The 105,777-nt window shown below is 73.4% G+C and carries 84 protein-coding genes and 1 pseudogene; 30 read left to right on the top strand and 55 right to left on the bottom strand.

Features of this window, described 5'->3' with window-relative positions; all coding sequences use genetic code 11:
- Nucleotides 1-33: 33 nt before the first annotated feature.
- Nucleotides 34-996, bottom strand: coding sequence for a LysR family transcriptional regulator (locus IG74_RS0120940; RefSeq protein WP_107058984.1), 963 nt, complete (start codon nt 994-996; stop codon nt 34-36).
- A gap of 35 nt (nt 997-1,031) precedes the next feature.
- Here IG74_RS0120940 and IG74_RS0120935 point away from each other — a divergent pair, with 35 nt between their 5' ends.
- Nucleotides 1,032-2,003, top strand: a complete 972-nt coding sequence (locus tag IG74_RS0120935; RefSeq protein WP_030679300.1) for a serine hydrolase — start codon at nt 1,032-1,034, stop codon at nt 2,001-2,003.
- 83 nt (nt 2,004-2,086) lie between these two features.
- On the top strand, nt 2,087-3,085 hold the full coding sequence (locus tag IG74_RS0120930; RefSeq protein ID WP_051855088.1) for an MBL fold metallo-hydrolase: 999 nt from the start codon (nt 2,087-2,089) through the stop codon (nt 3,083-3,085).
- Here the strand turns inward: IG74_RS0120930 and IG74_RS0120925 are convergent.
- The 3 genes from IG74_RS0120925 to IG74_RS0120915 are packed head-to-tail and all read right to left on the bottom strand — an operon-like array spanning nt 3,082 to nt 6,485.
- Nucleotides 3,082-3,828 (bottom strand): succinate dehydrogenase/fumarate reductase iron-sulfur subunit, encoded by a 747-nt coding sequence (locus IG74_RS0120925; protein ID WP_030679296.1) that lies wholly within the window; start codon nt 3,826-3,828, stop codon nt 3,082-3,084. The two genes, IG74_RS0120930 and IG74_RS0120925, sit on opposite strands and share 4 nt — an antisense overlap.
- Nucleotides 3,825-5,774, bottom strand: coding sequence for a fumarate reductase/succinate dehydrogenase flavoprotein subunit (locus IG74_RS0120920; protein ID WP_030679293.1), 1,950 nt, complete (start codon nt 5,772-5,774; stop codon nt 3,825-3,827). The genes IG74_RS0120925 and IG74_RS0120920 overlap by 4 nt, the downstream gene beginning before the upstream one ends.
- 3 nt (nt 5,775-5,777) lie before the next feature.
- On the bottom strand, nt 5,778-6,485 hold the full coding sequence (locus IG74_RS0120915) for a succinate dehydrogenase (RefSeq protein ID WP_051855086.1): 708 nt from the start codon (nt 6,483-6,485) through the stop codon (nt 5,778-5,780).
- A gap of 95 nt (nt 6,486-6,580) precedes the next feature.
- Between IG74_RS0120915 and IG74_RS0120910 the strand changes: the two genes are divergently transcribed.
- Together IG74_RS0120910 and IG74_RS0120905 are read left to right on the top strand one after the other, a co-directional pair.
- A complete protein-coding gene (locus tag IG74_RS0120910; RefSeq protein WP_030679288.1) occupies nt 6,581-7,465 on the top strand; it encodes a LysR family transcriptional regulator in 885 nt (294 codons plus the stop codon).
- A 253-nt stretch (nt 7,466-7,718) separates the two neighbouring features.
- Complete coding sequence (locus IG74_RS0120905; protein WP_158857713.1) at nt 7,719-10,553, top strand: hypothetical protein; 2,835 nt, start codon at nt 7,719-7,721, stop codon at nt 10,551-10,553.
- Here IG74_RS0120905 and IG74_RS0120900 read toward each other — a convergent pair.
- From IG74_RS0120900 to IG74_RS0120890, 3 genes are all read right to left on the bottom strand, one after another.
- Nucleotides 10,550-12,682, bottom strand: a complete 2,133-nt coding sequence (locus IG74_RS0120900) for a putative bifunctional diguanylate cyclase/phosphodiesterase (RefSeq protein ID WP_030679282.1) — start codon at nt 12,680-12,682, stop codon at nt 10,550-10,552. The two genes, IG74_RS0120905 and IG74_RS0120900, sit on opposite strands and share 4 nt — an antisense overlap.
- On the bottom strand, nt 12,679-13,500 hold the full coding sequence (locus IG74_RS0120895) for an SAM-dependent methyltransferase (protein WP_030679280.1): 822 nt from the start codon (nt 13,498-13,500) through the stop codon (nt 12,679-12,681). The genes IG74_RS0120900 and IG74_RS0120895 overlap by 4 nt, the downstream gene beginning before the upstream one ends.
- Before the next feature lie 282 nt (nt 13,501-13,782).
- Nucleotides 13,783-14,760 (bottom strand): SCO0930 family lipoprotein, encoded by a 978-nt coding sequence (locus IG74_RS0120890; protein ID WP_030679276.1) that lies wholly within the window; start codon nt 14,758-14,760, stop codon nt 13,783-13,785.
- Nucleotides 14,761-15,022: 262 nt separating this feature from the next.
- On the opposite strand from IG74_RS0120890, the gene IG74_RS52170 reads away from it, so the two are divergent.
- Together IG74_RS52170 and IG74_RS0120875 are read left to right on the top strand one after the other, a co-directional pair.
- Nucleotides 15,023-15,685 carry a hypothetical protein gene (locus tag IG74_RS52170; RefSeq protein WP_199818869.1) on the top strand — a complete coding sequence of 221 codons (663 nt, stop codon included), beginning with the start codon at nt 15,023-15,025 and terminating at the stop codon, nt 15,683-15,685.
- Between the two features lie 16 nt (nt 15,686-15,701).
- Complete coding sequence (locus tag IG74_RS0120875; RefSeq protein ID WP_078868921.1) at nt 15,702-16,466, top strand: DUF4239 domain-containing protein; 765 nt, start codon at nt 15,702-15,704, stop codon at nt 16,464-16,466.
- Nucleotides 16,467-16,524: 58 nt separating this feature from the next.
- On the opposite strand, the gene IG74_RS0120870 is transcribed toward IG74_RS0120875, so the two are convergent.
- Complete coding sequence (locus IG74_RS0120870) at nt 16,525-17,385, bottom strand: SAM-dependent methyltransferase (RefSeq protein WP_030679266.1); 861 nt, start codon at nt 17,383-17,385, stop codon at nt 16,525-16,527.
- A gap of 565 nt (nt 17,386-17,950) precedes the next feature.
- Here IG74_RS0120870 and IG74_RS0120865 point away from each other — a divergent pair.
- The 3 genes from IG74_RS0120865 (at nt 17,951) to IG74_RS0120855 (ending at nt 20,620) form a co-directional block, all read left to right on the top strand.
- Nucleotides 17,951-19,258 carry an alpha/beta hydrolase gene (locus IG74_RS0120865; protein ID WP_037825823.1) on the top strand — a complete coding sequence of 436 codons (1,308 nt, stop codon included), beginning with the start codon at nt 17,951-17,953 and terminating at the stop codon, nt 19,256-19,258.
- A 225-nt stretch (nt 19,259-19,483) separates the two neighbouring features.
- A complete protein-coding gene (locus tag IG74_RS46030; protein ID WP_051855083.1) occupies nt 19,484-19,798 on the top strand; it encodes a YidB family protein in 315 nt (104 codons plus the stop codon).
- Nucleotides 19,799-20,098: 300 nt separating this feature from the next.
- Entirely contained in the window at nt 20,099-20,620 is a 522-nt protein-coding gene (locus IG74_RS0120855; protein WP_030679258.1) for a hypothetical protein, read from the top strand.
- A 161-nt stretch (nt 20,621-20,781) separates the two neighbouring features.
- On the opposite strand, the gene IG74_RS0120850 is transcribed toward IG74_RS0120855, so the two are convergent.
- The gene (locus tag IG74_RS0120850; protein WP_030679255.1) at nt 20,782-21,270 is read right to left on the bottom strand and encodes a hypothetical protein; all 489 of its coding nucleotides are present in this window, start codon (nt 21,268-21,270) and stop codon (nt 20,782-20,784) included.
- 449 nt (nt 21,271-21,719) lie between these two features.
- Between IG74_RS0120850 and IG74_RS0120845 the strand changes: the two genes are divergently transcribed.
- A complete protein-coding gene (locus IG74_RS0120845; protein ID WP_030679253.1) occupies nt 21,720-22,313 on the top strand; it encodes a class F sortase in 594 nt (197 codons plus the stop codon).
- A 49-nt stretch (nt 22,314-22,362) separates the two neighbouring features.
- Here IG74_RS0120845 and IG74_RS0120840 read toward each other — a convergent pair whose 3' ends face one another.
- A complete protein-coding gene (locus tag IG74_RS0120840; protein WP_030679250.1) occupies nt 22,363-23,208 on the bottom strand; it encodes a polysaccharide deacetylase family protein in 846 nt (281 codons plus the stop codon).
- A 227-nt stretch (nt 23,209-23,435) separates the two neighbouring features.
- Entirely contained in the window at nt 23,436-26,726 is a 3,291-nt protein-coding gene (lysX, locus tag IG74_RS0120835) for a bifunctional lysylphosphatidylglycerol synthetase/lysine--tRNA ligase LysX (protein WP_030679247.1), read from the bottom strand.
- 110 nt (nt 26,727-26,836) lie between these two features.
- Between lysX and IG74_RS0120830 the strand changes: the two genes are divergently transcribed.
- Nucleotides 26,837-27,310 (top strand): universal stress protein, encoded by a 474-nt coding sequence (locus IG74_RS0120830; protein WP_030679245.1) that lies wholly within the window; start codon nt 26,837-26,839, stop codon nt 27,308-27,310.
- A 133-nt stretch (nt 27,311-27,443) separates the two neighbouring features.
- Nucleotides 27,444-28,895, top strand: coding sequence for an amino acid permease (locus IG74_RS0120825; protein ID WP_030679242.1), 1,452 nt, complete (start codon nt 27,444-27,446; stop codon nt 28,893-28,895).
- A gap of 6 nt (nt 28,896-28,901) precedes the next feature.
- Here IG74_RS0120825 and IG74_RS0120820 read toward each other — a convergent pair whose 3' ends face one another.
- Nucleotides 28,902-29,129, bottom strand: a complete 228-nt coding sequence (locus IG74_RS0120820; RefSeq protein WP_030679240.1) for a hypothetical protein — start codon at nt 29,127-29,129, stop codon at nt 28,902-28,904.
- Between the two features lie 187 nt (nt 29,130-29,316).
- On the bottom strand, nt 29,317-30,537 hold the full coding sequence (locus IG74_RS0120815) for a CapA family protein (protein ID WP_030679237.1): 1,221 nt from the start codon (nt 30,535-30,537) through the stop codon (nt 29,317-29,319).
- Between the two features lie 311 nt (nt 30,538-30,848).
- On the opposite strand from IG74_RS0120815, the gene IG74_RS0120810 reads away from it, so the two are divergent.
- Both IG74_RS0120810 and IG74_RS0120805 read left to right on the top strand, forming a co-directional pair.
- Nucleotides 30,849-31,364, top strand: a complete 516-nt coding sequence (locus IG74_RS0120810; RefSeq protein WP_030679233.1) for a hypothetical protein — start codon at nt 30,849-30,851, stop codon at nt 31,362-31,364.
- A gap of 160 nt (nt 31,365-31,524) precedes the next feature.
- On the top strand, nt 31,525-32,148 hold the full coding sequence (locus tag IG74_RS0120805) for a zf-HC2 domain-containing protein (RefSeq protein WP_030679230.1): 624 nt from the start codon (nt 31,525-31,527) through the stop codon (nt 32,146-32,148).
- Between the two features lie 58 nt (nt 32,149-32,206).
- On the opposite strand, the gene IG74_RS0120800 is transcribed toward IG74_RS0120805, so the two are convergent.
- The 6 genes from IG74_RS0120800 to IG74_RS0120775 form a co-directional block, all read right to left on the bottom strand.
- Nucleotides 32,207-33,067 carry an Fpg/Nei family DNA glycosylase gene (locus tag IG74_RS0120800; protein WP_030679225.1) on the bottom strand — a complete coding sequence of 287 codons (861 nt, stop codon included), beginning with the start codon at nt 33,065-33,067 and terminating at the stop codon, nt 32,207-32,209.
- 75 nt (nt 33,068-33,142) lie between these two features.
- The gene (locus IG74_RS0120795) at nt 33,143-34,036 is read right to left on the bottom strand and encodes an RNA polymerase sigma-70 factor (RefSeq protein WP_030679223.1); all 894 of its coding nucleotides are present in this window, start codon (nt 34,034-34,036) and stop codon (nt 33,143-33,145) included.
- A gap of 112 nt (nt 34,037-34,148) precedes the next feature.
- Nucleotides 34,149-36,257: a SpoIIE family protein phosphatase gene (locus tag IG74_RS0120790; RefSeq protein ID WP_030679222.1), complete on the bottom strand. Its 2,109-nt coding sequence runs from the start codon at nt 36,255-36,257 to the stop codon at nt 34,149-34,151.
- An 85-nt stretch (nt 36,258-36,342) separates the two neighbouring features.
- A complete protein-coding gene (locus IG74_RS46025; RefSeq protein WP_051855081.1) occupies nt 36,343-37,548 on the bottom strand; it encodes a DUF6777 domain-containing protein in 1,206 nt (401 codons plus the stop codon).
- Between the two features lie 682 nt (nt 37,549-38,230).
- Nucleotides 38,231-39,085, bottom strand: coding sequence for an ABC transporter permease (locus IG74_RS0120780; protein WP_030679217.1), 855 nt, complete (start codon nt 39,083-39,085; stop codon nt 38,231-38,233).
- Complete coding sequence (locus tag IG74_RS0120775) at nt 39,082-39,990, bottom strand: ABC transporter ATP-binding protein (protein ID WP_030679213.1); 909 nt, start codon at nt 39,988-39,990, stop codon at nt 39,082-39,084. The genes IG74_RS0120780 and IG74_RS0120775 overlap by 4 nt, the downstream gene beginning before the upstream one ends.
- Nucleotides 39,991-40,125: 135 nt before the next feature.
- Between IG74_RS0120775 and IG74_RS0120770 the strand changes: the two genes are divergently transcribed.
- From IG74_RS0120770 to IG74_RS52165, 7 genes are all read left to right on the top strand, one after another.
- On the top strand, nt 40,126-41,337 hold the full coding sequence (locus tag IG74_RS0120770) for a sensor histidine kinase (RefSeq protein ID WP_030679209.1): 1,212 nt from the start codon (nt 40,126-40,128) through the stop codon (nt 41,335-41,337).
- On the top strand, nt 41,334-41,996 hold the full coding sequence (locus tag IG74_RS0120765; protein ID WP_030679207.1) for a response regulator: 663 nt from the start codon (nt 41,334-41,336) through the stop codon (nt 41,994-41,996). Before IG74_RS0120770 ends, IG74_RS0120765 begins: the two co-directional genes overlap by 4 nt.
- Nucleotides 41,997-42,041: 45 nt before the next feature.
- Complete coding sequence (locus IG74_RS0120760) at nt 42,042-43,493, top strand: lipase maturation factor family protein (protein ID WP_030679205.1); 1,452 nt, start codon at nt 42,042-42,044, stop codon at nt 43,491-43,493.
- Between the two features lie 124 nt (nt 43,494-43,617).
- Nucleotides 43,618-46,995 carry a CHAT domain-containing protein gene (locus tag IG74_RS0120755; RefSeq protein ID WP_030679202.1) on the top strand — a complete coding sequence of 1,126 codons (3,378 nt, stop codon included), beginning with the start codon at nt 43,618-43,620 and terminating at the stop codon, nt 46,993-46,995.
- Complete coding sequence (locus IG74_RS0120750; RefSeq protein ID WP_030679199.1) at nt 46,992-48,122, top strand: tetratricopeptide repeat protein; 1,131 nt, start codon at nt 46,992-46,994, stop codon at nt 48,120-48,122. Before IG74_RS0120755 ends, IG74_RS0120750 begins: the two co-directional genes overlap by 4 nt.
- Entirely contained in the window at nt 48,119-48,772 is a 654-nt protein-coding gene (locus tag IG74_RS0120745; RefSeq protein WP_078868919.1) for a DUF6338 family protein, read from the top strand. The genes IG74_RS0120750 and IG74_RS0120745 overlap by 4 nt, the downstream gene beginning before the upstream one ends.
- Nucleotides 48,759-49,004 (top strand): hypothetical protein, encoded by a 246-nt coding sequence (locus tag IG74_RS52165; protein ID WP_030679193.1) that lies wholly within the window; start codon nt 48,759-48,761, stop codon nt 49,002-49,004. Before IG74_RS0120745 ends, IG74_RS52165 begins: the two co-directional genes overlap by 14 nt.
- Here the strand turns inward: IG74_RS52165 and IG74_RS0120735 are convergent.
- The 8 genes from IG74_RS0120735 to IG74_RS0120700 are packed head-to-tail and all read right to left on the bottom strand — an operon-like array spanning nt 48,961 to nt 57,009.
- The gene (locus IG74_RS0120735) at nt 48,961-49,875 is read right to left on the bottom strand and encodes an amidohydrolase family protein (RefSeq protein WP_051855079.1); all 915 of its coding nucleotides are present in this window, start codon (nt 49,873-49,875) and stop codon (nt 48,961-48,963) included. The two genes, IG74_RS52165 and IG74_RS0120735, sit on opposite strands and share 44 nt — an antisense overlap.
- 23 nt (nt 49,876-49,898) lie before the next feature.
- On the bottom strand, nt 49,899-50,213 hold the full coding sequence (locus IG74_RS0120730) for an L-rhamnose mutarotase (protein WP_030679187.1): 315 nt from the start codon (nt 50,211-50,213) through the stop codon (nt 49,899-49,901).
- 16 nt (nt 50,214-50,229) lie between these two features.
- Complete coding sequence (locus IG74_RS0120725; RefSeq protein ID WP_030679184.1) at nt 50,230-51,240, bottom strand: aldo/keto reductase; 1,011 nt, start codon at nt 51,238-51,240, stop codon at nt 50,230-50,232.
- The gene (locus IG74_RS0120720; protein ID WP_030679181.1) at nt 51,237-51,995 is read right to left on the bottom strand and encodes an SDR family NAD(P)-dependent oxidoreductase; all 759 of its coding nucleotides are present in this window, start codon (nt 51,993-51,995) and stop codon (nt 51,237-51,239) included. The genes IG74_RS0120725 and IG74_RS0120720 overlap by 4 nt, the downstream gene beginning before the upstream one ends.
- Nucleotides 51,992-53,332, bottom strand: coding sequence for an enolase C-terminal domain-like protein (locus IG74_RS0120715; protein WP_030679178.1), 1,341 nt, complete (start codon nt 53,330-53,332; stop codon nt 51,992-51,994). The genes IG74_RS0120720 and IG74_RS0120715 overlap by 4 nt, the downstream gene beginning before the upstream one ends.
- Nucleotides 53,333-53,370: 38 nt before the next feature.
- Nucleotides 53,371-54,363 (bottom strand): ABC transporter permease, encoded by a 993-nt coding sequence (locus IG74_RS0120710; RefSeq protein WP_199818868.1) that lies wholly within the window; start codon nt 54,361-54,363, stop codon nt 53,371-53,373.
- 25 nt (nt 54,364-54,388) lie between these two features.
- Entirely contained in the window at nt 54,389-55,936 is a 1,548-nt protein-coding gene (locus IG74_RS0120705; protein ID WP_030679173.1) for a sugar ABC transporter ATP-binding protein, read from the bottom strand.
- Nucleotides 55,933-57,009 (bottom strand): sugar ABC transporter substrate-binding protein, encoded by a 1,077-nt coding sequence (locus IG74_RS0120700; RefSeq protein WP_030679170.1) that lies wholly within the window; start codon nt 57,007-57,009, stop codon nt 55,933-55,935. Before IG74_RS0120700 ends, IG74_RS0120705 begins: the two co-directional genes overlap by 4 nt.
- Nucleotides 57,010-57,189: 180 nt before the next feature.
- Between IG74_RS0120700 and IG74_RS0120695 the strand changes: the two genes are divergently transcribed.
- Nucleotides 57,190-57,936, top strand: coding sequence for a FadR/GntR family transcriptional regulator (locus IG74_RS0120695; RefSeq protein WP_051855077.1), 747 nt, complete (start codon nt 57,190-57,192; stop codon nt 57,934-57,936).
- Nucleotides 57,937-57,963: 27 nt separating this feature from the next.
- Here IG74_RS0120695 and IG74_RS0120690 read toward each other — a convergent pair whose 3' ends face one another.
- Nucleotides 57,964-58,449 (bottom strand): MarR family winged helix-turn-helix transcriptional regulator, encoded by a 486-nt coding sequence (locus tag IG74_RS0120690; protein ID WP_030679163.1) that lies wholly within the window; start codon nt 58,447-58,449, stop codon nt 57,964-57,966.
- Between the two features lie 57 nt (nt 58,450-58,506).
- Here IG74_RS0120690 and IG74_RS0120685 point away from each other — a divergent pair, with 57 nt between their 5' ends.
- On the top strand, nt 58,507-59,349 hold the full coding sequence (locus IG74_RS0120685) for an alpha/beta fold hydrolase (RefSeq protein WP_051855075.1): 843 nt from the start codon (nt 58,507-58,509) through the stop codon (nt 59,347-59,349).
- A gap of 24 nt (nt 59,350-59,373) precedes the next feature.
- On the opposite strand, the gene IG74_RS0120680 is transcribed toward IG74_RS0120685, so the two are convergent.
- From IG74_RS0120680 to IG74_RS0120660, 5 genes are all read right to left on the bottom strand, one after another.
- Entirely contained in the window at nt 59,374-62,391 is a 3,018-nt protein-coding gene (locus IG74_RS0120680) for an alpha-mannosidase (protein WP_030679158.1), read from the bottom strand.
- Between the two features lie 230 nt (nt 62,392-62,621).
- On the bottom strand, nt 62,622-63,890 hold the full coding sequence (locus IG74_RS0120675; RefSeq protein WP_051855073.1) for a glycoside hydrolase 5 family protein: 1,269 nt from the start codon (nt 63,888-63,890) through the stop codon (nt 62,622-62,624).
- Nucleotides 63,891-63,955: 65 nt separating this feature from the next.
- Entirely contained in the window at nt 63,956-64,861 is a 906-nt protein-coding gene (locus IG74_RS0120670; protein ID WP_030679152.1) for a carbohydrate ABC transporter permease, read from the bottom strand.
- Nucleotides 64,858-65,823: a carbohydrate ABC transporter permease gene (locus tag IG74_RS0120665; protein WP_030679149.1), complete on the bottom strand. Its 966-nt coding sequence runs from the start codon at nt 65,821-65,823 to the stop codon at nt 64,858-64,860. Before IG74_RS0120665 ends, IG74_RS0120670 begins: the two co-directional genes overlap by 4 nt.
- A gap of 31 nt (nt 65,824-65,854) precedes the next feature.
- Nucleotides 65,855-67,159 (bottom strand): extracellular solute-binding protein, encoded by a 1,305-nt coding sequence (locus IG74_RS0120660; RefSeq protein WP_030679147.1) that lies wholly within the window; start codon nt 67,157-67,159, stop codon nt 65,855-65,857.
- Between the two features lie 341 nt (nt 67,160-67,500).
- On the opposite strand from IG74_RS0120660, the gene IG74_RS0120655 reads away from it, so the two are divergent.
- Complete coding sequence (locus IG74_RS0120655) at nt 67,501-68,523, top strand: LacI family DNA-binding transcriptional regulator (protein ID WP_051855070.1); 1,023 nt, start codon at nt 67,501-67,503, stop codon at nt 68,521-68,523.
- A 16-nt stretch (nt 68,524-68,539) separates the two neighbouring features.
- On the opposite strand, the gene IG74_RS0120650 is transcribed toward IG74_RS0120655, so the two are convergent.
- The 9 genes from IG74_RS0120650 to IG74_RS0120610 all read right to left on the bottom strand — a co-directional run bounded on the left by IG74_RS0120650 (nt 68,540) and on the right by IG74_RS0120610 (nt 82,288).
- Nucleotides 68,540-69,223: a hypothetical protein gene (locus IG74_RS0120650; protein ID WP_030679145.1), complete on the bottom strand. Its 684-nt coding sequence runs from the start codon at nt 69,221-69,223 to the stop codon at nt 68,540-68,542.
- Nucleotides 69,217-73,926: a CHAT domain-containing protein gene (locus tag IG74_RS0120645; RefSeq protein ID WP_158857709.1), complete on the bottom strand. Its 4,710-nt coding sequence runs from the start codon at nt 73,924-73,926 to the stop codon at nt 69,217-69,219. Before IG74_RS0120645 ends, IG74_RS0120650 begins: the two co-directional genes overlap by 7 nt.
- A 77-nt stretch (nt 73,927-74,003) precedes the next feature.
- Nucleotides 74,004-75,353, bottom strand: a complete 1,350-nt coding sequence (locus IG74_RS0120640; RefSeq protein WP_234334393.1) for an MFS transporter — start codon at nt 75,351-75,353, stop codon at nt 74,004-74,006.
- Nucleotides 75,350-76,225: an ArsR/SmtB family transcription factor gene (locus tag IG74_RS0120635; RefSeq protein ID WP_078868917.1), complete on the bottom strand. Its 876-nt coding sequence runs from the start codon at nt 76,223-76,225 to the stop codon at nt 75,350-75,352. Before IG74_RS0120635 ends, IG74_RS0120640 begins: the two co-directional genes overlap by 4 nt.
- A gap of 175 nt (nt 76,226-76,400) precedes the next feature.
- Entirely contained in the window at nt 76,401-76,574 is a 174-nt protein-coding gene (locus IG74_RS52770; RefSeq protein WP_199818865.1) for a hypothetical protein, read from the bottom strand.
- A gap of 342 nt (nt 76,575-76,916) precedes the next feature.
- Nucleotides 76,917-78,425, bottom strand: coding sequence for an SDR family NAD(P)-dependent oxidoreductase (locus IG74_RS0120625; RefSeq protein ID WP_030679133.1), 1,509 nt, complete (start codon nt 78,423-78,425; stop codon nt 76,917-76,919).
- 75 nt (nt 78,426-78,500) lie between these two features.
- Nucleotides 78,501-79,904: a wax ester/triacylglycerol synthase family O-acyltransferase gene (locus tag IG74_RS0120620; RefSeq protein WP_051855068.1), complete on the bottom strand. Its 1,404-nt coding sequence runs from the start codon at nt 79,902-79,904 to the stop codon at nt 78,501-78,503.
- A gap of 147 nt (nt 79,905-80,051) precedes the next feature.
- Nucleotides 80,052-81,908, bottom strand: a complete 1,857-nt coding sequence (gene htpG / locus IG74_RS0120615) for a molecular chaperone HtpG (RefSeq protein ID WP_030679128.1) — start codon at nt 81,906-81,908, stop codon at nt 80,052-80,054.
- A 155-nt stretch (nt 81,909-82,063) separates the two neighbouring features.
- Nucleotides 82,064-82,288, bottom strand: a complete 225-nt coding sequence (locus IG74_RS0120610) for a DUF5988 family protein (RefSeq protein WP_030679125.1) — start codon at nt 82,286-82,288, stop codon at nt 82,064-82,066.
- A gap of 734 nt (nt 82,289-83,022) precedes the next feature.
- Between IG74_RS0120610 and IG74_RS0120605 the strand changes: the two genes are divergently transcribed.
- A complete protein-coding gene (locus IG74_RS0120605) occupies nt 83,023-83,514 on the top strand; it encodes a type II 3-dehydroquinate dehydratase (protein ID WP_051855066.1) in 492 nt (163 codons plus the stop codon).
- A 9-nt stretch (nt 83,515-83,523) separates the two neighbouring features.
- Here the strand turns inward: IG74_RS0120605 and IG74_RS0120600 are convergent, their stop codons facing one another.
- Nucleotides 83,524-84,153 carry a response regulator transcription factor gene (locus tag IG74_RS0120600; RefSeq protein WP_158857707.1) on the bottom strand — a complete coding sequence of 210 codons (630 nt, stop codon included), beginning with the start codon at nt 84,151-84,153 and terminating at the stop codon, nt 83,524-83,526.
- A gap of 1,445 nt (nt 84,154-85,598) precedes the next feature.
- On the opposite strand from IG74_RS0120600, the gene IG74_RS0120595 reads away from it, so the two are divergent.
- The 4 genes from IG74_RS0120595 (at nt 85,599) to IG74_RS0120580 (ending at nt 89,345) form a co-directional block, all read left to right on the top strand.
- Nucleotides 85,599-86,624, top strand: a complete 1,026-nt coding sequence (locus IG74_RS0120595; protein ID WP_158857704.1) for a helix-turn-helix transcriptional regulator — start codon at nt 85,599-85,601, stop codon at nt 86,622-86,624.
- Nucleotides 86,625-86,955: 331 nt separating this feature from the next.
- Nucleotides 86,956-87,153 carry a ferredoxin gene (locus IG74_RS0120590; protein WP_030679119.1) on the top strand — a complete coding sequence of 66 codons (198 nt, stop codon included), beginning with the start codon at nt 86,956-86,958 and terminating at the stop codon, nt 87,151-87,153.
- A gap of 244 nt (nt 87,154-87,397) precedes the next feature.
- Nucleotides 87,398-88,201 (top strand): class I SAM-dependent methyltransferase, encoded by an 804-nt coding sequence (locus tag IG74_RS48060; protein ID WP_051855064.1) that lies wholly within the window; start codon nt 87,398-87,400, stop codon nt 88,199-88,201.
- Between the two features lie 76 nt (nt 88,202-88,277).
- The gene (locus IG74_RS0120580; protein WP_234334392.1) at nt 88,278-89,345 is read left to right on the top strand and encodes an acetylserotonin O-methyltransferase; all 1,068 of its coding nucleotides are present in this window, start codon (nt 88,278-88,280) and stop codon (nt 89,343-89,345) included.
- A gap of 111 nt (nt 89,346-89,456) precedes the next feature.
- On the opposite strand, the gene IG74_RS0120575 is transcribed toward IG74_RS0120580, so the two are convergent.
- Entirely contained in the window at nt 89,457-90,710 is a 1,254-nt protein-coding gene (locus IG74_RS0120575) for a cytochrome P450 family protein (protein ID WP_030679110.1), read from the bottom strand.
- Between the two features lie 322 nt (nt 90,711-91,032).
- On the opposite strand from IG74_RS0120575, the gene IG74_RS0120570 reads away from it, so the two are divergent.
- Nucleotides 91,033-92,664: a bifunctional 3-(3-hydroxy-phenyl)propionate/3-hydroxycinnamic acid hydroxylase gene (locus IG74_RS0120570; RefSeq protein ID WP_037825811.1), complete on the top strand. Its 1,632-nt coding sequence runs from the start codon at nt 91,033-91,035 to the stop codon at nt 92,662-92,664.
- 51 nt (nt 92,665-92,715) lie between these two features.
- On the opposite strand, the gene IG74_RS0120565 is transcribed toward IG74_RS0120570, so the two are convergent.
- The 11 genes and pseudogenes from IG74_RS0120565 to IG74_RS46020 all read right to left on the bottom strand — a co-directional run.
- Complete coding sequence (locus IG74_RS0120565; protein ID WP_030679104.1) at nt 92,716-93,960, bottom strand: cytochrome P450 family protein; 1,245 nt, start codon at nt 93,958-93,960, stop codon at nt 92,716-92,718.
- A gap of 343 nt (nt 93,961-94,303) precedes the next feature.
- On the bottom strand, nt 94,304-95,257 hold the full coding sequence (locus tag IG74_RS0120560) for an ROK family protein (protein ID WP_030679102.1): 954 nt from the start codon (nt 95,255-95,257) through the stop codon (nt 94,304-94,306).
- 19 nt (nt 95,258-95,276) lie between these two features.
- Complete coding sequence (locus tag IG74_RS0120555) at nt 95,277-95,966, bottom strand: HAD-IA family hydrolase (protein ID WP_030679100.1); 690 nt, start codon at nt 95,964-95,966, stop codon at nt 95,277-95,279.
- Between the two features lie 47 nt (nt 95,967-96,013).
- On the bottom strand, nt 96,014-97,114 hold the full coding sequence (locus IG74_RS0120550) for a Gfo/Idh/MocA family protein (protein ID WP_030679098.1): 1,101 nt from the start codon (nt 97,112-97,114) through the stop codon (nt 96,014-96,016).
- Nucleotides 97,111-98,271: a 3-amino-5-hydroxybenzoate synthase gene (gene rifK / locus IG74_RS0120545; RefSeq protein WP_030679096.1), complete on the bottom strand. Its 1,161-nt coding sequence runs from the start codon at nt 98,269-98,271 to the stop codon at nt 97,111-97,113. The genes IG74_RS0120550 and rifK overlap by 4 nt, the downstream gene beginning before the upstream one ends.
- Nucleotides 98,272-98,486: 215 nt before the next feature.
- Entirely contained in the window at nt 98,487-99,299 is an 813-nt protein-coding gene (locus IG74_RS0120540; RefSeq protein WP_030679094.1) for a shikimate dehydrogenase family protein, read from the bottom strand.
- Between the two features lie 7 nt (nt 99,300-99,306).
- A complete protein-coding gene (locus IG74_RS0120535) occupies nt 99,307-100,545 on the bottom strand; it encodes a 3-deoxy-7-phosphoheptulonate synthase (RefSeq protein ID WP_199818867.1) in 1,239 nt (412 codons plus the stop codon).
- A gap of 86 nt (nt 100,546-100,631) precedes the next feature.
- Nucleotides 100,632-101,708, bottom strand: coding sequence for a 3-dehydroquinate synthase (locus IG74_RS0120530; protein WP_030679089.1), 1,077 nt, complete (start codon nt 101,706-101,708; stop codon nt 100,632-100,634).
- 45 nt (nt 101,709-101,753) lie between these two features.
- Nucleotides 101,754-102,602, bottom strand: coding sequence for an arylamine N-acetyltransferase (locus IG74_RS0120525; RefSeq protein ID WP_078868915.1), 849 nt, complete (start codon nt 102,600-102,602; stop codon nt 101,754-101,756).
- A gap of 49 nt (nt 102,603-102,651) precedes the next feature.
- Complete coding sequence (locus IG74_RS54700; protein WP_420709922.1) at nt 102,652-103,146, bottom strand: beta-ketoacyl reductase; 495 nt, start codon at nt 103,144-103,146, stop codon at nt 102,652-102,654.
- A gap of 127 nt (nt 103,147-103,273) precedes the next feature.
- Nucleotides 103,274-105,730 (bottom strand): annotated as a pseudogene (locus tag IG74_RS46020) (SDR family NAD(P)-dependent oxidoreductase); the annotation flags it as partial.
- Nucleotides 105,731-105,777: the final 47 nt, after the last annotated feature.

The following is a 105,777-nucleotide window of genomic DNA, read 5'->3' as shown; positions in this document are numbered from 1 at the left end:
GGTGCGGGAGTGCCCCGTGGGCGGGGGCAGGGCTCACGGTGGGTCGTAGACCACTGACCAGGGGCGGGGGGCCGGGCCCGGTGCGGAGGGGGGCCTTGGTGTCGCCGTGCCGCTGCTGGCAAGCACCTGCGTCGCGAGGCCCGCGAAGCGCCCGGCCCCCGCATGCGTCCCCTGCACGGGCCACGCCCCGGCGAGCCGCTGCGCGAGCGGCCGCCCGGCGAGCGGCCGCCAGGCCACCCGCGGCTCCTTGCGCGCGACGGTGCCCCGTTCGAAGGCCACGCCCTGCCCGGCCGCCACGAGGCCGAGCAGGAACTCGGGGTTCCGGGCGTGCCGGACGCGGCCGGGCACGAAGCCGCCCCCGCGGCAGACGTCGAGCGTGGTGTCGTACCGGCCCGGCGCGGCGTCCCGCGGGCACAGCACCAGGTCGTGCCCGGCCAGGTCCGCGAGGTCGACCTCCGCGAGCCGGGCCAGCGGGGACGTGCGGGGCAGCACCACCCCCAGTTCGACGGCGACTTCGGGGCCGAGGACGAGACCGGTGGTGTCGGCGGGCAGGTGCAGCAGGCCGACGTCGAGGCCTCCGGAGGCGAGCAGGCGCAGCTGCTCCTGCGTGGACACCTCCTGGAGGTCGACGCGGAGCTCGGGCGCGTGCTCGGCGCAGGCGGCGAGCAGCGCGTGCAGCACGGGCGCGGCGGCGTCCTCGGGCACGCCCGCGCGCAGCGTACCGACGTCGCCGTCGACGGCGCGCCGCACCAGGGACCGCAGCCGCTCCTCGCGGAGGAGGAGGTCACGGGCCTCGTCGTGGAGGACGGCCCCGGCCGCGGTGAGCCGGACCTGCCGGTTGCTGCGGTCGAAGAGTTCGGCGCCGAGCTCCTTCTCCAGGCGCCGCACGGCCTGGCTGAGCGGCGGCTGTGCCATGCCGAGCAGTTCGGCGGCCCGGCTGAAGTGCAGCTCCTCCGCGGTGACGACGAAAATACGCAGGTGCCGCAAGAGATCCACGCGACGAGCGTAGGCGAGAGGAAGTGAGGGGCGGGATGCGGGTCGAGGAACGCATACGGGAGGTCTTCGCGCGGGCGGGCGCGGAGGGCGCGCTGCACGCGCTGCGCATCGACACCGGCGACGCACCGCCGCCGGGCGCACCGGGCGCGGCCGCCGCACCGGTGGCGGACGGGCAGGCCGGTGTCTCCGTCGCCGCCGACACCCCCGTCGCCCTGTCCTCCGTCTTCAAGGTGCTGCTCGTCCTGGAGTTCGCCCGGCAGGCCGCCGCGGGCCAGCTCGACCCGCGGGAGCGGGTCCTGGTGACGGACGAGCACCGGCTGGGCGGCTGGGGGACCGCCGGGTGCGTGGACGACGTGGAGATCTCGCTGCGCGACCTCGCGTACTTCGCGCTGACCGTGAGCGACAACTCCGCGGCGGACATCCTGCTCTCCCGCGTCGGCCTGGACACGGTGGGGCTGCTGGCGCGGGAGCTCGGCCTGGCGCGGACCCGGGTCGTGGGCGGGCCGCGCGAGGCCCTCGCGTCGATGCTCGGCGACGTCGGGGCGCGTACGGCGGAGGAGTTCGCCACCCGGTACCGCGCCCTGCCGGACGAGGGGAAGCGGCGCCTGAGCGTCCTGGACCCGCGGCGCGCCAACGCCAGTACGCCGCGCGAGGTCACCCGCCTGCTCGACCTGATCTGGCGGGACGCGGCGGGGCCGCCCGAGGCGTGTGCGCAGGTACGGGAGCTGATGGGGCGCCAGGTGTTCCGGCACCGGCTCACCTCGGGGTTCCCCGACGACGTGCGGATCGCCGCGAAGACCGGCACGCTGCCGGGGCTGCACATCGAGGCGGGCGTGGTGCGCTGGCCCGAGGGCGACACCTACGCGGTGGCGGTGTTCGCCAGGAGCCGTGCGATGGTCGCCGACCTCACCCGGGTGGATGCCGCGATCGGCACCGCCGCCCGGATCGCCGTCGACAGTCTGCGTACCGGCGCCGACCGGCAGGACCAGCCGCATCAGCCGCTCTGACCTGGTGTCATAGGGGATCGGATATCGAGTGCACAGCTCTCTGATCTTGGACGGCGGGTCCGGGCTCCTGATCTGCTGCCGCCATGAACACCCACGCACGACACCACGGCCCCGGCCGTCGCACCCTGCTGCGCGGTGCCGCCCTCGGCGCCGCCGTCCCCCTCGTCCCCGCCGCGGCGTCCGCCGAGGGGGGCGCCCCCGCACGCCGCCGTTCCGCCGCGGCCGTCTCGTACCGCTGGCTCGGCACCTCCGGCTGGCGCATCGACCTGCGCGGGGAGGGCAAGCAGCGGACCGTCCTCGTCGATCCGTACGTCACCCGCTTCGACACCGGCCTGTTCACCGGCTCCTTCGACCCCACGACCCGGCTGCGCACCGACGAGGCGCTGGTGCGCGAGCACGCGGGCACGCCCGAGGTCGTCTGCGTCACGCACACCCACTGGGACCACCTCAACGACGTTCCCCATCTGGCCCGTTCGACGGGGGCGCGGGTCATCGGCACCGAGACGACGTACCACGTGCTGCGCTCCCTCGGTGTGGACGCGGGGCAGCTCTCCGTGGTGAAGGGCGGCGAGGTCCTCGACTTCGACGGGTACGTGATCGAGGTGGCGAGCTCGCGGCACAGCCGCAACGGCTCGTACTCCTACTTCGCGCCCGGCACCCTGCACGCCCCGCCCGCGGCCGCGCCCCGGACGGTCTCCGACCTGCCGGAGGGCGACACCCTTGCGTTCAAGGTGACGCCGGACGGCGCGCCGTCGGCGCTGTTCATGGGGGCGAGCGACTTCGACGAGCGCTCGTTCCGGGGTCTGGAGCCGGACATCGCGATGGTCGCGGTGGCGTCGAGCGCGTCGACGCACCGCTACGTGCCGCGGCTGCTCGACGCGCTCGGCCGCCCCGACGTGCTCGTACCGGTGCACTGGGACGACTTCGAGAAGCCGCTGAGCCGGCCGCCCCGCAAGGACGGCACGGGCCTGGACGACTTCCTCGCCCAGGCCCGTGCGGCCAGTCCCCGCTCCCGGCTCGTGGTGCCGGACTACGCGACGGTGTACGGGGCGGACCTGCGGCCCCGTCGGCGGCACCCTTAGCGGGGCGCCTTGCGGGTGGCCCGCAGCCACTCCTTGTTCATGGCCGCGATGGACGGCAGCGGGATGCCCTTCGGGCAGGCGGTGGCGCACTCGCCGGTGAGGGTGCAGCCGCCGAAGCCCTCGGAGTCCATCTGCGTGACCATGTCCAGGACGCGGGTCTCGCGCTCGGGCGCGCCCTGCGGAAGGACGTTCAGGTGGTTGACCTTGGCCGAGGTGAACAGCATCGCCGAGCCGTTGGGGCAGGCGGCCACACAGGCGCCGCAGCCGATGCACTCGGCGTGCTCGAAGGCGTAGTCGGCGTCCGGCTTCGGCACGGGCGTGGCGTGCGCCTCGGGCGCGGAGCCGGTCGGCACGCTGATGTAGCCGCCCGCCTGGATGATGCGGTCGAAGGCGGAGCGGTCGACGACCAGGTCCTTGATGACCGGGAAGGCGGCCGCGCGCCACGGTTCGACGTCGATGGTGTCGCCGTCCGCGAAGGACCGCATGTGCAGCTGGCAGGTCGTGGTGCGCTCGGGCCCGTGCGCGTCGCCGTTGATGACGAGCGAACAGGCGCCGCAGATGCCCTCGCGGCAGTCGTGGTCGAAGGCGACCGGCTCCTCGCCCTTGACGATGAGCTCTTCGTTGAGGGTGTCGAGCATCTCCAGGAAGGACATGTCCGGGGAGATCCCGTCCACTTCGTAGGTGGACATGGCGCCTTCGGCGCCGGCGTTCCGCTGGCGCCAGACGCGCAGGGTGAGCTTCATGCGTAGCTCCGCTGAGTGGGGTGGACGTACTCGAAGACCAGGTCTTCCTTGTGCAGGACGGGGGCGGTGCCGGTGGCGGTGAACTCCCAGGCGGCCGCGTAGGAGAACTCCTCGTCCCTGCGGGCGGCCTCGCCGTCGGGGGTCTGGGACTCGTCGCGGAAGTGGCCGCCGCAGGACTCGGCGCGGTGCAGCGCGTCGAGGCACATCAGCTCGGCGAGCTCCAGGTAGTCGACGATGCGGTTGGCCTTCTCCAGGGACTGGTTGAACTCCTCGCCGGTGCCCGGCACCTTCAGGCGCCGCCAGAACTCCTCGCGGATCTGCGGGATGCGCTCCAGGGCCTTGCGCAGGCCCGTCTCGGTGCGCGCCATGCCGCAGAACTCCCACATGAGTTCGCCGAGTTCGCGGTGGAAGGAGTCGGGCGTGCGGTCGCCGTCGACGGCGAGCAGCCGCGCGACCCGCTCCTCGGTCGCGCCGATCACCTCGCGCACCGCGGGGTGCTCGTCGGTGATCTCGCCTTGGTGCGGGTTCCTCGCGAGGTAGTCGTTGATGGTGGCCGGCAGGACGAAGTAGCCGTCGGCGAGGCCCTGCATGAGGGCGGAGGCGCCGAGCCGGTTCGCGCCGTGGTCGGAGAAGTTGGCCTCGCCGATGGCGAACAGGCCGGGGACGGTGGTCTGGAGGTCGTAGTCGACCCACAGGCCGCCCATCGTGTAGTGCACGGCGGGGTAGATCCGCATCGGCACCCGGTACGGATCCTCGTCGGTGATCCGCTGGTACATGTCGAAGAGGTTGCCGTACTTGGCCTCGACGGCTTCCCGGCCCATGCGCGCGATGGCGTCGGCGAAGTCCAGGTAGACGCCCTGGCCGCCGGGGCCCACGCCCCTGCCCTCGTCGCAGACGTTCTTCGCGGCGCGCGAGGCGATGTCGCGCGGGACGAGGTTGCCGAAGGAGGGGTAGACGCGCTCCAGGTAGTAGTCGCGCTCGTCCTCGGGGATCTCGTTCGCCGGGCGCGTGTCGCCCTTCGCCTTGGGCACCCAGATGCGGCCGTCGTTACGCAGCGACTCGCTCATCAGCGTCAGCTTCGACTGGTGGTCGCCGGTGCGCGGGATGCAGGTGGGGTGGATCTGGGTGAAGCACGGGTTGCCGAAGTAGGCGCCGCGCCGGTGGGCCCGCCACACGGCGGTGGCGTTGGAGTTCATGGCGTTGGTCGACAGGTAGAAGACGTTGCCGTAGCCGCCGGATGCGAGGACGACGGCGTCCGCGAAGTATGTGTCGATCTTGCCGGTGACCAGGTCGCGGGCGACGATGCCGCGGGCGCGGCCGTCGACCACGATCAGGTCGAGCATCTCGGTGCGCGGGTGCATCTCGATGTTCCCCGCCGCGATCTGGCGGCTGAGCGCCTGGTACGCGCCGAGCAGGAGCTGCTGGCCCGTCTGGCCGCGGGCGTAGAACGTGCGGGACACCTGCACGCCGCCGAAGGAGCGGGTGTCGAGCAGACCGCCGTACTCGCGCGCGAAGGGCACGCCCTGCGCCACGCACTGGTCGATGATCTCCACCGAGATCTGGGCGAGCCGGTGCACGTTGGACTCGCGGGCGCGGAAGTCGCCGCCCTTGACGGTGTCGTAGAACAGGCGGTGGATGGAGTCGCCGTCGTTGCGGTAGTTCTTGGCGGCGTTGATGCCGCCCTGCGCGGCGATCGAGTGGGCGCGGCGCGGCGAGTCCTGGTAGCAGAACTGCACGACGTGGTAGCCCTGTTCGGCGAGCGTGGCCCCGGCGGAGCCGCCCGCGAGGCCGGTGCCCACCACGATCACGGTGTGCTTGCGGCGGTTGGCGGGGTTGACCAGCTTGGCCTCGAAGCGGCGGGTGTCCCAGCGCTCGTTGATCGGCCCCCGCGGCGCCTTGGTGTCGACGACCGGCTCTCCGGTGCTGTAGTCGGCGAAGGAATTCATCGGTCAGCTCACCACTCCGGTCATGACGCCGACGGGGACGGAGACGAAGCCCGCGGTCAGCAGCAACGCGAGACCGTTGGCCAGGGTCTTCAGGGCGCGGTCGCGGGTCGCGCTGCCCACGCCGAGGGTCTGTGCGGCGCTCCAGAAGCCGTGCCGCACGTGGAAGCCGACGGCGACGACGGCGACGATGTAGACGACGTTGCCGTACCAGGTCGAGAAGGTGTCGATGACGTTCTGGTACGGGTGCAGGTGCTCGTACTCGCCGGGGTGCGCGGTGCCCGTCGTCAGGTCCAGGATGTGCCAGACGATGAACAGGCCGACGATGATGCCGCCCCAGCGCATGGTGCGCGTCGCGTAGCTGCTGCGCGGCTTCTTGTGCACGTACTTGGTGGGACGCGCCTTGATGTCGCGCTTGCTCAGCTGGTACGCGGACACGGCGTGCGCGACGACGGAGACGACGAGCACGACGCGGATGACCCACAGGGTCCACTCCCAGCGCATCACCGGCCCGCCGAGGGTGCGCAGCCAGTGCGCGTAGTGGTTGAAGTCGCCGGGACCGAAGAAGATCTTGAGGTTCCCGATCATGTGGGCGACCAGGTAGAGCAGCATGATCAGGCCGCTCACCGCCATCACGGTCTTCTTGCCGACGGTGGAGTCCCACACCGATCGCGGAAGTGACGGCCGTCGGTCCGTCCGCGTTGCCAGAGCCATGTCAGCAACGCTACGGCCGAAGGTCCCGATCAGTCCAAGAGATGGTGGCGCTCATCTCCATAGGTTGCGACTATGGAAAGTCTAGGGTGTAGGACATGCAGTTCCAGCAGCTCTTGTATTTCGTCGCCGTCGCCGAGACCCGGCACTTCACGCAGGCCGCCGAGCGGGTGCACGTCTCGCAGCCCTCGCTCTCGCAGCAGGTGCGCGCCCTGGAGAAGGAGCTGGGCGCCGAGCTGTTCAGCCGGGCGCGCGGCAACATCACGCTCACCGACGCGGGCGAGGCGCTCCTGCCGCTGGCCCGGCGCATCCTCGCCGACGCCGACACCGCCCGCATCGAGGTGCAGGAGCTGGCGCAGCTGCGCCGCGGCCGGGTGCGCCTCGGCGCGACCCCGAGCGTCTGCACCGGCCTGCTTCCGCAGGTTCTGCGCGACTTCCACGATCGGCACCCCGGCATCCAGCTCCTGATCGAGGAGGGCGGCAGCCACGACCTCGTCCGCCATCTCGCGCGCGGCGCCCTCGACCTGGCGCTCGTGGTGCTGCCGCTGCCGAGCCCCTCGCCCGCCCTGACCACGGTGGAGCTGCTGCGCGAGGACCTCGTCGTGGTGTCGTCGCCGGACGCGCCGGACGCACCGGACTTCGGCGCGACGGCCCGCGTCGCCGACCTCCAGGGCGAGCGCCTCGTGATGTTCCGGCACGGCTACGACCTGCGGGAGCTGACGGTCGCGGCCTGCCGCGCGGAGGGCTTCGAGCCCGAGTTCGCCGTCGAGGGCGGCGAGATGGACGCGGTGCTGGGCTTCGTGCGCGCGGGCCTCGGCGTCGCCGTCGTCCCCCGTATGGTCGCCGAGCGCGCGGGCAGCGACCTGCGGATGACGCCGCTCGCCCGGCCGCGGCTCCGCCGCACCATCGCGCTCGCCCACCGCAGCGACGTGGCGCCCCCGCGGGCGGCCCGGGAGCTGCAGCGGATGCTCCTCGCCCGGTGAGGCGGGGCCGGGCGGGTCCGGCGAGCCGACACGGGGCCCGGCGGTCCGGCGAGCCGACACGGGGCCGGGCGGGTCCGGTGCGGCGGGGCGCGATGCGGCGCACACCTCACCACGCGCCAAGAAGTGCGCCTCCACGCACTCCCATGCGCCCCTCAGAACGGCATGTGCGTAGCGGATTTCCCGCCAACCGACGCCTCCCGGCCACCCCGCATCCCGCCCTACCCTGGCCCTCCGAACGCGGGAGGGGGCGCGCATGGGGGCTGCGCGGGGCGTGCGCGACGGCGTCGCCAGAGCTGCGCGCGCGACGGCCGCGCTGCTGCTGTGCGGCGTGGTCGCGACGTGTGTGACGTGGGCGTCGGACGAATGGGGTGACACGGCGCGCGCCCAGGTCCTGGCCCAGCGGGCGGAGGTCGACAGCACGCGGGTCCGGTTGCCGTGGTGGCAGCCGCGGGGGACGAAGAAGCCGCCCGACCAGGTACCCGCGGGCTCGCTGCCGGACACCCCGGGCGACGGCAGCCGCGGCGAGATCGCGGTGCGCGTCGAGCGCGCGTCCCAGAAGTCCTGGCGGGCCGTGGTCCGCTACCGGCTGCGGCTGCGCGCGGCGGATCCGCTGGCCGACCGGCTCCGGGCGCGGCCGGAGTGGTTCGCCGAGGTCGCCAGCCGGATGCCGGGCGGCTACGCCACCGCCGTCGCCCTGCACGGCGGCGTGCGGCGACCCGGCTACCCCAACTGGTGCGCGGTCAGCCAGACGTCCGCGCGTGAGCAGGTGACGGTCACCGCCGAACACCGCGTCGCGTTGCCCGCCACGACGGCCGCGGGCGGCATCGCGTACGCCATCGGCTCCTCCTTCAAGGACGGGAAGGGCGAGCTGATCCCCCGCCCCCGCCTCCCCGGCCGCTGGACCTGGAGCATCGACGTGCCGCGCGGCTGGGGCCTCGCGGTCACCGGCACGCCGACCCGGCAGACGGCCCGCGCGGTCGAGTTCGCCCTGACCCGCCAGGAGAACCCCGCCCGGGTGGCGGCCCGCCTCCTGACGCCCCGCGAGGCGGCCTTCACCACGTTCGACTCGCCATCGCCGCAGGATCCGCCGGGCAGCAGCCCCGAGGCCCTGCTCTCCCTCGTGGTCCTGGCCGTCGTGGTCTGCGCCGCGCTGGTCGGCTACCGCGGCGCGCCGGGCGGGGGCCCGCGCGCGGGGCCCCTCGTGCCGCTCGTCGCCGCGGGCCTCGCCGTCGCCGTGGGCGCGCTGCTGCTCGACTCCTACTCCACCAACTGGAAGGTGCTCTCCTGGCTGTGGGGAGGCCTGGTGTACGGACACACCGGGCTCGTCTCGGAGCCGCTGCCCATGGAGTCGCGTACGGAGGGCGCGCTCCTCGGTACGGTCCTGTTCGTCCTCCCGGTACTGACCGTCGTCGTCAGCCACCGGCGGCGCGGCGCCCGCTGCCCCGCCGCCGTCGAGGCGGGCGTCCTCGCCGCGCCCACCGCCGCCCTCGTCCTGCTGGCCTGGCTCATGGGCGGCGGCCCGTGGACGCGGGCCGTCGTGACCTGTCTCGTCACCGCCGTGGTCGCGACCTGCGTCGTGTACGCGGCGCTGCGGCTTCGCGGCGGCGCGGCGCGGTCGTGGGCGGTGCCGCTCGCCCTGGTCACCTGGACCGCGGCGGTCTCCTGCGTCGTCCTCCAGGTCCTGCCCTGGGAACACGAGTTGGCGACGCCGTTCACCGGGCAGTGGCTCTTCACCGGGCGGAGCGCCGGGGCGTCCTGGCCGCTGCTCTTCACCCTGCTCGTGCCCTGGGTCAGCGCGCTGCTCCTGGTCGCCGTCCCGCTCCTGCCGCCCGCGGCCCGGATCGGCTGGAAGGGGCGCCTGGCGCTCGCGGCCGTGCTCGTCCCCGCCCTGCTCCCGTGGTGGACCGGCATGACCTCCACGGACCGCCCCGCGACCAGCGACCTCCTCGCGCAGCTCGTCGGGCAGTGGCCGGGCGACAGCCTCGTCTACGGCGTGCGCACCATCGCGCCCTGCGTGCAGGTGATGTGGTGCATGGCCGTCACCGTCCTGCTGACCCAGCTCTACGCCACCGGCGTGGAGAAGGGCCGGTGGGGCTCCGGAGCGCGCCGGAACTGTCTCACCCTGCTGTTGCTCGCCGCCGCCGCGACCGTCGTCGGCGCCCCGGACAGCTGGCTGCCGTACTGGACGACCGCCGCCGCGCTCCTCGTCGCCTGGGCGGGCGCCCACCTGCTGCTGCCGTCCGGCCGTGCGGAGCGCGCCGGGCAGCTGCACGGCCTCTCCGGCGCCGCGCACGCCCGGCTGCTCAACTCCCTGGCCCGCGCCCTGCTGTTCGCCGAGGGCCGGCACCGCTTCCTGACGTCGTCACGGGGCACCCTCGCCGACACCTCGCTGCCCGCCGGCAGCTGGGAGGAGAAGTGGCAGAGCCTGCGGCAGCCCACCGCCGCGGACGCGGCCCGGGAGACGGCGAAGCTCAAGGCCGTCGCGCTCGGCGGCTCCGCGGGCCGCACGGCCTGGTCGAACGGCGTCGCCGCCGCGGCGGCCACCGCGCTGCTCACCCTGCCGTGGACGGCGTGGACCGCGTGGCAGGCCGAGGGCTACAGCGGCGTACCTCAGTCGGTGACCGTGGCGGGCGCGCCGACCTGCGTCTGGCTGGCCCACGGCTTCACGTACGGCTATCTGTATCCGTGGCTGCGCGGCAGCACGCCCGTCGGCAAGGCTGGCTGGCTGTGGGCGGTGATGTCGGCGGTCCAGCTCCTGCTGCTCGTGCCCCGCCTGCGCGTGCCCCAGGGGCCGACCGCGCTCTCGGTCTTCCTGATCCTGGCGCAGAGCACCGTCATGGCCCTGGGCCTCGCGCTGTACTGGGAGATGCGCCTGGTCCGCCGGGCCGACCTCCTGTGGGGCCACATCCGCAACTTCCGCCGTCTGTCGTCCCTGGCCACGCCGGTGAGCGCGGTCCTGGTGGCAGCCGTGGCCGCGATCGCCACCGTCCTGGCCACCACATGGGCGAACAACGTCACGGCCCCCGTGGAGACCCCCAGCCCGTCCCACTCCTCCACGACGGCGCCGCCACCGCCCGGAGGAGGTTAGGGCACGTCGGCGAGTGCCAGCTCGTGCAGTCGGTCCGGCGGTCCCGGCCGGGCGTAGTACCAGCCCTGCGCGGTGTCGCACCCCAGCTCCCGCAGCTGGTCGGCCTGCGCCCCCGTCTCTACGCCCTCGACCGTCACGGCCAGGTCCAGGCTGTGCGCGAGCGACACGATGCCCTCGACGATCTTCAGGTCGACCGGGTCGACGGGGTAGTGCTGCATGCCCTGGGTGAAGGCCCGGTCGAGCTTCAGGACGCTGACCGGCAGGCGCCGCAGGTTCGCCAGGTTCGAGTACCCCGTGCCGAAGTCGTCGAGCGCGATGTCGACGCCCATCTCGGCGAGCCGCCGCAGCGGCTTGAGCAGGTCCTCGTCAGCACCGATCAGCGCGGACTCGGTGACCTCAAGGCAGAGCGCGCCGGGCGCGAGCCCGGTCCGCTCCAGGATCTCCACGGTGTCGGAGACCAGGCCGGGGTGGGTGAGCTGGCACGGCGAGAGGTTCACGTTCACCCGCACCGGGCCCGCGTGCTCGTGCCGGGCCTCCCAGGTGCGCGCCTGGCGCACGGACTCTTCCAGGACCCAGCGGCCGAGCGGCACGATCAGGCCGGTGTGCTCGGCGAGCGGGATGAAGCGGTCCGGGCCGATGACGCCGTGCTGCGGGTGCAGCCAGCGCACCAGCGCCTCCGCGCCGCGCACGCTGCCGTCCTCCAGGTGCACGAGCGGCTGGTACTCGATGAAGAACTCGCCGCGCTCGAGGGCCACCGGCAGCGCCGTCGTCAGGCCGTGCCGGGTGATGGCGCGGGCATCGGCCTCGGGGTCGGCCAGCTCGTAGCGGTTGCCGCCCGCGTGCTTCGCGCGGTACATCGTGATGTCGGCGCTGCGCAGCACCTCGGCGGCGCCGCGCTCGGCGGCCGGGCCCTCGACGATGCCGATGGAGCCGCGCACGGTCAGCTCGCGGCCGTCGACGCTGATCGGCGTCGCGAGCGCGTTCATGATGCGCCCGGCCAGCTCGTCGACCTCCCGCTCGGTGTCGGGTCCGGTGGTCAGCGCCACGAACTCGTCGCCGCCGAGGCGGGCCACCATCTCGCCGGGCGCGGTCGCGCAGGCCTGCAGACGGTCGGCGACCTCGACGAGCAGCCGGTCGCCCGCCGCGTGGCCCAGGCTGTCGTTGACCGTCTTGAAGCCGTCGAGGTCCAGGTAGCAGAGCCCGAACCGGGCGCTCTCGCCCGCCGCGAGCGCCTTCTCCAGGCGCTCGAAGAACAGCGTGCGGTTGGGCAGTCCGGTGAGCGCGTCGTGCGTCGCCTCGTAGCGCAGGCGCAGATTCAGCAGCCGGCGCTCGGTGGTGTCCTCGACGAGCGCCAGCTGGTACTGCGGCACCCCGTCGGCGTCGCGCAGCAGAGAGACCGTCAGATTGGTCCACAGGACGGTGCCGTCGGGGCGGTAGAAGGCCTTCTCGACGCGGTAGTGCTCGCGCTCCCCGTGCACCAGCTCCTCGTACAGCTTCCACACGTGCGGGGAGTCGTCGGGGTGCGTCCAGCTGCCCACGTTGCGCCCGCGCAGCTGGTGCTCCAGGCCGCCGAACATCCGCACGAGGGCGTCGTTGACCTCCAGGACGGTGCCTTCGAGGTCGGCGATGCCGATGCCGACCGCGGCGCCGTGGAACACCGCGCGGAAGCGGGCCTCGCTCGCGTGCAGGGCCTCGGCGACGGTGCCGCGCGCGTCGAGGGCCGCCCGGGATATCGCCTCCTGCTCGGCCAGGGTGCGCGTCCGCAGCGCCCGCGCGAAACCGGCGGCCACCGCGTGCTGGATGCGGGCGCAGCGGGCCCGCAGCTCCTCGCGCTCGCCCTCGGCGCCGCAGTACAGCACGAGATAGGCGTCCACCACGTTCAGGGTGCGGCTGAGCGCCTCCGGCTCGGTGCAGTGCGCCGCGACCAGGGCCGCGCCGACCGCCTCGCCGGTGGCGGCACGGAACGGCCGCTCCTCCAGGGCGTCGCGCAACCACCGGGCGAGCGGCTGCAGTTGCTGCTCGAACTCGGGCCGGGTCAGCGAGGTGGCGGTCACCGGGAAGAGCGCGCGACTCCAGATCGTGGCGAATCTGCGCAGTCTGTCCTCCGGCCCGTCCGGCTCCGCGCTCAACGCTTGCGTCCCACGCCGGCGAAACCGGAGAAGGACCAGGGGTCCTCGGCCTCGAACTCGTCGAGTTCCGTGTCGGCCCGCCACTGCGGCATCGGCACGAGGCCGGGTTCCACCATGTCGTATCCCTCGAAGAACCGCGCGATCTCGGCACGCGATCGCATGATCAATGGATTGCGGATGTCGTTGTACACGCCGACGGCGCCGGCGACCTGCTCCTGCGGAACCGGTATCCCTTCGTACGAAAGGTGCGTGACGGCCAGCAGGCTGCCGGACGCCGTCGCGTCCCGCAGTTCTCCGACCGCCGCGTAGGGATCGTACGCGTCCTCGACGAAGTGGAGTATGGCCGACAGGAGAAGCGCAGTCGGCTTGTCCAAGTCGATCAGCGCCCTGACCTCGGAACTGCCCAGGATGTCGCGGGGTTTGCGGAGATCGGCGAAGACCGCGTCGTATCGGGGCTCGCCGTCCACGGTCGCGCGGGCGTGCGCGACGGCGACCGGGTCGTGGTCCACGTAGACGACGCGCGCCCCCGGGTCCGCGGCCCGGACCACCTCGTGGACCGCACCGAAGGACGGGACGCCGCAGCCGATGTCGAGGAACTGGTCGATGCCCGCGTCGACGGCGAAACGCACAGCACGGCGAGTGAAGGCACGATTCGCCTGAGCGATCTTGGGTAGCCCGGGCAGGAACTCCAGCGCCCGGCGGGCGGCCTCCCGGTCCGCCTCGAAGTTGTACGAGCCCCCCAGGTAGCAGTCGTTGATCCGGGCCGCGCTCGGCATCGCGATGTCGATGCCGGGCGGGGCCCAGGCGGGACGCTCCATCAACACTCCAAGGCTTAGACATCGGGCGGAGGCGAGCCGGTGTTCGAGGGTGAGGCTACTGATCGCCAGCCAAGGGAGCGAGTCAAACCGGAAATTGGCCGTCCGTTCTCGGTCACTGCCTGGGTCACTGCCGGTGGCACATGCCGTACGCATCCTGAGAAACGCCGAAGAACCGGCCCATTCCTTCCGTTCGGTACGGAAGGAACGGGCCGGTCGGCCGGGCGCGTGCCGGGCCCCGGGGCGGGGCGCCGGACGGACGGGGTGCCGCGCGGCGGCGGGGGCCTACGGGGTGGCGCGCACCGCCTTGCCGTCGGGGGCCGCGGCGAACCAGGTGCCGCCCACGCCCTGACCGTTGGTGTCACCGGGCTTCTTGTCCCCGGCGAAGGTGTAGAGCGGCCAGCAGTCGATCGTCTGCTGCTCGCGGCCGTCGGGGCGGTCGAAGGTGACGAAGCCCTTCTTCAGGATGCCCTTGGTGTCGTTCTTCTCCACGGGCTCCACGACCGGCCACTTCTCCAGGCAGGCGCCGGTGCAGGCGGACTTCATGGGCCACGCGGAGTCCTTGGTGAAGCGGTAGACCGTCATGCCGTTCTTGTCGACGACGATCTCGCCGAGCTCGGGGTCGTTGCGGGTGGAGAGCCCGGCACGGTCGGCGGGCCGCGCCGCGCCGGCCCCGCCGCCGGGAGCCGCGGGCTTGGCCTTCTTGCCGTCGGGCGCCGCCGCGAACCAGGTGCCGCCCACGCCCTGCCCCTTGGCGTCGCCGGGCTTGGTGTCCTTGGCGAACCGGTACATCGGCCAGCCGTCGATGGTCAGCTGCTTGCCGCCGTCGGACCGGGTGACCTCGCCGAGCAGGGACTCGTCGACACCGGGGGCGGCCTCGGCACCCTTCGCGGGCACCACCGGCCAGGCCCGCTCACAGGCACCGTCGCAGTTCGACTTCGGCGGCTCCGCGGTGTCCTTGTCGAAGCGGTACAGCGTGAAGCCCGCGCTGTCCGTGACGACCTTGCCGAGCTTCTCGCTGTCCCGGACGGCCAGCTGCCCCGCCGCCTTCGCCTTGCCCGCCCCCTTCGCGGCGCTGTCCGCGTCCGCGCCATAGCCGTCGCCGTCGCCGTCGCCCGAGCCGTAGCCGTCACCGGCGGGCGCCTCGTTGCCCACGTTCTGGCCCTTCGGGGACTGCTCCCCCTCGTCCTGACCGCACGCCGTCGTCAGCGCCAGCACGGCCGCAGCTGTCGCTACGAGCGAGGCGCTCCGCCAGGTCTTCATCTCTCACTCACTCCCGCTGTCCGCTTGGTGGCGACGACCGCTCGCGTCGCACATGGCCCTAGGTACGGGTGGGGCGGGGGAGAGCGTTCAACACCGGTTCAAGATTCTTTGCGGGGGTGGTGACTGCAGGGCCCGCACGGCGCGCGGAGCGGCGCTCCAGAGCGGAGCCCCCGCGCGAACTTGCGTGCGGCCGCTCCCTCCTTCGGTCTCTTTACCTCATGTTCGCGCGCGAGCGGGGCGTGCGCCCCTCATGCTCTGCGTCGTGCCCGGATCCTCCAGGGGCTTCCTCGTCCCCGTCACACGTGCGTTCGCGCTGCTCACGCTGGCCCTGTTCGTCGGCGTCCCGGCGGGCTCGGCCGTAGTCGAGGCCGACGCCTGCGTGTACGCGTCGACCGGCCCGGGCGGGACGGCCACGGCCCACGCGGGCGGCGGGCACTGCCCGCCGCCGCCCACCAAGCCGCCCAAGCCGACGCCGACCCCGCCGAAGCCCACTCCCCCGAAGCCGACGCCCACGCCTCCGAAACCCACGCCCACCCCTCCGAAGCCGACGCCGACGCCGCCCAAGCCGACGCCCCCGAAACCCACGCCTCCGAAGCCGACCCCGCCGCCGCGGCCCGCGCCACCGGAGCCCGCGCCACCGCCCCCGCCACGGCCCGTGCCGCCCGCGCCCCGGATCGCCCCGACGACACCGGCTCCTTCGCCGCCCGCGCCGTCGGTCAAGCCGCCGCCGCGGCCCGCGCCCCCGGCGCCCCGGCCCACGCCCTCGACCCGGCGCCCCGACCGCCCGTCGGAGCCCGTGCACTACCCCGCGTACCACACGCCCGCGCGCAAGAGCCCGCCTCGCGACGGGCCTTCCCTCGTCCATCTGACCCTGCTCATCACCGCACCCGCGGTACTCGCCGTCGCCGCGCTGCGGCCGCGCTGACCGCCGGAGGACTCCCTTGACGGAATGGCTTGTTCTCACCCTCGCGATGGCCGCCGCGTGCGCCGTCGTGCTCCTCATCGTCGTGCTGCGCCACTGGCGAACCTCCGCGAACGCTGACGTATCGGAAACTCCGGACGTGATGGAGTACATGACGATGATGATCGGCGTTGTCTACGCCATCGTCCTCGGCCTGGCCATCGCCGGCGTCTGGGAGGCCCGCAGCGCCGCCCAGGACCACGTCCGTACCGAGGCCCAGGCGCTGCACGAGGTGCATGAGCGGGTCCGTGTCTACCCCGCCGAGGTCCGCGACCGCATCCGCGACGACGTAACGGCGTATGTCGGCCATGTGGTGACGAAGGAGTGGGACCAGATGGCCGACAACGGTGAACTCACCGCGCGCGGCACGGCGTTGCTCGCCACGCTCCGCCACGACGTCACCGACTACGAGCCCAAGTCCGACTTCGAGGCGCAGGCCTACCAGCCCCTCGTCGACCAGGTGGCCCTCGTCGACGACGCGCGCGGCGCCCGCGGCGACAGCGCGGAGGCCACCATGCCGGGGGTCGTCTGGTTCGGCCTGATCACCGGCGGCCTCGTGACCGTCGGCCTCATCTTCGCCTTCCAGATCCGCCGCAACGTCCGCGAGCTCGTCCTCGCGGGTCTCTTCTCCGCCCTGATCGCCTTCCTGCTCTTCCTGATCTGGGACTTCGACGCCCCCTACAGCCGCGGCATCGCGGCCACGGCGGAGCCGTTCACGCTGCTCTTCCCCGGGGTCGACGGCTGACGGCAGGCGTTCCACCGGGCGCGGCGGCCACCGGCTCCGCCGCGCCCTTCGCGTGTCCTCAGGCCCCCGGGCGGCGGCCGCTGAAGATGCCCCAGCGCAGGCGTCCGGCGCGGGCCGCGTCCACCCACAGCGGCAGGTTGCCGAGCAGCCCGTCGACGTAGCCGGGGCTGATGACGGCGCGCAGTTCGGCCTCCTTCGCGCGCGTCTCGTCGGTGAGGCGGACGTAGTGGCGCACCACCTGGTCGCTGTGGTCGGCGAAGTCGACCGCGCCCAGGCCGAGTCCGGTGAGCCGCTCCCGGTAGAACGTCGGGGTGGCGAGCGCGTCCACGCCGAGCCGGGACACGGCCGCGTGCAGCACGTCGGCGGGCGTCGCCTCGTCGGCCATCAGGTCGGTGAAGGCAAGGACCCCTCCGGGCTTCAGCACCCGCGCCGCCTCGCTCAGCACCCGGTTCCGGTCGCCGCTGTGGCAGAAGGCCTCCAGGGAGCACACGGCGTCGAAGTGGCCGTCGGCGTACGGCACGTCGTGGAAGGAGCCGGTGACGACCTCGATGAGGTCGCCGAGGCCGCGCCTGGCGTTGGCCGCGCGGTGCCGCTCGTTCTGGGCGGTGCTGAGGTTGAGCGCGACGACCCGGCAGCCGAAGCGGTCGGCCAGGTAGCGGGCGGTCCCGCCGTATCCGGAGCCGAGGTCCAGGACGGTCCGCTCCGGGCCGAGGGTGCCCTGGAGCCGGTCCGCGAGCTCCTGGACGGTGCGCCGGGACGCGTCCGCGATCGGCTCCCGCTCGTGCGCGTAGATGCCGGTGTGGATGTCCTCGCCGCCCCACACGATGTCGTAGAACGCGTCGACGTCACTGGTCTCGTAGTAGCGACGCGTCGCGTCCTCGCCCGCGCCCGTGCCCGCTGCGGTCACGTCCTTGCTCATAGCCGCTTGCCACCTCTCGCCGGTCGGCCTCGCTGCCCTTCGAGGGCCATGGGCCAAGCCTCGGCGCCTTCGTACCGAAGATCAACGAGGGCGAATCAGCCATGCCGGAACCCCCGGGACGCCCTCCGGGGCGCGGCCGTCGCGGGCGTGCGCGCCGGGCCGGGACCGTCCATGGGGAGGCATGGACACCGGCCCCGCCCGGCTGCCCGGCGGGCCACCGGCGCATCGCAGGGGAAGTACCGGTGGCCCCGCCGCACGGATGCCCCCGCAGTCCCCCGTCGTGCCCCATCCGTGCGGCATATGCGATATGGAACCCCCTCGCGGTGCCGTCCGGGGAGTGTGTGCGCCGCGCCAGTTCGGGTGCGGCGAGCACACGGCGTGTGACCCGGATGGCGCCGCCGCGCGCGCTCCGCCCGCACGCCCCCTGCCGCGCCCTGCCCGCGCGCCCCCGGTCACGCCCTCGCAGCGCCCGCGCTGCGGCACGGCCCTGACCAGCGCACTCTGGTGGGGAGGCCTGCTCCGGAGCGGGGCAGTCGGCAGGAAGCGAGCGGGTGTGGAGCGGGTGATGACGGCCGCGGGGCCGCTGGACTGGTCGCTGGTGGCCGGAACCGTGCCGGCCTTGCTGCGCGCGCTCGGCGCGCTGGGGCTCGCCGTGCTGCTGTTCTCGCGGGACCGCCGCTGGTGGACGCGGCTGCTGCCCGCCGCGCTCGTCCTCGCCGCGCTCCTGTCGTTCCTGGTCCCGGTGGTGGTGGACGACTGGTGGCAGCCGTTCCCCGACGCGCTGCCGACCGACGTGGTGGTGTGGATCGGGGTGGCGGTCCTCGGCGTGTGCCTCGCCCTCTTCCGGATGCCGACGCTGCGCTGGCGCGGCCGGGCCGGGGCGCTGGCCGCCGGGGCGTGCGTGGTCCTGTTCGGCCTCTCCGAGGTCAACATCCACTACGACAACTACCCGACCCTGCGCACCCTGCTCGGGCCGCGGGACACCGTCGGCTTCAAGGCGGCCGCAGGCCGGAAGGAGCCGCTCGTCGAGGTGCCGCCGGGCAAGGCGGTGTCCGAGGTCTGGCGGGCCCCGGTCGGCCTGCCCGCCAAGGGCACGGTGTCGAAGACCTCCGTCCCGGGGACGAAGTCGCACTTCGACGCCCGGGACGCGTACGTCTATCTGCCGCCCGCCTACCGGGCCTCCCCGCGGCCGCCGCTGCCCGTGCTCGTCCTGATGGCGGGGCAGCCCGGCGCGCCGGAGGACTGGATCACCTCCGGCCAGCTGCCGGACATGCTGGACGACTTCGCCGCCGCGCACGCGGGCCTCGCGCCCGTCGTGCTCGTCGTGGACCCGCTCGGCGGCTCGTTCGACAATCCGCTGTGCATGGACTCCCGGCTCGGCGACGTCCAGACGTACCTCGCCGAGGACGTCCCGCACTGGGCGGCCACCCACCTCCAGGTCGCCTCCGGACGCGCGCACTGGGCGATCTCCGGTCTGTCCAACGGCGGCACCTGCTCGCTCCAGATGGCGGTGAACGCGCCCGGCCGCTACGGCTCCTTCGTCGACATCTCCGGGCAGGACGAGCCGACGCTCGGCAGCCGCAAGAAGACCGTCGACGCGGCCTTCGGCGGCGACGAGGCGGCCTTCGAGAAGGTCAACCCGCTGGACGTGCTCGCACGTGAGCGCTTCCCCGACACCTCGGCCGTGTTCGTCGCGGGGAAGGACGACTCCACGTACCGGCCGCAGGCGCTCAAGGCGTACGCGGCCGCGAAGAAGGCGGGGATGAAGGCCGAGCTCGTCGAGCTGCCCGGCGGCCACAGCTGGCAGGTGTGGCGCCCCGGGCTCAAGGAGCACCTGGGCTGGCTCGCGTCGCACACCGGCCTGACGCCGTGACCGCTCGGGCCCACGTCCGCGCCCTGGCGGAAAACGATCTGGAATAGCGGTTCCTGACGGGTCAAATCGCCCTGGGCCATGGCAAGTTCGGCCTGCCTTCACCCGATCGGGCAACCCTCGAACACGCACGCCACGTCTGGTCCCACGAGGGCGCCGCGGAGGCAGTGAGTCCGCCGCGGCGCCCCAGAACCACCGATTCAGTTATCACTTGCAAGGAGTATAGACATGGCTGCCATCGACGCCCCCGCCACCCCTCTGGAGCTGTTCATCATCACGACCCTCTTCGACGGCGGCCACATCGCCCCCGCCATCGAGGAGCTGCGGGCGGCCGGCCTCGGCGACAAGGTCGACTCGTGGGTCGGCACGGGCGAGAACCAGCCCCTCGGCGCCGACGAGCTGACCAAGGCCCTCGGCGACAGCATCGCCCGCATCGCCGCCCTCCAGGGGGTCAGCGCGGACGAGGTCGCCCAGAAGGCCGCGGCCGCGCTGCCCGCCACCTTCGACGCCCTCAGCCCCGAGGGCACGGTCGTCACCCAGTAGTCGGCGCCCAGGAGGGGTACCGCCTCACTGATTGCCTTGTTCCGCTGATTCCGGTCCGCTGAACGCCGCCGCCCGGTGGCCGCGGTCCTCTTGCGAGGGCCCGGCGCCGGGCGGTTTCCGCTGCCCCGGCGGAGCGCGACACGCCCCCGTTCCCCTGTCCGGCCCACAGGAATGCCCCGTTCGCACGACAGCGATCGCGGCGCATCCCCGGCCTGCCTAGCGTTCACCGCATCGAGGTGCGCATCAGGCGCCGGCGGAAGAAGGTCCGCGGCCGCTCCTCGGGGACCCGGAGGATTCGCCATGCGCGCGATACGCGTCGCCTCGGCCGCCCTGTTCACCACCGCAGCCCTGGCCCTCTCCGCACCCGCCGCGGGCGCGGCCGTCGCGGGCGACGAGAACATCACCTCGTTCGGCTTCCGCGTCACCCCCTCCACGATCGCCGCGGGCGGGCAGGTCACCCTGACCGTCGACGGCTGCGAGAACACCACCAAGGTGACCTCCGGCGTCTTCGACGACGTCACCATCCCCAAGGGCCAGTCGTCGGCCACCGCGCACGTCTTCTGGGACGCCAAGCCGGGCGCCCTGTACGAGGTGACGTTCACCTGCGGCCAGGAGTCGGGCAGGACCGACCTCACCATCGCCACCGGCGGCGGCCGCTCCAGCCCCGGCACGCACCACTCCAGGGGCGTGCACGCGGGCACCGGCGGCAGCGTCGCCGGGTTCGACGGGCAGCAGATCGCCCTGGGCGGCGCGCTGATCGCGGGCGTGCTCGGCACCGCGTACTACTGGACGCGCCGCCGCACGGACGCCGATCACGGCTGACCCGGGGGCACACCGGCCCCGGGGCCACCGGGGCACGCACGGCCGACCGGCCCGGCGCGGAAGGGGGACGCGCCGGGCCGGTCGTGGTCTGTTCACACCCGGTTCTTCACACCCGGTTCTGCACAGCAGGTTCTGCACAGCCGTTGCTCACAGCTGGTTCCTCAGGCCTTGTTCTCGGCCCGGCGCCGCATCCAGAACACGCCGCCGCCGACCACCGCGGCGGCCACCAGGGCGCCGCCGATCGCGATGTCGGTGCTGGTCGCCCCGGACGTCGTGCTGCCGCCGAGGCCGCCGCGGGCGGCGCCGTGGATGACGGTGAAGGCGTGCGGGCGGGTGAGCGGCGGCTTGCCGTGGCAGTGCGCGGTGATGTCGTAGGCGCCGGGGTGGGCGTGGTGGTTCACGGTGACGGTCGCGCTGGACGTGGTGCCGCCCGGGATCTGCTTCAGGTCCGTCTTCGGGAAGGCGGGCGACTCGACGCTGCCGGGGTGGTCGCAGCCGTCGACGGTGACGGTCAGCTGCCCGCCCCGCGCGATCACGCTGGGCATGGCGACGATGTTGCTGGGCCCTGCCCAGGCGGCGGCCGTCGGCGCGGCGAGGCCGACGACGGCCCCCGCGGCGACGACGGCCGCCAGTGCTCGAGAGTTACGCATGGAATTCCTCCGCGAGAGGCACCCCGGGGAAACCAATTCCCCGGCGTTCGGCGAGAGCGCCCTCAGACAGACCCTCAGACGGCCTGCGCACAGCCGCATTTCGGGGCTCGTCCGTCCTGGTGAGGGACACGCCGGGAGGTGTCCGTAGGAGTGGCCATCACCGCAGGTCACGGACCGTCAGAAAAAACCTGTGGGCGAACGACTCGGATGGCGCAGGCCGCTTTTGCCCGCCACCCGTTCGCGCCCGCCCTTTCGCACGCCGCGCGCGCTGCACTTAGCGTTTTCGTACGCGCCACGGACACGGCAGGACACGCCGTGTCGAGAGGGGATAGGGAATGTCGTCGTCCCAGCCGTCCGAGCCCGCGAAGCAGCCTTCTGACGCGGCCGCGTTCGAGGAGTTTGATGAGTGCGAGGAGGAGCGGCCGCGCAAGCGCGCGCCGTGGGGCGCGATGGCCCTTGTGCTGCTCACCGGGCTCGCGCTGATCCGCAACGGCTCCGGCGAGTTCGACGTGGGCCCGCCGCAGCCCGCGTCGGCCGCGGCGGCGGACCGCGCGCCCGCCGAGACGGACGGCGCCCCCGCTCCCCTGGCGTTCGCGGCGGCCGACCGCGTCCGCATCAAGGCGATCCGCGTGGACGCCCCCGTGATGGCGGTCGGGCTCGACGCGGAGGGCTGGGTGGACGCGCCGCCGCCGGACGACCCGAACCTCGCCGGCTGGTTCACGGGCGCGGTGTCGCCGGGCGAGAAGGGGACGTCCGTCCTGGTCGGGCACGTGGACAACCAGCAGGGGCCCGCGGTGTTCTACGGCCTCGGCTCGCTCAAGAAGGGCAACCGCGTCGAGGTCCGGCGCCAGGACCGGCGCACGGCCGTCTTCGAGGTCTACGGCATCGAGGTGTTCGCCAAGAACGACTTCCCCGGCCACCGCGTGTACGGCGACACGGGCGTGCCCGAGCTGCGGGTCATCACCTGCGGCGGCGGCTTCTCGAAGCAGAGCGGCTACGACGGGAACGTGGTGGTGTTCGCCCGCCTGGTCGACGTGCGCTGAGCCCCGGCCCGCGCGTCCTCGCCCCCGTGTCCGCGTGGGGGCGAGGTGCTCACACGCGATAGCGGCTCGGCACCGTGAGGTGGAACCCGGCGTCCAGGAGCTCGGGCAGATAGGCGTCCAGGGCGTGCACGCTCTGGGTGCGGTCGCCGCCCGCGTCGTGGGACAGGACGACGACGCCGGGGCCCGCGCCGTTCAGGACGCGCCGGACGATGGTGCCGGTGCCGGGGGTGCGCCAGTCGAGGGTGTCGACGGTCCAGGCGAGCGGCTCCATGCCGAGCTCGGCGCCGAGCTCGAAGGCCGCGCGGTTCCAGGCGCCGTACGGGGCGCGGAACCACAGCGGCGGGGTGCCCACGGTGCGCTCCACCACCTCGCAGGTGCGCTCCATCTGCTCGTGGATCGCGGACCTGGTCAGGGCGGGCAGCAGCGGGTGGCTCCAGGTGTGGTTGCCGATCACGTGGCCGTCGTCGGCCATCTGCCGCAGCAGGTCCGGCCGGTCCGCCGCCATCTCGCCGCACACGAAGAACATCGCGCGGGCGTCGTACCGGCGCAGGGTGCGCAGGATGGCCGGGGTGTAGCGCGGGTCGGGCCCGTCGTCGAAGGTCAGCACCATGGCGCGGGCGCGGCCCGGCAGGCGCAGGATGGGCGCGCGGCGCACGGCGGGGCGGGCGGGTGCGGCGCGCTGCGGCCCGTGTCCGGTCATGGGCCGCAGCCGGTACGCGGAGGGCTTGCGGGCGCGGAGGGCCTGCGGGCCCGCGGCGGGGGCGCCGGAAGCGGCCGTCCGCCCCGGGGTGCTCGCGCGCTCGGCCCCGGCGCAGCCGGTGGCCGCGGCGAGGCCGACGACGGCGGCGCCGCGAAGCAGCGCGCGACGCCCCGGAGGCATCTGATCGTCTTTCATGACTAATGCCTCGCATGGCCGAAGGCCCGGCGGTCTCAGCAACACTGCGGGGGCGCGCGAAAGCACCCGATGGGACCAGCGCGGGCTCAAGGAGACACGAGGCGGCCAGGACAGCGCCCCGAAGGGGCGCGAGGCTGAGTCAATGTGCGGCTCCGCCGCGTGGGCGCGACCAGCCGCAGCGGACCGGCACACGAGCGACGGCCCGGCGCGGCAGTGCCAGCGCAGCGTCACCGGCGGCGGACCAGCGGGAACGGCAGCGTCTCGCGGATGGTCAGGCCGGTGAGGAACATGACGAGCCGGTCGACGCCGATGCCGAGGCCGCCGGTCGGCGGCATCGCGTACTCCAGGGCGTCGAGGAAGTCCTCGTCCAGCTCCATGGCCTCCGGGTCTCCCCCGGCGGCGAGCAGCGACTGCGCGGTGAGGCGGCGGCGCTGCTCGACGGGGTCGGTCAACTCCGAGTATGCGGTGCCCAGTTCGGTGCCGAAGGCGACGAGGTCCCAGCGCTCGGCGAGGCGCGGGTCGGCGCGGTGCTGGCGGGTCAGCGGGGAGACGTCGGTGGGGAAGTCCTTGTAGAAGGTGGGCAGCTGGGTCCGCTCCTCGACGAGCCGCTCGTACATCTCCAGGACCACGTCGCCGCGCCCGTCGTCGGCGGTGTACGGCACGTGGACGCGGTCGCACAGGCGGTGCAGGCGCGCCAGCGGGGTGTCGGCGTCGAGCTCCTCGCCGAGGGCCTCGGACAGTGCGCCGTACACGGTCTTGACGGGCCAGGGCCCGGAGATGTCGTACTCCCTGCCGTCCTTGCGGGCGACGGGCGTGCCGAAGGCGGCGGTGGCGGCGCCCTGGATGAGCTCGCGGGTCAGGTCGAGCATCACGTCGTAGTCGGCGAAGGCCTGGTAGGCCTCCAGCATCGTGAACTCGGGGTTGTGCTTGTACGAGACGCCTTCGTTGCGGAAGGTGCGGCCCATCTCGAAGACCTTCTCCAGGCCGCCGACGCACAGCCGTTTGAGGTACAGCTCGGGGGCGATGCGCAGATACAGGTCGAGGTCGTAGGCGTTGATGTGGGTGGTGAAGGGCCGGGCGTTGGCGCCGCCGTGGATCTGCTGGAGCATCGGGGTCTCGACCTCCAGGTAGCCGCGGTCGAGCAGGCCCTGGCGGAGCGCCTGGACGGCGGTGGAGCGGGCCCGCACGACGTCGCGGGCGGCGGGGCTCGCGACCAGGTCGAGGTAGCGGCGGCGCACCTTGGCCTCGGGGTCGGCGAGGCCGCGGCGCTTGTCGGGAAGCGGGCGCAGGCACTTGCCGGTGAGCTGCCAGGAGGTGACGAAGACGGTCAGCTCGCCGCGGTCGCTGCGGCCGACCTCGCCGGTGGCGGTGACGTGGTCGCCGATGTCGGTGCGGGCGGTGAAGGCGGCCAGGACGTCGGGTCCCGAGCGGTCCCGGGTGAGGGCGAGCTGGAGGTCGCCCGACCAGTCGCGCAGGACGGCGAAGACGACGCCGCCGAAGTCGCGCACCAGCATGACGCGGCCCGCGACCGTGACCCGCTCCCCCGCCAGGTCCTGGCCGATCGCGGCCAGTTCGTGGGTGCGCGGCGGGATGCCCACCGGGTAGGGGTCGACGCCTTCGGCGCGCAGCCGCTCCAGGGCGCGGTGGCGGATGCGGATCTGCTCGGGCAGCGCCTCGACGGGGTCGAGCGCGGCGTCGGCGCGGCCGCCGAGGCCGAGCGCGGCGATGGACGGCAGGCCCTCGGTGGTGGCGGGCTTGGTGACGCCCCGGGTCCGGTGCCCCTTGCCCCAGAGCTTGCGCAGCGAGGGCACGGAGACGAAGCCCTCGGCGATGCCGGAGGCCAGGCCGATGCGGGCGAGCGAGCCGGTGTCGCCGTAGCAGAGGAACCGCGGGTACCACTCGGGGTGGTACTTGGCGTTGGAGCGGTAGAGGGCCTCCAGCTGCCACCACTTGGAGAAGAAGAGCAGCAGCTTGCGCCACAGGCGCAGGACGGGGCCCGCGCCGATGCGGGCGCCCTCCTCGAAGACGGAGCGGAACACCGCGAAGTTCAGTGAGATCCGCCGCACGCCGAGCTTGGGCGCCACGGCGCACACCTCGGCGACCATGAACTCCATGACGCCGTTGGGCGCGCTGCGGTCACGGCGCATCACGTCGAGCGAGATGCCGTCCCTGCCCCAGGGCACGAAGGACAGCAGGGCGAGCAGCCTGCCGTCGCTGTCGAGGGCCTCGGCCAGCAGGCAGTCGCCGTCCTCGGGGTCGCCGAGCCGGTCGAGCGCCATGGAGAAGCCGCGCTCGGTCTCGGTGTCCCGCCAGGCGTCCGCCTTGTCGATGATCGCCTCCATCTCCTCGTCGGTGAGCGTGGCGTGGCGGCGGACGCGGGCGGTGGCGCCGGTGCGCCGGACCCGGTTCACGGCCTGGCGCGTGACGCGCATGTCGCGGCCGTCGAGGTCGAAGTCCGGCACGTGCAGGATGGCCTCGTCGCCGAGCTGGAGGGCGCCGAGCCCGGCGCGGGCGAAGGCCGTCGCGCCGTCCTCGGACGCGCCCATCACGGCGGGCGCCCAGGCGTAGCGCCGGGCCACGTCGAGCCAGGCGCCGATGGCGTGCGGCCAGGCCTCGCGGTCGCCGACGGGGTCGCCGCTGGCCAGGCAGACGCCCGCCTCGACGCGGTAGGTCACGGCGGCCTTGCCGCTGGGCGAGAAGACGACGGCCTTGTCGCGCCGGGTGGCGAAGTAGCCGAGCGAGTCCTGGTCGCCGTAGGCGCCGAGCAGGGCCCGGATGCGGGGCTCCTCGTCGCCGTGCAGGGCGGCTTCCATGCGCTGGGAGCGGAACAGGGTGGCGGCGGCGTTCAGCAGCGCGAGGGCGCCGAACAGGCCGAGGAAGAAGTACAGCGGGCGCGGCGGTGAGCCGTCGAAGTAGTCGTGGCCCTGGAGGAGGCCGCCGCAGACCCGGTTCGCCGCCCACAGCAGCCGCTCGCCGCGCGGCAGGGTGCCGGGGAAGAGCTCGACGAGGCCCCAGCCGAGGAGGACCGCGATGCCGAGCCCGGCGGCGAGCACGGCGACGGCCCGCCACAGGGCGCCGCGGCGCGAGTCGGCGTAGAACTCGGCGCGCGCCAGGATCAGCACGACCAGGGCGACGCCGCAGACGACGAAGGACGGCAGCGACTCGCCCCAGTAGCCGAGGGCGAAGCCGAGGACGTCGAAGGCGACGAGGAGGCCCAGGTAGATCACCACGAGCCACCAGGCGACCTTCTTGCGGGCCGCGATGGCCGCGGCGAGCAGGAAGAGGAAGACGGCGTAGGCGAGGTTCGGGCTGACCGGCACGGTGAGCTGGTCGAGGAAGCGGATCACGGGCCGCAGCAGCCGCCGCAGCGGCGCGATCACGGCGAGCACGGCGCAGCACAGGCCGAGGGTGCCGAAGAAGGCCGCGAACACCTCAGGCACGCGGTTGAGGCCGCTGACGCGGAGGCCGCCGGGGCGCGTGCCGCCCGCGGCGCCCGGCTCCTGCACGGTGGCACTCATGGTCACGACTGTAAGAACAGCTGGGGCGCGCCGCCCGTCGAGCGGCCGGACCGCCGGGTGCGCCGAGGCCGCCGGGCCGCGGAACGGGGTCCTCCGATAGCCTCGGAAGCGTGACCGAAGAGCCCATTCAGCAGCCGTCCCAGCAGTTCGAACGGGGCACCGACGGCCCCAAGGTGATCGTCGTCGGGGTCGACGGCTCGGATTCCTCGCTGCGCGCCGCTGCATATGCCGGTGGCCTGGCCCGGCGGCAGCGGGCGCTGCTCGCCGTGGTGTACGTCCAGCCGGTGCTCGCGGCGGGCGCCGCGCTCGGGGCGCCGGTCGCGGAGACCACGGACGAGATCGCCGAGAGCCTGATCGCCGAGATCCGGGACGCCACGGAGCGCGTGAAGGGCATATTCGACGTGCGCTGGGAGTTCCACACCTTCCGCGGCGACCCGTACAACGGCCTGGTCACGGCCGCCGACGAGCTCAAGGCCGACGCCGTCGTGGTGGGCGCGTCCGAGCAGGCGGGCCACCGGATCGTCGGCTCGGTCGCGGTGCGTCTGGTGAAGGCCGGGCGCTGGCCGGTCACCGTGGTGCCGTAGGGCCGACCGGGGGAACCTCGCCCGCGCGAAGGGGGCGCGCCGACGCGTGGCGCGTGGTGCCTTCCGTGCCGGGTGCGCCTGAGCCAGGATGATCCGCCAGCAGCCGACCGCCGCCAGCGAAGAGGTGAGGCTCATGGCCGGACTACGGATGGGGCAGGGCGTCCTGCGGCGCAAGCCCATCGAGCACATCGAAGCCACCGAGGCGGGCGGCGCGGGCACGCAGCTCACTCGCACCCTCGGTCTGTGGCAGCTCACGGCGATCGGCGTGGGCGGCATCATCGGCGCCGGGATCTTCACGCTCGCCGGCACCGTCGCGAACGAGAAGGCCGGGCCCGCGGTCCTCATCTCGTTCCTCATCGCGGGCGTCGCCAGCGCCGCCGCGGCGTTCTCCTACGCGGAGTTCGCGGGCCTGATCCCCAAGGCGGGCTCGGCCTACACCTACGGCTACGCGGTGCTCGGCGAGATCACCGGCTGGTTCATCGGCTGGGACCTGCTCCTCGAGTACACCGCGATCGTGGCGGTGGTCGCGATCGGCATCTCGGGGTACTTCAACTTCCTGCTGAACGAGATGGGCGCGGACCTGCCCAACTGGATGCTGGGCGCACCCGGCACCGGCGACGGCCACAAGGTCGACCTGTTCGCCGCGGTCCTGTGTCTGTTCATCGCGTACATGCTCACCCTCGGGATCAAGAACGCGGCGCGCTTCGAGATGGTCGTCGTGGTCCTGAAGGTGTTCGTCGTCCTCCTCGTCATCGGCATCGGCTTCTTCCACGTGGAGACCGGCAACTACTCGCCGTTCTTCCCGTTCGGCGTCAGCGGCGCCTTCACGGGCGCGGCCACGGTGTTCTTCGCGGTCTTCGGGTACGACGCGATGAGCACGGCCGCCGAGGAGTCCAAGGACGCGCAGCGCCACATGCCGAAGGCCATCCTGTACTCGCTGGCCATCTCGATGGTCCTGTACGTCCTCGCCTGCCTGGTCCTGACGGGCATGCAGGACTACAAGGACATCGACCCGGAGAGCGGCTTCTCCTCGGCGTTCAAGGCGGTGGGGCTCAGCGGGCTCGCGGACGTGATCGCGGTGGGCGCGATCATCGGCATCCTCACGGTGATGTTCACGTTCATGCTGGGCTGCACGCGCGTGTGGTTCTCGATGAGCCGCGACGGGCTGCTTCCGAAGTGGTTCGCCAAGACGCACCCGACGCGGCACGTGCCGACGCGCGTGACGTGGATCGTCGGGTTCGCCTCGGCCGCGATCGCCGGATTCCTGCCGATCGGCGAGGCGGCGGAGTTGACCAACATCGGCATCCTGCTGGCCTTCGTCGTGGTGTGCGTCGCGGTGATCGTGCTCCGCTACAAGCAGCCCGACCTGCCGCGCACGTTCCGCTGCCCGGGGATGCCGGTGGTGCCCGCGATCGGGGTGGTCTTCTCGATCTGGCTCATCACGTTCCTGGAGTGGCAGACCTGGGTCCGCTTCGCGGTGTGGTTCGCGGTGGGCCTGGTGGTGTACTTCGCGTACTCGTACCGCAAGTCGGAGCTCGCCCGGAGCGAGCGGGGCGAGCCCCGGGACACGGGACCGGTGGCGTGAGCCCCCTCAGGGGGTGAGGAGGTCCACGACGGCGCCCGTGAGCCCGCCGACGACGGCGCTCACGGAGTCCACCACCCACTGCCCGAGGTCGGTCGGGACGACGAGCACGACGAAGAGCAGCACGACGCCCGCCATCAGCAGGTCGCCCGGCCGCCCTCCGGTCAGCGCGTGGCCGCGCACGCGCAGCACGATGATGACGGCCAGCAGGAACGCCACGTTGATCGACATGCTCACCCGGCAGGCCTCCCGTCAGGCGTGGCACCGGCGCGGCGCCGGACGTACCCCACCCTTCCTGCATAGCCATCACCGGGCGCCGAGGTGGTGGCTTTACCCGTGATTGACGGTGAAAAGCCACCCCGAGGCTGGAATCGTCGGACGCGTGGGCGAGGGCCGACGCCCCGCCGGCCTCAGGGGGCGGCCCTCACTTCCCCATCACCAGACCGTCCTTCGCGGCGCCGCGGCTCAGCACGACGCGGCGGATGCGGTCGCGCACGTCCCGTACGTCGGCGCCCCGGTCCAGGGCGGCGTTGAGGTTGACGACGCGTCCGGCCCCGGTGTCGAACCAGTGGGGGACGAACTCGGCCTTCGTCACCTCCCAGCGGCCGCCGGGCGCGCCGGGCGGGGCGAAGGTGAAGCGGCCGACGGTGCCCTGGTTGCCGCGCGGGTCGTGGGCGCCCGCGTGGTTGATCATGTCGCCCGCGATCTGGTCGCCCATGCCGTAGACGACCCAGGTGCCGTTGACCTTCTCGTACGCCTGCGGGACGTGGGCGTGGGTGCCGAGGATCAGGTCGACGTCGGGGCGGCCCGCCGTGCGCGAGGCCGTCAACTGGCGGCTCAGGCGCAGCTGTTGGCCATCGGGCGCGTCCTGCCACTCGGAGCCCCAGTGCAGCGAGACGACGACCACGTCGGCGCCCGCCGTCCGGGCGGCGCGCGCGTCGGCGACGATGCGCGCGCGGTCGATGAGGTTCACCGACCAGGGCCTGCCCTGGGGCAGCGGGATGTCGTTCGTGCCGTACGTGTACGCCAGTTGGGCGACCTTCGCGCCGCCCGCGCGCAGCCAGGCGGGCGAGCGGCCCTCGGTGGCGGTGCGGCCCGACCCGGCGTGCTTGATCCCGGCCTTGTCGAGCGCCGCGAGGGTGCGGTGGATGCCGGGGGTCCCGGCGTCGAGGGTGTGGTTGGAGGCGGTGGAGCAGGAGTCGTAGCCGGTCGCCTTGAGGCCGGTGGCCACCTGTGGCGGGGACTTGAAGGTGGGGTAGCCGGTGTAGTCGCCGTTCGCTCCGTACACCGTCTCCATGTGACAGATCGCCAGGTCCGCCGGGGCGACGACGGGGCGGGCGCCCGCGAGCATCGGCGCGAAGTCGTAGCCGTCGCCGCCCGCGTCCGCACGGGCCCTGCGGATGATCGAGGAGTGCGGCAGGACGTCGCCGGAGGCGACGAGCGTGAAGGGGCGGGCCGCGCCGGTGCTGCCGCCCGCCGCGGACAGGGCGGGCGCGGGCTGCCGGGAGGCCCGTCGCTCGTCGTGATCCGGTGCGGCGGGGGCGCCGCAGGCCGTGGTGGCGGCGGCCACGGCGGCCGCGAGGAGGGCCAGGGCCCGGCGGGAGGGCCGCGGGTGCGGGGCGGCGGCCCGGGTGCGCTGTGTCATCGGCCTGTCTTCCATGAGGGTGGTACATATGATGGGAAATCAGATAAACAGATACAGAAGGGAAGACAGATAGCAGTCAAGGACCAATGCCGCCCGTATCACTGAAACGGACCTCAACACAGCGTGATCTGAGCGGAAAAACACAGAGCCGCCGACCTGCGACGAAACCGCACGGATGGTCAAGGCTCGGCAAAGTGCCTTGCTCAGCACCCCCGTTGGGTAATCGTCTTGCCTCATCCGTGTTCCGGGTTGGGGGGCCAGAAGCCGGTGACGCACACACGGAGCCTGGAAAGCTAGGAAGGCGGAGCGTGATGCTGCACGAGAGCACGGGCGGCACCGGAGGCCCCAGCGGAGACGAGCTGACGGTGCCGATGGCGTGGCTGTACGCCGAGTACATCGCGGACGAACTGCTGCGCACGGGTGACCTGATGCCACCGACGTCGTTCGAGTACCGGGCGGGGCGCGACGCGCTCGCGCTCACGATCTTCCTGTCGGACACGCGCGGTGAGCTGTCCGGCATCCGCGTGGTCTCGCAACTGGAGACGTGGCTGTCCCTGACGGCCCACGACAAGGAGTGGCAGGACTGGGTGCGCGAGCGCATGGACGGGCGCACGGCGGACGCGATGGCCGCGCGCGGCCCCGCGCCCGACCTGGTGCTCGCCGAGGCCGCGTGGCGCTGGCTGGAGGAGACCGAGCTGCTCGCCCCGGACCTGGACGCGGTGCCCGGCGGCGGCCCCGGGCCCGGCGAGGACGACGTGCCGAAGGTGTGGACCCCGGCGTGGCAGCTGGGCCTGCCGCTCGGCCATTTGGCGATCCAGCTGTTCTGACCGCCGCGCGGCGCGGCGCCGGCGGGGCCCTTCACGGCCGCCACCGGTGCCGCGCCGCGCGCGGTCGGCGCCGGGGGTGGCGCCCCGCCCGTTGAGTGATTCGGTGGCCGTTCCCGTACGGAAGGGCAGGCACGGAGCACCCCCACCGACAAGGAACGCCATGAGGTCCCTGGAGCGGCACCGCGACGCCGGAGCCTACGCGCTCGGCGTCCTCGACCGGGCGGACGCGTTCCGCTTCGAGGACCACCTCATGGACTGCCCGCACTGCCGGGCGATCGTCGACGAACTCGCCCTGCCCGCGCGGATGTTGCGCGCCCACGGCCGCACCCTGCCGCCCGCCCCCGGCCCGCTGCTGCTCGACCGCCTCCTCGGCGAGGCCGCGCGCTCGCGGCGCGTCCGGCGCAAGCGGTGGCTCGGCGCCGCGGCGGCCGCTCTCGCACTCGCCGTCGCCGCCCCCGCCGCGGCCGTGCTCACCTCGGAAGGGCCCGCTCCGCTGCGCGCCGCCGCGACCGACGAGCGCGGCGAGCTGGCCGCCGTGCTCACCGCACGCGCGTACGCCTGGGGCACCGCGGTCGACCTCCGGGTGCGGGACACGGCGGGGCGGCGCGTCTGCGAGCTCGTCGCCGTCGGGGTCGACGGCGGCGAGGAGACCGTGACGACCTGGCGGGGCCACGGACGGGCGCTCACCACGCACGGCGGCACGGGGCTCGGCCCGGACCGCATCGCACGCTTCGAGGTACGGGCCGCGGGCGGTGCCAGGCTGCTCACCCTGCGCCCCCACTGACGTGGGGCAACCCCGGCACAGGGGACCGGGGTTGCCTCTCCCCCGGGGCCGCTCCGGGCTACTTCAGGAGCCGCGACATGCGGCGGTCGGCCAGGGGCTTGCCGCCCGTCTGGCACGTCGGGCAGTACTGGAGGGACGAGTCCGCGAAGGACACCTCGCGGATGGTGTCGCCGCAGACCGGGCACGGCTCGCCGGTGCGGCCGTGGACGCGCAGGCCCGACTTCTTCTCCGCCTTCAGACCGGCGGCGGCCAGGCCGTGGGCGCGGGCCAGGGCCTCGCCGAGGGTGGCGCGCAGGGCGGCGTACAGACGGCTCGTCTCCTCGGCGGTGAGACGGTCGGCGCGCTTGAAGGGGGACATGCGGGCCGCGTGCAGGATCTCGTCGCTGTAGGCGTTGCCGATGCCCGCGATCAGGCTCTGGTCGCGCAGCGCGCCCTTGAGCTGCCGCGGTTCGGCGGCGAGGAGCTCCGCCAGGCGGTCCGCGCCGAAGTCGGCTGCCAGCGGGTCGGGGCCGAGCCGGGCGATGCCGGGGAGCGCGGCGGGCGCGTCCGTCACGTACACCGCGAGGCGCTTCTGCGTGCCCGCCTCCGTCAGGTCGAAGCCCGCGCCGGTCGCCAGGGCCACGCGCAGCGCCAGCGGGCCCTTGCCGGGCCGGGGCACGCCGCTGGGCAGCGGGTCCTGCCAGCGCAGCCAGCCCGCCCGCGCCAGATGCGTGACCAGGCACAGGCCGTCCGCGTCGACGGACAGGAACTTGCCGTAGCGGGCCACACCGGTGACGGTCCGGCCTTCGAGCGCCGTCACCGGCGGGTCGTACGTCTTCAGGACGCTCACCGCGACGGGCAGCACGCGGACGATCTCGTGCCCGGTCAGCTCTGCGTCGAGGAACTCCCGCAGGGCCTCGACCTCCGGCAGTTCCGGCATCGCTCACCTCTCGTCACGCCGTGCGCCCCTGCCAGCATCTTCACGCCCCTGAGCGCGCGCTGCATCCGCGCCCGGTCACCCGGCGCCGGTCCGCTCTCCCCTGTCGAGGACGCGCACCGTTTCGGCGCGGTGCAGCTTGTCGGGGTTGCGCACGCCGTACAGGCCGGTGATCCGGCCGTCGTGGATCTCGAAGGCGAGGAGCCAGTCGAGCGCGCCGTCGACGACGAACCGGGCCGCGGGCATGCCGTTGTACGTGGCGTGCTCGAAGCTGGTCGTGTCGGTGCCCGCGCGGGCCACGCCGAGGGCGAACCGGGCGACGTCCTCGCGGCCGGTGATCGGGCGACGGGCGGCGGAGACCTTGCCGCCGCCGTCGGAGAGCACCACGACGTCGGGCGCGAGCACGTCCATCAGCGGCTGGACCGCGCCCCCGGCCGTCGCGTGCAGGAAGCGCCGGACGACGTCCCGGGTCGCGGCGGAACCGGGCTCGAAGCGGCGCCGCCGCGCGTGCACGTGGCGGCGGGCGCGGTGGGCGATCTGCCGCACGGTGACCTCGGTCTTGCCGATCGACGCGGCGATCTCGCCGTGCGGGTAGCCGAACACGTCGTGCAGCACGAACACCGCGCGCTCGGTGGGGTTCAGGGTCTCCAGGACCAGCATCATGGCCATCGACACCGACTCGGCCAGGATCGCGTCGTCGCTCACCTCGGGCGCGGTGCGAATCGGCTCGGGCAACCACGGGCCGACGTAGTCCTCGCGCCGCGCCCGCACCGAGCGCAGGTGGTTGAGGGCCTGCCGGGTCACCACGCGGACCAGGTAGGCGCGCGGGTGCTCGACGTCCGCCGGGTCGACCGCGCGCCAGCGCAGATAGCTCTCCTGGAGCACGTCCTCGGCGTCGTCGGCGCTGCCCAGCATCTCGTAGGCGATGGTGAACAGCAGCGGGCGGTGTGCGGTGAAGGCGTCCTCGGCCATGCGGCTCCCCTCCTGACCGGCCGTGCGGCGCGGCTCCTTTGCTGACCACCCATCGAGACACGCCGCAGCGGGAAACCGTGACAGGCAGGCGCTGTGATCTCCTTCACGCCCGTCAGGCCGTGCCCCGCGCCGGGACGAGGAACTCGCACCACACGCACTTGCCGCTCCCCCGCGAGTCCACGCCCCACACGTCCGCGAGCCGGTCCACGAGCAGCAGGCCGCGCCCCGAGACGCCGTCGTCGGACGCCTCGCGCAGCCGCGGCAGCGCGCTGGAGGAGTCCTCGACGTCGACGCGCAGCCGCCGGTCGGCGCCGGTGACGACGCGCAGGGTGACGATGGCGGGCCCGTCGGTGTGCATGAGGGCGTTGGTGATCAGCTCGTCGGCGGCGAGCTCGATCTCGTCGGCCCGGCCGCGCGCGCCCCAGGCGCGGACGGCCGCGCGGATCATGTGCCGGGCCTCCGCGAGCCCTTCGGGGTCACCGGGCGCGACGTGCTGCTGGAGCCGTCCGCCGGAGCGCGGCGCGTCCACCGCGACGCGGCGCAGCAGGAGCAGCGCCGCGTCGTCGTCGCCCCGGCCGTCGTCGACGCGGCCGCACAGCAGGTCGGCGAGGTGCTCCAGGTCGCGCGGGCCGGTGCTGACCAGTTCGGCGAGCGCGCGGTTGCCGTCGTCGAGGTCGGCCCCCGGCTCCTCGACGAGGCCGTCGGTGTAGAGCAACAGGGTCTGCCCGGGGTCGAGTTCGAGGGTCGTGACGGGGTAGTCGAGCCGCCCGAACTCGGCGGAGAGGCCGAGCGGCAGGCCGCCGTCGACGGGGACCCGGCGGCAGGTGCCGTCGGTGAGCTGGCGCAGCGGGTCGATGTGCCCGGCGCGCACCAGCTGGACCACGCCGGTGGACAGGTCGGCCTCGGCGTACAGACAGGTGGCGAAGCGGTCGGTGTCCAGCTCGTGCAGGAAGCCGGAGGCGCGGGCCACCACGGTGGCGGGGGTGTGGCCCTCGGCGGCGTACGCGCGCAGCACGATGCGCAGCTGGCCCATGACGGCGGCGGCGTGCGTGTCGTGGCCCTGTACGTCGCCGATGACGGCGCCCACGCGGCCGCCGGGCAGCGGGATGACGTCGTACCAGTCGCCGCCGACGTCGCGGCCGAGCGCCGCGCTGCGGTAGCGCACGGCGATGTCGGCGCCGGGCACGCCGGGGATGGTGCGCGGCAGCATGGCCTGCTGGAGGCCCTGCGCGAGGTCCTTCTCCTGTTCGTAGAACATGGCGCGCTGGAGGCTCTGCGCGATGCTGCTGCCGAGCGCCACGATGACGTTGCGCTCCTCCTCGGTGAAGCCGGTCCTGTCCTGGTAGAGCAGGCCGAGCGCGCCGATCGGCCGGGCCTGTGCGATCAGCGGCAGATAGGCGGCCGCGGTGATGCCCAGGTGCTCGATGTGCGGCCACAGGATCGGGTACGAGGACGCGAAGTCGTCCGGCGACTCGATGAAGCGCGGCGAGAGCGTGCGCACGGTCTCGCTCATCGGGTACGGCTCGTCGACCCGGGTGACGCGGGTGCCGGGCACGTAACTGCCCGAAGGGCCCTCGGCGACGAGGCGGATCCGCCCGGACTCGACGAGGCCCATGACGATGTTCGACGCGCCGAGGTTGGCCAGGCCGTGCTTGTCCTTGAGGACGTCGATGACGTCGGCGACGGTCCGGGCGTGGGCGAGGGCCGCCGTGGTGTTCTGCACGATGCTCGTGCGGCGGCGCCGGTCCGCCTCGGCCTCGACGTGTTCGCGGTGGGCCGTGCTGTCGCTGAGCTCGCGCGTGGCGTCGCGCACGATGCCGACGATGCGCAGCGGGATGCCGGTGGCGTCGCGCAGGATGTGGCCCTGGGTGTGGGTCCAGCGCAGGGTGCCGTCGCGGCGGCGGACGCGGAAGTACGCGCCGTAGTTGAGGCTGCCGTCCTTCATGGCGTGCGAGACCTGGCTGTCCAGGCGGTGGGCCTCGACGGGCAGCACACGCCCGGCGAGGCTCTCGGGCCGGTTGTCGAACTCCTCGGGGCTCACGTCGAACAGGGCGAGCGCTTCCTCGTCCATGAACAGCTGCCGGCTGCCGAGGTCCCAGTCGAAGCTGCCCATGCCCAGTCCGGGACCGTACTTGGCGAGGAAACAGCAGGTGGCGGCGGATGCGGAGCCGCCGCAGCAGCGCCGCATGGCCGCCACGACACCTTCCGTGCCCGCGTCCATGGGCCCACGCTAGGCGCAGCCGGGGACGGCCGCATGTGCACGGCGTCGTCCCTGGTGGGAGCGGTCTTCGGGGGTCATCGCCGGGTCACCCGGGGAAGGAGTCGGGGCCGGTGGGTCCTTCGGGAAGCCCCGGTACGTCGGGCTCCGTCTCGGGGCCGACGCCGGGCCCGGTGTCCTGGCCGGGCGGCGGTGCCGTGTCCGGCTCCAGGGGGTCGGTGGGCGAGGGGCAGCCGGGCGGGAGCGGGAGGGCGTCCTCGGGGGTCGGCAGGCCGGGCGTGGGGCAGTCGGTGGACGTGGTGTCCTCGCCGGGGGTGGTGCCCTCGTCGGTGCCGTCGGGCTCCAGGCTCCCGTCCGAGCCGGCGGGGTCGGGGTCCTGGCTGGTCTCGTCCGGAGTGGTCTCGTCGGGCGTCGTCTCGTCGGGCGAGGTCGGGTCCGTGGAGTCGGTGGGATCGGTGGAATCGGTGGAATCGGTGGGGTCGGTGGAATCGGTGGGGGTCGGGTCCGGGGGCGGTACGGGGCGGTCGTCGCCGCCGTCCTCGTCGCCGGTCTTCCGCTCGATCCAGGTGTTGTTGACGATGTTGATGATCGTGATGTGGGTGATCGGGCGGGGCGCCGGGGTCACGACGATCACCTGGGTGGGCCGGTAGCCGCTCCAGGGGCTGCCGCTGTGGCGCGGGGCCTGCCGGAAGGCGACCGGCGGCTTCAACGGGTTGCCGCAGGCGCAGCGCACCCGGGGCAGGCCGCGGTCGTCGACGAGGACGGCGGTGCCCGCCTGGAGCACGGACTGGTAGCCGGTGGCGTGGCCTTCGCGATAGCCGTGGTTGGTGACGCGGGTGTCGGCGCGCAGCACGACGGGGGTGAGGCCGCGCAGATACGCCGGGATGCCGTTCCGCGCGATGCCCGATGCCTCGGCGAAGGCGTCGGCCTTGGCGGAGTCGGCGGTCAGGAAGCGGATCTGCTGGCCGACGTCGCAGCTGCCGATCCGGTGCGTGCCGCCGTAGAGGCCGGGCGTGCCGCCCGCGAGGGAGCGCAGGCCCTGGTCGGTGGGCGAGGCCGAGCCGGTGGGCGAGGGCTGCGGCGAACGGGTGACGGGCGGGGGGCTCGCGGCGGCCCTGGCGGTGGACGCGGTGAACGGGTCGGGGCCCTGGGCGGCGACGGGCTGGAGGAACAGCTCGCGCCCGCTGTCGGCCGTGTCCTTGGTGGTGTCGTCGCCGTCCCCGGAGCAGCCCGCGGCCGCCAGGGCCGTGGCTATCGCGAAGGTCGTCGCGTAGGTGCGGAGCGTTGCGCGCACGGGTGTCTCCCGCCGGTCGCCGGGCAGATTGCCCCCTATTGTCTGAACCACCACCGAACGACCCGCAAGCGGAACGGGGCCCCGGGGGCGGGGCGGGGGCCAGGCGGGGCAGGGGCGAGGGGCCCAGGCGGACGGACCGGGGCACGCGGGCGGCGGGGGCGCAGGCGGAACGCACCCGCGCGCGGGCAGCGCCCCGGACGGAACGGCAGCCCGGGCCGAGCGGAGGAAGCTGCCGCCAACACCTCGCGGCGACCAGGCAGATCCGACACACGCGGCGGACCGGGCCCGGGGCGGGGCGAGGCCCAGGTGGGCCGGGGAACGCGGGCGGCAGGGCGGGGGCGCAACCCATCCACGTGCGGGTGGAATACACCCGTGTGCGGGCGGCGCCCCGGGCGGGGCGGCAGCCCGGACCGAGCGGAGGAAGCTGCCGCCAACGCCTCGCGGCGACCGGGCAGATGCGACACGCGCGGCGGGCCGGGCCCGGGGCGGGGGCGCAAGCGGAACGCGCCCGCGTGCGGGCAGCGTGTCGGGCGGGGCGGCAGCCCGGGCCGAGCGGACGCTGCCCCCGGGCGCCTCGCGGTGACCAGGCACGTGCGGTGGGCGAGCAGGGGGCGTGCGCCGGGCCGAGAGCGCGGGCGGCGGGGCGGGGGCGCCGCGGCGCCCGTCCCGCTGACCGCCCCGGTCACTGGTCCCTGCGGTGCACCCCCGCCACCGTGATCAGGACGGCCGCCAGGGCCCACGCCGCGTACACCGTCCACGCGCCGCCCGTCGACCACGGGAAGGGGGTCTGGAAGGTGGCCGGCTGGGTGAGGCGCTGCCAGGCCTCCAGCGGCATCGCGTGCGACACGAGCGCGGACCAGTACCGGTCGGAGCTGAAGACCACGGGCAGGATGAGGAGCGTGGCGACGCCCAGGACGATCGTCGTGCCCGTGTGCCGCACCAGCGTGCCGATCGCCATGCCGGTGAGCGCGCCCACGGGCAGCAGCAGCGCCGAGGCCGCGAGGACGCGGACGGCGCCGGGGTGGTCGAAGGGGACGCCGAGGCCGCGTCCGGACAGGATGGCCTGGGTGGCGGCGAAGGAGGTCACCGCGATCAGCGCGCCGAGCAGGGTCATGACCGCGGCCAGGACGGCCGCCTTGGCCGCCATCACGGAGCGGCGCGCGGGCACGGCCGCGAACGTCGTGCGGATCAGACCGGTGCCGTACTCGCCGGTCACCGTGACGGCGCCGAGCGCTCCGGCCGCGAGCAGGAGGATCGTGGCCGCGTTGCCGGTGAAGGCGTGCTGGAGCGACATGCCGTCCCGGATGAAGTCCGCCCGGCTCGCCGCGTCGCGGCTCGTCCAGTAGCGGTAGGTGTCGTAGGCCGTCCCGGCGTTGAAGCCCACGACGGCGAGGAACACGACGGCGTACGTCCACGGGGTGGAGCGCAGCGACCACAGCTTGAGCCACTCGGCGGCGAGCAGGTCGCGGAAGCGGGCGGCGGGCTCGGCGGTCGCCTCGGCGGCGACGTCGCGGGGCAGGGTCAGATGCGCGGTCATCGGGTCTCTCCCGTACGGAATTCGGCGCTGTCGGCGGTGAGTTCCATGAAGGCGTCCTCCAGGGAGGCCTGGCGTGCCACCAGTTCGTGCAGCGGCAGGGCGTGCCGGCAGGCCAGGTCGCCGATCCGCCCCGCGTCGAGGCCGGTCACAGTCAGCCGGGCACCGTCCCGCAGCACGCGCGCGCCCTCGGCGGTCAGCATCTCCGCGAGGTCGGCCGCGCGGGGCGTGCGCACGCTCACGCCCGCTCCGGTGCCGCGGGCCGCGAACCGCTCCAGACTCTCGGCCGCGATGAGCCGCCCGCGCCCGATGACGACGAGGTCGTCGGCGGTGTGCTCCATCTCGGACATCAGATGGCTGGAGACGAAGACGGTGCGGCCCTCGTCGGCCAGGCGCCGGAACAGGCCGCGCACCCACAGCACGCCCTCCGGGTCGAGGCCGTTGAGCGGCTCGTCGAACAGCAGCACCGGCGGGTCGCCGAGCAGCGCGGCGGCGATGCCCACGCGCTGCTTCATGCCGAGCGAGAAGCCGCCGACGCGGCGCCGGGCCGCACCGGTGAGGCCGACGTCGGCGAGGACCTCGTCGACGCGGCGGCGCGGGATGCGGTTGGAGCGGGCGAGGACCGCCAGGTGCGCGGCGGCGGTGCGGCCGCCGTGCACGTCCCCCGCGTCGAGCAGCGCGCCCACGTGTCGCAGGCCCCGCGGCCGTTCGCGGAAGGCGCGGCCGCCCACGGAGACGGTGCCCGACGTCGGGTCGTTCAGGCCGAGGATCATCCGCAGGGTGGTGGACTTGCCCGCGCCGTTCGGCCCGAGGAACCCCGTGACGCGACCGGGGCGCACGCTGAACGTCAGGTCGTCGACGGCCGTGGTGGGGCCGTACCGCTTCGTCAGGTCCATGACTTCGATCATGGGGACAACGCTCCCGCGGACAGGGGGCGTCCGGCATCGGACCAGGGCTGACACTCGGCGGCGCACCGGTGTCGACCGGGGTTGTACACCCCTGGTCCGATGCCCGCCGCCGATCATCTGGCTACCATTCCGGGCATGTCCGCGACACCGGCTCCGCCCCTGCTCAAGCGCCATTCCCCGGCCACCTGGATGGCGCTCGCCTGGTGCGCGGGCTCGGCGCTCACCTTCCTCTTCCGGTTCCGGCTCCCCGGCGAGTCGGAGCCGTCCGTCTGGCCGGGCGTGCTGCTGTTCCGGTGGGACGGCATGGTGACCCTCGCCCTCGCCACCGCCGTCACCCTCGCGGGCTGCGTCCGCATCGAACGCCGCCCGCTGCGGGGCCTCACGCTGCTGCTCGCCGGTTCCGCGCTCGGGGCGATGCCGCTGAGCGTGGGCGAGATCCCGCTGCTCCAGTTCCTCGCGGTCGACGTGGCGCTGTACTTCGTGGCGTCGTCCCGGCCGCGGCGCACGGGGGCCGTCGCGCTCGCGCTCGCGCTCGGCACGCTGGCCGCGTACCTCGCCGTGCGCCTGCTGTGCGGCTGGGTCGTCGGCACCTCCGCCGAGCTGACCGTGGCGCTCACCGCCGTCATCGCCTGGCTGCTCGGCCGGGCGACGCACGAGTCCCGCGCGCACGCCGAGCAGGTGCGCGCCCAGGCGGCCGCGCAGGCGGTCACCGCCGAACGGCTGCGGATCGCGCGCGAGTTGCACGACATGGTCGCGCACACCATCGGCATCGTCGCCCTCCAGGCCGGTGCCGCACGGCGCGTCATCGACACCCGGCCGGAGCTGGCGCGCGACGCCCTCGGGGCGGTGGAGACCGCGAGCCGCGACACCCTGTCGGGGCTGCGCCGGATGCTCGGCGCGCTGCGGCAGGCCGAGCCGGGCGCGCCCGGCGGCGCGGCGCCGCTCGATCCAAGCCCGGGGCTCGCGGACGTCAACCGGCTCGCCGCCCGCACGACGGCCGCCGGGGTCCGCGTCGACGTGCGCTGGCTCGGCCCGCCCCGGCCGCTGCCGCCGGAGGTCGACGTGTCGGCGTACCGGATCATCCAGGAGGCGGTCACCAACGTGGTGCGGCACGCGGGCACCGCGTCCTGCCGGGTGACCGTGGAGCGGCAGCCCAAGGAGCTGCGGATCGAAGTGGTCGACGAGGGGAAGGGCACCGGCGCGATGGACGGTCAGGGCTCCGGCTACGGACTGCTCGGCATGCGGGAGCGGGTGAGCCTGTTGCACGGCGAGTTCTCGGCCCGGCCGTGCCCCGGTGGGGGCTTCCGGGTCGCGGCGCGCCTTCCGGTCCCCGTGGGTGCGCGATGACGGTCCGCGTCCTGCTCGTCGACGACCAGCCCCTGGTGCGGACGGCCCTGAGCATGGTCATCGCCCAGGCCGACGACCTTGAAGTCGTCGGCGAGGCCGGGGACGGCGCGGAGGCGGTGCGGCTCGCCGGGGAACTGGCGCCGGACGTCGTCGTGATGGACATCCGCATGCCCGGCACGGACGGCATCGAGGCCACCGCGCGGATCACGGCGTCGGGTTCCGCGGCCCGGGTCGTGGTCCTGACGACGTTCGATGACGACGACTACGTGTACGGGGCGCTGCGCGCCGGTGCCTCCGGGTTCCTCGTCAAGGACATGGCCCTGGACGACATCCTGGGCGCGGTGCGCGTCGTCGCCGCCGGAGACGGCCTGATCGCGCCGAGCGTCACCGGCCGCCTCATCAAGGAGTTCGCGGAGCGCCCGGCCGCCGTCCCCGAGCCGGAGCCGCCGCGGATCGGCGCCATCACCGACCGGGAGCGCGAGGTCCTGACCCTCGTGGGCGGCGGTCTGTCCAACACCGAGATCGCCGAGCGCCTGACCATCAGCGTCGCCACCGCGAAGACGTACGTGACCCGGCTGCTCGCCAAGCTCGACGCCCGCGACCGGGTGCAGCTGGTGATCATCGCGTACGAGACGGGGCTCGTGGCGCGGTCGCGGTGACCCCGCCGACGCGACCGTCGGCTCACTCAGCGTCACAATGGGGAGGTGGAGTGGTTCACGGCGGACGGCTACTGGCTGAGCCGCCTGGTCTTCCAGCGGGCGCTCGCCGCGGTCTACCTCGTCGCCTTCCTCGGCGCGGCGCTGCAGTTCCGCGCGCTCATCGGCGAGCGCGGCATGCTGCCGGTGCCCCGGTACGTGGCGCGGGTGCCGTTCCGCGCGGCGCCGAGCCTGTTCCAGCTGCACTACTCGGACCGGTTCTTCGCGGGCTGCGCCTGGGCGGGCTGCGCGGTCTCCGCGGCGCTCCTCGCGGGCGCGGACGGATGGCTTCCGCTGGGGGCCGCGATGGCGCTCTGGCTGCTGCTGTGGGTGCTGTACCAGTCCGTCGTGAACGTGGGGCAGACCTGGTACGCCTTCGGCTGGGAGTCGCTGCTCCTCGAAGTCGGCTTCCTCGCCGTGTTCCTGGCGGGCGACGACGTCGGGCCGCCGGTCCTCGTCCTGTTCCTGCTGCGCTGGGTCCTCTTCCGCGTCGAGTTCGGCGCGGGCCTGATCAAGATGCGCGGGGACGCCTGCTGGCGGCGGCTCACCTGTCTGTACTTCCACCACGAGACCCAGCCGATGCCGGGGCCGCTGAGCTGGTTCTTCCACCGGCTGCCGCGGCCACTGCACCGCGTGGAGGCCGCGGCCAACCACGTCACCCAACTCGTCGTGCCGATCCTCCTGTTCACCCCGCAGCCGGTGGCCACGGGCGCCGCCTGCCTGATGGTCGTCACCCAGCTGTGGCTGGTGCTCTCCGGGAACTTCTCCTGGCTGAACTGGCTGACGGTCGCGCTCGCCCTGTCCGCCGTCGACTTCCGCCTCTTGCTCGGCGCAGCGGCGGACCCGCCGGACCGCCTCGCCGCTCCCCCGCTCTGGTACGAGGTCCTGGTCATCGCCGTCACCGCCGCGCTGCTCGGCCTGAGCCACCGCCCGGCGCGCAACATGCTGTCCCGGCGGCAGATCATGAACACCTCCTTCGATCCGCTGCACCTGGTCAACACCTACGGCGCGTTCGGCAGCGTCAGCCGGGTGCGCCAGGAGGTGGTGATCGAGGGCACGGCGGACGAGGCGCCGCGGCGCGACTCCGTGTGGCGGGAGTACGAGTTCAGGGGCAAGCCGGGCGACCCGCGCCGCTGGCCGCGCCAGTTCGCGCCGTACCATCTGCGGCTCGACTGGCTGATGTGGTTCGCCGGGCTCTCCCCCGCGTACGCGCGCGCCTGGTTCGGGCCGCTGGTGGAGCGCCTCCTGGAGGGCGACCGGGACACCCTGCGGCTGCTGCGCCGCTGCCCCTTCCCGGACCGGCCGCCGCGGTACGTGCGGGCCCGCCTCTACCGCTACCGCTACACGACGTGGCGCGAGCTGCGCGCGACGGGCGCGTGCTGGGAGCGCACGTACGTACGGGAGTTCCTGCCGCCGACCCGGCTCGACGCGGTGCGCGGCCGGGAGCAGGAGCGCGGATAGTACTCCGGCACGGCCGCCTTGTCGCGCGGCGTGGACACTCTCGGTGCCCGGCCCCTACCGTGCCCTCCAAGGGAGAGGAAGGGCCCGCGCCAGGGGGTGCGGCGGGCGCCTCCCGGGGGGAACGATGGACTACTCGTCCGTCCTGCGGTTCCGCTGGAACTGCCAGGACTGCGGCGCGGCGGCGGACGACGAGACGTATCTGGCCGTCGACGCCGACGCACGCCCCGATCTGGTCGCGAAGGTGATCGGCGGCGAGATCCCGGCGGTCACGTGCCCGGCCTGCGGGGCCAGGACCCGCCGGGGGGTGCCGCTGCTCGTGTACGGCAGCCGCTCCTCCCCGCAGCTGTTCTTCTTCTGCCCGCCGGCCTCGTCGGCGGCGGCCGACGAGGCGAACCGCAAGACCTACGCGGACGCCCTCCTCGACCGGCTCGGGCCGGTCAGCGCGGAGGAGGCCGAGGAGTCGGGCGTCGTCCCGCTGCCCTTCGAGGCGGCGTCGGTGTTCCTGCGCTCCTACGTCCCGGACGACCTCCCCGCGGAGCGGTCCGGCTCGTTCCCCGCCAAGCCCGCGAGCGGACCGCCGCCGGAGCGGGTGCTGCGGGTCCTGGAGCGGATCCTCGATCAGTGGCCGCCCGGCCTCGGCAGGTCGGTGACGCACGGGCCGCTGGTCGACGAGCTGGTCCGCCTCGCCGAGCAGGGCCTCGAACTGCTCGGCGACGGCGAAACCCACCCCGAGCTGCGGACCACCCTCCGGATGTGCCTGGGCCAGGCCCTGTGCGCCATGCGCCGCGAGGGCGACGTGGTCGACGTCGAGCGCGGCATCGGCCTGCTGGTCCGCGCGGCCCGCGGCCTCACCCGGGACGAGCACGCCCCGGTCCGGGCCATCGCCCATCTCGAAGCGGGCCGCGCCTACGGCCGCCGGTCCATCGGCGACTTCCGCGCCAACCAGGAGCACGCGCTGCGCCATCTGCGCACGGCCCTGGCCGCGGTGGAGCCGGAGACGGCCGCGGAGACGTGGGCGCGGGCCCGCACCGAGCTGGCGGTCGTGCTCGTCGAGCGGGGCACCCAGTCCGGCCCTGAGGACATCGAGGAGGCCATCGACCTCCTGAAGCCCGTCGTCGAGCGGCTCGACCCCGCCGACGCCAAGCATCTGTGGTGCGACGCCCAGAGCCACCTCGCGGCGGCGTACAACGCCCGGCAGCAGGGTGACCCCGCCGTGAACCAGGAGCAGGTGATCCGCCTGTACGAGCGGCTCAACGAGGTCGAGTCGGAGGAGACCGACCCCGAGCAGTGGGCCAACACCCAGGCCAGGCTCGCGGTCTCGCTGTTCAAGCGCACCCGTGGCGTCCGGCGGGACAACCTCCTGAGGGCCCGTGCGCACGCGCAGCGCGCCCTCACGATCTACGAACGCGTCGGTGACCGCCTGGAGGCGTCCAGCACCTACGACAAACTCGCCCTCATCGCCCACGCCCTGGACGAGTACGACGAGGAGGTGCGGCTGCACCGGGCCGCGCTCGCGGACCGCCCCAAGAGCACCGCTCCGCATCTGTGGGCCCGCACCACGACCAAGCTCGGCTTCGCCCTGCTCCGGCAGGCCGAGCGGGGCGCGGCTGACGATCCGGTGGCGAAGGCCCGGCAGGCGCTGCGGCACGTACGGGAGGCCGTCGACGCCTACGACGGGCTGCCCACGAGGGTCGAACTCGCCCTCGCACAGGGGCAGTTGGCGGATGCGGCCCGGCGCTGCCGGGCGCTCGACCCGGACCGGGCCGCCGAGCTGCGGGAGCTGGAGGTGACCGCGCTCGAATCGGCCGTGGCCCAGGCGCACGACCGGCCCCGGGTCCTGCGGGAGGTGGCGACGGGCCTCGGGAACGCCGTCGCCGAGCAGGGCGACTGGACCCGGGCGGGCACCGCGTACGAGCAGGCGGTGTCGGCCGACGACGAGCTGTTCCGGTACTGCCTGGTGAGCGCCTCGCGGGAGCGGCACCTGCGGTCGGCGGGCGATCTGCACCAGCGGGCCGCCTACGCGCTCGCCCGCGCGGGGCGGCCGCGGGACGCGGTGCTGTGCCTGGAGCGGGGCCGGACGCGGACCTTCAACCTGGCGCTCTCACCGGACCACGCCCAGCTCGACGAGGTGGCCCGGACGGACCCGGAGGCGCACGCCGCGTACGTGCGGGCCGCCGAGGCCGTGCAGGCCCTGGAGTCCCGCAACCGCGACCTCGGCAGGCCGCGTTCCGCCGAGGGCGACGGCCGCTGGATCGAGTCCGCCGAGTACGAGGTGGGCGCGCTCCTGGAGGAGGCCCGTGCCGCGCTCGCGGCCGCCGTCGCGCGGATCCGGGAACTCCCCGGCACGGGGACGTTCCTCCGGCACACGACGTGGGACGACGTCCGCGCCGCGGCCCGGCCCGGGGAGCCGCTGTGCTTCGTGGCCTGCGCGCCCGCCGGGAGCGTGTCCCTGATCGTCCGGCACGCGGGCGACGCGGGGCCGGAGCTCGAAGCCGTCCGCTCGCCGCTGACCGTCACGGAGGCCACCGGTCTGGCCCGCGAGGTCGCCGCGGCCGCCCGCGCCGACGGGCGCGGGCTGCGGCCCCTCCTCGCCCGGCTCGGGGAGCGCCTGGTCGCGCCGCTCGCCGACGCCCTCGGCCCGGCCGCTGCGGGCGCGGCCGTGGTGGCCTGCGGTCCGCTCGCCCACCTTCCGCTGCACGCCGCGACGCTCCCGGCGACCGGCGAACCGCTGCTCGTCACGCACGCGGTGGCCTACGCCCCGTCGGTGCGGCTGCTCCTCGCGGCCCGGCGGCGGGCCGCCGCCGCGCCGTCCGCGCCCGTCCTCGTCGCGGCGTCCGACTCCGGCGCGGACAGCGGCATCCTCGCCGCCCAGGAGGCGCGGGCGCTCACCCGCCTCTTCGCCGCCGCGGGCGAGGGCCACCACGTGACCCGGGACCTGCTGGCGGAGCTGGCCCGTGCCACCCACGTCCATCTGGCCTGCCACGGCGCCTACGACCCCGACGACCCGCTCGCCTCCGGGCTCGACCTGGACGGCGGCCGCGTCACCCTGGCCGCTCTGCTCGACGCCCGGCCCCGGCCGCTGGAGCGCGCCCGGCTTGTGACCCTGTCCGCCTGCGAGTCGGGGCTCGTGGACGCCCGGCTGCCCGACGAGGCGATCGGCCTGCCCACGGGCATCATGCTCGCGGGCGGGGCCGGGGTGGTGTGCACGCAGTGGGAGGCGCGCGACACCGCGGCCGTCCTGCTGATGCTCGCCTGCTACCGGCGGCTGCTCGGCCTCGACGACGGCCCTGACCCCGGTGCGCCGCCACCGCCCGGGCCCGCCACTCCGGCGAGCGCCCTGCGGGGAGCCCAGCTGTGGCTGCGGGCCGCGACCGTGCCCGAACTCCTCGCCCTTGACCTGCTTCCCGCCGAGGTCCGGCACCGCCTCACGGCCGACGGCGTGCCCGAACGGCCCTTCGCGCACCCCTACTTGTGGGCGCCCTTCGCTCTGGTGGGCACATGAAGCCGCCGCCCTTCCGGGACTTCGCGGACCTGGAGCGGATGCCCGCGTACGCGCGGATCGCGTACCTCCAGCTCGTCGAGCTCCCCGGGCTCCGGGACACGACCTCCCCCGAAACCCTGGCCTACCTCCTCTGCTTCCTCTGCCAGGCCTACGCGGAAGAGGAGCGCTACGCCGAGGCGATCAGCACCGGGCGGCGGGCTCTGCGCATCGCCACCGAACAGGCCTCCGGCGACTCCGCCCTCCTCGGCCACGTGCGGCTGAACCTGGGCGTGGCCCACAGCCAGGCCGGTGACCTCGCGCAAGGACTCGACTCGTACCTGGAGAGCTGGACGCACTGCCGCCGGGCCGACCTGCGGGAGACGCTGGGCAAGGCCGGGAGCAACGCCTTGCTCGCGCTCGAGTCCGGGCAGCCCACGGGCGAGCGCGAGCTGGCCTTCCTCCAGGAGTGCCGCGCCGTCTTCGAAGCGGCGGGCCAGCGGCCGCAGGCGGCACGGGCCTGCGGCCTGCTGGGCGCGGCCCTCCTCGCGCGGGGGCGGGCGGCCGAAGCCGTCGACGCGCTGGACCGGATGCTGGTCCTCAGCGAGTCCCTGGGCGGGGCCCGGACGATGCGGCGCGAGACGGTGCGCCACCTCCAGGAGGCGGACCGACTGCTCACCGGCGAGGCGGGCGCGCCCACGCTCGGCCCCGGTGTCCTCACGGAGGTGCACGCCCTCGTCGCCGACGGGGTGGAGAGCCTGTCGCGGGAGCGGCCCGACCGCGCGACGACCTGCTTCTCGCGCGCGCTGCTCCTTCTGCGGCGGCGCACCCGGGAGCCGCAGCGGATGCTCGCCGCCTTCCTCCTGCTCGTGCTCGCCCGGCTCACCTGGGCGCAGGCCGCCGACGAGGACGCGGCGGGCGCCGCGGCCGAGCTGCTCGGCCGGGCCGGGGAGGAGGTGGCGAAGGTCGGCAAGGCGCAGGGCGACTGGGTGAAGCTGCGCGCGCACCTGGGCGACCTGGACGATCTGCGGCAACTGGCGCAAGGTGTGGCCTGGGAGGCCCGGCGGGACGGCCCGACCGGCGGCCGGGGCGGGGGCGGCCGGGGCGGCGGCAGACGCGGCCGACGGACATGGCGAAGGAGACGCGGATGACGCCGGGCACCGTCCAGCAGCTGGCGATCGTGGTGCTCCTCGTCCTGCCCGGCACCACGTACCTCTTCGCCAGGGAGGGGTTCCTCGGCATCCGGGAGGCCGAGCAGGAGAGCGGCAACCGGATCCTGCGCGCCCTCGGCGTGGGCGTCCTGCTCGACACGGTGTACCTGATCGCCGCCGGGCCCCAGCTCGTCCGCCTTCTGCGGGGCGACCGGAAGGCTCCGCTGGCGGGCGTCGGCGACCATCCGCGCGTGTTCGGCCTGTGCCTGCTGCTGCTCGCCGTCGCGGTGCCCGCCCTGGTCGCCCTGGTGGAGGCCCGCTGGGTGCGGCGGCGGCGCGCGGCCCTGCACGAGCGCACCCCCACGGCGTGGGACGCCCTGTTCCAGGACCGCGGGGTCTGTTACGTCCGCGTGCGGCTCAAGAACGGCGGCTGGGCGGGAGGCTGGTACGGAACGCGCTCGCGCGCCTCCGCCTACCCACAGCCCGGTGACCTCTTCCTGGAATCCCAGTACCGCATGGAGGCCGACGGCTCGTTCGGACCGCGGCTGCCCCAGACGGGCGGCCTCTACGTGCGCGCGAGCGACCTGGACCTCGTGGAGATCTACGAACCACGCCGCAGGACCCGAGGAGACACCGATGACCGATCCTGACGCCCCGACCGCCGACGCGGGCCGCGTGTCCGTCACACCCGGCGTACCCGATGCACCCGACGGCCCCAGCGACCCGGACGACCTCGACGACCTGGGCATCTGGGCGGGACCGCCGCGCGGCACGCACGGCCCCAAGGCCGAGGAGCTCCCCGAGGAGGAGGCCCTGCCGCCGGAGGGTCCCGCCGGGGTCACCCCCGCGGTCCCGGCGGGCCCGCCGGACCAGGAGGGCTGAGGCCGTCGCCCGGGGCCCGGTCCGGCAGGCCGTACACGCGCCGGGCCGTGCCCGCGAACACCCGGGCGCGCTCGGCGCCGGTCAGTCCTGCCGTCAACTCCCGTGCGGTGTCGACGACTTGACCGTACGAGGCGGCGAGTCCGCACACCGGCCAGTCCGAGCCGAACATGAGCCGTCCGGGGCCGAAGGCCTCCAGGGCCGTGTCGGCGTAGGGGCGCAGGTCGGCCGTCGTCCAGGTCGCCCAGTCGGCCTCGGTCACCAGGCCCGAGAGCTTGCAGACGGTGTTCGGCGGGGTCGCGAGGGCGCGCAGGGACGACGCCCAGGGTTCGAGGGCGCCGGACGCCACGGGCGGTTTGCCCAGGTGGTCGAGGACGAAGGTGAGCCCGGGCAGGCGCGCGGCGGCCTCGGCGCACAGCGGCAGCTGGTCCGGGCGCACCACGAGGTCGTACACGAGCCCCGCGGCCGCCACGGCGGCGAGGCCGCGCCGCGTGTCGGCGCGCAGCAGCCACTCGGGGTCGGGGTCGCCCTGCACCTGGTGGCGGATGCCCACCAGGTGGCGCCCGCCGGGGAGTTCGCGGAGCGCGGCCAGGGTCTCGGCGACGTCGGGCCGGGTGAGGTCGGTCCAGCCGACCACCCCGGCGACCAGGCCGTCGGTGGCCGCGAGGGCGAGGAGCTCCGGGGTCTCATCGGCCACGGTGACGGTCTGCACGAGGACGGTGGCGGCGACGCCGTGCGCGCGGGCGTGCGGCGCGAGGTCGGCGAGCGAGAAGCCGCGCCGGATCGGGGCCATCGCGGGCCCGGCGAGCCACTCCTGGTCGCGCACGGCGAGGTCCCACACGTGGTGATGGGCGTCAACGACCGTCTCAGTCAAGGGGGTTGCCTCGGTCGCTCGCGTCACGGCAGCTCCCACACGACGGGCAGGGCCGCGTCTGCGCCCGCGGCGGAGTAGTCGTGGACCGCGTCGAGCAGCTCGGCCATGCGGGCCTGCCAGGCGACGTTGACCGGCAGCCGCTCCAGCGCCGCGAGCAGCCGGGCGTAGTCGTCGCACTCCACGACGTGGAACAGGTCGCTTCCGCTGCGCCAGATCGTCCAGGCCGTGGCGCCCGCCGCGTGGATCGCCGCCGCCAGCTCGGCGGGGACCTCCCGGTGGGCGGCCTCGTACGCGTCGATCCGGTCCGTGCGGACCTTGGTGTGCAGGGCGACTCTCACGCCGGCCCCTCCTTCCTCATGACGTCTCGTCGCCCGGTACGGGCACGTGCGGCGGCAGCAGACCGAGGGCCCGTGCCTCTTCCCAGAACGCGGCGGGGACGTCCACGGCGAACTGCGCCACCGCGTCCCGCACGTGGTGCGGGGCGTGGACGCCGACGAGGACGCTCGCCACCGCCGGGTGCCCGAACGGGAAGGCGAGGGCGGCGGCGCGCAGCCCGATGCCGTGCCGTCCGGCGACCGCCCGCAGCCGCCGGGCGCGGTCGAGCAGGGCGGGCGGCGCCTGCGCGTAGTCGAAGCGCGCCCCGTCCCTGGGGTCGGCGAGGAGGCCGGAGTTGAAGACTCCGCCGATGACGACCGACACACCGCGCTCGTGCGCGGCGGGCAGCAGCGCGGGCAGCGCCCGGTGGTCGAGGAGGGTGTAGCGGCCCGCGCACAGCACGGCGTCCACGTCCGTGTCGCGGACGAAGCGGGTGAGCATCGCCGCCTGGTTCATGCCCGCGCCGATCGCGCCCACGACACCTTCGGCGCGCAGCCGCTCCAGGGCCGGATAGCCCTCGCGGAAGGCCTGTTCGCCGTGGTCGTCCGGGTCGTGGAGGTAGACGACGTCCACGCGGTCGAGGCCGAGCCGGGTCAGGCTCGACTCCAGGGAGCGGCGTATCCCGTCCGCGCTGAAGTCCCAGCGGCGGCGGTGCGCGGCGGGCACGGCGAAGCCGCCGTCGGACAGGTCGTCGCCGCGGACGGGTCCGGTGACCGGCTCCAGGATCCGCCCCACCTTGGTGGAGATCGTGTACGCGTCCCGAGGGCGCCCGCGCAGGGCGGCGCCGAGCCTGCGTTCGGACAGGCCGAGGCCGTAGTGCGGGGCCGTGTCGAAGGAGCGCAGGCCCGCGTCCCAGGCCGCGTCGAGGGTGCGGGCCGCGTCCTCGTCGCCGACCGGCGCGTAGAGGTTGCCGAGGCCCGCGCCGCCGAGGGACAGCGCGCCGACGGCGACCGGGCCGCGGCCCAGGCGCCGGGTGCGGTTGCCGTTCACCGGGGGGCCGGGGGCCTGAGCCGCAGGCCCTGCATCCCGCCGTCGACCGCGAGCGCCGTGCCGGTGGTGGCGCCGGACAGCGGGCTGGCCAAGTACGCGATGGCGGCGGCGACTTCTTCCGCGCTCACCAGGCGGCCCGTGGGCTGGCGCGCCTCCAGGGCGGCGCGTTCGGCGGCCGGGTCGGGGGCGGCGTCGAGCAGGCGGCCGACCCAGGGCGTGTCCACGGTTCCGGGGTTGACGCAGTTCACCCGGATGCCCTCGCGGACGTGGTCGGCCGCCATGGCGAGGGTCAGGGAGAGCACGGCGCCCTTGGAGGCCGAGTACAGCGCGCGCCGCGGCAGTCCCGCGGTCGCGGCGATGGAGCAGGTGTTGACGATCGCCGCGTGCGCGGAGCGGCGCAGGTGCGGCAGGGCGGCGCGGGTGGTGCGGACCAGGCCGAGGACGTTGACGTCGAGGACGGCGCGCCACTGCGCGTCGTCGTGGTCGGCCACGGTGCCCTGCGCGCCGATGCCCGCGTTGTTGACCAGGACGTCCAGGCCGCCCAGGTCGGCGGCCGCCGCCGCGACCGCGGCCCGTACCGCCGTGTCGTCGGTGACGTCGGCGGGGTACGCGCGCAGCGGCCCGGCCACGCCGCTCGGGTCCAGGTCGAGCACGGCGACGTGGGCGCCGCGCGCGGCCAGGAGCTCCGCGGTGGCCCGGCCGATGCCGGACGCGCCGCCGGTGACCAGGGCGTTCAGGCCTTCGAAGTCCGTCATGCGGCTGCTCCCTCGCGCCGGGCGCGGTCGGCGGCCCAGAACGCGCCGTCGGGGTAGGTGTACCGGGCGATGGACTCGGCGCGCATCGTCGCCGAGAACCCGGGGGCGGTGGGCGCGGTGTAGTGCCCGCCGCGCACCTCCACGGGGTCGGTGAAGTGTTCGTGGAGGTGGTCGACGTACTCGATGACGCGGTTCTCGGTGGTGCCGGACAGGGCCACGTAGTCGAACATCGACAGGTGCTGGACGAGTTCGCACAGGCCGACGCCGCCCGCGTGCGGGCAGACCGGGACGCCGAAGCGGGCGGCGAGCAGCAGGATCGCGAGGTTCTCGTTGACGCCGCCGACGCGGGCCGCGTCGATCTGGAGGACGTCGACGGCGCCCGCCTGGAGCAGCTGTTTGAACACGATGCGGTTCTGCACGTGTTCGCCGGTGGCGACCTTCACGGGGGCGACGGCGTCGCGGATCGCGGCGTGCGCGAGGACGTCGTCGGGGCTGGTGGGCTCCTCCACCCAGTACGGGTCGAACTCGGCGAGGGCGCGGGTCCAGCGCACCGCCTCGTCCCGGTTCCAGCGCTGGTTGGCGTCGATGGCCAGGCGGATGCCGGGGCCGATGGCGGCGCGGGCGGCGCGGCAGCGGCGGACGTCGTCGGCGAGGTCGGCGCCGACCTTGAGCTTGATCTGGGTGAAGCCGTCGGCGACTGCCTGGCGGGCGAGGCGGGTGAGCTTCTCGTCGCTGTAGCCGAGCCAGCCGGGCGAGGTGGTGTAGCCGGGGTAGCCGTACTGCCGCAGCCGGGTCTCGCGGGCGGCCGCGCCGCCGCGGCCCAAGCGCAGGAGCGCGAGGGCGTCCTCGGGCGTGAGGGCGTCGGCGATGTAGCGGAAGTCGACCTGGGAGACGAGCCAGGCCGGGTCGGCGTCGGCGAGCAGCTGCCACAGCGGCTTGGCGGCGCGCTTGGCGGCCAGGTCCCAGACGGCGTTGACGACGGCGCCGATCGCCATGTGCATCACGCCCTTCTCGGGGCCGAGCCAGCGCAGCTGGCTGTCCCCGATCAGATCGCGGTTGAGCGTGCCCGGGTCGGCGCACAGCTCGTCCAGGGGGCGTCCGACGACATGGGCGCGCAGCGCCTGGACGGCGGCGACCTGGACCTCGTTGCCGCGCCCGATGGTGAAGGTGAAGCCGTGCCCTTCGTGGCCGTCCTCGGCGTCGGTGCGCAGGACGACGTAGGCCGCCGAGTAGTCGGGGTCCGGGTTCATCGCGTCGGACCCGTCGAGCTCCCGCGAGGTGGGGAACCGGATGTCGTAGGTGTCGACCGCCGTGACGCGGCCGGGAGTCGGGGACACAGAAGGCCTTTCCGGAAGGGAGGCGGGGAGGCGGCGGCTCAGTCCTGTGCGCGGCCCGTGGTGACGCGGGCGATCATCAGGGCGACGAGGATGATCCCGCCGTAGATGGCCTGGATCCAGAAGGACGGCACCTGGGCGAGCGTCAGCAGGTTCTGGACGACGCCGAGCAGCAGGACGCCGGTGAGCGCGCCGAACATGGTGCCCTTGCCGCCGTCCAGGCTGATGCCGCCGATGACCGCCGCGGCGAACACCGTGAAGATCATGTTCTGGCCCTGGTTGGCGTTGATGGCGCCGACGTAGCCGGTCTGCATCAGACCGCCGAGGGCGGCGAGCGTCCCGGCGACGACGAACACGCCGAGCATGACGCGCTCCACCCGGATGCCCGCGGCGCGGGCCGCGTCCGCGTTGCCGCCGATCGCGTACAGGGCGCGGCCCACCCGGTGGTACTTCAGGACGAGCCCGGTGGCGGCGAACGCGGCCGCCGACAGCCACACGGAGACCGGCACGGTCAGGAACGTGGAGGTGGCGAGGGTGAAGAAGGACTCCGGCATGCCGAAGAGCGTCTTGCCCTCGGTGGCGCCGACGAGCAGGCCGCGCAGCACGATCAGCATGGCCAGGGTCACGATGAAGGCGTTGAGCTTCAGCTTCACCACGAGGAGGCCGTTGAAGGCGCCGATCACCGCGCCCACCAGGACGATCGCGAGCAGCCCGGCGGCGGCGGGCAGTTCGGTGCCGAAGCCGGCCTGCGCGGCGGGCAGGACGAGCAGCGCGCCCACGGCGGGCGCGATGCCGACGACCGACTCCAGGGAGAGGTCGAACTTCCCGGTGATGAGGACGAGGGACTCGGCGAGGACGACCATCGCGAGGGCCGCGGACGCGCCGAGGACGGAGATGAGGTTCCGCTCGGTCAGGAACGAGTCGTTGACGAAGGCGCCGAGCACGATGAGCAGCAACAGGGCCGGTAGGAGGGCGAGTTCGCGGGCGCGGCGCAGCAGGGCCGCCTTGGCCGCGCGGGGGTCGGCGGGGCGCAGGGGGGCGAGCGGGGGTGCCTTGGTGTCAGCCGTGTCGGTCACGGGCCACTCCTTCGATGGAGGCGATCAGCTCGTGGTCGTGCCAGCCCGCGGGGTGTTCGGCGACGACGCGGCCGTGGAAGAGGACGAGGACGCGGTCGCAGCGGCGCAGGTCGTCGAGTTCGTCGGAGACGACGAGCACGGCGATGCCGTCGTCGCGGGCCCGGTCGACGCGGGCGAGCAGCGACTCCTTGGACTTCACGTCGACGCCCGCGGTGGGGTTGATGAGGACGAGCAGGCGCGGCTCGGAGGCGAGCGCGCGGGCCATCACGACCTTCTGCGCGTTGCCGCCGGAGAGGTCGGACACGGGCTGGTCGGGTCCCTCGGCGTGGATGTCGAGGCGCTCGATGAGCTCGCGCGCGAAGGCGCGCTTGCGGTCGGTGGCGACGAAGCCGTGGCGGCCGAGCCTGCCGAGGACGCTCAGGGTGGCGTTGTCGCCGATCGACAGGGAGCGGACGAGGCCTTCGCCGTGCCGGTCGCGGGGCACGCAGCCGACTCCGGCGCGCAGGCACGCGGGCACGTCGCCGAGGGGCAGCGGGGCGCCGTCGAGGGTCGCGCTGCCGCCGGTCGGGGTGTGCAGGCCCGCGAAGGACTCCGCCAGGCTGATCTTCCCGCTGCCGCTCGACCCGGCGAGCCCGACGACCTCGCCGCGGCGCACGGTGAGGTCGACGTCGGCGTACGAGGGGCTGGTGAGCCCGCGCACGTCGAGCCGCACCGGCGCCTTCGCGGGCACCCCGGCCCCGGCCCGCGCGGCGCTCCCGGTGGGTGCCTCGCCCGCCATGGCCTCCACGAGGGCGGTGCGCGGCAGTGCGGCGACGGGCGCGGTGGTGATCCAGCGGGCGTCGCGCAGGACGGTGACGGCCTGGCACACCTCGTACACCTCTTGCAGGTGGTGCGAGATGAACAGGAAGGTGACGCCCGACTCCTGGAGCGCGCGCATGCGCGTGAAGAGCCGCTCGATCTCGCGGTTGTCGAGCTGGGCGGTCGGCTCGTCGAGGACGATGAACCGGGCGCCGAAGCCGAGCGCCCGGGCGATCTCGACCATCTGCCGGTCCTCGACCGTGAGGTCGGCGGTGCGCGCCTCGGGGTCGACGCGCACGTCCCAGGTGCGCAGCACGTCGGCGGCCTCGGCCCGCAGGCGGCGCCAGCTGATGAGTCCGCCGCGGCCCCGGGGCTGCCGGTTGATGAAGAGGTTCTCGGCGACGGTCAGTTCGGGGACGACGGTGGGCTTCTGGTAGACGCAGGCGACCTTGCGGCGCCAGGCGTCGCGGTCGGCGAGCGGCGGCGCGGGCTCGCCGTCGAAGGAGATGCGGCCCGCGTCCGGGGCCTGGAGGCCGGTGAGGAGGGAGACGAGGGTGGACTTGCCCGCGCCGTTGCGGCCGACCAGGGCGTGGGACTCGCGGGGCCGGACGGTGAGCCGGCCGTCCTGGAGGGCCACGGTGGGTCCGTAGCGCTTGACGATGCCGCTGGCCTCGACGAGCGGCGGGGCGTCGGGGGGCGCGGGGGCGGGGGTCGCGGGGCTCGGCGTCGTCATCGGACCGCGTTGCCCCACAGTCCGGCGTCGTCCACGTTGGCCTTCGTGACGAGCGGTGCGGGCAGCTGGTCCTCCAGATTGCCGCCGGGCAGCTTCACGATGGTCGAGCCGTGGTCGGTCGGGCCGGGCCTGAACTTCTTCCCGTTCATCGCGGCCTTGATGTAGTACATGCCGTACTTGGCGTACGCGTCGGCGGGCTGCGAGACGGTGGCGTCGATCTGGCCCTTGCGGATCGCGTCGAACTCCTGCGGGATCCCGTCGTTCGACACGACGGTGATGTGGCCCTTCTCGCCCGCCTTCTTCAGCAGCCCCTTGGACTTGAGGGTCTGGAGCGTGGGCGCGAGGTAGACGCCGCCCGCCTGGAGGTAGATGCCCTTGATGCCGGGGTGGGAGTTCAGCAGGGTGTCCAGCTGGGAGGCGGCGGTGTCCGACTCCCACTTGGCGGGGATCTCCAGGACCTTCAGGCGGGGGTACTTGTCCTTGACGCAGTCGCGGAAGGCCTTGGAGCGGTCGCGGCCGTTGACGGACGCCAGGTCGCCCATGATCTGCACGACCTCGCCGCTCCGGGCCTTCCTTCCGAGGTAGTCGCAGGCCTTGCGGCCGTAGGCGGCGTTGTCGGCGCGGACGACCATCGCGACCTTGCCCTTCTCGGGGGCGACGTCCACGGCGACGACGGGCACGCCCTTGCGCTCGGCCTGGTCGAGCCCGGCGGAGACCGCGGCGCTGTCGAGCGGGGCGACGACCAGGCCCTTCACGCCCTGGTTGAGCTGGTTGTTGATGTCGGTGATCTGCTGCGAGGGGTCGCTGTTGGAGTTCACGGTCTTGAGCGCGTCGACGTCCTCGGACTTCGCCATCTTCGGCACGTAGTCGTTGTACGACTGCCAGAACGGCGAGGTGAGCAGCGGCAGGACGACGCCCACCTTGCCCTCGCCCCCGGCGCCCGCTCCCCCGGTGTCCTTGGTGCTGCCGCAGGCCGCGAGGGCGAGGGCGGCGCAGGCCGCCGCGGCGGTGGCGCCGAGCGCCCGCGACCGCCGGGTCCTGCCGGTGGTGTTCCGCACTGTGCTGCCGACCATCTGACGGCTCCTCATCGAGCGGGACTCAGCCGCGGTTCAGCGGCGGATGGGCGAATATTTATCAGACCACTCACGGCGCACAACACCCCTCGACGCCAAGTTTTCCGGCATTCAAGCCGTAGTGGTCGGACCACATCTCTGACTAAACTGCGCGGCACCCGGCAAGTGAAGGAGCGTCACGTGAACCAGGCCGCGCAGAGCGCCGCGCCCGCGCAGAAGGGCACCGTGACGCAGCGGGCCATCGAGCAGATCAAGGCGATGATCGCGGAGGGGCTCCTGGAGCCGGGCCAGCGGCTGCCGACCGAGCGGGACCTGGCCGCCCAGCTGGGCATCTCGCGCAGCTCCATGCGCGAGGCCATCCGGGCCCTGACGGTGCTCGGCGTCCTGGAGGCGCGGCACGGCTCGGGCATCTACGTCACGCAGCTGGAGGCCGGTGACCTCCTGGAGACCTTCGGCGTGGTCGCGGACCTGTCCCGCGGCCCCCGCCTGGTGGAGCTCCTCGAAGTCCGCCGCGTCCTGGAGTCCACCGCCACGGGCCTGGCGGCCGCCCGCATCACCCCCGCCCAACTGGCCGAGGTGGCGGATCACTTGGCGGCCATGAACGCCACCGACGACCCCGAGGAGATCCTCTCCCACGACCTGGCCTTCCACCGCACGATCGCCCTGGCGGCGGGCAACGACACGATGGCCGCGATCCTCGAAGGCCTGTCGTCGCACACCTTCCGGGCCCGGGTGTGGCGCGGCTACCAGGAAGAGGGCGCCTTCGAACGCACCCGGCGCGAGCACGACCGCATCCACCGCGCCCTGGTGGCCCGCGACCCGGAGGCGGCGCGGGCGGCGGCGGCCGCCCACGTGGGAGAGGTGGAGGCGTGGCTGCGAGGACAGTACGAGCAGCAGCCGAACAGCCCTGCGGCGAGCGGGAGTTGAGCTACGACTGAAGGTCCGGCGGCGGGCTCAGTCCACGTCGACGTCGTCGAACAGCTCCAGCATCCGCGTCAGGACGTGCACGCACGCCGTCACGTCGGCGTCGGTGATGTCACCGCGCACCTGCCGCATCACGGCGTGCTCGCGCGCGGTCGCGGCCGCGATCGCCGACCGCCCCTCCGGCGTGAGCCGGATCAGGGACGACCGCCGGTGGGCGGGGTTCGGGGCGCTCTCGACCAGGCCGCGCGCGGCCGCGTCGTTCACCATGCGCTGGACGAACTGACGGCTGAGGGACTGGGCGCGGCCCATCTGCGGCACGGTCAGGGGGCCGTGCCCGCGCAGCAGGTCGAGGACCGCGCGCACCCCGACGGACAGGCCCTCGATCGGCTCGGCCTGCTCCACCTTGCGCTGCGCGCGCCGGTACAACGGGCCCACCAGGTCGAACACTTCGGCGAGCCGGCCCGCGAGGGCGTCGGGGTCGAGGGGCTCGCCGGGGTTGCTCCGCTCATCGCTCACCCCCGCATCATGACACCTTGGTTGCCATCCTGGCGCCCAGATGACACCTTGGTTGTCATGACTGACGCTTCTGCTCCGTACGAGACGGACGGTTCCCGTCTGCACGCGTTCCCGACCGACGACGGCACGCTCGCCTACCGCGACACCGGCCGGGGCACCCCGCTCGTCCTGCTCCACGGCGGCTTCCTCGACCACCGCATGTGGGACGACCAGATCGACGTCTTCGCCCGGCACCACCGGGTCGTCGCGCCGGACGTGCGCGGCCACGGGCAATCCGCGAACGCGACCCGGCCGTTCCGCCAGACCGACGACCTGGCCGCGCTCCTGCGCCACCTCGACGCAGGACCCGCGGTCGTCGTCGGCCTGTCGATGGGCGCGGGCATCGCGGTCGACACCGCGCTCGAACACCCGGATCTCGTCAAGGCCCTCGTGGTCTGCGGCGCGGGCACCAGCGAGCCCGAGTTCCGCAGCCCCTGGGTGCTGGCCGTGCAGGCCGAGTGGGCCCGCGCCACGGCCGCGGGGGACGCCGCGGCCTTCGTCGACGCGACCATGCTGTTCGCCGCGGGCCCGCACCGGGCGCTCGACGACGTCGACCCGGACGTCGTACGCCGCCTGCGGGAGATGACGGAGCAGACCGTCGCCAAGCACAGCCGCGCCGAGGCGTCCCCGCTCGTGCCCGTCACCGACACCTGGGCCCGGGCCGCCCGGCTGACCCTGCCGCTCCTGGCCGTCACCGGGGACCTGGACACCTCCGACAACATCGGCATGGCCGAGCGCCTCGCCCACTCCGTGCGCCACGGCCGTACGGCGACGGTGCCGGGCACCGCGCACTACCCGAACATGGAACGGCCCGAGGTCTTCAACGCGTTGCTGCGGGACTTCCTCGCGGCGACGGGCTGACCGCCGCCGCGAGGAGCACGGGCGTCAGGCCCGCCGGACCCGCAGCGTCACCAGCTCGAACGGGCGCAGCGACACGGCGATCGCGGACCCGTCGCGCTCCGGCGCGTCCGCACCGGCCAGGGGCCGCTCCAGGAGGTCGGTCACGTCGACGGCCGCCGCCTCGAAGCCGAGGCGCAGCGTGGTCCGGGCCCGGCCGCCCCGCGCCTCGTGAAAGCGGATCACGACGTCGCCGCTGTCGTCGTCGGCGAGCTTGACGGCCGTGACGACCACGGCGTCGTCGTCGACGGCCACCAGCGGCGCGACCTCCGCCGCCGCCCCGGTGACCCGCCGCTCCGGCAGGTTGATCCGGTAGCCCTCGCGCACCGCGTCCACGATGCCCGCGCCGGGTGCGAGCGCGTGCCGGAAGCGGTGGACGCCCTGGTCCGTCTCAGGGTCGGGGAAGCGGGGCGCGCGGAGCAGCGAGACGCGCACCGTGGTGGTCGTCCCGGCGTCGCTGTCGCGCACGGTCCGGGTCACGTCGTGGCCGTATGTGGAGTCGTTGACGAGGGCGACGCCCCAGCCGGGCTCCTCGACGTGCACGAAGCGGTGGTTGCAGGCCTCGAACTTCGCGGCCTCCCAGCTGGTGTTGGTGTGGGTGGGCCGGTGGAAGTGCCCGAACTGCGTCTCGGACGCGTACCGCTCGGCGTGCACGTCCAGCGGGAACGCCAGCTTGAGGAACTTCTCCGTCTCGTGCCAGTCCACCTCGGTGTCGATGTCCAGGCGCCGCTGCCCCGGGGCGAGGGTCAGGACCTGCGTCATCCGCGAGTCCCCGAAGCGGCGCTCGACCCGCACGGACGCGCCCTCGCCGGGGGCGACCTCCGCGGCCTCGGTCAGGTCGGTGACGGTGTGGCGGTAGAACTCGTCGACGTCCCACGCGTCCCACATGTTCGGGAAGTCGGCGTGCAGCTGCGGCAGGTTCGCGGCCTGCCCCGGCGCGACCGTCTCCCGGCCCGCCACGAGGTCGTAGGCGGAGACCACGAGCCCGCGCGCGTCGACCTCGACCCGCAGCAGGCCGTTGTCCAGGACGTAGCCGCCGTCGGCGCGCGCGGCGATCCCGGACTGCCCGTCGGCCACCGGGGCGTGGGCGCCGCCCGCGGGGACGCCGTCGCGGGAGTGCGGCGCGGAGTTGAACACCAGGGTGCGGCCGCCGTCGCCCGCGAGGGCCCGCTGCGCCGCGTCGACGATCGCGTTCAGCTCGTCCGCCACGGCCGCGTACGTCGCACGGGCCTCGCGGTGCACCCAGGCGATCGACGAGCCGGGCAGGATGTCGTGGAACTGGTGGAGCAGCACCGTCTTCCAGATCCGGTCAAGCTCCTCGTACGGATACGGGAATCCGGCGCGCACCGCGGCCGTGGCCGCCCACAGCTCGGCCTCGCGCAGCAGGTGCTCGCTGCGGCGGTTGCCCTGCTTGGTGCCCGCCTGGCTGGTGAGCGTCGCGCGGTGCAGCTCCAGATAGAGCTCGCCGACCCACACCGGCGCGTTCGGATACTCCGCCTCGGCCTTCTCGAAGAACTCCGTCGGGGTCTCCCACCGCACGGTCGGCGAGCCCTCCAGGTTCCGCAGCCGGGCCACCTTCGCGATCATCTCGCGGGTGGTGCCGCCGCCCCCGTCGCCCCAGCCGACCGGCGCCAGGGAGTGCCGGGCCACGCCCTTGTCCTTGAAGTTCCGTGCGGCGTGCGCGATCTCGCTGCCCTTGACGGCGCAGTTGTAGGTGCCGACGGGCGGGAAGTGCGTGAAGATCCGGGTGCCGTCGATGCCCTCCCACTGGAAGGTGTGGTGCGGGAACTTGTTGGTCTGCGACCACGAGATCTTCTGCGTGAGCAGCCACTTGGAGCCGGCCGCCTTGATGATCTGCGGGAGGCCCGCGGCGAAGCCGAAGGTGTCCGGCAGCCACGCCTCGTCGTTCTCGACCCCGAACTCCTCGATGAAGAAGCGCTTGCCGTGCACGAACTGCCGGGCCATCGCCTCCGAGCCCGGCATGTTCGTGTCGGACTCCACCCACATGCCGCCCGCGGGCACGAACCGCCCGTCGGCGACCGCCTTCTTCACCCGCGCCCACACCTCGGGCCGGTGCTCCTTCACCCACGCCCACTGCTGCGCCTGCGACATGGAGAAGACGAAGTCCGGGTCGTCCTCGAGCAGACCCGTCATGTTGGAGGTGGTCCGCGCGACCTTCCGTACGGTCTCGCGCAGCGGCCACAGCCACGCCGAGTCGATGTGGGCGTGACCGACGGCGCTGATGCGGTGCGCGGAGTCGTGCGCGGGCGCGGCGAGGACGCCCTCCAGACGGGCGCGGGCGGCGGCGGCCGTGCCGTTCACGTCCTGGAGGTCCACGGCGTCGAGCGCGCGGTCGACCGCCCGCAGGACCTCGTGGCGGCGGCCCGAGTCCTCGGGCAGCTCCTGCATCAGCTCGCCCAGGACCTCCAGGTCCATGACGAGCCCCCACACCGTCTCGTCGAACACGGCGAGGTCCATCCGCTCCAGGCGGTACTGCGGCTCGCTGCCCGCGGTGTCCTTGTCGCCCAGCTGCGTGGGCAGGAAGGGGTGGTAGTCGAGGATGACCGGGTTGGACGCGGCCTCGACGCGCAGGTCCACGGTCTCGCCGCCCTCGGCCGGGGTGGCTATCCGCACCCACTGGTTGCGCGGGTTGAGGCCCTTCACCGGGGTGCCGTCGGGGCGGTAGACGAGGCCCTCGCACTGGAAGCCGGGCATGTTCTCGTCGAAGCCGAGGTCGAGGATCGCCTCCACCGTGCGGCCCGCCCAGGCGGCCGGGACGGTCCCGGTGACGTGGAACCAGCTGGTGCCCCAGGGGGCGCCCCACCGGGCCCCGGCCTCGATGGGCTCGGGGGTGGCGGCGAGGCCTTCGGCCACGGGGACCGGTTCGCCCGGGGCGTTCCAGACGGCCACGGTCAGGGGGACGGACTCGGGGTAGACGGCGGGCCGGATGCGCTCGTCCAGAACGCGCTTGAGCCGGCCTTCTACGAGCTTGCGGTCGTCGTGCATGAGGATTCTCCATAGGTCGCGCGTGAGTGGCTGAGGCTGGTGACCCTGCCGGGGGCTCCCCTAGCCCGCCCCTTCCCGAAACAAGGGGGGCTCCGCCCCCTTGGACCCCCGAATCGGCGCTCCGCGCCTCGTCCTCAAACGCCGGACGGGCTGGATCTTTCAGCCTCTCCGGCGTTTGAGGAGCGGGGGTCTGGGGGCGGAGCCCCCAGGTCGGGCAGCGGCGGGAGCGGTCAGAGGACGTCGGACGGGTGGACCACCTCCGTGATGCCTCGCTCCGCGAGGTACCCCGCGTCCGCCGCCCGTTCGGCGAGAACCAGCGCGGGCCGCACACCCTGCCCCGCCAGCCGCGCGAAGGCCTCGAAGACGTCCCCGCCGGGCCCGCACCGGGCCCGCCGCCCCGCGTCGGCGCCGACGTCCACCACCACGGCAGTGGTCCGCGCCGCGGGCGCCTCCCAGCGCTCCTTGGCGAGCCGGGCGAGGGCGGCACCGGCGGGCTTGACCCGGCCCTCGTTGGTCAGGAGGCCGAGGCTGTACTCCAGTTCGGGGAAGTCCGCGAGCGAGCGCGAGACGTCGTGGGAGCACCACCACGTCACGCCCCACACGTCCGCGCAGTCGAGCGCGGCGGCCACGGTCGTCTCGGTGAACGCCGCCGCGTCCGCCGCAGGGATGAGCGGGGCGGGCGCGCCGACCTCCTGGAGCCACACGGGCCTGTGCGGGTCCAGGGCCCAGGCCTTGGACAGCTCGATGAGGTACGCGGCGTGCTGCCCGGTCGCGACCCCGTCGCGCCCGTGGCGCTGCGCGGTGCCGTTGAACACCCACGAGTGCACGGCGGTCACGGACCCGAGCCGCGCGGCCTGCGCGGGGGTGAACGGCTGGTCGTCCTGGTACCAGGCGGCGTCGTACTCGGCGTGCAGGTGCAGGCGTCCGGGCGCCCCCTCCTCGCAGGCGGCGAGGACCTGCCGCAGCCAGGCCTCGGCCTGCTCCTGGGTGATCCGGTCGGGGTCGGGGTGGGGCCCGGCGGCGAACTGGTTGATCTCGTTGCCGATGGTCATGCCGATGAAGTTGGGCCGGTCGGCGAGCGCGGCCGCGAGCGTGCGCAGGTACTCCCGCTGGCCGGAGACCACGTCGGGGTCGGTGAAGAGGTTGCGCCGGTGCCAGGTCTGCGTCCACGCGGGCAGGAAGTCGAAGCTGGACAGATGGCCCTGGAGGCCGTCGACGTTGACGTCGAGCCCGCGCTCGGCCGCGGCGTCGGCGAGCGCGACGAGCTGCTCGACGGCGCGCGGCCGGATCAGGGTCCGGTTGGGCTGGAAGTACGGCCAGATCGGGAACACCCGGATGTGGTCGAGGCCGAGCGAGGCGATGGCGTCCAGGTCACGGCGTACGGAGTCCAGGTCGAAGTCGAGCCAGTGGTGGAACCACCCTTCGCTGGGGGTGTAGTTGGCGCCGAAGCGGGGCGTCGCGGCGGCGGGGGCCGCGCCGGACAGGTCGTCTGACGTCATGCGGATCCTGGTTCTCGGGACGGTGCGGGCGGTGCGTGGGGCGGGCGGAGGCGCGTGCGGGGCGGTCAGCCCTTGACCGCGCCCTCCCCGACCCCGCGGAAGAAGTACCGCTGGAGGCAGGCGAAGAGCACGATCAGCGGCAGCACGGCGATCACCGTGCCCGCGGCGACGAGGCGCTCGTCGTTGGCGAAGGTGCCGTGCAGGTAGTTGAGGCCGATGGTCAGGGTGAACTTGTCGGGGTCGCTCAGGACGATCAGGGGCCACAGGAAGTCGTCCCAGGCGCCCATGAAGGCGAAGATGGCCACGACGGCGAGGGTGCCCTTCACGGCGGGCAGCGCGATGCGGAGGAACCGCTGCCACACGTTCGCCCCGTCGACGAACGCGGCCTCCTCGATCTCGTACGGGACGTTGAGGAACGCGTTGCGCATCAGCAGCACGTTGAGCGCCGAGACGCAGCCGGGCAGCAGCACGCCGATGAGGGTGTTGTTGAGGCCGAGGTCCCGCATCGTCGTGAACTGCGCGATGATGATGCCCTCGACGGGCACGAGCATGGCCAGGATGAACACCAGCGTCGCCGCCTTGCGGCCGCGGTAGCGCAGCCGGGCGAGGGCGTATCCGGCGAGGGCCGCGCCCACGCAGTTGGTGACGACGTTCGCCGCGGCGACCTTCAGGGAGTTGAGCGCGTAGTCCCACACCGGGATGGTGTCGGCGACGCGTTCGTAGTTGTGCAGGGTCGGGTCGGACGGCAGGAACTTGGGCGGCGAGCTGAAGATGTTCTCGTGCGGTCCCTTGAGGGACGTCGACAGCTGCCACAGGAACGGGCCGATCATCAGGGCCAGGACGGCGAGCAGCAGGACGTAGCGCAGGACGAGCTCCCACACCCGCATGCGGCGCCCGTTCTCGTCCGTGAACCGCCGCTTCCGCGGCCGGGGGGCCTCGGCGCGCTCCACTTCGGCGGAGGGGGTCGTCATCGGTTCTCCTTCCGGTCCGCGCGCAGCACGAGCAGCATCAGCGCGACGGTGACGACGAAGATGACGACGGAGATCGCGGAGGCGTAGCCGACCCGCCCCGTCAGACCGGTGCCGGTGCGCTGCACGAGCATCACGAGCGTGGTGTCCTCGCCCGCGGGCCCGCCGGCCGGGCCCGCCATCAGATACACCTCGGAGAAGACCTTGAACGCGGCCACGGAGGACAGCGCGGCGACCAGGACCATGGTGGAGCGCACGGCGGGCACGGTGACGCTGACGAAGCGGCGGATCGGTCCCGCGCCGTCGACGGCGGCGGCCTCGTGCAGTTCGCGCGGGACGTTCGCGAGCGCCGCCAGATAAATGATCATGTAGTAGCCGAGGCCCTTCCAGACCGTGACGGCCATGGCGGAGAACAGCAGCAGCCACTGGTCGCTGAGGAAGCCGACCTTGCCCGCGCCGACCGCCTCCAGGACGGCGTTCACCAGGCCCCGCTCGTCGAGCATCCACACCCAGATCAGGCCGACGACGACGATGGAGGCGACCACCGGCGTGTAGAAGGCGGACCGGAAGAACGTGATGCCCGGGATCTGCTTCTGCACGAGCATCGCGAGCAGCAGCGGCAGCACGACGAGCGCGGGTACGACCACGAGGACGTACAGGGTGCTGTTGCGCAGGCCGATCCAGAACATGTCGTCGTGCAGCAGCTCGCGGAAGTTGGCGAGGCCCACGTACTTGCCCTCGACCAACTGCCGTTTGTCGGTGAAGGAGTTGAGCACCGTGCTGACGAACGGATAGAGGATGAACCAGCCGACGATCACGAGGCCGGGGGCGGCGAACAGCCAGGGGCTGGTCGGCAGCTGCCTCCGGACGCGGCGGCCGGCGCGACCGGCGCGCGCGGCCTTCGTCGCCCTGGGCGCGTCCCCGGCGGACAGCGCGGGGGACGCGGCGGGACTTGGGGTCTTCATGGCGGTCATGGCTGACGTTCCTGGTCGTGGGTCAGCTCTGCTGGAGCAGTCGGTCACACTGCTTGACAGCGTTGTCAAGCGCTTCCTGGGGACTGTCCTTGCCCTGCAGCGCCTTGGCGACGGAGTTGCGGAGGGCGACCTTCATCTGCTCGCTGAACAGCACGGGCGTGTAGTTCACCGCGGTCTTCAGGGACTTGGCGGCGGCGATGCGCACGCGCGTCTCGTCCGTGCCGTCCGCCTTGGTGAAGTACGGGTCGTCCAGGGACCCCTTGGTGCTGGGGAAGATCGCGACCTTCTTGGCGAAGGACATCTGGCGCTGCGCGTCGGTGACGAAGTGCGCGAAGGCGACGGCGGCGGGCGTCTGCTTGGTGCGCTTGTTCACCATCACGCCCATCACGTACATGTTGTCCTTGCCGGTGCTGCTGATCTGCGGCGTGATGCCGATGTTCTTGTAGAGGCCCGGGGCGTCCTTCTTGAACTTCTCCAGGTCGAGAGCGCTGCCCGGGTTCATCGCGACGGCCTCGGTGAGGAACTTCTTGCCGGTCGACTCGGGCGTCGCGGTCAAGGCCTGCCCGTCCAGGGCCTTGGCGTCGTACAGCTTCTTGTACTTGGTGAGCAGTTCGACGCCCTTGGCGTCGTTGAAGGTGAAGCCGGTGCCTTCCTTGTTCATCAGCGGGACGCCGTAGCGGCCGAAGTCCTCGATGGTGGGGACGTTGGCGAGGGTGGCGATGTCGCCGTCGCTCTTGTCCGCGATCTCCAGGGCGTCGTCGAAGAGCTGGTCGTACGTCTTGGGCGGCTTGCTCGCGTCCAGGCCCGCCTCCTTGAACAGCCGCTTGTTGTAGAACAGCGGCCCGGTGTTCAGGTACCACGGGAAGGCGTACGTGCCCTGCACGCCCGGGACCTGGTGGCTCTTCCAGGCGCCCGGCAGGTACTCCTTCTCGTACTTGCCCGCCGCCTGGTCGAGGTCGAGGGCGATGCCCGCCTTGGCGAGCGGTGCCACCAGGTCCGGCGAGACGTTCACGACGTCGGGCAGGGTGCCCCCCGCGGCGTCCGCGCTGATCTTGTCGGCGTAGCCCTCGCCCGGCTGGTCGACCCACTTGACCTCGGTGTCCGGGTACTTCTTCTCGAAGTCGTCGATCAGGCCCTCGAAGTACGACTTGAAGTTCGCCTTCAGGTTCCAGGTCTGGAAGGTGATCTTGCCCTCGACCTTGCCGGAGGCGTCGGTCGAGCCGCCGTCGTCACTGCCGCCGCAGGCGCTCAGAACGAGCAGGGAGGCGACGGCGGCGGCCGCGGGGACCGCCCTGCGGGGGCTGCGGAATATCCGGGAATGACGCACGTGAACGGCTCCTTTGCTCGGCCCGGCGTATGGCGGCGCGGGCCACCGGCAACGGTGGCGAACCGCTTGGTATCGCAGAATCGCACCGAGGCAGACCCTGCATTGAGTCCCGGTGAAAAGTCAATGGATTGGTGACGATTCGTCTCGCCCGAGGCCGTCACCTCCTGCTAACTCGCAGGTCAGAAGCGTTGGTTGAAAGCCTTGTCAGCAACAGCTAATGCGCTTTAGGGTGTGCTAGCTCAAGCGCATTAGTACCTGCGCGGCCGGAGTGCATCGGGCACTCCGCACGCGGAAAGGGGCAACGGGTGCAAGGCAAGCGGTCACCGGCGCGCCGGCCGACCATGAAGGACATCGCCCGGCGCGCCGGAGTCTCCGAGAGTGCCGTCTCCTTCGCGCTCAACGACAGACCCGGGGTCTCCGAGGTCACCCGCGACCGGGTGCGCAGGGTCGCCGAGCAGCTGGGCTGGCGGCCCAGCACGGCGGCGCGCGCCCTGTCGGGCGAGGGCGCCGCCACGGTCGGCCTGGTGGTGGCGAGGCCCGCCGCCACGCTCGGCGTCGACTCGTTCTTCCTGCAGCTGATCTCGGGCATCCAGGAGGTGCTCGCCGAGCGCCAACTGGGGCTTCTCTTCCAGGTGGTGGAGGACGTCGAGGCGGAGTGCGCGGCGTACCGGCGGTGGTGGGCCGAGCACCGGGTCGACGGGGTCCTCGTGGTGGATCCGCGCACCGACGACCCGCGGCCCGCGCTCCTGGAGGAGCTGGGGCTGCCCGCGGTGGTCACGGGCGGCGTGCCCGACCCCGGCCGGCCGCCGCGCGCGGGGCTCTCGACGGTGTGGGCCGACGACGCGGGCGCGATGGCGTCCGTCGTCGGCCATCTGCACGCGCTCGGGCACCGCCGCATCGTGCACATCGCCGGTCTTCCGGGGCTCGCGCACACCGAACGCCGCGTGCGTACGCTGCGCGCCGAGGCCGAGCGCCGGGGACTGAGCGGGGTGCGGTCGGTCACCACCGACTACTCGGACGCGGAGGGCGCGGCCGTGACCCGCCGGGTGCTGCGCTCGGCGGCCCCGCCGACGGCGCTCGTCTACGACAACGACGTGATGGCCGTCGCGGGGGTGGCGGCCGCGGCCTCGCTCGGCTTCGCCGTGCCCGCCGACGTGTCGGTCGTGGCCTGGGAGGACTCGGCCCTGTGCCGCATGGTGCACCCGTGGCTGACCGCCCTGTCCCGGGACACGGTGTCGTTCGGGCGCACGGCCGCGCGCGAGCTCCTCGGCCTGCTCGACGACGCCCCTGCGGGGACGGTGCAGGTGCCGCTGCCGACGCTGATCGAGCGGGAGAGCACGGGTGCGGTGCGGGCGGCGGGGTGAACCGCCGCCCGCACGGTCACGCCAGGCGGCAGCGCGCCTCGACGCCGCCCAGCTTGCCGGTGAGCCGGACCACCCGGCCGATGCCCTTGGGGACGATGCGGGCCCGCAGGGTCACCGCGGCCTCCACGGGGGTGTTCGCCGGGGCCGAGACGAGCAGCCGCAGCTCCTCGTTGACGTGCAGGAAGGCGCGGTCGGACGTCCTGAAGTCCCAGTAGGCGGTGGTGAATCCGACGCCGGAGGACGTGATGCGCGGGCAGTACACCGTCGTGCGCCGGGTGATCTGCGGGGACAGCTGCGCGCCGAGCGCGGAGGTGGCCACGTTGAAGCTGAGGCCCGCGCCCATCGTGGTCTCCAGCTCGACGGGGCTCTCGCCGTCGACGAGCGTGGGCGACATGTCCGCCACGATCACGCCGGGCGAGAGGGACAGGTCGATCACCAGGCGCGACCAGCGCACATCGGTCTCCGGGTGCGTCTGGACCACACAGATCAGCGGGATGTCGTAGCCGGTGCGGCCCGGCTCGGCGCCTGCCACGCGCTGCACGGCGCCGCGGGCGAGCCCGATCCGGGTCTCGCGCCGCAGCAGGGTGACCGTGGTCTCGCCGACGGGGGCGAGGGCGCGGTCCTGCTCGTCCTCCTCGACGGCGGGGGTGACGAGGTCGATCAGCTCGTATCCGGCGGGCAGTCCGGTGGCGGTCAGCACGGGGTGCTCCCTGGGGTCGCGGAACGGGGGTCGGGGCGCGGGGCGCGCCAGTCGCCGAGCAGGCAGAACGCCGCCCAGCTCGCCAGGCGGTCACCGCCCGGTCGGTCGCGGGCCGCGCGCAGGGCGGTGCGCAGCGCCGCGCCGGGCGCCTCGCCCGCGGCGGTCAGATCGTGGAAGTCGCCCATGAGGGCGGCCGTGGAGGCGTCCGGCACCCGCCACAGGCTCATCACCAGGGACCGCACGCCCGCGTACAGCAGGGACCAGCTCAGGCCGAGCGTGTCGTCGGTGCGGCTGGTGCGGCCGAGGCCGGTCTCGCAGGCGGACAGGACGGCGAGCCGGACGCCGTGCCAGTCCTGCCGCAGGATGTCACGGGCCGTCAGGACGCCGTCGGCGAGGACGAGTCCGGAGGCCAGCGGGTCGGCGGCGTCGAAGGACGCGTGGCAGGCGGCGTGGAAGACCTCCGCTCCGGGGAGGCCGCGCAGCACCCGCTCCCGGGTCGCCCGCTCGCCGAGCAGCGGGGCGCGGCCGAGGCGCTCCCCGAGGGCCACGGCCTCGCCGCGCGCGTGCGGCAGGTCGCCGCCGGGGTCGCCGAGGACGACGGCGCCGCCGCTCGCGGCGGGGGCGCGGTGGGTGAGGGTGCGCAGGAGCGACACGGTCGGCAGATACGTCACGGCGTTGCGGTCGATCAGCGCCCCGGAGGCGTCGGGGCACAGGGCGTGGAAGGGCACGTGGTGCAGGGCGCCGGTGGGGCAGATGACGACGGTGTCGTCGGGGCGGGTGAGCGCGGTGAGCGGCGCCACCAGCGGGTCGAGGACGCGGTGGAAGAGCCCCGGCATGTCCTCGGCCATCTCGCGGACGCGCCCCGCGCTGCCCAGGTTGTCCGCGACGAAGCGCAGTACCGCCGCGCCGTCGGCGTCGACCCGGGTCACGCGCACGGCGCCCTCGTCGCCGTCGTCGTCGCCGCCGTCCAGCGTGAACAGGGCGATCTCTCCGGTGTCGAGCAGGGCGTACGAGGCCACCACGGTGCGCTGACCCGCGAGTTCGCGGGAGATCGCGGCCGGGTCCATGACGCTGGCGCGGCGGACCGCGACGTACTCCTCGGCGAGCGGACCGTGCCCGGCGAGTTCCCGCCACAGGGCGTCGAGGCGCGCGGTCAGGTCGTAGTGGCGCTTCCAGTCCACGGCGGGCGCCGCCGCGAGGGCCGCGCGCTCGCCGATGAGGGCCGCTTCGTCGGCCAGCAGGGCGGGCGGTACGCCGTCGGGCGCGCGGAGCTGGGCGGTGCTCATGGCGTCGAGCAGGGAGCGGGCGCGCAGGCGCTCGGACGCGGTGAAGGCCGCGGCGATGTGGTGGCGCGGGTCGTGCTCCGCGCCGGCCTGCCGGTCACCGGCCCGTTCCGCCGCGCGCCCGGCCTCGGTCTCCGCGCGCTGGAGGCGGTAGCGGGTCAGCAGTTCGTACGCCTCGGCGCGGTCGTCCTGGAGGTGGGTGCGCCGCTCGGGGTTCGGTTCGGCCGCGCGCACCAGGTCGGCCAGTTCCACGCCGAGTTCGAGCACGTCGGTGGCCGTGTACTGCTGGCCGTACTCCCAGGCGGCGTGGGCCATGGGCAGGATCGCGGGCCAGGCGCGCTCGGCGGACAGCACGCGGTGGCCGCGCGGCGCCGTGGGCTCGCCGCGGGGCGCCCAGAACAGCGGGTCGCCGCGCTGCCCCGGCACGCCCGACAGGTGCAGGACCTGCTCGTACGCGAGCACGGCGTGCCCGAGGTCGGGCCAGCGGCGCAGCACCGCGGCGGTGGCGAGCCAGTCCTGGGCGAGCCGGTCGGCGTTGCCGGAGTTGCGCTGCCGGGCTTCGGCGAGGTGGTGCAGGGCCATGCGGGGAAAGCCCTGTTCGCCGAGGACCACGCCCAGGTAGTGGTGGACGGTGGCGAGCGCGACCGGCACCGGGGTGCGCAGCGCCTCCCGCTCGGCGAGCGGCAGGGCCTCGTGGAACCAGCTCAGGGCGCGCTCCCGCTCCCCCAGCTTGTGCCAGGCCATGGCGAGTTCGACGAGCGACACGATCCGCTCGTGGTCGCTGGCCGGGACGTCGGCGGTGATCTCGTCGAGCCTGCGCTGGTACTCCTCGGCCGCGGGCGCGTCGCCGCAGCGGCGCGCCACCCGGGCGAGGTCGCGGTACAGCATCGCCCAGTTGTCGAGGCTGCTGAACTGCCCGAAGTCGAGCCACGGGTCGCGGCCCGCGCGCTCCCTCTCGTGCTCGTCGGTCACCAGCCACCGCTCGGCCTGGCGCAGCAGGTCGTACGCCTCGCTGTAGCGCCCCATGTCGTCGAGGACGGCCGCGGCCTGCTTCAGGGCGTCCGCGAGCAGCCGCGCCCGGCCCGGCTCCTCGGGGTCGCCGGTGGGCCACTGCCGGTCCAGGTGCTCCGCGAGCTGTACGCCGCGCCGGGCGAGCAGCAGGGAGCGCTCGAAGTCGCCCGCCTTGGCCGCCCACTGGAACACCATCATCCGCAGGGTGTCGAGGGCGCCCGGCCAGTGGTCCGCGCCTTCGGTGCGCAGCCAGGCGTCGAAGCGGTCGTCGTCGGCGGCCGCGGCGAGCAGCTCGCCGATGACGGGCTCGCGCTCCCGCACGGCGGCTTCGAGTTCGGCGGGCAGGGTGGACTTGATGCCGGTGCCGGTGGCGGGCCCGGAGACGGGCAGGCCGATGGGGCCGCCGTAGGGGGCGCCGAAGCGGGCGGGCGCGTGGGGTTCGGGCGACGGGGGTCCGTCCGTCCGGGGCTCGGCCGCGTCGGCTTCGGCCGTCGGGGGTTCGGCCGCGGGTTCGTCGACGGCCGGTGCGGGCACAGGTGCGGGCGCCGCGGTCGGGGGCGGCAGTGCTTCGAGGGGCTGCCGGGCGCCGCCGTAGCCGGGGTCGAGGGCCAGCGCGCGTTCGTAGCAGCGCCGGGCCTCCTCCGCGCCGTCGAGCGCGTCGCGGAAGGTGTCGCCGAGGAAGCGCCAGGCCATCGGCGTCTCCTCGACGGCGAGCGACTCCTGGAAGTAGACCCGGGCGAGCCCCATCTCACGGCGTACGAAGTGGACGTCGCCGAGCATCAGGAGGGCGAGCGAGCTCTCCGGGTCGGCGTCCAGGGCGCGTTGGTAGTACGTCGCCGCGTCGGCGTACTCACCGCGGTGGAAGTGGTGCTCGCCGCGGCCGATGAACTCGGACGCCTCGCGCTGGGCGCGGGTCACGAGGGACACCCCGAGCAGCTTCGCCACCTTGGCCGCGGTGCCCGGATCGTCCTCGGCGAGACGCTGGAGCTGGTCAGCGCCGTCCGGGCTGCCCGCGATCATCGCGGCCCGGAGCTGGGCGGCGACCTCGCCCGGCGGCACGCTGCCGCTCTTGGGGTCGATGAGCAGTTCGCCGTCCTTGAACAGCGCGTACACGGGCGGGCGGGCGGCGGGTGCGGGGGCGTTGCCCGTCGTCGGCAGGACGTCGGTGATGCGGCGGCCGCCGGTGATGCGGGCCAGCTCCTCGTCCCACTGCCCCGCCTCCGGGCGCATCCTGGCGGCGAGGAGCAGCACGATCAGCTCCACGAAGGGCTCGTCGGCGGGCACCGGCGGGTCGGAGATCCGGGCGCGCAGCAGTGCGACGGCCTCGTCCAGGCGGCCGGCCTCGGCGCAGGCGTTGGCGAGGGACCTGACCGCCTGCGGGTCCGCGGGGTCGTCGGCCACGAGGTCCCGCAGGACGCGGATCTCGCGGGCCGTCGCGCCCTGGGCCCGCAGCTGGCGGGCGAGCGCCCAGCGGAACCGCGGGGCGTCCGGGCAGGCCGTGAGCACCCGGTCGCCGAGCGCCGCCCACTCCAGGAGCGCCTCGTCGCCCTGCCCCTCCCCGCTCTCGCCGGAGTTCTCCTCCTCGCCCAGCCTGCGCACGAACGCGCCCGTCCAGGCGATCCACAGCTCGACCTCCGCGCCCGGCCCCCACTGTTCCAGCCAGCGCTTGAGGGCCGCTTCCCGGCTGCCCTCCTCGTGGTGGCCGTCCTCGGCGACCTTCGCCACCATGTCGTACGCCGCGCGGCGCACCTCCAACGCCCGGCGGAGTCCGGCGAGTTCGTACCCGCACATCTCCTCCAGCGGGTCCAGCATGTCCCGGGCGGATTCCGGGACGTCGGCGAGGGGCGCGCGGTCGGTCTCCTCGTCGGTGAGGGCGGCGCCGATGGTGCCGAGGGCGAAGGCGACGCCGTCGACCCGGGCGGCCGCCGGGTGCGCGGCGAGCGAGAAGTGCCGGTGCGCCTCGCCGCGGTGGCCGATCGCGTCGGCGGCGATGCCGTGCACCAGGTGGGTCTGCGCCGCCAGCATCTGCGCGACGCGCCGGGCGTCGCTCCTGCGGGGGTCGCGGCCGACCGCGAGCGCGGCGACGACCGCTTCGAGGACGTCGGCGAGGAGTGCGGCCGCCTCGCGCACCCGCCAGGGTTCCTCGCAGGTCGCCCCGAACGCGAAGAGGTCGGCGAGCAGGCTGGTCGTCGCGTCGGCCGAGCGCTCCGCCACGTCGTCGCGGCGGGCCGCGGGCGGCAGGGCCGCGAGGGCGCGCAGCCGCTCCTCGGCCGCCGCCCGGTCGACCGTCACCGCGGCCGCCTCCGGTGTCCGCGCTGTCCCTCGCGCCCCCGGCACCTCCGGCGGCTGCGGTCCGAACCGGTCGTGCATCGACCTGGCCCACGTCACCAGCATGGTCAGCCCCAGCACCGCGTCCCCCTCGCGCCGTCCGTCACGTCACCCCCCAGGTAACGCGGTGGGCGGCGCCGCGGTTCCACCGCGTCACGTCAACGTTCGGCCGCCGACTCGGAGTTGACCAGCGGGAACCGATCGGGGGGTGCGCCGGGACCGGCGGCCGGTTCCGTGCGGCGGACCCACAGCGCGGCGCCCGCGAGCAGCACGGCGGCGCCGAGCAGCCAGCGCGCGGGCCCGGCCGGGAGGAAACCGGCGATCAGCCCCGTGAGGGCGCCGACCAGTTGCAGCGCGAGGGACTGGACGGACAGCGCGGTGGCCCGGCCCTCGCTCGGCACGCGGCGGTGCAGGAGCTCGTTCTGGCTGGGGTTCGCCGCGCCCAGGCCCAGATACACGAGCCCGTAGCCGCCGACCGCGAGGAGCACGGGGGCGAGGCCGGTGCCGTTCGCCGTGACCGCGAGCAGCAGCAGTCCGCCCCCGGCGGCGCCGAGGCAGAGCAGGACGGCGCGCTCCCCGCCGCCGGTCAGGCGGGCGACGGGCGGGGCGAGCTGGCTGCCGAGGGCCGAGCAGAGGAATCCGGCGCAGGCGAGTCCCGCGAAGACCACCGCGCCCGACTCCGCCGCGCCGGTCAGGTCCGCGGCGCGGCCGGGCGTGAGCAGCTCGACGGTGACCAGGGCGCTGCCCGCCGCGCCCGCGCTGAGCACCACCCGGCGCACCAGGGCGTCGCTTCCGCCCAGGCGGATCCCGGCGGCGATGGTGCCCGGGACGCCGCGCAGCACTCCGCGCAGGGTGGCGCGGGGGCGGGGCGGCTCGGGCAGCGACGTCAGCACGTACGCGATGAAGACGAGCGCGACGACCACGCCGAGCAGCGCCGGTACGGACAGCGGCAGGACGAGGCCCGACGTGGCCTCGTCGAGACGGCCGCTGAGGTCGGGGCCGAGCCCGAGGAGCCAGGGCAGCGCGCCGCCGACGAGCGTGCCGACCGCCAGGGCGACGGAGGTGGCGGTGGCGCCGCGCGCCAGGCCGGTGCGCAGTTCCACGTCGGGTCCCGCACTCGCCTGCACGGTGTCGACGTACCAGGCCTCCGCGGGGCCGCTGGACAGGGCGCGGCCCGCTCCCTTGAGGGCCATGCCGAGGGCGAGGACCCAGGCGGTGGTGCCGAGCGCGTGCAGGGTGAGCGCCACCACGTCGAGCACGCCCGCGGCGGCGAGCACGGTCCTGCGGCCGAGGACGTCCGCGAGGCCGCCGGTGGGCAGTTCGAGCAGCGCGGCGGTGAGCGAGTGCGCGGCGACGCAGCCCGCGACCGCGGCGAGGGCGAGCCCCCGCTCGGTCATCAGCGGCACCATCGGGGCGATGGCGAGGCCGAGCGGCAGCCAGAACAGCCCCGAGGCGATCACGTACCGGCGCCGGGCGGCGCGGGGGTCGAGGGGCTTCCGGGCCGTCACGACACACCCCAGGTGACGTTCCGGTGCGTGTCGGGGCCGTCGTGCTCGCCGGGGCCGTCCGGACCGTGCGGGCCGGGGCCGTCCGGACCGTGCGGGCCAGGGTCGTCCGGACCGTGCGGGCCAGGGTCGGCGGACCCGCCGGGCGGGCCCGCGGCGGCGCCGGTGCCCTCCGTCCGCGCGGACCCGTCGTCCTCGCCGGGCGTCGCGAGCGGGTCTTGCTCCCCCGGCAGCCGCTCCGCCAGCGGCAGGGTCGCGGCGAAGACCACGACCTGCTCGGCCCGCGGGTCGTCGGCGTCCCGCGCGGTCAGCTCCGCCAGCTTCCCCTCGAAGGCCTGCCACAGCTCGGCGAGGGAGTCGGCGGTCAGCCGCGGCATGAGGTCGGTGATCCCGGCGTGCTCCCGCCACTCGGGTCCGATGCGCCCGTCGTCCAGGTCCCGCTCGTGCCGGGCCAGGGACCGGCCCAGATGCTCGATCTGGCGCCGGGCCATGGTGCTCCTGAACGCGCGGCCCCCGGGTGAGGCGTCCATGTCCGCGTTGTTCCAGCTGGTGACCGCGTGCACGGAGCGCCAGCGCCGCTCGCGCCCGTCGCGGTGCTCGGCCTCGGCCACGAACCCGTATTTCGCCAGGACCCTCAGGTGGTAGCTGGTGGAGGCGGACGACTCGCCGGTCTTGACGGCGAGCTCGCTCGCGGTGGCGGGGCCGTCCGCGCGCAGCAGGCCGAGCAGCCTGATGCGCAGGGGGTGGGTGAGGGCCTTCAGGGCGGCGGCGTCCTGCTCGGGGTCGAGGACCCGGTGGCGCGCGTCCTCGCCCTGGTCGGAGCGCGCCTGATCGTCGGCCGCCCGGTCCCGGGCAGCCCGCTCTTCGTCAGCCATACGGGGAGCCTAGGCCGCCTCCCGCACTTTCCAAAAGAGTTTTTGCAGAATTTCTTTGGGGAAGCCGGTGGAGCTCGCCGCGCGGTGCGAGAAGGCCGGGAACGTGCGGCGCACGACAAACACCCCGCGCCGTGGGAAACGGCGCGGGGTGCGTGCTTCGTACAGGTGGATACCGTCAGTCGATACCCGGCAGGATGTGCGGCTCGGCGAGGTCGTCCTCGTAGCCGGCGAGACGGATCGGGGCCGCCTTGGCCCAGGCTTCCAGGTTGCGGAGCTGCTTCGGACGGCCCGCCCGCTCACCGCCGGCTTCGGCCGGCAGCTTCTCCTGCTTCGTCAGATCTGGTGTCACCGCGCACTCCTCTGTGTCGCGTAACGGACAAACGATGCCTCAGTGCTTTCGCTGTCTTCGCGGTCGCGGTGGCGCCGGGTGCGGGCGGGATCGCGGCCGTGGTGGCGAGCCTGTCCCTGGACAGCCGCGAGGCGCTGGTGGATGCCTTCCAGCCGTCCGTTCGCACCAGATTAACCAAATGAGCGGGAGTCTGCTCGATAGCGCCAGACCTCAGGGGTGACTTCCGGACATCCGCCTGCGCGCGGACGCCCCGTCACCCCGGTCGGGCGCGCGCGGCTCTTGACTTCCGGGCGGGCGCGCGCCCTCGGCTCCTGGGCGCCGGGGCGCGCCCTCAACGGCGCGCTACCACTTGCCGGGCGCGTAGTCCTTCAGGAAGACGCCGTACACGTCGTCGCCCGCCTCTCCGCGCACGACCGGGTCGTAGACGCGGGCCGCGCCGTCGACCAGGTCGAGCGGGGCGTGGAAGCCCTCCTCGGCGAGGCGCAGCTTGTCGTAGTGGGGGCGCTCGTCGGTGATCCAGCCGGTGTCGACGGAGGTCATGAGGATGCCGTCGGTCTGGAACATCTCCTGGGCGCTGGTCCGCGTCACCATGTTCATGGCGGCCTTCGCGGCGTTGGTGTTGGGGTGGCCCGCGCCCTTGTAGCCGCGGCCGAAGACGCCCTCCATCGCCGAGACGTTGACGACGTACGCGCGCTTGCTCGGGGCCTTGCGCGCGGCCTCGGCCATCACCGCGCGCAGCTTGCTGATGAGGATGAACGGCGCCGTGTAGTTGCACAGCTGCGTCTCGAGCAGTTCCACGGGGGAGATCTGCTCGATGGACTGCACCCAGGTGTTGCTGTCGACCACGTCCGGCACCAGGCCGCCCGCGTCGATGGCGCTGCCGTCGCGGTGCCGCTCGACGCTGGCGTTGCCCGCGACCAGGGCGAGGTCGGCGACCTGCTGCGCGTCGAGCCCGCTGACCCCGAGGGGCAGCGCGGCGAGGCCGTCCACCGCGCCCGAGTTGAAGGCGCCGATCACGTGGTGGGCGGGGAGCTCACCGGCGGGCAGCGGGGCGCTCTCGCCCTCGACGAGCGCGGCGTAGGCGGAGGGCAGCCTGCGCACGGTCTGGGTGGCGTTGTTGATCAGGATGTCCAGCGGGCCGCGCTCGGCGACCTGCTCGGCCAGGGCGACGGCCTGGGCCGGGTCGCGCAGGTCGATGCCGACGACGTCAAGGCGGTCGATCCAGTCCGCCGAGTCCTCCATGGCCTTGAACCGGCGGATGGCGTCCTTGGGGAACCGCGTGGTGATCGTGGTGTGGGCACCGTCACGGAGCAGCCGCAGCGCGATGTACATGCCGATCTTGGCGCGGCCGCCGGTGAGCAGCGCGCTCTTGCCGCTGAGGTCGGCGCGGGCGTCGCGCTTGGAGCGGTTCAGGGAGGCGCACTCGGGACAGAGCTGGTGGTAGAAGTAGTCGACTTCCACGTACCGCGTCTTGCAGGTGTAGCAGGAGCGGGGGCGCTGGAGTATCCCCGCGATCTTGCCCGCCTCGGTGACCGACGACGGCAGGATGCCCTCGGTCTCGTCGTCGATGCGCTGCGCGGAGCCGGTGGCGGTGGCTTCGGTGACGGCCTTGTCGTGGGCGGTCTTCGCGGCCCGGCGCTCCTGGCGGCGGCGCTGCTTCACGGTGCGGTAGATCCCGGCCGTGGCGCGGCGCACCGTGATCGCGTCGGGGTGGTCGACGTCCAGCTCGTCGAGCTCCTGGAGCACGCTGAGGCAGACGGCGAGACGCTCGGGGTCGATGCCCGGACCGTACGCGTCGACGCCGGCGACGGCGCCGGTGCCTTCCTGCTGGCTCTCGTCTGTGACCGTCATCGCCGCTGTCGTTCCTCATCGCGCTCGTGCCGCGGCTCGCCCGGGATGGGCCGCGGATACTCCAAAAGCGGAACTTTACGTAGCGCGGGGGCCTCGTATCAAACTCGTTCGGTCGTCGCAGGCGGCCACGAGCCCGGCGAGCTCCGCGCGCAGGCAGGCCGCGAGCCGCTCCAGGTCCGGCACCGCCGCCGCGTCGGCGACCAGGCCGTAGTGGACGTGCCCGCGGTAGGTGGAGACCGCGACGGCCAGGGCCTGGCCGTGCGCGAGCGGGGCGAAGGGGTAGACCTCGGCGAGCGGGCAGCCGCCCAGGGTCAGGCCGAGGCTCGGCAGGGGCACGCTGGTGACCAGGACGTCGAAGAGCAGCCGGGCGGCGTGGGCGACGGCCCGGCCGCCGACGCGGTGCCCGAGCGGGGGCACGTGGTCGGCGAGCAGCGCGACGGCGCCCGCGCCGCGCGTGGGCCCCGCGTCCTTGTTGCGGTCCATGGCGGCGCGCACCGCGTCCAGGCGCGCCAGCGGGGCGGGGTCGTCGACGGGCAGCCGGATCAGATAGCCGGAGAGGCGGTTGCCCTGGGGCTGTGCGGTGCGCGGGCGGCGGCGCGACACGGGGATGAGGGCGCGCGGCGCGACGCCCGCGCTGCCGTCGCCGCGCTCGTCGAGCCAGCGCCGCAGCGCTCCGGCGACGACGGCGATCAGGACGTCGTTGACGGTGCCGCCCGCGGTCTTGCGCACGCGGTGCACGTCGTCGAGGTCGAGCAGGACGCCCGCGGTGCGGCGCGTGCCGGTGGGCCGGGACGTGAGGGCCGCGGTGGAGCGCGTCCCCCAGGTCGCGCGGGCCACGGACGCGCCGATGCCGAGCGCCCTGCCGACGTCACCGACGGCGGACAGGACGGTCGACGCGGCACGGCCGGGCGCGGCGGCGGCCAGGCCTGGCAGTCCGCGCGGGTCGAGGGCGCGCCACCACGGCGGGCGCGCCGCGGGGTGCGCGGCGGGTGCGGCCGTGGCCTGGGCGCGGGCGGCCGGGTCCATGACCGCGGCCGCGAGCGTGAGCGCCCGCAGCCCGTCCGCGAGCGCGTGGTGGAACTTGAAGAGCACGGCGAAGGACCCGCCGTCCGCGGCGGGCAGGACGTGCGCCTCCCACGGGGGCCGGTCGCGGTCCAGCGGCCGCTGCATCAGCGCGCCCGCCACGGCGTGGAAGTCCCGTACGGGTGCGGCGAGCCGCACGTGGTCCAGCGGGTTGAAGCCGGGCGCGGGGTGCCGCGCGGCGCCGCCGAGGGGCAGCAGCACCTGCCGGATGCGCAGGCGCAGGCCCGGCACGGCGGCGGCGCGCGCGGCGAGCAGCTCGGCGGCGTGGGCTGCGGCCGAGGGCGAGTCGGCCGTGAAGACGCCCAGGGCCCCCAGGTGCATGGGGTGTTCGGCGGACTCGATGCTCCAGAAGGCGAGATCGAGGGGTGCGAGCAGGTCTGAGCTCTCAGAGGTCATGGCTTGCTCTCGCGTCGATGACGGGGAGCAAGCAGCCAATCACCCTCTGACAATTACGGTCAAGTACGATCTAGCTACGTACAGTTAACAGCTCATGAAGGCCCGCACCCCCGCATCACGCGTCCCGCCCTCCCCTTGACGGACGGGTCACACCGTCCTGGCGAGGCGGTCCGCGAGCAGCTTGGCGAAGCGCGCCGGGTCCGCCAGGTCGCCGCCTTCCGCGAGCAGGGCGGTGCCGTAGAGCAGCTCGGCCGTCTCGGTCAGCTCCGGGGCGTCGGCGCGCTGCTCGTGCGCGGACCTGAGGCCGGTGACCAGCGGGTGCTCGGGGTTCAGCTCCAGGATCCGCTTGACCGCCGGGACCTCCTGGCCCATCGCCTTGTACATCTTCTCCAGCGTCGGCGTCAGGCCCTCGGCGTCACTGACGAGGCACGCGGGCGAGCTGGTCAGACGGGTGGTGAGCCGTACGTCCTTCACGTCGTCGAGGGTCTCCTTGAGCCAGCCGAGCAGCGGCGCGTAGGTGCCGGACTCCTCCTCCGACAGCTCCTCGTCGGCGGGCAGGTCGACCGCGCCCCGCGTGACGGACTGGAACTCCTTGCCCTCGTAGTCCCCCACCCCCTCGACCCAGATCTCGTCCACCGGGTCGGTGAGCAGCAGGACCTCGTACTCCTTGGCCCTGAAGGCCTCCAGGTGCGGGGAGTTCTCGACCTGCGCGCGGCTCTCGCCGGTCATGAAGTAGATCTTGTCCTGGCCGTCCTTCATCCGGGCGACGTAGTCGGCCAGGGTGGTGGGCTCGTCGCCCGCGGTGGAGCCGAAGGACGCGATGTCGAGGATCGCCTTGTGGTCCTCGGACCTGTCGAGCAGGCCCTCCTTGACGGCGGGCCCGAACTCGCGCCAGAACGTGCGGTACTTCTCGGCGTCGTTCTTCATGAGGTCCTTGACCGTGGCCAGGACCTTCTTCGCGAGGCGGCGGCGGATCAGCTGGATGTGCCGGTCCTGCTGGAGGATCTCGCGGGAGATGTTCAGCGACAGGTCGGCCGCGTCCACGACTCCCTTGACGAAGCGGAGGTGGTCGGGCAGCAGCTCGCGGGTGTCGTCCATGATGAACACGCGCTTGACGTACAGCTGGATGCCGTGGCGGGCGTCGCGCTGGAAGAGGTCGTGCGGGGCGCGCGACGGGATGAAGAGCAGGGCCTCGTACTCGAAGGTGCCCTCCGCCCTCATCTGGATGACGTCGAGCGGGTCCGTCCAGTCGTGGCTGACGTGCCGGTAGAACTCCCGGTACTCCTCGTCCTTGACCTCGGACCGGGGCCGCGCCCAGAGCGCCTTCATCGAGTTGAGGGTCTCGTCGCCCATCCGGATGGGGAACGAGATGAAGTCCGAGTAGCGCTTGACGATCTCCCGGATCTTCCGGTCGTCGGCGTAGTCGTACAGCGCGTCCTCTTCGTCCGCCGGGCGCAGCTGGACGGTCACCGAGGTGCCTTCCGGCGCGTCCTCGACGGTCTCGATGGTGTACGTGCCGTCGCCGTCCGACTCCCAGCGGACGCCCTGCTCCGCCCCGGCCTTGCGGGTGAGCAGGCTGACCTTGTCGGCGACCATGAAAACGGAGTAGAAGCCGACGCCGAACTGGCCGATCAGCTCCGCCGACGCCCCGCTCTCCGCGGCCCCCTTGCTCTCCTTGTTCTCCTTGAGGCGGCGCAGGGTCTCGGCCGTGCCGGACCGGGCGATGGTGCCGATGAGCCCCACCACGTCCTCGCGCGACATGCCGATGCCGTTGTCCCGCACGGTCAGGGTGCGGGCCTCGCCGTCCGCCTCGATCTCGATGTGCAGGTCGTCGGCCCGCAGGGAGTCATCGGTCAGGCCGGCGAGGCGCCGTTTGTCCAAGGCGTCGGAGGCGTTGGAGATCAGCTCGCGCAGGAAGATGTCCTTGTTCGAGTAGATCGAGTGGACCATCAACTGCAGCAGCTGCCGCGCTTCCGCCTGAAACTCCAGCGTCTCGGTGCTCATTACGTCCCTTCGCTCTGCATGGTGTGCACAGATCGGTCACAGAATGTGCGCACGCGCGCACCATCGAAATCTGGCACACGGCCGCCCGCCCGGACAAGCCGCCCCGGCGCGCGGTGGGCCCTCCCCCGCGTCCCGGCCGGGGAGGGCCCGCCGCCTCACTCCGCGACGTACGTGCGCTGGGTCCATACGAAGACGCGCAGTTCGCGGTCGTCGACGCGGGTCGTCTCGGAGCTGGCCTCGAAGTGCTCGTAGCGGTTGCCGCAGAGCACCTTGACCTTGTCCACGCTGAGGTCCGGCAGATAGTGCAGTCGGTCCTCGTCCGTGATCAACGAACGAGAGCCGCCGCTGAGGAATACGTTGGGAGTGCCGTGGTCGACCATGGTTCGTCCTCACCTTCTGGGCTGCCGGTTCCGGTTGTCGCGCTGAACTTGGGGTTCTGGAGAGGTGGTTGCGGCGGGAGGCGCACCCTGCCCCGGACCCGGTCCGTCCGGAGTGCGGGGACACCGGAGCGCGGGGACACCGGAGCGCGGGGACACCGGAGCGCGGGGACACCGGTGTGCGGCTCGTCGGCTCAAGGGCCCCGGGTCAGCGGGAGGGCGATCACCCGGCGCGCGCACTCCGTCGGCGTGCGCCATTCCCGACCTCGAATTGCGCGCCGGTCGTGAGCGCGCGGACGACTTCGGAATGAGGAGATCATTTCCCTGCGGGAAGACGGCTTCCCTGTCGTGGTGCCGCACCGCGCCGTGCCGTTCTGTTCCGTGCCGTCCTGTGCCGTGAAGCCGTGCCGGTGCGGACCGTCGCACCGGATCGCTCGGCCGAAAGCCATCAACCCCCGTTCCCCCGTCTCCCCCGCTCCGTCAAGGAGTTGCCGCCAGCGTACGCGGCGGGTACGCGGAGTGGTATACGCGCGGGCGTCCGCAATCGCCTCGACACCCAGGTCTACCCATGCTGGTAGACCTGTTGTCCGCCCTGCCGCGCAGCACGTCGGCCGCTCCCGCGCGCCACCGGAACTATCAATTCTGATGATGGTGTGCGGTGCCCGGGATCGCCGATTATGGGGAGCGGTCCCCGGTTCGCCGACCGTCTGCCTTCCCAAGGAATAGCGAGGTTCCCCTTGAGTGTCGTGCTGCTCCTCAACGGACCCAACCTGGGCGTTCTGGGCCGACGTGAGCCCGAGATATACGGCACCGATACGCTCGCCGACATCGAGGCGGCGGTCGCCGATGAAGTGCGGGCCCGGGGATGGGAAGTCCTCTCCGTCCAGCACGATTCGGAAGGAGATCTCGTCGGCGCGATTCACCGGCACGGCGAGAGCACGGTCGGTGCCATCGTCAATCCGGGCGCCCTCATGATTGCGGGATGGAGTCTGCGCGACGCGCTGGCGAGCTATGCGCCGCCGTGGGTCGAAGTGCATCTCAGTAACGTGTGGGCCCGCGAGCAATTCCGCCACGAGTCGGTGATCGCTCCGTTGGCGAGCGGAGTCGTGGTCGGTCTTGGGGCCTTCGGCTATCGCCTGGCCGCCCGCGCCCTGTTGCACCTCACCGCGGCGGCCCCGCGGAGCCCGCGCGGCTCGAACGGCAAGGTCGGCGGGCAGACGCGGCCGTGATGCCCACGGCTACGGCGAGTCCCGGGCACCGGGCACCGGCACCGTGCCGAGCCGGAATCCGATCCCGCGTTTGGTCTCGATCCATTCGTAGGAACCGAGTTTCTGACGCAGCGCCCCGATATGGACGTCCAGGGTCCGAGTCGAGCCGAACCAGTGCTCGTTCCACACCCGCGCGATGATGGCCTTGCGGGTGTGCAGGGTGTCCGGATCCTCCATCAGCATGGCGAGCAGATCGAACTCCTTGGGGGTAAGCCTGACCGGCCGTCCCGCCAAGGTCACGTCCCGGTTGCGCGGATTCAGCCGCAGCGGCCCGGCGACCAGGATCTCGCCGCCCTGAGCGGCTGACCCCGGAGCATTCTGACCGGTCGGACAGGGGGACGAGCGCCGCATGACGGCGTCCATGCTCGCCTGCAACTCGTGGAGCGAGTCCGATTTCACCACGCAGTAGTCCGCCCCGGCGTTCAGCGCCAGTACCCGGTCGATCTCATTCACGCAGGGGCCGAGGATGATGATGGGCACCGACGCCTGGTTGCGGATTCTTTTGCACACCTCGTGGCTGTCCATACCGGGTGTGGAGGAGTCGAGCAGCAAGAGGTCGAAATCGCCGAAGTTCTCCAGGGCCTGCGTGCTGGTCGGCACCGAGATGACGAAGTACTTCGCGGGGAGCGGTGGGTGGTGCAGGGCAGTGCTCAGACGCGCATCATTGCTTACCAGCAGAACGCGTGTGGATGGCTTTCCCAAAACGCTTCCCTCCAGAAATACTGATGACCTACCCGGCTCCTCTTGCCTCGATCCGAACTACCCGCCCCCTATTGATCCGACCTGAAGACCTACCCGGCTGCTATTGCTCCGAAACGGTAGCTGTAGTTCCGGCTTGAATTTTGCTTGAGTGAACTTGCGGGCGTCGCGGGGCAGTTGTCGCCGTCGGCACGCAGGACACCCTGGATACGGGCGGTGGCGTTGTTGCCGCCGGTCCCGACCGGGTTCCCGGTGAGCACCGAGGCCTTTCGCGCCACCGCCGGACGCCGCTCCCCGGGCCGCTCCGCGGGCCACTTCACGCACAAGGTCCACCCCGTCCCGGACGGTCACTCCGCACATGGCTGCCGCAAGGTCCGCACCTGACTCACCCGTCGATCCGGCCGGGCCGAACTGCGCGCCCCACCAGCCCACTTCCGCCCGGGCGGCACACCCGGACGTGATCGCGCAGGCACCCACCGTGCCACACCAAGATCATCCTGCAAAGACCCCGTAAGCCCCTATCCCCGCGCGCCCCGACCGCCCCACGGCGCGCCGGAGTTGACGAAGCAGGCGCGAATGCGAGGGTTACTCGCCCGTAAGTCCCCGCGCTGCGGCTAAGGTAAGAAACTGGCCACAGTAAGGAATTGGCCACAGGAAAGCTGCCCCCGGGAAGATCGCTGCAAAATCGGTCAAATCGCAAGCGACACCTCTGAGGCCCTGCCGCAGCTTTGAAATTATGCTTCATCTCCGCTGAAGTGCTCCTGCACTTCCGGGGCTTAACGTTGGATCATCGGAACATGTCAGATGCAACTTGAGCCCCCACCCCCCTCCAGCCAGTTCCCCCTCGTCGGCACCGACTCGTGCCGCCCCTGCGGCATGTCTGCCCGCCTTCGGTCGGCGAAGCCGGCGCCACGCGGTAGTCGACGAGGCGTCACATAGTGGTGGCGCGCGCCCCCTTGCGCACCTGTCCGCCATAACTGCAACCGTTCCTGTGCACACTTCCCACGGTCGGCGCTGCCGGAACCGCGCGCGGACCACCAGGCGTTAGTGATGATCCACCGACAGGAGATGTGATGCTCGATTCACCGTTCCGCCTGCAGCTGCCGCCTTCCCTGTACGTCATGGGGGCCTGCGAGAACAGCTCCTGCGAAACCGTTCGGCTTGCCACACTCTCCTTTTCCGCCTGGTCGCGCGGCGATCTCACAGAAGGCCTGCGCCTTGCGGAAAGAGCCGGGAAAACACAACCGGAGTGCTCGGGGAAATGTGTGGGCCTCGCCAGGATCTGGCACTCCGCCCTCCTGGTGAGAATCCGCGAACCGGCGGCCGGAGCACGCGTACTCGCCGGCGTGGAGGAGCTGACGGCCGGCACCACGACGTCCGGCGGTCTGGTCGCGGCCTCGCTGACGTGCGCGGCGGAACTCGCCTTCACCCAGGGGGACATCGACACCGCTGTCGACCTGGCGGAGAAGGGGGTGCGCGAGGCACAGCAGCTGGGCCTCACCTGTCTGCTCCCCGAGGCGCACGCCGTGATGGCGCTCAGCGCCCTCAGGCAGGGCAACATGAGCGTGAGCTCGGACTTCGCCAATCAGCTCCGGGACGACGCCCTCCTCGGGCAGACGATCCACCGCCCCAGCCAGTGCGCCTGGGCGGCGGCCCAGCTCCTGGAGGTGCAGGGCGGTGCGCCGAGCGCCGCCCACCTCGTCGTCGGCATCATCACCGACGACCAGCTCATCCTGGAGCTCCTTGCCGCGCAGCCGGCCGCCGCCGCCTGGCTCGTCCGGGCCGCGCGGAAGCTGGGCGACGAGGTCCTCGCCAAGCGGGTGGCGGCCGAGGCGTCCGAACTCGCCGCGCGCAACCGCGGGATCCGTTCCGTGGAGGCGGCGGGAACGCACGCCGACGGGCTGGTGGCCGAGAATCCGGAATTCCTGATCGCCGCGGCCGAGGCACACCGGGATCTGTGGGCGGGCGCGTCCGCCTACGAAGACGCCGGAAAGCTGCTCGCGGACACCCGGCAGGACCGCGACCGGGCGGTGGACGTCCTCGAACGGGCGGTGGACGGATACTCGAAGTCCTCGGCCCCGCGCGATGCCCGCCGGGTCGTGAGCAGGCTCAGGTCACTGGGAGTGCGGCGCGGCCGCTATCCGCAGTACGCCGCCCACGACAGCGTGAAGGTCGGCTCTCTCACCAATTCGGAGGTGGCCGTGGCCGAGCTGGTGAGCCAGGGCTTCACGAACTCCCAGGTCGGTGAGCGGCTTTTCATCTCCGGGCACACGGTGGCTTTCCACCTCAAGAAGATCTTCCGCAAGATGAACGTGGCCTCGCGCGTCGAACTCACGCGTACGTGGAGCCGGATTTCGAGCGCCGACTACTGAGCCCGGCACCGTCGTCCGACGTCCGGTGGTAACGTTACCCGGCCGGACATCCCGGATACCAGGAAGTGCCCCGCGATATCCCGCACGACGTGCGGACAGAGGTCCTCACGGATTTCCACGCGCATTTCCGCACGATCATCGGGGCACTTCCACGGAGCAATTCACCGTGCCGCGGCGCGCGTCCGATCCCGTCGGTGCCACTCGCCAACACCGTTGGCACCGGCGGAATTCAGCGATGCCCGACGCGGCCTTCCGGGCGGCTCTTTCAGCGTGCACGACGGGTGGCTCTTTCCCCCGTGCACGACGGGTTTCGCAAGGAGGAGGCATCACCATGAAGATCATCGCGGACGCCGACAAGTGCGTCGGCTCCGGCCAGTGCGTGTTCACCGAACCGGGCCTGTTCGACCAGAGCGAGGACGAGGGCACGGTCGTCGTCCTGAACGCCGAGCCCGAGGGCGAACTCCTGGTGCGAAGGGCCCACGAGGCCGTCGACAACTGCCCGGGCCAGGCCCTCTCCCTGGCCGACTGACCGGCCGACGCCCTATCAGATCGAGGGGTGCCAAGCCGCTCGGGGCCGCCCTAGGCTACGGAAGGGCAGGGGCCGCGGCGGGCCGACAACGGCCCCCAGTACCGCATCGGTACTCAACTCTGACGGCGCCTCATCCCTTCCGGTGTCCCGGGCACTCGTGACCGCGGTGTCGCACGAGAGCGGCGTGCCGTACGGCTCGCGCTCCGGCCGCCGCGGTCTTCCCGGCAGAGAGAGGACTTCGTCGATGACCGCAGTCAACGCCTGGCTGGCCGAGGACTACGCGCAGGTCAACGCGCCACACATCAAGACGGCCCTGGCCGCTCTCGAACTCGCGGGCGGCGCCCTGGAGAAGGGCGGCTCCTTCGCCGAGATCGGGTGCGGCACCGGAGAGGTCGCGCGGGCCGTCGCGGAGCGGGGCTTCGACGTATGGGCGAGCGACGCCTCGCCGTCCATGGTGGAGGCCACGCGGCAGCGGTGCGCGGGGCTCTCCGTGCGGGCCGATGTCTGCCCGGCCGAGCACCTGGAACTGCCGCAGGGCCAGTTCGACCTGATCCACTCCTCCTGGGTGCTGCACTGGCTGGCCGAGGCCGAGGAGCCGCTGCGCCGGATGGCCCGCGCGCTGCGCCCGGGCGGCCACCTCGTACTCCAGTGGTCCGGCGCCCAGCCGCGCGGCGACGGCGCGGGGATGTTCGGGATCGTGCGCGAGGTCTCGGGCAGCGCGAAGTGGCGGGACCTGCTGGCGTCGGCGCCGCCCGCGATGCGGGACTACCCGGCCGACGAGGTGGCGGCGGTGCTCCGGGACGCCGGTCTCGAACTGGTCGACTACGACCCGGCGATCGTGCACTCCCTGGGCGGGAACGGATCCCTGCCGTCCGACGCGGAGCTGGCCGAGATGCGCAGGCGGTACAAGCTGATGGGCTTCGCCACGCAGGCCGACGCCCTCGGCGAGCGCGTCGACGAGTTCGTGGACGAGGTGCTGCGGGCGGCCTTCGCCGCGGGCAAGGCCGGTCTCCACCACGCCAGGATCGTCGCCCGGCGACCGGAGTGAGTGCGGGGCACGGAAGCCGCCGTGCCGGAGCGGGACGTTGTGGCAGCCGACCAGCCGACCCGAAGGAATGAGTGCGATGAATGCAGTGGCCACGTTCACGCGTCTGCGCGAGTACATGGTGGGGCCCTCGCGGTTCATGATCCTGCTGTCCTGTTTCGAGCTCGGCATCGTCGACGCGCTGCGGAAGCGGCCCGGTCTGACCGCGGCCCAGCTCGGCGAGGCCGTCGGCGCCAAGCCGGACGCCGTGGAGCAACTCCTGCACCTGCCGGTCAAGGAGGGCTTCGTCGCCTTCGACAAGGCCTCCGGCGGCTACTCCCTCGACGCGTTCGCGGGCGTGTCCGACGCCGATCTCCAGCGGGTGCTCCCCGTCCTGAACATGATCAAGGTGGTCATGCTCCGGCAGTTGTTCTACCTCACCGACAGCGTCAGGACCGGCAGCATCGTCGGCCTGGACAAGCTGTACGGATTCGAGGGGAACCTGTACGAGGCCGTGGCCGAGCACAAGGACCTGCGCGAGTCCTGGGCGACGATGATGGACGACGTCACCGCCCACATGGACCCCTGGTTCTTCCGCAACATCCACATCCCGCCGGGCTCGCGGGTGCTCGACCTGGCCGGGAACACCGGGCTCGGCGCGATCCTGACCCACCGCCTCAAGGCCTCGCCCGGCCTGCGCGTGACGACGTTCGACCTGCCCGAGAAGGAAGCCGAGTGCCTGGAGAACTTCCGGGCCGAGGGCGTGGCGGAGCACTGCTCCTTCATCGGCGGCGACGTCTTCAAGAGCGTCCCCAAAGGGTTCGACGTCGTCCTGATCAAGCACTTCCTCGACATGTTCGACAAGGACGACGTGCGCACGATCCTCAACGGCGTGAGCGAGGCCCTCGACGTCGGCGGGAAGGTCAACATCCTGGTGCCGGTCTACCCCGAGGACATCACGGAGCCCAGCAGCGCCGGCGTCGACATCTTCCCCGCCTACTTCCTCGCCTGCACCATGGGGCAGGGCGGGCCGCAGAAGCTGTCGACGTACCGGAAGTGGCTGGAGGAAGCCGGGTTCCGGGTCACCAGGACGGTCGCCCAGGACCTCACCACCATGCCGGGGGCCCTGATCGCCCACGGCATCCTGTGCGCGACGAAGGTCGCCTGAGCCGACCCTGGCCGTGCCGTACGCCGTCGACGCGCTCTGATCCCCCGCAGCACACGCCGTACCCCCTCGCCCTTGGCAGCAGCGGGCGAGGGGGTACGGCGTCCTGTGTGCTCAGACGAGGCGCAGCGGAAGCTTCTCGACACGGGTGACGCCGGGGCGCAGCGTCCAGACGACCTCCTCGCGCGGCACCGCGAGGGACAGACCGGGGAACCGCTCGAACAGCGCGTGCAGCGCCACCTCCGCCTCCTGGAGCGCCAGCGGCGCGCCGAGGCAGTAGTGCGCCCCCTGCCCGAAGCCGAGGTGGCTCTGCCCGGTCTCGCGGCCGATGTCGAGGCGCTCGGGGTCGTCGTACCGGCGCGGATCGGTGTTCGCGGGCAGGATCAGCGGCATGACGGTGGCGCCCGCGGGGATCGTCACGCCGCCGACTTCGACGTCCTCCGACGGGTGCCGGGGCAGGCCCCACTGCGTGGGCCCCAGGCGCATGAGCTCGTTCACCGCCTGCGGCCACCGGGACGGATCGGCGCGTACGAGGGCCAGTTGGTCCGGGTTCTCCAGGAGGGCGAGCACCGAGTTGGCGAGCAGGTGCGTCGTCGTCTCGTGTCCGGTGATCACCAGGGTGAAGACCAGGGTGACCATCTCCCGCTCGGAGAGCCGGTCGCCGTCGTCCTCCTGGGCCTGGATGAGCGCGGAGATCAGGTCGTCGCGCGGCTCGGCGCGGCGCCGCTCGATCGCCTCCAGCATGTGGTCGACGCACTCGCGCATGACCTGCGGGAGGCGCTCGCGGTGCTCCGTGGGCGAGGACAGGCAGTGCCCCCACTCGAACCAGGGCGCGCGGTCGGCCTCGTCGATCCCGACCAGCTCGCAGATCACGGTGAACGGCAGCGGATAGCAGAACGCGGTCAACAGGTCGACGGGCGTGCCGTCGCGGCCCGCCTGCGCCATCCCGTCGAGCAGCGTCGTGGTGATCTCCTCGACGCGGGGGCGGAGGCGGGCCACCCGCCGTGCCGTGAACGCCTTGGAGACCAGGCCGCGCAGTCGGCGGTGGTCGGCGCCGTCGATCTGCATGAGCTTGTCTTCGAGGTAGTCGACCAGGTCGGTCGGCAGGTTGAGCTGGCGCATGATCGTCGTCCGGGTGTCCGGGGCGTCCGGCACCGATGCCGGGTTGTTGTGGAACCGCGGGTCGGTGAGCACCTTGCGGACGTCCTCGTAGCGGGTGACCAGCCACATCGGGCGCCCGCCCATGATCGAGCCGGTCAGGGTCGGCGCCTGCTCACGCATCCGCGCGTACGCGGCGAACGGGTCGGCGATCAGGTCCGGCGAGAGCAGGTCGACCGGCTCGGTCGCGTTCTCGGCGGTGGCTGTCATAGGTCTCCCCTTCGGCGTCAAGGATGTCGCGCGTGCGGAGCTGAATGGGACCGGCGGACGGGAATTCCGACGTTCCTGCGGCCGTGCGGCGTGAAGTGCCGGTGCTCTTACGGTTATGGGCACGACTCCTCGGCAGGATAGGGCGAAAATGACGGGCGGGGCATCCCTCAACCTGGTAAGGTTTTCCGCTTCTTGACACGTTTCGTACTGCGGAATACGGTGCCAGCGAATTCCTGCAACTGTCGGCGCTTTTCGGCACGATGGAATTCATCTCGTCAAACGGTGCGCATCTGTGAGGTTTTCCTTGACACCCCTTTTGGAAGTGCCCGCGGACCCCACGGACGCGGATGTCGTCGTCGTGGGCAACGGACCGGTCGGCGCCGCGCTTTCGGTGCTGCTCGCCCAGCGCGGACTGCGCGTGACCGTCCTGGAGCGCCGCCGCAGGCCGTATCCGCTGCCGCGCGCCACCAGCTTCGACGGGGAGACCGCCCGGCTCCTGGCCGCCACCGGCATCGGCCCGGACCTCGGCCGGATCACCGAACCGGCCAACGGCTACCAGTGGCGGACGGCCGCAGGCGCGGCGCTCCTCGACATCCCCTTCACCACGGCGGGCCCCTACGGCTGGCCGGACGCCAACACGATGCACCAGCCCGCCCTGGAGGAGTTGATCGCGGCCAGGGCCGCGGCGCTCGGGGTGACGGTCCTGCGCGGCCACGAGGTCGTGGGGATCGCCGACGGCGAGCACCGGGTGGAGGTGACGGCCGCCACCGACGACGGCACCACCCGGGCCCTGTCCGCGCGATGGGTCGTGGGCTGCGACGGCGCCAACAGCTTCGTGCGCGACCACCTCGACGTGCCCGTCACCGACCTCGGGTTCTCCTACGAGTGGCTGCTCTGCGACGTCGAACTGCGCGAGCCGCGCGCGTTCACCCCCACCAACGTGCAGATCTGCGACCCGGCGCGGCCCACGACCCTGGTGGGCAGCGGCCCCGGGCGGCGGCGCTGGGAGTTCATGCGCCTGCCGGGCGAGCGGGCCGCCGAGCTCAGCGGGGACGAGGCGGCCTGGCGGCTGCTCGCGCCGTTCGGCGTCACTCCCGACACGGCGACGCTGCTGCGCAGCACCACGTACATCTTCCAGGCCAGTTGGGCCGACCAGTGGCGCGTGGGGCACGTCCTGCTGGCCGGGGACGCGGCCCATCTGATGCCGCCGTTCGCCGGGCAGGGCATGTGCTCCGGCATCCGGGACGTCGTCAACCTGGCGTGGAAGCTGGATCTGACGCTGCGCGGGCAGGCAGGACCGGCCCTCCTGGACAGCTATGCGCGGGAGCGCCGCGCGCAGGCCAAGGAGGCGATCCTGGCGTCGGTCCAGCTGGGCCGGCTGATCTGTGTGACGGACCCCGAGGCCGCCGCCGAACGCGACGCCACCGTCCTCGCCAACCGGCGCGGCCGCGCGCCGTCGGGGCCTGAGCCCGCGAAGCCGCTCCCGGGCGGGCTGCTGCACCGGGGTGCCGCGGCGACCGCGCCCGCGGGCGCGGTCGTCCCGCAAGGGCGCGTGGACCGGGACGGCTTCGGCGGGCTCTTCGACGACGTCGTGGGCCGCGGTTTCGTGCTGCTGACCACCGAGGACCCGCGGGCCGTGCTCGACGAGGAGCGGCTCGCCCTCCTCGGGGACCTCGCGGCCCACGTGGTGCGGCTGCTGCCGCCGGGAGCCGCGCGGAAGGACGCGCCCGCCACGGTGGACGCCGCGGCGCCCGGCGTCGTCGAGGTGGTGGACACCGATGACGTCTACCGGCCGTACCTCGCCCGGTTCGCGGCGACGGCGCTGCTCGTCCGCCCGGACTACCACGTCTTCGGCGCCGCGAGCGGGCCCGACGGCATCCGGGAACTGCTCGACGACCTGCGGGACCAGCTGCGCGCCCCGGTCCCGGCCGGCGCACCGCGCGGGGCCGTCTGACGGGCCGTCGCGCGATCCGCCGCGGGCGGTGAGCGGGCGGGCGGTGGCCGGTCAGGCCAGGCGCAGCGGCAGCTCCGCGACCCGGGTGAAGCCGGGCCGCAGCGCCCACGGGATCTCCTCGCGCGGCACCGCGAGGGACAGGTCGGGGAACCGGTCGAACAGCGCCTGGAGCGCCACCTCCGCCTCCAGATAGGCCAGCGGCGCGCCCAGGCAGTGGTGCACCCCCATGCCGAAGCCGACGTGGCTCGCGGCTCCCCTGCCGACGTCGAGGCGCTCGGGGTCCGCGTACTTGCGCGGGTCGGTGTTCGCGGCCAGGAGCAGCGGGGTGACCGCGGAGCCCGCGGGGATGCGCACGCCGCTCAGCTCGACGTCCTGCGCCGCGTACCGGGGCTGTGCGAACTGCGAGGGGCCCAGGCGCATGAGTTCGCGCACCGCCGGCTGCCATCGGGACGGGTCCGCACGCAACAGGGCGAGCTGGTCCGGCTGTTCCAGGAGCGCGAGCACGGAGTTCCCGAGGAGGTACGTCGTCGACTCGTGCCCCGCGGTGACCATGGTGAAGACGAGCGTGACCATCTCCCGGTCGGAGAGCCGGTCGCCGTCGTCCTCCTGGGCCTGGATGAGCGCGGAGATCAGGTCGTCGCGCGGCTCGGCGCGGCGGCGTTCGATGACGTCCATGACGTGTGCGGAGCACTCGCGCAGGATGGTGGGGAGGCGCTCGACCTGCATCAGGGACAGCACGCGCCCCCAGCCCGACCACTGCGGCCGGTCCTCCTCGTCGATGCCGACCAGCTCGCAGATCACGGCGATCGGCACCGGGTAGCAGAACGACTCGACGAGGTCGACAGGCGTGCCGTCGCGGCCCGCCGCCGCCATCCCGTCGAGCAGCCGCGCGGTGAGTTCCTCGATGCGCGGGCGCATCTCGGCCACCCGTCGGGCGGTGAACGCGCGCGAGACCAGTTTGCGCAGCCGGGCGTGCGGGGCGCCGTCGAGGTTCATCATCGCCTTGGCGATGAGGTCCTCCACGTCGGACGGGATGTTGAGCTTCTTCAGGATCGCGTGCCCGCCGTCCGGGTCGTCTCCTCGTACGGACGTCGCGTCGGTGACGAACCGGGGGTCGGTGAGGACCAGACGCACGTCGTCGTAGCCGGTGACGAGCCACATCGGTGACCCCAGGACCGTGCCCGCCAGGACCGGCGCCTGCTCGCGCATCCGCGCGTACTTGGCGAAGGGGTCGGCAGTCAGGTCCGGCGAGAGCAGGTCGATCGGCTCGGTCGCGTTCTCGGCGGTGGCTGTCATGGGGGTACCCCTTCTGCGTCGAGGAAAGTGACCTGCCGACCCACCGACGTGGGACGGCGACAGGGACGGGCGCTGCCGTGCGGGGCGGTGAAGGACCGGCGGCCTCAATTCCTCCGGGCCACGCCGGTGCTCTCCGTGCTGCGCCGGTACGCCGATATGCCGTCGGTACGCCGATAGGCCTTCAGCGCACCGATGACTCGTCGGCTTACCGATGAATCATCGGTAAGCCGATAAGCCGTCAGTACGCCGATGAGTCGTCGCGCCGTGCCGGAATGCGTGCCGACGCTCCGGAACAGCCCGACCCTTCGGGACGATAGGGCAGCCATAAGCGGTTGAGCACCCCTCAACCTGATAGGGATTCCGCGCTCTTTTCCCGCTGTGCGAAATCCGGAACGGGGCGCGCTGCGATCAGCCGGGCCAGTGACACCGCGCCGTGCAAGGACGACAGGCCGCCCAGCGCGGCCTGCTCCACAGGGAGCGGGGGCAGTCCGGGGCGGGCCAGTTCCGTGACGTGGTCGGCGACGAGCCCGGCGAACCCCGGGATGCCGCTCGCGAAGCCGCCGCCGACGCGTACGAGGCGCGGCCGGAGCAGCTCCTGGACGCCCACCGCCGCGGCGGCCAGGGCCCGGCAGGTCCCGCGCAGCGCGGTGACGGCCCACGGCCGCCCGTCGCCCCAGGCCGTGAGCAGGTCGGCGAAGGTGACCGCGCTCCCCCGCAGCCGGTGCGCGCGGCGCAGGGTGGCCGGGCCCGACGCCACCGCCTGGAGGCAGCCCCTGCGGCCGCAGCCGCACCGCGGGCCGCTGAGCTCGACGACCACGTGCCCGACCTCGAAGGAGCCGCGGCCGATCCCGGGGCACGGCTCGCCCCGCAGGACGAGGCCGCCGCCGACGCCCGTCCCCACACCGAGGTAGAGCAGGTCGTCGCAGCCCGCGGCCCGGGACTCCGCGAGTGCGCCGAGGTCGCCGTCGTCCGCCCAGGCGACGGCTGCTTCGGGGAACAGCGGGCGCAGGGCCGCGCCCAGGTCCGTGCCGGTCCACTCAGGTCTGCTCGGCCAGGCGGTGACGCGCTCGTCCGGCCCGGCCGTCGCGGGCATGGCGACGCCCACCGCCCGGAAGGGGGCGCCGAGGCGCGCCCGCACCTCGGCGACGGCGTCGGCGAGTTGGCGGAGGTCGCGGGCGGCGCTGTGCCGCGGGTCCCACGCGAACGCGCTCTCGTGGACGCACTCCGCCTCGGTCTCCACCCGGAAGGCGACCTTGGTGCCCCCGATGTCGACCCCCAGGTACCCGGCGCTGTCCATGCCGTACGCCCTTCCTCCCTCAGGCGCCCGGCACGGGCGGGCACAGGTCCAGCAGGTCGGCCGGGCGGCGCAGGACGGCGTCCGGCCGGGCGGCGAGCAGCTCGTCCGTGTCGTCCACGGCCCACAGCGCGGCGACCGCGGTCACTCCCGCGCCCTGGGCGCTGGCGAGGTCGGTCGGCGCGTCGCCCACCATGACGGCCTCATCGGCGGTCACGTCCAGCAGGCGCAGGGCGTGCTCCACGATGTCGGGCGCGGGCTTGGGCCGTGGCACCTCGTCCGAGCCGAGGACGTGGGCGAAGAACGGGAGGAGGCCCAGCTGCTCCAGCAGGGAGCGCGCCCGCGGCCCGCTCTTGCCGGTGGCCACGGCGAGCTTGAGCCCGCGCACGCGCAGGGTCAGGAGCAGCTCGACGACGCCCTCGAAGACGGGCACCTTGGGGGCGAGGCGGTAGCTCTCGCGGACGAACGGCTCCTCCATCTCCAGGGGCAGGCCCATGATCCGCATGATGTCCGGGAAGTAGCGCCCCAGGTGCCGCCGGTACTCGTCGAAGGGGGCCGGGCCCTCGCCGACGACCTCCTTGTAGGCGAGGGCGAAGGCCTCGTTCATCACCGCGAAGCTGTCGACGATCACCCCGTCCAGGTCGAAGACCACGGCGCGCCTGACCGGGGTGAGCGTGTCCGTCGCGGCTGCCCCCGGCGCCCGGCCCGGCACGCGATCGCCGTCCAGCGCGTCGGCCGGCTCTCCCGGAACCGCTGCTGTCACTGGTCCTCCCCCGTCCACCGGTGAGCGGGCCCGACGTTCCGCGCGGGTGCGGAACGGGCCGAGGCGTAGAAGTCCTCGATGACGCGGACCGTCGTGCGGGCCTCGCCGACGGCCCTGCCGCGGCTGGCCGGTTCCTTCAGGACGGTGGCGAGGCCGTCCAGCTGGCGCCGGTACTCGTCGCCGATGGGCTCGTCCGGCACCGGGACGGCCGTGGTGGTGCCCGCACGCGTCAGGGTCAGGGCCGACTCGGGGGCGCGGTTGGGGCTGAAGCCGAAGGTGCACCGCAGTTCGGCGGTGCCCTCGCTGCCCACGAGCTGGATCCGGGTGACGTCCAGGGCCTCGTGCGACGCCCAGGCCGCGCGCAGCGACACGGAGATCCCGTCGGCGCGGACCAGGAAGCCCCGGGCGGTGTCCTCGACGTCGCCGACGGCGTCGTCGGCGGGCCGGTCCCGCCGCCAGGTCGCGCCCCAGGCGGCGGCGTTGACGAAGTCGCTCGACGTCACGCCGACGACCTGGGTGAAGGGGGCGGGGCCGAGCAGCGAGGCGAGCGTGTCGAACAGGTGCCAGCCGAGGTCGAACAGCACTCCGCCACCGGCCGTGCCGCGCTGGGTGAACCAGCCGCCCGCCCGGGGGACGCCGCGCGCCCTGACCCAGGAAAGATCGGCGTGCCGGACGTGGCCGAGGTCCGGCACCAGGGCTGCCAGGGCCGCCACGTCGCTGCGGTGCGGGGCGGCGCTGCCCGCGAGGAGCGTGGCGTCGCCGTCGCGTTCGGCGGCGGCCAGGGCGTCGGCCTCGGCAGCGGTCAGGCACACCGGCTTCTCCAGGAAGACGGGGACGCCTCGGCCGAGGAGGGCTCCCGCCACCTCGGCGTGCAGATGGTTGGGTACGGCGACGACGGCGAGGTCGACGTCCTGCGCGGTGAGTGCGTCGGCCGTCGGGTGCACGGGGACGCCGAGGGCGGTGTCGAAGGCGGCCCGTGCCGCGGGTTCGGTGTCGACGGCGGCCACCACGTCGAAGTCGGCGTGCGCGCGCAGCCGCGGCAGCCACAGCTCCCGGCCCGCCCAGCCGAGCCCGACGACGGCCGTCCTGACGCTCATATGGCGGCCACGGCGTCCGCGACGATCGCCGCGGTCCCGTGCAGGGCCTGCTCGGCGGCGAGCAGCACCCGGTGGTGGAGCCAGACGCAGTCCTGGCTGATGGCCTCGGTGCGGGGGCAGCGCTCGGCGACCTCGTCGGGGCTCTCGTCGGGCGCGCCGAACTCCCAGAAGGCGGCGGTGCGGTAGATCGCGCGGAAGCCCGCGAACGCCGGGACGCCCGCCGCCACGAGCCGGTCGACGAGCGCGTTGCGCTGCTCCTCGCCGATGCCGGGAATCCGGAACATGGCCATGTAGTGCGAGGGGAAGTCGGTGCGCTCGTCGCCGCGCTGCGGGACCACGCCGTCGATCGCGCCGAGGAGCCCGGAAAGCAGCGCCCAGCGCTGCTGCCGGGTCGTCACCTGCTGTTCGAGGCGACCCAGTTGGGCGCGGAGCACGGCCGCGGAGAACTCGTTGAGCCGCAGGTTGGATCCAGCGATCTGGTGCAGGTACCTGCGGTCGGTGCGGGGCCGCCCGCAGCTGTGCCGCAGGAACGCCGTCTCGTACATCTCCGTGTCGGGGAACAGGACGGCGCCGCCCTCACCGGCGGTCATGAGCTTGCCGTTCTGGAAGCTGAACGCGGCGACGGAGCCGAGTTCGCCGACGCGCCTGCCGCGCCAGCGGGCGCCGTGGGCGTGCGCGGCGTCCTGGAGCAGCGGGACGCCCGTGTCGGCGGAGAGCTTGGCGAGGGCGTCCATGTCCGCCATGAAGCCCGCCATGTGCACGGGCATGATCACCCGGGTCCTGGGCGTGACGGCGGCGGCGGTCGCCGCCACGTCGATGGAGTACGTGTCCTCGTCGACGTCCACCGGGACCGCGACCGCGCCGAGCCGCTGGGCCGCCTGGGAGGAGGAGATGAAGGTGAAGGCCGGGACGATGACCTCGGTGCCCGGGCCCACGCCCATGCACTGCAGGGCGAGTTCGAGCGCGTGCGTCCCGTTGGTGACCGCGAGGGCGTGGGGGGCGCCGTGGTGCTCGGCGAACTCCCGCTCGAAGGAGTCGACTTCGCTGCCGCCCATCCGCCACCACTGGCCCTGTTCGAGGGCGCGGACGAGGCCTTCCCGCTCCTTCGCGTCGTACTGCGGCCACTCGGGGAATTCCGGCGTCTGTCGCACGTTCATGTTTCTCCAACCATGGATCGGCTCGACGCGGGGTGCGGGACAGTCGGGGCCGCGTGCCGCGGAGGGGAGAAAAGATGACCAACAGGTCCAAAGTAGAGGCCTGACGACGCCTCCGCATCCCTCGGTCAGGTAGTCGGCGCGCCCTCGGGGCGGGCCTCGGGCCGACCTCGGGGCAGACCTCTGGGCGGGCCTCGGGGCGGGCCTCCTGGCCTGCCTCAGGTCAGGCCGAAGAAGGCCTGATAGGCCTCCAGTTGGCCTTCCAGCATGTGAATGCCGTGGTGGACGGGGTGGCCCAGGGCGGCCGCCTCGCGCAGGAGCTTCGTCTCGCGCGGCTTCATCACGATGTCGGCCACCACGCCGCCCGGCGGCAGGCCGTCCGGCGCGAAGGGCAGCGGGTCGTCGGGGCGCAGCCCGAGCGGCGTCGCGTTGACGGCGATGTCGACGTCCCGCAGGTGCGGTCCGGCCAGCGCGCGGACCCGGCCGGGCCAGTGCGCGTCGAGGCGGGTGATCAGGTCGCCGAGCTTCGCGGTGTCCGTGTCGTACGCGGACAGGCGGTCGACGCCCGCGGCGAGGAGGGCCGCGGCGATGGCACTGCCCGCGCCGCCCGTCCCGACCAGCGCCACGTGGGCGCCCTTGGGTTCGTGTCCGGCCGCGACGAGTCCCGTGACGAAGCCCGAGCCGTCGAAGTTCTCGGCGAGCCAGCAGCCGTCGGCCTCCCGGCGCAGCACGTTCGCGCTGCCGACGACGTCCACGGTCGGGCTGCACCGGTCGGCGAGCCGGCGTACGGCCGCCTTGTGGGGCACGGTGACGAACATGCCGTCGAGGTTGTCGATCCGCCGCAGGCCGCGCACGACGGCGTCGAGGTGCGGCGCCCTGGCGTGCACCGGCACGAGCACGGCGTCCCTGCCGAGCCGCGCGAAGAGCGGATTCATCAGGCCGGGCGACTGGACCTGGGCGACGGGGTCGCCGAGGACGGCGTACAGCCGGGTGGTGCCCTTGATGGGCGTGCCGGGAGGGTGTCCGGTCATCGCGGCCTCAGCTTTCCGTGCGTTCTCTGTCCGTGGGACCGGCCGCCGCGAGGTCCGCGACGGCGGTGGCGAGTTCCATCGACTGCTCCGCGTTGAGGCGCGGGTCGCAGGCCGTGCGGTAGCGGGCGGGCAGGTCGGCCTCGGTGATGCCGCGGGCGCCGCCGAGGCACTCCGTGACGTCGTCGCCGGTGAGCTCGACGTGCAGGCCGCCGGGGTGGGTGCCGAGGCGCCGGTGCACGGCGAAGAACCCGGAGATCTCGTCGGCGATGTGCCGGACCTCGCGGGTCTTGTAGCCGTTCGCCGCGGTGTACGTGTTGCCGTGCATGGGGTCGCAGCTCCAGATCACCTGGTGTCCCGAGGCGGTGACCTTCTCCACGATCGCGGGCAGGACGGCACGGACCCGGGTGTGCCCCATGCGGCTGATCAGCGTGAGGCGTCCCGGTTCGCCGTGCGGGTCGAGCCTGCGCACGTAGTCGACGGCCTGCTCCGGGGTGGTACGGGGGCCGATCTTGAGGCCGATCGGGTTGGACAGGAGCTCCGCGAACGCGATGTGCGCGCCGTCCAGGTCACGGGTGCGCTCGCCGATCCACAGGAAGTGTCCGAGGCCGCTGGCCAGGCGGGGTTCGGGGCCACTGGTGTCCGCCTGCAGCGAGGACCGCTCGTAGTCGAGTACGAGCGCCTCGTGGCTGACGTAGAGCTCGCTCACGCCGCCGGGCCGCGCCCGCGCGTCGGGCGTGGCGCCGGGGCGGAAGGCGCGGACCAGGGCCATGGCGCCCGCCGCTTCGGCGCGGGCCCGCAGCATCCGGGAGGGGTCCGGCGTGCGCGCGGCGGGCGTGGGCTCGATCGAGTTGACCAGGTCGCCGCGGTAGACGGGAAGGCCCAGCGCGTCGAAGGGCCGGGAGCGGGGCTTGGCGTACTGCCCGGCCATGCGGGCGACCGCGACGACGGGCAGTGCGGTGCGGCGGGCGAGGACCGCGGCCATGTCGGTAAGCACGGCCAGGTTGGCCCGCTGGTGGGCTTCGGTGTTCTCGGCGAAGGCTTCGGCGCAGTCACCGCCCTGGAGCAGGAACGCCTCGCCGCGCGCGACCGCGGCGAGCCGGTCCGCCAGGCGCGCGGTCTCGGCGGGCGTCACGATCGGCGCGGCCCGGCTCAGGGACGCCACCACGGCCTGCGCCCGCTCCGGGTCCGGCCAGTGCGGCTGCTGGGCGGCCGGTCGGGCCAGGGCCGCCGTCAGCTTCCCCGCCAGGAGGCGGTGCACCGGATCGGCGGCGTCGGCCGTCCCTTCGGGTCCGGCCGCGCTCTCGGGTCCGGCCGTCGGCCGGGGCGCGCGCCTCACGTCCGGGCCGCGTCGTTCGCGGCGGCGCCGGTCGCGGCGGCGCCGACGAGGTCGGCGAGGGGCGCCCGGGGCATCCGCTCCAGGACGCGCGCGACCACCTCGGGCGGCACGTCGCTCACCAGCTCCGCGCCGTGCGGGCCGTCCAGGGCGAACGCGAGGCCGGTGATCGCCTTCTTGTCGTGCCGCATGAGCCGCAGCAGGTCCGCGGGCTCGGCCTCGGCGGGCAGCGCGGCGGGCAGTCCGTAGTACGCGACGACGTCCTGGTGTTCCGCGACCCGTGCCGGGCCGATGCGGCCCAGGGCTCCGGCGAGGCGCCCCGCGAAGACCGTGCCGACGGCCACCGCCTCGCCGTGGCGCAGGGCGTAGTCGGTCGCCTTCTCCAGGGCGTGGCCCAGCGTGTGGCCGTAGTTGAGGATGTGCCGCACGCCGGTGTCCCGCTCGTCCGCCTCCACGATGCGGGCCTTGAGGGTCACGCTCGCCGTGATCTGTTCCACGAGCGGCAGGCCGCGCAGGTCGGCCGCGCCGATGAAGTGGCAGCGGGCGATCTCCCCGAGCCCGTTGAGGAGTTCCCTGCGCGGCAGGGTCGTGAGGTAGTCCGTGTCGCACAGCACCGCGCTGGGCTGCCAGTACGCGCCGACGAGGTTCTTCCCCGCCGACAGGTTCACCGCCGTCTTGCCGCCGACGCTGGCGTCCACCTGGGCGAGCAGCGACGTGGGCAGATGGACCACGGGCACGCCCCGGTGGTACAGCGCGGCCGCGAGGCCGACCACGTCGGTGGTCGTCCCGCCGCCGCAGGACACGACGACGTCGGACCTGGTGAGCCCGAACCGCACGAACTCACCGCACAGCGCCTCCACGGTCGCGAGGGTCTTGTCCCGCTCGCCGTCCCGGGCCCGCAGCAGCAGGGTCTCGACACCGGTGTCGGGCACCCACTCCGCGGGGCGGGCCGACACGACGACGGCCCGTCCGGCGCCGAGGCGCCGGACCACGTCGGTGAGCGACGCGCGCACCCCCGGGCCGATCAGCACGTCGTACGCGTGGTCGTCGAGACGCAGCGGAACGGTGGCCATCATGTCCCCCTTCGGACGGGTGCTGTGCGGGGTGTGCGCGGCGCGCGTTCAGCTGAAGTCGCCGGACAGGATGCGGAAGACCAGGTCGCGGTGTTCGTCGTCGTCCTTGATCGTGCGGACTTCTTCGCGGCCGTCGCGGACCGTCAGGTAGCGGCGTCCCTTCAGCACGACCTGGCCGTTGTCGAAGGTGCGGCCGCACAGCACGTCCTGGCCCTCGTGCGCGCCGGTGGCCGCCTCGATCTCCCCGAAGATGCGGTCCGTGCCGCGCGCGATCGGGCAGGCGTCGGATTCGGCGGGGGCGGCCGCGTACTCCCGGTTGAGGTACTCCTCCAGTTCCTTCCAGTCGCTCCACTGCCGGGGCTTCCTGGTGAAGGTGTAGACGACGCTCCACCGGCTGACCCGCCCCCGCCGCTGGAGGGCGAACCCCGAGGCGTCCTCGACGAGGCGGTACTGGCACCCGTACTGGCTCTGCACGGCGTCGGTGATCCGCAGCGGCTCGATGTAGTTCGGGCCCGGGTAGCCGACGTCGACGAGCCACTCCTCGCCGTCGAGGGCGACCCGGCTGAACATGTGCTCCACGTCGAGCCCGAAGTTCTCGCGGCCTTCGGCGGTGCTGCCCGCCATCAGCGTGACGTCGTAGCCGAGTGCGGCGAGCAGCCGGTGGAAGAGCCGGGCGAGCTGGAAGCAGGTGCCGCCGTGCCCGTCGACGACGCTCGTCTCGAACACGGCGTCCTCGTCGAGGTCCACGAGGCGGATGCCGTCGCGGAGGTCCTGCGCGGCGCCGTTGTACGGAATCGCCATGAGGTGGCTCTTGTGCAGCTTCCGCAGCGTCGCGGCGTCCACGCCGGTCTCTCCGCCGCAGCCGATCCGCTGGAGGTAGTCGCTCACGTCGAACACGTCGTCGCCTCTTTCTGCTTTCTACGGATTCACAGGGGGATCACTGGGTTCACACGGAGAGCGGCACCGGGGCCGCGGCCTGTGCGCCGTACATCAGCGCGTGCAGGTGCGCGGCGAGCATCCCTGGCGTCGGGTGGTCGAAGACGAGGCTGGGCGCGAGTTTCCGCTCGGTGAGGGCGCGCAGCCGGTTGCGGAGCTCGATGGCCGTGAGGGAGTCGAAGCCGATCTCGAAGAGCCCCTGGTCGGCGTCGATGTGGTACGTCGTGCCGTGGCCGAGGACCGCGGCCACCTGCGCCCGCACCAGGTCGAGCAGCGCCTTCGCCCGCTCGGCGGCGGGCAGTGCGGCGAGCCGCTCGGCCAGCTGCCGGTGCTCGCCCGCGCCGCCCGCCGTGTGCGCCAGTTGGCGGCCAGCGCGGACGAGGCCGCGCAGCAGGTGCGGCACGCCGCCACCGGCCGCCGCACCGGCGCGTACGCCGCGCAGGTCGAGCCTGGCCGGTACCAGGAGCGCCTGTCCGGACGCCACCGCGGCGTCGAACAGCTCCATGCCCTCGGTGGGTGTCATCGCCGTCAGGCCGCCGCGCCGACTCATCCGGCTCTTGGTGAGGTCGTCCGTCCAGGCCCAGTTCACGCGTCAGCTCGTCGAGATGCCGCACCGCGTCCACCTTCGGCGCGAACACCCGCTCCAGGCGCTCCGGCGTCAGCGCTCCGATCACGCCGTCGTCCGTCACACCTGCCGTGTGGATGATCCCGGTGAGCCGCTGCTCGTCCGGTACCGACGCCAGCAGGGCCTTGACCTGGTCCCGGTCGGACACGTCACAGGCCACGGCCGACACCGTCGCGCCCTGCTCGGTCAGCTCGGCCACCAGCTCCGGCACGCCCTCGGCGTCCCGGCCCCGCCTGCTGGCGAGGAGCAGCCGCCGTACGCCGTGCCGGGTGACCAGGTGCCGGGCCGCGAGAGCTCCCAGCGATCCGGCGCCCGAGATCAGGACGGTGCTGTTGGGCCCGAACACCGCGGGTACGTCCGGGACTTGGCCGGTGGCTCGGGTGAGGCGGGGCACGGAGAAGCGCGTGCCGCGCACCGCCAGCTGCGGCTCGCCGCTGGCGAGGACCGTACCCAGAACACGTTCCGTGTCGGCGTCGAAGTCGATGCCGGTGTCGGTGTCGGTGCCTGCGTCGGTGTCGGTGCCTGCGTCGGTGTCGGTGTCGGTGTCGAGCAGGACGATCCGGTCCGGGTTCTCCGCCTGTGCGGCGCGTACCAGGCCCCACACGGCCGCTCCGGCCGGATCCGTCACCGCTCCGTCGCCCGCGGGGACCGCGCCCCGCGTCACCACGAGGAGCCGCGACTCTTCGAGCCCGGTCCCGGCCAGCCAGCACTGCACCACGTCGAGGACCCGGGAGGCCAAGGAAAGCGCCGCGTCCTCCTCGTCGCCGCCGACGGCGTCCAGCACCGCCGCTGCCGGGGCCGCCGCCGCTCCCGACTCCACGTCGTCGGCCAGCGTCGCCACTTCCTCCGCGGTGGCTACCGTCACCCGTGAAGGCGCGGGTCCCGCCTCCCGCGCCGGGGGCAGCTCGGTCCACTCCACCCGGTACAGCGAGTCGACGCGTGCCGTGTCCGACGCCGCCGCCAGTTGCTCGGTGGACACCACCCGGCCCACCAGCGATTCCATCGTCACGACCGGGCCACCGGCCTCGTCCACCGCTTCCAGGGAAAGCGCGTCGGGCTCGGGCCTCGCCACGCGAACGCGCAGCGCCGACGCGCCTGCCGCGTGCAGTTCGAGCCCGTTCCAGGCGAACGGCAGCCGCAGCTCAAGGCCGTCCTCGCGGTCAGGGGCGCCGTCGGCGGCCGCCGTGAGCGCCGCCACGGCGTTCAGCATGGTCGAGTGCAGGGCCGCGTCGAGGAGCGCGGGGTGGATGCCGTACCTGCCCGCCTCCTCGCGCTGCTCCTCGGGCAGGGCGACCTCCGCGAACACTTCGTCGCCGCGCCGCCACACGGCCCGTACGCCCTGGAACGCGGGCCCGTAGCCGTAGCCGCCCCGGGCGAGCAGGCCGTAGCCGTCGCTGATGTCCACCGGTTCGGCGCCGGGCGGCGGCCAGGCCGCGAAGTCGTAGCCGCTGCCGCCGGCCCCGGGTCGGCCGGTGGTCGCGAGGAGTCCGGTGGCGTGCCGCGTCCACGCGTCCGCGCCACCGTCGTCGGCTGCGTCCTCGCGCTGGGAGAACACCTCCACGGTCCGCGCGCCCGTCTCGCCGGGCCCGCCCACCGCGACCTGCACCCGCACCCCGCCGCGCTCGGGCACGACCAGCGGCGCCTCGATCACCAGCTCTTCCAGGACCCCGCACCCGGCCTCGTCACCGGCCCGCACGGCCAGTTCCACGAGCCCGGTGCCCGGGACGAGTACGACTCCGCTGACCGCGTGGTCGGCCAGCCAGGGGTGGGTCCGCAGCGACAGGCGCGAGGTGAAGACGAGCCCGTCCGTCTGCGGCAGCCGCACCACCGCACCCAGCAAGGGGTGTTCGGCCCCCGCAAGGCCCAGTGCCGCCGCGTCGGTGCCTTGCGCGGCCGGCTTGAGCCAGTAGTGCCGGTGGTCGAAGGCGTACGTCGGCAGGTCCGCGCGTGTGGAGGCGGCTCCGGCGGGCAGCAGGCGGGCCCAGTCCACGGTCACGCCCCGCACGAACAGCTCGGCCACCGACGCCAACAGCCGCCGCGGACCACCCTCCTCACGCCGCAGCGAACCGGTCACCACCGCCGTGCTGTCGGCGTCGTCGACGATCTCAGTGATCGGCTGAACCAGTACGGGGTGGGCGCTGACCTCCACGAACACGCCGTGGCCCTGCGCCAGCAGATCGGCCACGGCCGGGCCGAAGCCCACCTGCCCGCGCAGGTTGCGGTACCAGTACCCGCCGTCCAACACCCCGGCGTCCTCCACCCAAGCACCGGTCACAGTCGAGTAGAACGGCACCACCGGAGCCTGCGCGCTCACCCCGGCCAGAGCTTCGGCGAGGGTGTCCTCGATGTCCTCGACGTGCCGTGTGTGGGAGGCGTAGTCCACAGCCACGCGCCGCACTCGTACGCCGTCACCGGAGAGCACTTGCAGGACCTCGTCCAAGGCTTCGGCATCACCAGCAATCACCACGGAGGAAGGCCCGTTCACGGCCGCGACCTCGACCCGCTCGGCCC

The organism is Streptomyces sp. NRRL B-1347 (assembly GCF_000720325.1).
In the GTDB taxonomy this organism is placed as follows: domain Bacteria; phylum Actinomycetota; class Actinomycetes; order Streptomycetales; family Streptomycetaceae; genus Streptomyces.
This window is presented reverse-complemented; position numbering and strand designations above follow the sequence as displayed.

Bases quoted from the DNA above. Each gene is read 5' to 3' on its own strand.
- IG74_RS0120935 (WP_030679300.1), top strand. From the start codon at position 1,032: ATGCGGGTCGAGGAACGCATACGGGAGGTCTTCGCGCGGGCGGGCGCG.
- IG74_RS0120930 (WP_051855088.1), top strand. From the start codon at position 2,087: ATGAACACCCACGCACGACACCACGGCCCCGGCCGTCGCACCCTGCTG.
- IG74_RS0120925 (WP_030679296.1), bottom strand. From the start codon at position 3,828: ATGAAGCTCACCCTGCGCGTCTGGCGCCAGCGGAACGCCGGCGCCGAA.
- IG74_RS0120920 (WP_030679293.1), bottom strand. From the start codon at position 5,774: ATGAATTCCTTCGCCGACTACAGCACCGGAGAGCCGGTCGTCGACACC.
- IG74_RS0120915 (WP_051855086.1), bottom strand. From the start codon at position 6,485: ATGGCTCTGGCAACGCGGACGGACCGACGGCCGTCACTTCCGCGATCG.
- IG74_RS0120910 (WP_030679288.1), top strand. From the start codon at position 6,581: ATGCAGTTCCAGCAGCTCTTGTATTTCGTCGCCGTCGCCGAGACCCGG.
- IG74_RS0120905 (WP_158857713.1), top strand. From the start codon at position 7,719: ATGGGGGCTGCGCGGGGCGTGCGCGACGGCGTCGCCAGAGCTGCGCGC.
- IG74_RS0120895 (WP_030679280.1), bottom strand. From the start codon at position 13,500: ATGGAGCGTCCCGCCTGGGCCCCGCCCGGCATCGACATCGCGATGCCG.
- IG74_RS0120890 (WP_030679276.1), bottom strand. From the start codon at position 14,760: ATGAAGACCTGGCGGAGCGCCTCGCTCGTAGCGACAGCTGCGGCCGTG.
- IG74_RS0120870 (WP_030679266.1), bottom strand. From the start codon at position 17,385: ATGAGCAAGGACGTGACCGCAGCGGGCACGGGCGCGGGCGAGGACGCG.
- IG74_RS0120865 (WP_037825823.1), top strand. From the start codon at position 17,951: ATGACGGCCGCGGGGCCGCTGGACTGGTCGCTGGTGGCCGGAACCGTG.
- IG74_RS46030 (WP_051855083.1), top strand. From the start codon at position 19,484: ATGGCTGCCATCGACGCCCCCGCCACCCCTCTGGAGCTGTTCATCATC.
- IG74_RS0120855 (WP_030679258.1), top strand. From the start codon at position 20,099: ATGCGCGCGATACGCGTCGCCTCGGCCGCCCTGTTCACCACCGCAGCC.
- IG74_RS0120850 (WP_030679255.1), bottom strand. From the start codon at position 21,270: ATGCGTAACTCTCGAGCACTGGCGGCCGTCGTCGCCGCGGGGGCCGTC.
- IG74_RS0120845 (WP_030679253.1), top strand. From the start codon at position 21,720: ATGGCCCTTGTGCTGCTCACCGGGCTCGCGCTGATCCGCAACGGCTCC.
- IG74_RS0120840 (WP_030679250.1), bottom strand. From the start codon at position 23,208: ATGAAAGACGATCAGATGCCTCCGGGGCGTCGCGCGCTGCTTCGCGGC.
- lysX (WP_030679247.1), bottom strand. From the start codon at position 26,726: ATGAGTGCCACCGTGCAGGAGCCGGGCGCCGCGGGCGGCACGCGCCCC.
- IG74_RS0120825 (WP_030679242.1), top strand. From the start codon at position 27,444: ATGGCCGGACTACGGATGGGGCAGGGCGTCCTGCGGCGCAAGCCCATC.
- IG74_RS0120815 (WP_030679237.1), bottom strand. From the start codon at position 30,537: ATGACACAGCGCACCCGGGCCGCCGCCCCGCACCCGCGGCCCTCCCGC.
- IG74_RS0120810 (WP_030679233.1), top strand. From the start codon at position 30,849: ATGCTGCACGAGAGCACGGGCGGCACCGGAGGCCCCAGCGGAGACGAG.
- IG74_RS0120805 (WP_030679230.1), top strand. From the start codon at position 31,525: ATGAGGTCCCTGGAGCGGCACCGCGACGCCGGAGCCTACGCGCTCGGC.
- IG74_RS0120800 (WP_030679225.1), bottom strand. From the start codon at position 33,067: ATGCCGGAACTGCCGGAGGTCGAGGCCCTGCGGGAGTTCCTCGACGCA.
- IG74_RS0120795 (WP_030679223.1), bottom strand. From the start codon at position 34,036: ATGGCCGAGGACGCCTTCACCGCACACCGCCCGCTGCTGTTCACCATC.
- IG74_RS0120790 (WP_030679222.1), bottom strand. From the start codon at position 36,257: ATGGACGCGGGCACGGAAGGTGTCGTGGCGGCCATGCGGCGCTGCTGC.
- IG74_RS0120780 (WP_030679217.1), bottom strand. From the start codon at position 39,085: ATGACCGCGCATCTGACCCTGCCCCGCGACGTCGCCGCCGAGGCGACC.
- IG74_RS0120775 (WP_030679213.1), bottom strand. From the start codon at position 39,990: ATGATCGAAGTCATGGACCTGACGAAGCGGTACGGCCCCACCACGGCC.
- IG74_RS0120770 (WP_030679209.1), top strand. From the start codon at position 40,126: ATGTCCGCGACACCGGCTCCGCCCCTGCTCAAGCGCCATTCCCCGGCC.
- IG74_RS0120765 (WP_030679207.1), top strand. From the start codon at position 41,334: ATGACGGTCCGCGTCCTGCTCGTCGACGACCAGCCCCTGGTGCGGACG.
- IG74_RS0120755 (WP_030679202.1), top strand. From the start codon at position 43,618: ATGGACTACTCGTCCGTCCTGCGGTTCCGCTGGAACTGCCAGGACTGC.
- IG74_RS0120750 (WP_030679199.1), top strand. From the start codon at position 46,992: ATGAAGCCGCCGCCCTTCCGGGACTTCGCGGACCTGGAGCGGATGCCC.
- IG74_RS0120745 (WP_078868919.1), top strand. From the start codon at position 48,119: ATGACGCCGGGCACCGTCCAGCAGCTGGCGATCGTGGTGCTCCTCGTC.
- IG74_RS52165 (WP_030679193.1), top strand. From the start codon at position 48,759: ATGACCGATCCTGACGCCCCGACCGCCGACGCGGGCCGCGTGTCCGTC.
- IG74_RS0120720 (WP_030679181.1), bottom strand. From the start codon at position 51,995: ATGACGGACTTCGAAGGCCTGAACGCCCTGGTCACCGGCGGCGCGTCC.
- IG74_RS0120705 (WP_030679173.1), bottom strand. From the start codon at position 55,936: ATGACGACGCCGAGCCCCGCGACCCCCGCCCCCGCGCCCCCCGACGCC.
- IG74_RS0120700 (WP_030679170.1), bottom strand. From the start codon at position 57,009: ATGGTCGGCAGCACAGTGCGGAACACCACCGGCAGGACCCGGCGGTCG.
- IG74_RS0120685 (WP_051855075.1), top strand. From the start codon at position 58,507: ATGACTGACGCTTCTGCTCCGTACGAGACGGACGGTTCCCGTCTGCAC.
- IG74_RS0120680 (WP_030679158.1), bottom strand. From the start codon at position 62,391: ATGCACGACGACCGCAAGCTCGTAGAAGGCCGGCTCAAGCGCGTTCTG.
- IG74_RS0120675 (WP_051855073.1), bottom strand. From the start codon at position 63,890: ATGACGTCAGACGACCTGTCCGGCGCGGCCCCCGCCGCCGCGACGCCC.
- IG74_RS0120670 (WP_030679152.1), bottom strand. From the start codon at position 64,861: ATGACGACCCCCTCCGCCGAAGTGGAGCGCGCCGAGGCCCCCCGGCCG.
- IG74_RS0120665 (WP_030679149.1), bottom strand. From the start codon at position 65,823: ATGAAGACCCCAAGTCCCGCCGCGTCCCCCGCGCTGTCCGCCGGGGAC.
- IG74_RS0120655 (WP_051855070.1), top strand. From the start codon at position 67,501: ATGAAGGACATCGCCCGGCGCGCCGGAGTCTCCGAGAGTGCCGTCTCC.
- IG74_RS0120635 (WP_078868917.1), bottom strand. From the start codon at position 76,225: ATGGCTGACGAAGAGCGGGCTGCCCGGGACCGGGCGGCCGACGATCAG.
- IG74_RS0120625 (WP_030679133.1), bottom strand. From the start codon at position 78,425: ATGACGGTCACAGACGAGAGCCAGCAGGAAGGCACCGGCGCCGTCGCC.
- IG74_RS0120620 (WP_051855068.1), bottom strand. From the start codon at position 79,904: ATGACCTCTGAGAGCTCAGACCTGCTCGCACCCCTCGATCTCGCCTTC.
- htpG (WP_030679128.1), bottom strand. From the start codon at position 81,908: ATGAGCACCGAGACGCTGGAGTTTCAGGCGGAAGCGCGGCAGCTGCTG.
- IG74_RS0120610 (WP_030679125.1), bottom strand. From the start codon at position 82,288: ATGGTCGACCACGGCACTCCCAACGTATTCCTCAGCGGCGGCTCTCGT.
- IG74_RS0120590 (WP_030679119.1), top strand. From the start codon at position 86,956: ATGAAGATCATCGCGGACGCCGACAAGTGCGTCGGCTCCGGCCAGTGC.
- IG74_RS48060 (WP_051855064.1), top strand. From the start codon at position 87,398: ATGACCGCAGTCAACGCCTGGCTGGCCGAGGACTACGCGCAGGTCAAC.
- IG74_RS0120580 (WP_234334392.1), top strand. From the start codon at position 88,278: ATGAATGCAGTGGCCACGTTCACGCGTCTGCGCGAGTACATGGTGGGG.
- IG74_RS0120575 (WP_030679110.1), bottom strand. From the start codon at position 90,710: ATGACAGCCACCGCCGAGAACGCGACCGAGCCGGTCGACCTGCTCTCG.
- IG74_RS0120565 (WP_030679104.1), bottom strand. From the start codon at position 93,960: ATGACAGCCACCGCCGAGAACGCGACCGAGCCGATCGACCTGCTCTCG.
- IG74_RS0120560 (WP_030679102.1), bottom strand. From the start codon at position 95,257: ATGGACAGCGCCGGGTACCTGGGGGTCGACATCGGGGGCACCAAGGTC.
- IG74_RS0120550 (WP_030679098.1), bottom strand. From the start codon at position 97,114: ATGAGCGTCAGGACGGCCGTCGTCGGGCTCGGCTGGGCGGGCCGGGAG.
- rifK (WP_030679096.1), bottom strand. From the start codon at position 98,271: ATGAACGTGCGACAGACGCCGGAATTCCCCGAGTGGCCGCAGTACGAC.
- IG74_RS0120540 (WP_030679094.1), bottom strand. From the start codon at position 99,299: ATGACCGGACACCCTCCCGGCACGCCCATCAAGGGCACCACCCGGCTG.
- IG74_RS0120530 (WP_030679089.1), bottom strand. From the start codon at position 101,708: ATGATGGCCACCGTTCCGCTGCGTCTCGACGACCACGCGTACGACGTG.
- IG74_RS54700 (WP_420709922.1), bottom strand. From the start codon at position 103,146: ATGGAGCTGTTCGACGCCGCGGTGGCGTCCGGACAGGCGCTCCTGGTA.